Raw genomic sequence first — 114,248 nt, 5'->3', positions numbered from 1 at the left:
AATCGGCCGGGGCCGGTGAGCCTGCGCGCCTGGCCGCCGGCGACGGCCCAGATCTCCCCGCCGCCGGCGAGCACCCGGCCGTCGAAGCGTGCGCTGGCGTGCGGCGTGCCGTCGGGGTCGAGCCAGTACACCCGGCCTGCCGCGGTCCCGGCCAGGGTCCCCTGCAGCGAGCCCTCGGGTGACGCCGTGCCCGCGAACGTCCTGGGCACCATCACGGTCTCCGGCAACGTGCCCGGCACCCCCGCCGTGCCCGGCACCGTCCCCGGCACCGCCGCCAGGGACCGCAGCTCCGGCGTACGCGCCCCGTTGTCACCGCCGGCCTCAGGCCGGGGCAGCGGCGTGCCGGATGTCGTGTAGGCGTGAACTCCGTCGGTCCCCGCGCACCACACAGTGGTCCCGTCCGACGCGGCTGCCCGGACGGGGCGGGGCAGGTCGATCTTCGTGACGGAGAGGTCCATGCGCTGGCCTTTACCCCGGACTGCGGCCTCCCCTCACCCGCCCTGGCACCAAACGGTGAGGTGGCCCCGCGCCAGGCGGATGAAGGCCAGGCCGGACATGCCCGCCCTGACGCGGGCACTCCGTGACACGCGCGCCCTCTCGCGGGGCAGGCCGCAAGAACTCGGCTGGACCGCCGCCACACACGAACGCCCCACCACCAGGCCGCGGCCTCGTGACACGGACCCGTGAAGACACGGGGCGCATGGTGACACGCTTTGCCGCCGCATGCCCGCCATCTCTCCTTCAGGGGCGGAAACCAGCGCTCCTCAGGAGAATGAGGACGCGCGGGCGGCAAGGGGGCGGCCCCGGTCATCGGCGCAGCTCACCCGGGCTGGGATCATTGGCCTCATGCGTGTTGTGGTGATCGGAAGCGGCATCGTCGGAGCCGGCGCGGCTTACTACCTGAGCGGCCGGGGCGCGGACGTGACGGTGGTGGACGGCGGGTACCAGGGCGAGGCGACGCAGGCGGGGGCGGGCATCGTGTGCCCGTGGGTGGACCATCCCGAGGACGACGCCTGGTACCGGCTCACCCGCGAGGGCGCCCGTCACTACCCGGACCTGGTGGAGACGCTGGGCGAGGACATCGGGTACGCCGAGGTCGGGGCGCTGCTGGTGGCGGAGGACCCGGCGGACCTGGAGCCGGTGCGCGCCCTGCTGCGCCGTCGCTATCCCGAAGCACCGGAGATGGGCCACATCACCGACGTGGCCGCCCCGGCCGAGCTGTTCCCGCCGCTGTCGGACACCCTGAGCGCCCTGCTGGTGCCGGGCGCGGCCCGGGTGGACGGTTGTTCGGTACGCGACGCGCTGCTCGCCGCCGCCATCGCCCGGGGCGCCGAGGTGCGTACGGGCGCCGCGCGGCTCACCCCTGACGGCGAGGTCCTCGTGCACGCCCTGGCCGGTGCGGCCCCCGGCGAGCCGTCGCCTCCGGCCGCCCCGCTTCAGCCCCTCGGGGAGCGCACCCCGCCCACGCGCCAGCAGCCGGGCGTGAGCGGCGAGACGACGTCCTGGCGGCAGGCCGCGCCGCTCACCCCCTCCGCCCCGCCGCCCGCGACCATGGGATCGGCCCGCCGGTTCGCCGGCGAGAGCACTCCTCTTGACGCCGACATGGTGATCGTCGCGGCCGGCGCGTGGACGGGCGAGGTGTGCCGGCCGCTGGGCGTGGAGCTGCCGGTGTTCCCGCGGCGGGGCCAGATCCTGCACGTGACGCTGGAGGGCGTCGACACGGCGTGGTGGCCGATCGTGTTGCCCAGCGCCGGCCCGTACCTGCTGGGCTTCTCCGACTCGCGGGTGTTGATCGGCGCGACCGTGGAGGATGTGGGGTTCGCGCCGCGGGTCACGATGGGCGGTCTGGACGAGCTGATCGAGGCGGGGCTGCGGGTGGCGCCCGGATTGTTCGGGGCGTCGGTGACGGAGACGCGGGTGGGATTGCGCCCGGTGTACGCGCCGGGCCCGGCCCTGATCGGCCGGCTGACCGGCCGCGTGGTGGTCGCGACGGGCCTGTCCGCGTACGGCCTGACGGCGGGCCCGTTCACCGGCAGGATCGCCGCCGCGCTCGCCCTGGGCGAGGAGCCGCCCATCGACGTCACGCCCTACGCGCCGCCCCGCGTGTGAGCGGAAGGGCTCGACGGTCCCGCGCGAGCCGCCCGCCCGGCACCGTCATGCTGGTCGGCCTGCACTCCGACACGACGTCCGGCCACTACCCTGACGGCCGGACGAGGGACTACCTGCCCGAGATCGACTTGCTCCGCTTCGACGCGCACCTGGCCTTCGCCGTGGCGGAGCCGCTACGTGGCCGCGGGCACGCTGGAGGGCAGCCCCGGACACGGACCCGCAATGTGACCTGAATCACACTTTCTACCGCTTCACAAGGATGTAACCGATTACATACCCTCATGTAACCGATTACATGGAGGTCAGGTGGCTCGCATCAAAGATGTCGCCGCGCAAGCGGGCGTCTCGGTCGCGACCGTCTCCCGGGTGCTCAACAACAACCCCTCGGTCACCGAGGAGACCCGCAACCGGGTCCACGAGGCGATGGCCGCGCTGAACTACCGGCCCAACGCCGTCGCCCGGTCCCTGCGCACCGAGGCCACCAGGACACTCGGGCTGATCATCGGCGACATCCTCAACCCGTTCTTCGCCGAGCTGGCGCGGGCCGTGGAGGACGAGGCCCGCGAGGCCGGTTACACCGTGATCATCGGCAACGCCGACGAGCGCCCCGACCAGCAGGACCACTACGTGCGCACCCTGCTGGAACAGCGGGTCGACGGGCTGCTGATCTGCCCTACCGCCGAGGTGACGCCCCTGGTGGAGGAGGTCAGCAGGGGCGAGCGGCCGCTGGTCTTCCTCGACCGGACGCTCAGCGGCGTGGAGGTGCCGTCCGTGCGGGCCGACGGCAGCACCGCCATCGCCGAGCTGGTCGCTCACCTGCGCGCCCTCGGGCACCGGCGGATCGCGTTCGTCTCCGGGCCGAGCACTCTGTCCACGGGGCGGGAGCGGACGGAGGCCTTCCTGCGGGCGGCGGCCGAGCACGGCCTGGAGGTTCCCGAGGAGTACGTGCGCGTCGGCGACTTCCGTGCCGGCAGCGGCCAGCGGATCACCTCCGAACTGCTCGACCTGGCCGAACCACCGCAGGCGATCTTCCTGGGCGACAACCTCATGGCCCTCGGCGCACTCGACGAGGTCCGCGAGCGCGGCCTGGACATCCCCGGCGACGTCGCGTTGGCCTCGTTCGACGACGTGCCGTGGTTCAACCACATCCATCCACGCATCACCGCGATCAGCCAGCCCACCGCCGAGCTGGGCCGGCGCGCGGTCCGGTTGATCCTCGACGAGCTGCACGGCCGGGCCACCGAGTCGGTGGTGCTGCCCGCGACGCTCGTGGTGCGCGAGTCGTGCGGAGAGACAGGCACACGGAAGGAGGACGGCTCGTGAGCCAGGCACGGGAGATCCTGCGCGTGGAGGGGCTCGGCAAGAGGTTCCCCGGCGTGGTGGCGCTCGACGGCGTCGACTTCGACCTGCGCGAGGGCGAAGTGCACGTCCTGCTCGGCGAGAACGGCGCCGGCAAGAGCACGCTCATCAAGATGTTGTCCGGCGCTTACCAGCCCGACAGCGGACGCATCCTCGCCGACGGCGAGCCGGTCGCCGTCCGGACCGCCGCCGACGCCCAGCGGCTCGGCATCGCCACGATCTACCAGGAGTTCAACCTGGTCCCCCAGCTGACCGTGGGCGAGAACCTCGCCCTGGGCCGGCCGCCTCGCCGCTTCGGGTTCGTCGACACGCGGCGCATGCATGAGCAGGCCCGCGGACTGCTCGACCAGGTGGGCATCGACGTCGACCCGCGCACCCGCGTCGCCGACCTGGGCATCGCGCAGATGCAGATGGTCGAGATCGCCAAGGCGCTCGCGCTGAACGCCCGCGTCCTCATCATGGACGAGCCCACCGCCGTGCTCACCACCAGCGAGGTGCGGCGCCTGTTCGGCCTGGTCGGGCAGCTGCGCGAGCGGGGCGTCGCGGTGGTGTTCATCACCCACCACCTGGAGGAGATCGCCCAGATCGGCGACCGGGTGACCGTGCTGCGCGACGGGCGCTCCGTGGCGCAGGTGCCGGCCGGCACGCCCGAGGAGGAGCTGATCCGGCTCATGGTGGGCCGGCCCATCGACCAGCAGTACCCGCGCCAGGTCGCCACGGCCGGCGAGCCGCTGCTGCAGGTGCGCGATCTGAGCCGGGCCGGAGCGTTCTCCGGAGTGTCGTTCGAGGTGCGCGCCGGCGAGGTCGTCGGCCTGGCCGGGCTGGTCGGCGCGGGCCGCACCGAGGTGGCCCGGGCGGTGTTCGGCGCCGACGCCTACGACTCGGGCGAGGTGCTGGTACGCGGCCGGCGGCTGCCCGGCGGCGACGTGCGCGCCGCCATGGAGGCCGGGCTCGGCCTGGTCCCCGAGGACCGCAAGGGTCAAGGACTTGTCCTGGGCGCCGACATCGCCGAGAACCTGGGCCTGGTCACCCTGCGCGGCGCCACCCGCGGCGGTTTCGTCGACCGGGCCGGGCAGCGCCAGGCCGCCGCCCGGGTGGCCGCCCAGCTCGGCGTGCGGATGAGCCACCTCGGCCAGGAGGTGCGCACCCTGTCGGGCGGGAACCAGCAGAAGATCGTGATCGGCAAGTGGCTGCTCGCCGACGCTCACGTGCTCATTCTCGACGAGCCAACGCGCGGCATCGACGTCGGCGCCAAGGTCGAGATCTACCAGTTGATCAATTCGCTCACCGCCTCCGGCCACGCAGTCCTCATGATCTCCAGTGATCTGCCCGAGATCCTCGGGATGAGCGACCGCATCCTCGTCATGGCCAGAGGCAGGCTCGTCGGCGAGCTGGAGGCCGCCGAGGCGAACCAGGACTCCGTGATGGCGCTGGCCGTCACCGAGGTGGAGGATGCCCGTGTCCACTAACGTGCTGGCCGGACGGCCGGCGGCCAGGAGCCTGCTGGCCGAGAACGGCTCGCTGGCGGCGCTCGTCGTGCTCGTCGTGGCGCTGTCGTTGCTGTCCGGCGACTTTCTGACCGTGACGAACCTGCTGAACGTGGGCGTCCAGGCGGCGGTCACCGCGATCCTCGCGTTCGGCTCGACGTTCGTCATCATCACCGGCGGGATCGACCTGTCCGTCGGCGCCGTGGCCGCCCTGTCGGCGATCGTGCTGGCCTGGACGGCCGCCGACACCGGGCTGCCCTGGCCGCTGGCCACGCTCGTCGCCCTCGCCGTCGGTGTCGGGTGCGGGCTGGTCAACGCCGCGCTCATCGCGTACGGCAAACTGCCGCCGTTCATCGCCACGCTGGCCATGCTGGGCGTGGCGCGCGGGCTGGCCCTGGTGGTCTCCCAGGGCAGCCCCATCGAGATGCCCGAGGCGGTCTCCCACCTCGGCGACACCGTCGGCGGCTACCTGCCGGTGCCCGTGCTGGTCATGGCGCTCATGGGCGTGATCGCCGCCGTCGTGCTCAACCGCACCTACGCAGGCCGGGCGATGTACGCCATCGGCGGCAACGAAGAGGCCGCCCGGCTGTCCGGCATCGCCGTCAGCAGGCAGAAACTCGTCACCTACGCCCTGTCCGGCGCGTTCGCCGCGGTGGCCGGCATCGTCCTGGCCAGCCGGCTCGCCTCGGCCCAGCCGCAGGCCGCCTCCGGCTACGAGCTGGACGCGATCGCCGCCGTGGTCATCGGCGGGGCGAGCCTGTCGGGCGGCAAGGGCAGGGCGCTCGGCACGCTGGTCGGCGCCCTCATCCTGGCAGTGCTGCGCAACGGGTTGAACCTGCTGTCGGTCTCGGCCTTCTGGCAACAGGTGGTCATCGGCGTGGTGATCGCCCTGGCCGTCCTGCTCGACACGCTGCGCCGCCGAAGCAGCCGCTGACATCACCGCAAACCCAGTAAGAAATAGTGAGGTACCACCATGCGCATCCACGCCCTCATCGCGGCGGGCGCCGCACTGACCCTCGGCCTGACCGCCTGCGGCTCGTCCGGCACGTCCTCCTCCGGCTCGCCGGGAACCGCTTCCGGCGGCGACGTCAAGGTCGGCATGTCGATCTCCACCCTGAACAACCCCTACTTCGTGCAGCTGCGCGAGGGCGCCGAGGCCGAGGCCAAGAAGCTGGGCGTCACGCTGACCGTCACCGACGCCCAGAACGACGCCTCCCAGCAGGTCAACCAGGTGCAGAACTTCACCAGCCAGAGCATGAAGGCGATCATCATCAACCCGGTCGACTCCGACGCCGCCGCGCCGGCAGTCAAGATCGCGGAACGTTCCAGCATCCCCGTGATCGCCGTGGACCGCGGCGTCAACGGGACTACGGTCGCCCAGACCGTCGCCTCCGACAACGTGGCCGGCGGCAAGCTGGCCGCGGAGCAGCTCGCCAAGGAGATCGGCGAGAAGGGCGAGGTCGTCCTTCTGCAGGGTGTGCCCGGCACCTCGGCCTCGCGCGACCGCGGCCAGGGTTTCACCGAGGGCATCAAGGCGTTCCCCAACATCAAGGTCGTCGCCCAGCAGCCGGCCGACTTCGACCGCGCCAAGGGCCTGGACGTCATGACGAACCTGCTGCAGTCGCACCCCGGCGTCACCGGCGTGTTCGCCGAGAACGACGAGATGGCGCTCGGCGCGATCAAGGCGCTCGGCGCCAAGGCCGGCAAGGAGGTCAAGGTCGTCGGCTTCGACGGCACCCCCGACGGGCTCAAGGCGATCGAGGCCGGCACACTGGCGGCCAGCATCGCCCAGCAGCCGGCCCTGCTCGGCCAGCAGTCCGTGCAGAACGCCGTCAAGGCCGCCAAGGGCGAGAAGCTGGAGGCCACCCTCAACGTGCCGGTGAAGGTCGCCACGAAGGACAACCTGTCCGAGTTCACCGGGGCATGAGCGCGGTGGGTGAACACGGCGACGGCCCGCCCCGCCACCCGTTCGATGTCGTGGTGGTGGGGTCGGCCAACGCCGACCTGGTCGTCCGGGTCGAACGGCATCCCGCGCCGGGCGAGACGGTGCTCGGCTCGGAGCTGGCCGTCCACCCCGGCGGCAAGGGCGCCAACCAGGCCGTGGCCGCCGCCCGGCTCGGCGCGCGGGTGGCGCTGCTCGGCCGGGTCGGCGCCGACCAGCACGGGCGGCTGCTGCGCGAGTCGCTGGAACACGACGGCGTGGACCACGGTCACCTGCACGACACGCCGGCCGCCAGCGGCATCGCGATGATCGCCGTCGGGCCGCAGGGCGACAACAGCATCATCGTCGCCCCCGGCGCCAACGCCCGGGTCACGGAAGGCGACGTGCTGCAGGCGGCGCCGCTGCTGCGGTCGGCTCCGGTCGTGTCCCTGCAGTTGGAGATCCCGCTGCCGGCAGTGCTCGCCGCGGCCCGGCTGGCCCGCCGGGCGGTGGTCAACCTGTCGCCGGCCGCTCCGGTGCCGGACGAGCTGCTGGCCCTGTGCGACCCGCTGGTCGTCAACGAGCACGAGGCCGCCCTGCTGCTCGGCGTGCCCGGCGAGGCGGACCGGCAGGCCAAGAGCCTGCTGGCGCTCGGCCCCCGCTCGGTCGTCATCACCCTGGGCGCCGACGGGGCCGTGGTGGCCGAGGACGGCGCCGTCCACGCGGTGCCCAGTCCCCGCGTGGCGGCCGTGGACACCACCGGGGCCGGCGACGCGTTCACCGGGGCGCTGGCCTGGCGGCTGGCCGTGGGCGAGCCGCTCACGGCTGCCGCGGCGTTCGCCGCCAGGGTGGGCGCCGCGGCCGTACGCAGACCGGGGGCGCAGGATTCGTACCCGACGATGGCGGAGGTGGAGGACCTGTGAAGCGCGGCGGCGTCATCAACGCGGCCCTGGCGGGCGCCCTGGCGCGGCTCGGGCACACCGACGAGCTGCTCATCTGTGACAGCGGCATGCCGCTGCCGGCCGGCGTACCGGTGGTGGACCTGGCGTTCGTCGCGGGCATCCCGTCGTTCGCCGACGTGCTCGACGGCATCCTCGCCGAGATCGTCGTCGAGGGCGCCACGGCGGCCGAGGAGGTGCGCACGGCCAACCCCGCCTGCCACGAGCTGCTCGGCGAGCGGCTGCCAAGGGTGGCGTACGTGCCGCACGAACGGCTCAAGCAGCTCTCCGCCGCCGCCAAGCTGGTGGTGCGCACCGGTGAGGCGCGGCCGTACGCCAACGTCATCCTGCGCTGCGGCGTGGCCTTCTGACCGCCGCTGCCTGCCGCCCTTGGACGTCACGCCCACCGCGTGAGTGAGAAGGGCTCCACGACCCGCGCGGACAACGCGCAGCCCGTAGCTCACCCCGGCCGCCGTGGGACGCCACTCACGCATGCCGGGACGGCGTGCCCCGCCCGGCCGACGTGAGGCTCTAGCCGCCGGGATCTCGGCGCCGCGTTCGCCCTTTGAACCGTGATTCTCGAGCCTGACGATCTCGGCGGGGGCGCCGGTCGCCTCGTGAGCTCACCGGCACCCCGGCGAAATAGCGTGACGAGCAGGTACGTATGATCGGTTTTCTCCCCACCGTGCACTCGTGGGGAGGACGCGTTGCCGCTGCTCGCACTGCTCGTGCTGGTGCTGCTCGCCGCCGCCTGCGCCGCCGAGCCGCCCGCACCCGTTCCCGTCGCTCGTTCCGCTCCCGCCGCTCGTGCCGTTCCTTCCGCCGCGCCGTCCAGCGCTCAGGCACGACCCGCCCCATCCGCCGCGCCCGAGCCGGTCCCGCTGAAGGTGCCGCACGCGGCCTCCGGCAGGTACGCGGTCGTGCGCGGAACCGCGCCCGCCCGGCGGGGTCGCGGGGCGGTGATCCGGTATCTGGTCGAAGTGGAGCGCGGCCTGCCGATCGACGCCCGCGCGTTCGCCGCCGAGGTGCACCGCATACTCAACGACGTCCGCGGGTGGGCCCGGTTCCAGCGGGTCGATCGCGGCCCGGCGCGGGTGCGGATCGCCCTGTCCAGCCCCCGCCTCACCATCCGCCAGTGCCTGCCGCTGCGCACCGGCGGCGAGTTGTCCTGCTGGAACGGGAGCCGCTCGATCATCAACGCCCTGCGCTGGGCTAAAGGCGTCCCGCAGTACGGGCACGACCTGGCCGCGTACCGCGCCTACCTGATCAACCACGAGGTCGGCCACGCCCTCGGGCACCACCACCAGTCCTGCCCCGGTCCCGGCCGGCTCGCCCCGGTCATGGTCCAGCAGTCGAAGTCGCTGGGCCGCTGCCGGCCGAACCCGTGGCCGCACCCCGGCCGCAAGCGGCGTGAAGGCGCTTAGAGGCCCTGGCCGGTGCCGACACCCCGGAGCAACGTGTCCACCACGCGGGTGGCGAGGGCGTCGGGGTCGGCATCGCGGCTCTGGGCCGCCTCATGGATCAGCGCGTAATAGACCCGCCTGGCCCATTCGGGATCGACGTCGGCCCGCAGCACCCCGGCCGCCTGCGCCCGTCTGAAGAGCCGGTCGCAGCGCTGCGACACGTCCTCGTGCACCCCGGCCACCTCGGGGTCGTCGGACAGCGCCCGGCTCATCGCGAACCCCCAGTCGCTCTTGACCCGCAGCACACTGGCCGTGACCTGGTAGAGAGCGACCAGCGGCGGCGTGCTCTCCGGGTGCGCGGACTCGACGGCCTCGGCGAACTGCCGCGTGGCCCACGCCGCCATCGCGTCCACCAGCGCCTCCCGCGAGGCGAAGCGCCGGTGCACGGTCGTGCGCGCCACCCCCGCGGCCTCGGCGATCTGCTCCATGCTGGCCGCCGGGTTCTTGCTGAGCACGTGCTCGGCCGCCTCCAGGATCGTCCGCACCGTCCGCGCCGCGTCGGACCGCATCGCCCGGGTCGTCTCACTCACCCCCACAGGGTACGACACCGTCACCATTTCCTATCTAGTTGCATCACTCATGTTGCAAGTCGTATGGTCGAAGCATCACGACTGACGCAACTCATGGAGGATCTCATGGATATGCACCTCACCGGCAAGACAGCCGTGGTCACCGGCGCGAGCAGGGGGCTGGGGCTGGCCATCGTCCAGGCGCTGACCGGCGAGGGGATGCGCGTGGTGGCCGCCGCACGGACGATCTCGCCGGCGCTGAAGGAGACCGGCGCGGTCGCGGTGGCGGCCGACCTGTCCACCGCGGACGGTCCCGCCGAGGTGATCGACCAGGCGCTGGCCGAGCTGGGCGGGATCGATCTGCTGGTCAACAACGTCGGCGGGGGCGACGGGGGTGAGGGGCAGACCGGCGGGTTCCTCGGCTTCACCGACGAGCAGTGGCGGCAGACCTACGACCTCAACTTCCTCAGTGCCGTACGCGCCACCAGGGCCGCCCTGCCGAGCCTCATCAGCCGCCGCGGCACAGTGCTCAACATCTCCTCCATCGGCGCCAGGACGCCGCACACCGGCCCGCTGCCGTACACGACCGCCAAGGCCGCGCTGACCGCGTTCGGCAAGGCCCTGTCGGAGGAGTTCGGCCCGCAGGGGCTGCGGGTCAACACGATCTCGCCCGGCCTCATCCGGACCTCGCTGTGGGAGGCCCCCGGCGGGTACGGGGCCGCGGTGGCCGCCGCGCACGGCGTCGAGCACCAGCAGCTCCTGGCCGGGCTGCCGTCCGCCTTGGGAATGACGACGGGCAGGTTCATCGAGCCCGAAGAGGTCGCCACCCTCGTGACCTGGCTGGCCTCGCCGCACGCCGGAAGCATCAGCGGCGCCGACTACATCATCGACGGCGGGGCGATCAAAACCGTCTGAACCTATCGCGATATATCGTAGGACCGGGAACACCGGGGACTCGTCGCCCGGTTGAGCCAAGTGAACCGACTTTCAAGGGGGAGAGTGAGCGATGGCGGGTAGGCGGCGGAGCTCGACGGCACGGCGGATCCTGGCGGGCGGCGCGGCCTTGGCCGCGGCCGGGTGGGCGCTGCGCGACGTGCCGGCCGAGCTGGGTGTGCGGCCGCTGCGTTCGGGCCCGGACCGGGCGGCGCGGATGCGCCGCTCGCCGCAGTTCAGGGACGGCACGTTCTTCAACCCGATGCCCGAGCCGACGCATCTGATGACCACGCCGCCGGTGAACCTGTTCGCCGAGATGGCCAAGAACAAGGAGCAGCGCCGCCCCGCGGGTCCCGTGCCGCTGCGCGTCCCCCCGTCGGGGCCGCCGCCCGCCGACGGCGTACGCGCCGTCTGGTACGGACACGCCTCCACGCTGGTCGAGATCGAGGGCAAGCGGGTGCTGTTCGACCCGGTGTGGAGCAAGCGGCCCTCCCCCTCGCAACTGGTCGGCCCGAAGCGGCACCACCCGGTGCCGGTGTCGATCGGGGACCTGCCGACGATCGACGCGGTCGTGATCTCGCACGACCACTACGACCACCTCGACCTGGCGACCGTGCGCTCGCTCACCAGGACGCAGAAGGCGCCCTTTCTGGTGCCGCTGGGCATCGGGGCGCACCTGGAGCGCTGGGGCGTGCCCGCGTACCGGATCATCGAGCTCGACTGGGAGGAGGAGGCCCAGGTGGCGGGGCTGCGCTTCGTCTCCACGGCGGCCCGCCACTTCTCGGGGCGGGCGCTCACCCGCAACGACACGTTGTGGGGGTCGTGGGTGGTGGCGGGGGCGAGCAAGCGGGTGTTCTACGCGGGCGACTCCGGATATTTCGAGGGTTACCGGGGCATCGGATCGCAGCACGGGCCGTTCGACCTGACGCTGATGCCGATCGGCGCCTACAGTCCCGCCTGGCCGGACATCCACATGAACCCTGAGGAGGCGATCAACGCCCACCTCGACCTCGGGGGCGAGCTGCTGCTGCCGGTGCACTGGGCGACGTTCACGCTCGCGCTGCACCCGTGGGCGGAGCCGGTCGAGCGGCTGTGGCGCGAGGCCAAGGCCAGGGATGTCGAGATCGTCGTGCCGCGGCCGGGCGAGGCCGTGGACACCACCGGGGCGCCCGCGGTGGACGGGTGGTGGGAGACGCTGGGCTGAGCGGGCGGCCCCCTGCCGGGCCGCCCGCCCGGTCGGGGTGTCAGCCGGGCCGGTCCAGCTCACTGCCGGGCTGCGGCGGTCGCCTGTCCAGCGCGCGCTCAGGCTCCGGCAGTCGCCTGTCCAACGCGCGACCGGCGTCGGCCGACGGCGCCGGGCCGGCGTGGGGCGACGGCGCCGGGCCGGCGTGGGGCGACGGCGCCGGGCCGGCGTGGGGCGACGGCGCCGGGCCGGCGTGGGGCGACGGCGCCGGGCCGGCGTGGGGCGAGGGCGCCGGCTCGGCGTCGGGTTCGGGCTCGTAGGCGGCGACCGCCTCCTCGTACGCCTTGCGCAGCTTGTCCGCCTCGCCCTGCGGGTTGTGGAACCAGTTCGTGGACCACAGGCGGTGGAAGTTCCAGCCGAGCCGCTCCAGGTGCTCCTTACGCAGCCGGTCGCGGTCGCGCACGCTACGCGAGTCACGGTAGGAGGCGCCGTCCGCCTCGATCGCCAGGACCATGCGGTCGGGGTCCTTCGGGTGGGTGGCGGCGAAGTCGACGCGGAAACCGCCGACGCCGTACTGCGGGACGACGGTGATGCCGTGCCTGGCCAGGCGATCGCGTACGTCGGCCTCGAACGGGTTGAGCGCCGTGCCGCCCGAGGCGTCGGCCGGGGTGCCGCCCGAGCCGGCGTACTCCAGGTAGTCGGCCAGCAGCCGGGCGCCTGCCTTGGTGACGCGGGCGGGGTCCACGTCGTGGCTGGAGAACGAGCTGACCAGGGTGAGGCGGTGCTTGGCGCGGGTGGCGGCCACGTTCAGCCTGCGTTCGCCGCCGTCGCGCAGCAGCGGGCCCCACTGGTAGCGCATGCGGCCGTCGCGGTGCTTGCCGTACCCGATGGTGAGGATGATCGCGTCGCGTTCGTCGCCCTGGACCCGTTCGAGGTTCTTGACGAAGAACGGCTCCGGCGCGTCCTCGGCGAAGAAGTCCTCCAGCTCGGGATGCTCGGCCAGCGCCTCCCGCAGCGCCTGGTCGACGCGTTCGGCGTGGCGCATGCCGAGCGCGATCACGCCGAGCGACTCGCCCGGGCGGGCGCGGGCGTGGTCCAGCACCAGCTCCACGACCTTGTCCACCTCCGCCGGCACCGACGCCTCCTGGCCGGGCCCGGGCGGCTGGGCGACGACCACGTGCCGCAGGCAGTCGCCGCGCGACACGCCGGGGAACGTGGTCAGCGCCCCACCGTAGATCCGGGCGTTGGAGAACGCCACCAGCCGCTCGTCCCTGCTGCGGTAGTGCCAGGTCAGCGGCCAGGTGGGCAGCAGCGGCCGGAGCGCGTCCAGCACCGATTCGAACCCCGCGCCGAACGACACCAGGCTCTCCTCGTCCTCGGCGTCGTCGAGCCCGTCACTGACCTGGCGGAAGAAGTTCGTCGGCGGGAGTTGCCGGTCGTCGCCGGCCACCACGATCTGGTGCGCCCGCATGATCGACGGGACCGCGTCGGCGGGCACGATCTGGCTGGCCTCGTCGAAGATCACCACATCGAACAACCTGGTCGCGGGCAGCACCTGGCTGACGATCAGCGGGGACATGGCCCAGCACGGCTTGAGCGCGAACAACACGTCGCCGGTCTGATCGAGCAGGCGGCGCAGCGGCAGGTGGCCCCGGCGCAGGGCCGCTTGTTTGCGGATGACCCTGGCCTGGAGCGGGTGCCGGTCCTCGGCGTCGCGCAGCCGGACCGCCCATGCCCGGCGGACGCGGGCCTGGTTGGCGGCCAGGTGCCGGATGTCGCGTTCGCGGAAGTCGCCGGCGATCTCGTCGAGCGCGTCTCCCCGTTCGGCGGCGTACCGGGGGTCGCTCACCCTGATGTGGTCGAGGATGGACGAATACCAGGCGTGGTCGAAGGCGGCCGCCGCCAGGTCCGACGTCGCCTGCTTGCGGGCCAGGTCGTCGAGGAGCTGGCCGAGGCCGAAAGCGTCGAAACGCATGCCCAGGTCGTACAGTCTGGGGAGTTTCCATGCGGTGTCGCGGTCGGCGCAGAGCTCGGCGAGGACCTCGGCGGGCTCGTCGGGGACGCGGACGTACGCGCGGAGGGAGGCGAGCTGCGCCTCGCACTCGGCCTGCAGCCGCAGCAGCCCGCCGAGATCGGACGGCGGCCACGGCGGCCTCTCCCGCGCCTCGTCCCCGGCCGCGCCGCCGCTCCCGGCCGCGCCGCCTCGCCACGGCGTGCCTGGCGGGGAGGTGCCGTCGGAGCCGGCGCGCCAGGCGCCGGGCGCGGGTGGCGGGAGGCGGAGGGCGTCCCATTCGGCGAGCTGTCCGGCCGCCTCCGCCAGCGCCGCGTGCAGCTCGGCGCGCTCCGGCTTACCGGCGCCCAGCCACAGGGCACCGGCCCGTTTGCGCAGCGCATGACGCTCCCGAAGCCCGAGGGGACCGCCGTCCCCGGCCGCCATCGGGTGCGGGCCGACTGCGGCGGCCAGGCGGGCCGGGTCGGACTCGAAGACGCGCGGCGACAGGCGCCGCATCGTCTGCGCGACCCCGGCGAAGAGCTGCAGCACCGCCATCCGCTCCCGATGCCCTTCCGGCGCACGCAGGCCCACCTCGGCGCACGCCTGATCCACCCGGTACGCCAGCAGCGGCAGCAGGTGCGAGTGCAGCCGGGAGGCGCGATCGGCGGCCTGCCTGGCCTGCTCGGCGGTCCGCAGCGAAGCCCCGTACCAGGGCGTGCCGCCGGGCCGCAGCGTGAACCCGCCCAAATGGGCGAAGTCGCGCAACTCATCCCGGATCCGATCGGCCGCCTCGCGATCGATGCGCTCGGGAGGGAAGAGCCGCACCGGGGTACGCGCCTCGGCGGGGACGCCGAGCAGCGCCGACTGGATCTGGAACGCCGACAACCCCCACGGCGCATGCGGCTCGTGCAGCCCCGCCACGTGCCGCGACAGCCGGCGCTGCCGGTCGATGAGCCGCCGGTCCAGCTCCTGCGCGCGTCCTTCGGTCACGGTCTGGGCGAGGTCGGCCGTGTCACCGAGGTCGCGGGCGATCCGCAGCCGGTCGCGGGTGCCCTCGTGGATGTCGAGCACCAGATCCCCCAGGTCGGCGCCCTTGAGCCGGGACAACACGGCGTCGATCGCGGCCCGCTTCTCGGCCACGAACAGCACCTTGCGCCCCTTGGCGACGAGCGCGGCGATCAGGTTCGCGATGGTCTGGCTCTTGCCGGTGCCGGGCGGCCCGTGGATGACGAGGCTGCGGCCCGACAACACGGCGGCGATGGCACTGCGCTGGGAGGAGTCGGCGTCGAGCACCGAGTAGTCGTCCTCCGGCGAGTCCAGCTCCATCGGCTGCCCCCGGTCCCCCGACAGCAGCTCCTGCGCGTCGAGGTCGCCGGCGATGGCGGCCACCACGTCGCTGTCGGCCAGCAGCTCGCCCGCCGCCTGCATGTCCCTGACCATGGGCAGCTTGGAGTAGGTGAACGTGCCGATGACCCGCCGGTCCTGGATGCCGAACCCGGGCACTTCGGCGGCGGCCGCGATGGCGCGCAACTCGTCGTGGTCGCCGGTGGCGCGTTCGGCGTCGGCGCCGTACACGGTGGCGAGCTTGTGCAGCAGCACCGGGTTGACCTCGGCCTCGTCGTCGAGCACGAGCTCGAAGTCGTCGTGCCTGGCCCGGGTGGGTGAGATGGTGAGGCCGCGCAGCAGCACGGGCGCGGCGGGCTCGAGGAACAGCTCGTCCCACCTGGCCATGCCGATGGCCAGGTACGCGGCCCGCAGCCCGCGCTCCTCGAGCAGCTCGCGGGATTTGCGGTGGATGGCCTGCACGCGCCTGATCGCGTCGGCCCGGGCGTCGGCGTCGCCGAACAGGCGAGTGAGCCTGATCGAGCCGGTGCGCAGAAAACGTTCGAGGCGCGCGGGGTCGGCCGCGGCCAGGTCGAGGGTGCCTGCCCGGCGGTCCTTGTAGTAGAGCAGCGTGTTGCGCCCGCCCAGATCGGTGAGCGCCGATATCCAGTTCGCCTGGGCCGCGGCGATCAGCTCGGCCCTGCGGCTGTCCGATGGCTCCGTCACGAACGTCTCTTCTGCCCTGGCGCGGCCTTTGCAGTCGCTTGGGCGTGGCGTGGCCCGGCGCTCCCGGAGCCACGCCTCTCACGTCAGCCGTTGCGCCTTGCTGAGCAGCCGCTGCGCCACCACGACCAGCGCCAGGAACACGCCGCTCACGACCTGCTGGAACGCCGACGTCAGGCTCCCGACCTGGTTGATCAGGCTCTGGATGACGCCGAGCAGCAGCACCCCGGCCACGGTGCCGGTGATCCCGCCCGCTCCCCCGGTCAGCAGGGTGCCGCCGATCACGACGGCGGCGATGGCGTCCAGTTCGAGCCCGATGCCGAGGATTGTCACGCCGGAGGACAGGCGGGCCGCGTTCAGCGCTCCGGCCAGGCCGGCCAGCAGGCCCGACATGACGTACACCAAGATCTTCGTCCGTGCGACCGGCACGCCCATCAGGGCCGCCGCCTGCTCGTTCCCGCCGACGGCGTAGACGTTCTGGCCGAAGCCGGTGCGCTGCAACAGCACCATCGCCACCAGGGCCAGGGCGGCGGTGATGTGGACGGGATAGGACAGCCCGAGCAGCTCGCCCTGGCCGACCGCGGCGAAGGCGCGATCTTTGACCAGGTATGTGGTCGCGCCCTCGTCGGAGATGGCCAGCATCAGCCCGCGCACGCCGAGCAGCCCGGCCAGGGTGACGATGAACGGCGCCATCCCCGTCCTGGCGATCACCAGCCCCTGGAGCAGGCCGACCAGCCCGCACACCGCCAGCGGCAGCAGCAGCGCCACCGCGAGGCCGTATTGGGAGCCGTAGGCGGCCAGCACCCCGCCCAGCACGAACAGCGACCCCACCGACAGGTCGATGCCGCCGCTGATGATGACGAACGTCATCCCGATCGCGATGATCGCCAGGAACGACGACGACACCACGACGCTGGCCGCGTTCCCCGGCGTGGCGAAGGAGTCGAAGGCCAGGCTGCCCACGATCACCAGCACGCCCAGCACCATGAGCGCGCCGTGCTGCTGGAGCAGCCTGCCGGCCTGTTCGCGGTTCATCGGCGCTCCCTGGTGGCGTAGACGGCGGCCAGGATGATGACCGCCTGGACCATCTGGGTCCACGACTGGGGCAGGTTGTGCTTGATCAGCGTGGCCGACAGCAGCTGCATGAGCAGCGCGCCCATGACCGTGCTGAGCACCCGGATCCGGCCGCCGGTCAGCGGGGTGCCGCCGACCACGACCGCGGTGATCGCCGACAGCTCGATGAACAGGCCGAGCGAGGTCGGGTCGCTGGCCTGCAGCCGCGCCGTGGCCAGCACGCCGGCCAGCGCCGCCAGCAGGCCCGAGATCACGTACACGGTCAGGAGCACGCGCTTGACCGGCAGGCCGGACAGCTCGCTGGCCGACCGGTTGCCGCCGATCGCGACCACCTGCCGCCCGAACGTGGTCCGCCGCACCACGAACAGCACGATCACCGTCAGGGCCGCGGCGATGAGCACGATCACCGGGATCCCGGCCACCGAGCTGCTGCCCAGCGCGATCAGGTCGGGGTTGCGGAACTCGACGAGCTGCGGCACCAGCACGTTGGCCAGCCCGCGTACGCCGACGAGCAGCGCGAGCGTGGCCACGATCGGCTGCACCCCGACGTACGCGACCAGCGCCCCGCCCACCGCCCCGACCACCGCACCGCCCACGACGGCCACGATCACCGCCGGCAGCCAGCCGTACCCGAGATACATCACCACCAGCGCGGCGGCCAGCGCCATCACCGAGCCGACCGACAGGTCGATGCCCTGGGTGCCGATCACCAGCGCCATCCCGAGTGAGACGATCACGATGGGGGTGACCTGGACGAGCTGGGTGCGGAAGTTCGCCGCGTCCAGGAAGTGCGGGGTGAACAGCACGTTGAACAGCAGCAGCGCCAGCACGGCCGCGTACACGCCGTAGTCCTGCACCCAGGCGAACACGCGCTGTTTGCGCACAACGCGGGCCTGCGCCTGGGATGTCAGCTCAGCCATCGGACTGCTCCGCGATCGTCGCCATGATCCTCTCCTCGGTCACCTCGTCGCCCGACAGCTCTCCGACGACCGTGCCCTCGCGCAGCACGAGGATCCGGTCGGCGCCCTCGACCAGTTCCTCCAGGTCCGAGGAGATCAGCAGCACGCCCAGGCCCTCCTCGGCCAGCTCGTCGATCAGCGCCTGCACCTCGGCCTTGGCGCCGATGTCGATGCCCCGGGTGGGCTCGTCCAGGAGCAGCACCTTGGGGCGTACGGCCAGCCAGCGGGCCAGCAGCACCTTCTGCTGGTTGCCGCCGGACAGTTCGGACACCAGCTGGTGCGGGGAGGCGGCCTTGATCCTCAGCCTCCGCATGAAGATCTCGACCACCCTGTCGATCTTCGCCTCCGACACGACGCCTGCCCTGCCGAGTGACGGCAGGGCGGCCAGGGCGATGTTCTCGCGCACGGAGAGCGTCGGGATGATCCCCTCGGCCTTGCGGTCCTCCGGCAGCAGGCTCACCCCCGCCCTGATCGCCGCCGCGGTGGAGCCTTTGCGCACCGGGGTTCCCTCCACCGTCACCTGACCGCCGTCCAGCGGCAGCGCGCCGACGATGGCCTTCGCGGTCTCGGTACGCCCGGCTCCGAGCAGGCCGCCCAGGCCGACCACCTCGCCAGGGCCGATGTCCACGTTGACGTCGCGGAGGACGTGGCGCCGGGCCAGCCCGCGCGCCCGCACGACGGGGACCTGTCCGTTCACGTGTCCACCCGCGTGGGGTGGGGTGGAGAGGCGGTGGCGGGAGAAGCGGGTGAGACCCTCGGAGCGGACCTCGTTCAGGTCGCGGCCCAGCATGAGCGAGATGAGCCGCAGCCGCTCCAGCCCGGCGAGCGGTCCCGTGTGGGCGAGGCGGCCGTCGCGCAGCACGGTCACCCGGTCGCACACCCGGTACAGCTCGTCCAGCCGGTGGCTGACGTACATGACGGCGATCCCGGAGTCCCGCAGCCGCCTGATCACCCCGAACAGCGTCTCGACCTCGCGCGGCTCCAGAGACGACGTGGGCTCGTCCATGATCACCACCCGCGCGTCCACGGACACGGCCCGCGCCAGGGCGACCATCTGCTGGGCGCCCACGCCGAGCGTGCGCAGTGGCCGCCGGACGTCGGCCGCGACGCCGTAGCCCGCCAGCACGCGGGCGGCCTCCTCGTACATGGCCGCGGCGTCGATCACGCCGAAGCGGCCGCGCGGCTCGCGGCCGAGCAGCAGGTTGCGGGCCACGCTCATCATCGGGACGAGGTTGACCTCCTGGTAGATGGTGGAGATGCCGGCGCGCTGCGCGTCCATGGGGGTGGCGAAGGCGGCCGGGCCGCCCTGGTAGCGCAGTTCGCCGCCGTCCGGCCGGTACACGCCGGTGAACACCTTGATCAGCGTGGATTTGCCGGCGCCGTTCTCCCCCACGAGGGCGTGCACCTCGCCCGGGCGCAGGGCGAGGGACACGCCGTCGAGGGCGAGCACGCCGGGGAAACGTTTGCTGATCCCCCGCGCCTCGAGCACCGGCTCCACGTCAGTACGCCTCACCGAGCGATTCCTTGGCGTTGCCGGTGTCGTAGTCGCGGTCGGAGATGATCACCTTGTCCGGGATCGGCTGCCCGTCCAGGAACTTCTGGGCGGTCTCGAAGGCGAGCGGCCCGAAGCGCGGGTTGGACTCGATGACCGCGTGCAGCCAGCCGTCGGCGATGGCCTGCACGGCGCTGCGGGTGCCGTCCACGGACACGATCGTGATGTCTCCGGGTTCCTTGCCCGCGCCCTTCAGCGCGGTGACCGCACCCAGCGCCATCTCGTCGTTCTCGGCGTAGATGCCGTTGATGTCGGGGTTGGACTGGATGAGCTGCTCGGTGACCTGCTGTCCCTTCTCGCGGGCGAACTCGCCGGTCTGCTCGAACGAGATCGTGATCCCGGGCGCCTTCTCCTTGACGCGGTCCTTGAAGCCGTTCGTCCGCTCGGTGGTGACGTTGTTGCCGGGCGCGCCCAGCAGGATGGCCACCTTGCCCTTGCCACCCAGCGCCTCGATCATCTGGTCGGCGGCACGTTTGCCCTGCTCGTAGAAGTCCGAGCCGATGAACGTCAAGTAGTCGCTGCACGGCCTGGCGTTGATCTTCCGGTCCACCGTGATGATCGGGATCTTCTTGGCCGCGGCCTGCTGGAGCACCGGCTCCCAGCCGTCGGAGTTGAGCGGGGCGATGATGAGCAGCTGCGCGCCCTGGGCGATGAGCTGCTGGACGTCGGTGATCTGCTTGGAGAACTGGGACTGGGCGTTGGTGACCTTGAGCTTGGCGATGCCGAGCCGGCCCGCCTCGTCCTTGATGGACTTGGTCTCGGCGATGCGGAACGGGTTGGCCTCCTTCTCCGACTGGGAGAAGCCGACCGTGGCGGTCTTGAGGTCGAACGCGGTGCCGCCGAACTGCTGGAGCGTGCAGGTCGGCCCGGCGCCGCCGGTGGGGCTCTGCACGACCTGCTGCCCGGCGGTGCTCGTGGCGGCGGGGGCGCTCTGCGGCTGCTCGCTCTTGGCGCAGGCGGCGGCGGTGAGGAGCACGGCCAGCGTCAGAGCGGCTGTCCGGATGCGGGGGGTCATGGCGGTTCCTTTCCTACCAGGTGCCGTGCCCGGGCCACAGGGGCCCGGGCACACGAGAGGGTCAGCCGCAGGCCGGGTTGATGGCGCCGGTGAGCGCCTTGTGCGCGTCGTGGACCCGCTTCACGTCGGGCTTGGTGATCGCCCTGTCGTACGTCATCAGGCCGTTGATCTCGGTCTCGACGTCGGTCGTCTGGGTGTAGATGGCCGCGCTGAGCCGTTCGCAGGCGTGCAGCCGCTCGAGTTCCTTGATCATGTTCACGTAGCGGGTGGTGAGGGCCTCCGGGTTCGGCTCGACCGCGTAGCCCCAGCCGCCGCCGGACCAGGTGTGGCCGACCACGGGCAGGGCCAGGCCGCCGTACTCGCCGATCACGTTGGCCCGGGTGCCGGAGGGCTTACCGGGGTTGCCGGGGCCGGGGTAGATGTGGAAGTCCTTGGCGTCGCCGTTGCCGCCGTCCACGGCGCCGCAGCAGTTCACGCCGCTCATGTTGTTGACCAGGCGCGAGGGGTCCCAGCTCTTGACGAGATCGGCGACGCGCGCCTGGTCGTACTGACCCCAGCCCTCGTTGAAGGGCACCCACATGATGATCGACGGGCTGCTGCGGTGCTGGTCGATCATCTCGCGCAGCTCGGCCTCGAACTGCGGCCGGTCGTCGGTGCGGAAGGCCGACGGCATGTCCTGCCACACCAGCAGGCCGAGCTTGTCGGCGTGGTGGTACCAGCGGTCGGATTCGACCTTGACGTGCTTGCGCACGGCGTTGAAGCCGAGCGCCTTGGTCTGCTCCAGGTCGTAGCGCAGGGCCTCGTCGGTGGGGGCCGTGTAGATGCCGTCCGGCCAGAAGCCCTGGTCGAGTGGTCCGATCTGGAAGACCGGCTTGCCGTTCAGCAGCATCCGGTTGCCGGAGAGCTCGATGGAGCGCATCCCGAAGTACGACGCGACGTGGTCCTGCTTGAGCCTGACCTCCAGGTCGTACAGGTGGGGGTCGTCCGGGGACCAGAGCCTGGGGCTGGGCACGGGCAGCCTGAGCTCCTTGCCGACCGGGCCGCTGACCTTGCCGATCACCCGCCGGCCGTCCTTGGCGACGACGGTGGCGGTGCCGCCGGTGCCGTGCACGGTGACATACACCGCCTGGCCGCGCAGGTCGGGCTCGGTGTCCACGCGGTCGATGCGGTCCTGGGGCACCGGCTCGATCCAGACCGTCTGCCAGATGCCGGAGACGGCGGTGTACCAGATGCCGCTCGGGTTGAGCCGCTGCTTGCCGATGGCCTGGCTGCCGGTGTCGGTGGGGTCGTACACGCCGACGACGAGCTCCTGAGGGCCGCCGCGGCGCAGCGCGTCGGTCACGTCCACGGTGATCCGGTCGTAGCCGCCCTTGTGCGTGCCGACCTGCTTGCCGTTGACGTAGATGGTCGCCTGCCAGTCCACCGCGTCGAGGTGGAGCAGGAGCCGCTCGCCGCGCCAGGTGCGCGGCACCTCGAACGTGCGGCGGTACCACATGCGCTCCTCGTGCCGGCCGATGCCGGACAGCTGCGACTCCACCGGGTACGGCACGACGATGCGCTCGGGCAGGTCCCTGCCGATCGGCGCGGCCTCGCCACCCTTGGCCGGGGCGAACTGCCAGGTGCCGTTGAGGCTGCGCCAGCGGTCCCTGACCAGCTGTGGCCGCGGGTACTCCGGCAGCGGGTTGTCCGGGTTCACGTCCTCGGCCCACTGGGTGCGGAGCACATAAGCGGAGGCGTTGACCACGTACGCGTACCGGTAGGCGGCCAGCGGTGTGCCGTCGGTGTGGGTGATGCCGCCGCTGCCGTCGTAGTCGGCGCGGACGGTGGCGCCGGCCTTGGCCGGGACCGGATACTTCAGCTTGAGCTCGACGGTTTCCGGATTCTTCAGGGTGGCGGCGGTCACCGGCCACGGGGTGCCGGCGACCGTGACGACGAGCTTGCCGGCCGCCCCCGCGGGCAGCGCGTTCAGTGGGTTGGCGAACGTCAGCGTCGCCACGTCGCCGGCCGCGTTCAGCGTGGCGTCGGAGGGCCCTGCGGGTTCGAAGCCGGCGGGCAGCGTGAACGCCTCCTTGGGCACGATCGCCTTCGGCTGGCTCGCGCTCTGCCAGCGCAGCCGCAGGTGCGCGCCGCCGAAGTGCTCGAAGTACTCGACCTTGACGTCGTACGTGCGGTCGGCCTCCAGGGCGATCGGGGTGCCGGCCTGCTCGCGGTCCCAATCGTCCACCCAGTGGTCGATGATCGGCTTGCCGTCGATCCAGAGGCGGAAGCCGTTGTCGCCGATCATCGAGAACGTGTACGTCTCGGAGTATTTCGCCTGGATCTTCCCGGTCCAGCGGACGGTGACGTCGTCCTCCCTGCCGGTCAGCAGCCGTAACGTCGGGTTCAGGTCGGCCAGCTCCAGGTTGGGATCGACGACGGTCGCCTTCAGCTCGGCGAAGTCGAACTTCCCCGGCCCGGAGGCCAGGTAGTAGTCGCCGCGCAGCCCGTTCCGCTCGGCGGCGGCGGTAGTGGTGGCGGCGGACGCCGGTGGCGGCGCCTGCCATAAGACGGTCAACAGCACGGCCAGCAGCAACGCGAGGCGCTTACGCACGGGGGGTCCTTTCGTAACGCGGCCGATCAGGTTCGAACAGCCTTTGACCCTGGACTTGCCCCCAAATAAGCACCGACGGACCGACCCGGTCAAGATTTCCGATCAAATTCGTTCTGACTCGGTCAAAGTCGAACCCGGTTGGCCCGATCGACTATGATCGGGGCGTGAGCGACACGCAGAGCGACGGACGCAGGCCCGTGTTCGCCGCCGAACGCCGCCAGCGCATCCTGGAGCTGGTGCGCGCCAACGGCGCCGTGTCGCTGCGCGAGCTGGCCCAGGCCGTGCACTCCTCCGAGGTCACCGTCCGCCGCGACCTGCGCGCGCTGGAGTCGGAGGGCCTGCTCAACCGCCACCACGGCGGCGCCACGCTGCCCGGCGACCTGTCCCGCGAGGCCGGCTACGTCCACAAGGTCTCCCTGGAGTCGGCCGAGAAGGCCGCCATCGCCGACCTGGCCGCCGCGCTGGTGGAGGACGGCGACGCGATCGTGATCGGCCCGGGCACCACCACGCAGGAGTTCGCCCGCCGCCTGACCCGGCACTCCGAGCTGGCCGTGGTGACCAACTCGCTGCTGGTCGCCCAGGTGCTGGCCACCTCGCCGCGGGTCGAGGTGATGCTGACCGGCGGCACGCTGCGCGGCTCGATCCTGGCCCTGGTCGGCAGCGCCGCCGAGCGGTCCCTGGCCGGGCTGCGGGTGCGCAGGGCGTTCGTCTCGGGCAACGGCCTGACCGCCGAGCGCGGGCTATCGACGCCGAACATGCAGGTCGCGGGCGTGGACCGGGCGCTGGCCGCGGCGGCCGAGGAGGTCGTGGTGCTGGCCGACCACACCAAGGTCGGCGTGGACACGATGGTGCAGACGGTCCCGCCTGACCGGATCGACCATCTGGTCACCGACGACGCCGCGCCGCGCGACGTGCTGGACGACCTGAGCGGCCGGGGCGTGCGCCTGCATGTCGCCCAGTTCTGATCGAATGTGACAAGCCTGTTACTGAATTGTTTTGTTCCTCGACCACGATCGAGGCGGAGGCAACCGTGCTACAGGTGGCAGGCGTTCTCAAGACCTTCCCGGGCGTCGTCGCCCTGGACCACGTCACCCTGTCCGTACGCCCCGGCGAGGCGCACGCGCTGATCGGCGGCAACGGGGCGGGCAAGTCCACGCTGGTGAAGGTGCTCTCGGGCGTCCTGCAGCCGGACGCGGGCGAGCTGCGCCTGCTCGGGGAGCCGGTCGCCTTCGCCGGGCCCGCCGACGCCAAGCGGGCCGGGATCGCCACGATCCACCAGGAGACGAACCTCGTCCCGACCATGAGCGTGGCCCGCAACCTGCTGCTCGGCCGTGAGCCCAGGGGACGGCTCGGGCTGATCGACGCCACGGCCCTGCACGCCCGCGCCGAAGAGCTGCTGGCCGCGTACGGGCTGCGGGTGGACGTCCGCCGCCCGCTGGGGACGCTGGGCGAGGGCGCGCGCCAGCTCGTGGCGCTGGCCAGGGCCGCCTCCGCGGACGCCCGGCTGGTCATCATGGACGAGCCCACCTCGGTGCTGGACCATGCCGAACTGGAGACCTTGTTCTCGGCCGTGACGCGGCTGCGCGAGGAGGGCCGCTCGGTCGTCTACGTCACCCACCGGCTGGAGGAGCTGCACGGCATCTGCGACCGGGTCACCGTGCTGCGCGAGGGCCGGGTCGTGCACACCGGGCCGCTGGCCGGGCTGGACCGGCTGCGGCTGGTCTCGCTCATGCTGGGCCGGCCGTTCCACCCGGGGGCGCCCGCGCCGCGGGCGGGCGAGCCGGACGAGCCGGCCGACCTCCCCGTTCTGGAGGCCAAAGGTCTCACCCGCCAGCACGTGCTCGCCGACGTCTCCCTGGCCATGCGCGCGGGCGAGGTGATCGGCCTCAGCGGGCTGCTGGGGGCCGGGCGCAGCGAGACCGCCCGCGCGATCGCCGGAGCGCTGCCCGTTGACGCCGGGCAGGTCACGGTGGCGGGCGCGGCGACGCGCAAGTGGTCGATCAGGCACGCAGTGCGGGCCGGCGTCGCCCTGCTGCCGGAGAACAGGAAGACCGAGGGCATCGTGCCCACGCTGTCGGTACGCGACAACATCGCGCTGGCCGCGCTCCCCCGGCTGTCGCGGGCCGGGATCGTGTCGGACGCGCGGGTGGACGGCATCGTGGCCACGTTCATGCGGCGCCTGGGCATCCAGGCCGTCTCGCCGCGGCAGCCGGCCGGCGAGCTGTCGGGCGGCAACCAGCAGAAGGTGCTGCTGGCCCGCTGGCTGGCCATGCATCCCAAGGTGCTGCTGCTCGACGAGCCGACCCGGGGCGTCGACGTGGCGACCAAGCTCGGCATGCAGGCGCTCCTCGACGAGCTGGCCGTCGACGGGCTGGCCATCCTGCTGATCTCGTCGGACGTCTCCGAGCTGGTGGACAACTGCGACAGCGTCGTGGTGCTGCGGGACGGCGCGATCTCCGAGCACCTCGTCGGCCCCGAGGTCACCGAGGACCGGCTGCTGGCCGCGCTGGCCAAGGACTAGCGCCCGCGCCCGATCTCATCATCGTCTCATCCTCCTGATCGCACAGTGGTCGTACTGGCGCGACGCAAGGGAGGACGACATGGCGCAGCAACTCCAGCGGGCCCGTGAGAGCAGACTCAGGCGCGAGGTCGGGCTGGTCCCGCTGACCTTCTTCTCCCTCGGGTCGATCATCGGCTCCGGCTGGCTCTTCGGCGCGCTCTACGCCGCGCAGGGCGCCGGCCCGGCGTCCCTCGTCTCCTGGCTCGTGGCGGGGGCCGGGATCGTCCTGCTGGCCGTCATCCACGCCGAGCTCGGCGGCGCCTACCCGACGGCCGGCGGCACCGCCCGGTTCTCGCACTTCGCCTTCGGCGGCCTGGGCGGCTACACGGTCGGCTGGGTGAGCTGGGTCTATTCGGTCGCGCTCGCGCCGATCGAGGTCGAGGCGGCGCTGCAGTACGCCGCCAACTACCTGCCCTGGCTGATGCACACCTCCGGCGGCACCGCCGTGCTGAGCCCCGCGGGATACGCGGTCGCGGCCGTTCTGATGCTGGCCTTCTGCGTGATCAACGCCAAGGGCGTGCGGTTGTTCGCCGAGACCAACACGTGGACGGTGTGGTGGAAGATCGCGGTACCGGTCGTGACGATCCTCGTGCTGCTGCTCGTGGCGTTCCGGCCGGGCAACTTCACCGCCGCCGGAGGCTTCGCCCCCGAAGGGCTCAAGGGCATCCTGTCGGTGACGGCCTCCAGCGGGGTGGTCTTCGCGCTGCTGGGCTTCGAGTCGGCGATCCAGATGGCGGGAGAGGCCCGCAACCCGCGCCGGGACGTGCCGACCGCGGTCATCACCTCCACGCTCCTCGGTGTCGGCGTCTACCTGCTGCTGCAGGTGGCGTTCCTGGGCTCGCTGAGCTTCGGCGACCTGGAGAACGGCTGGGCGCACCTCGGCTTCGTCGGGGAGTTCGGCCCGTTCGCCGGCCTCGCCTCCGCGCTCGGGCTCGGGTGGCTGGCCTTCGTCCTGTACGTCGACGCGGTGATCTCCCCCGCCGGCACCGGCCTCATCTACACCGGCACCCAGGCACGCCTGCTCTACGCCATGGGCCGGGACCGCTTCATCCCGGCGTCGTTCGGGCGGGTGAACGGCCAGGGGTCCCCACTGGCCGGCATCGTGTGCGGGTTCGTCATCGGCATGCTGATCTTCCTGCCGTTCCCCAGCTGGAAGCAGCTCGTCGGGTTCGTCACCTCGGCGGCCGTGCTGATGTACGCGCCGGCCCCGATCGCGCTGGTGGCGCTGCGGCGCAGCGACCCGGACCGGCCGCGGCCGTTCCGGGTGCCCGCGGCGGGCGTGCTGGCGCCGCTCGGGTTCGTCATGGCGAGCCTGCTCATCTTCTGGGCCGGGTGGACGACCGTGTGGCACCTGCTCGCCGCCGTGGCGATCGGGGCCGTGGTGTTCACGATCTCGCAGGCCCTCCTCCCGGCCGCGGACCGGCCGTGGCTGGACTGGCGCTGGTCGTTGTGGATGTGGCCGTACTTCGCCGGCATGGCGGCGCTGTCGTACCTGGGGTCGTTCGACGGCCGCGGGGTGCTGCCGTTCGGCTGGGACATGCTCGCGGTGGCCGTCTTCGCGCTGGCGATCTACGCCTACGCGCTGAGCCGGCCGCTGCCGAGGAGGATCGTGCGTCAATACGTGGAGGAAGCCGATGGAAACGCGTGACGTGGCGGCGGTGGAGCTCGACGGGCTCCGGTACGCCTTCGGGACCAAGACGGCCGTGGACGGCATCGGCCTGCGGGTGGCGCCGGGAGAGGTGTTCGGCCTGCTCGGCCCCAATGGAGCGGGCAAGACCACGACGATCAGGCTGATCGTCACCCTGCTGCCGTGCCCGCCGGGCGCCGTGCGCGTCTTCGGCGTGGACCCGGCCCGCGACCCCATGGCCGTGCGGCGGGCCGTCGGGTACGTGCCGCAGCAGCTGTCGGCCGACGCCGCGCTCACCGGCCGGCAGAACATCGCCCTGTTCACCCGCCTGTACGGCGTGCCCGGCCGCGAGCGCACCGCGCGGGTCGAGCAGGCGCTGTCGGCCATGGGGCTGCTCGAGGCGGCCGACCGTCCGGCCGGCACCTACTCGGGCGGCATGACGCGCCGGCTGGAGCTGGCCCAGGCCCTCGTCAACGAGCCGCGCCTGCTGGTGCTCGACGAGCCGACGATCGGGCTGGACCCGGTGGCGCGGGCCTCCGTCTGGGAGCGGATCACCGCGCTGCGGGCCGAGACGGGCATGACCGTGCTCGTCACGACCCACTACATGGACGAGGCCGAGCAGCACTGCGACCGGGTGGCGTTCCTGCACCAGGGCCGCATCCGCGCGCAGGGCACTCCCGGCGAGCTGACGGCCCGGCTCGGGCCGGGGGCGTCGCTGGATGACGTCTTCCGCGCCTGCACCGATGACACGTTCGAAGAACCGGGAGATCCCCGTGATATCAGAAGCACCCGCCGCACCGCTCTCCGGCTCGGCTGACCGTTCGCCCCTGCGGGACCTGGCCGGCCCGGTGTGGGGACTGTGCCTGGTGGAGCTGCAGAAGCTGCGCCACGACCGCACCGAACTGGTGACCAGGGCGATCCAGCCGGCCCTCTGGCTGCTGGTCTTCGGCGAGACCTTCACCCGCATCCACGCCATTCCGACGGGGAACCTGCCCTACCTCGACTACCTGGCCCCGGGCATCCTCGCGCAGTCGGCGCTGTTCATCGCCATCTTCTACGGCATCCAGATCATCTGGGAGCGGGACGCCGGGGTGCTGGCCAAGCTGCTCGTCACCCCGATCCCGCGTGCGGCGCTGGTGACCGGCAAGGCGTTCGCCGCCGGGGTACGCGCGGTGGTGCAGGCGATCGTCATGCTCATCCTGGCGGCCCTGCTGGGCGTCGCCCTCACCGCGAACCCGCTCAGGATCGCCGGCGCCCTCCTCGTGCTGGTGCTCGGCGCGGGCTTCTTCTCCTGCCTGTCCATGGTGATCGCCGGGCTGGCGCTGAGCCGCGACCGTGTCATGGGCATCGGCCAGGCGATCACGATGCCGCTGTTCTTCGCGTCGAACGCGCTCTACCCCGTCGAGCTCATGCCGTCCTGGCTCCAGGCGATCAACCGGGTGAACCCGCTCGGCTACCAGGTGGACGCCCTGCGCGCCCTGCTCCTCGGCACGCCGGGGCACCTGGGCCTGGACCTGGCCGTGCTGATCGTCGCGCTGGCGGCCGGTGTCGCGGCCGCCTCGGCCCTGCTCGGCCGGCTGACCCGGTGACGCGGTTGCGCGCTTCTGTCGTATGCTGTACGGTACGGCGTACGACAACGATGGGAGACACGTTGACCTTGAGTGACATCCGGCCCTTCCGCCTGGAGACCGACCAGGCCGAGCTGGACGATCTGCGCGCCCGGCTCGAGCGGGTGCGCTGGCCGGACGAGGTGCCCGGACTGGGGTGGAGTTACGGCGTGCCGCTCGCCCACCTCCGGGGCCTGGTCGAGCACTGGCGCACCGGCTACGACTGGCCCGCGGCACAGGCCGGGCTCAACCGGCACGACCAGTTCGTCACCGAGATCGACGGGCAGCGCATCCACTTCCTCCACGTGCGCTCCGCCGACCCCGGCGCCCTGCCCCTGCTGATCACCCACGGCTGGCCCAGCTCCCCGGTGGAATACCTCGACGTGATCGAGCCGCTCAGCCGCGACTTCCACCTGGTCATCCCGTCATTGCCGGGCTACGGCCTGTCCGGCCCCACCCGCGAGATGGGATGGGGCTCCACCCGGATCGCCCGCGCCTGGCTGGAGCTCATGACCCGGCTCGGATACGAGCGCTTCGGGGTCCAGGGCGGCGACTGGGGCACGTGGATCTCGCGCGAGGTCGGGGTGCTGGCCCCCGAGCGGGTGGCCGGCATGCACGGCAACGGCATCATCTGCTTCCCCATCGGTGTGCCGGGTGAGCTCGACGGGCTGAGCGACGTGGAGCAGGAGCGGATGGCCTTCCGCGAGCGTTATCTGACCGACCAGTACGGCTACAAGCTCATCCAGTCCACCCGCCCGCAGACGTTCGCGTACGGCATGGCCGACTCCCCCGTGGCGCTGCTGGCCTGGTTCGCCAGCGTCTACCACGAGTGGAGCGATGCCGAGATCGACGCCGACCGGCTGCTCACCACGGTCATGCTCTACTGGCTGACCAACACCGCGGGCTCGGCGGCCCGCTCGTTCGTCGAGACGCCCGACACCGACCAGGACACCAGCGTCGAATGGGAGCTGAAACCCGCGACGGTGCCCACCTCGATCTCGGTGTTCCCCAAGGACATCCTGCGGCCGGTCCGGCGCTTCGCCGAGCGCGACAACAACATCGTCGGCTGGGTGGAGCACGAGCGCGGCGGCACGTTCGCGGCGCTGGAGCAGCCGGAGACCTTCGTGACGGACGTCCGGGCGTTCTTCACCGAGCTACGTCAGTAGACCGAGATGTGCGGGTGGTCGTAGTGGTTGGCGGTGGTGCCGCCGCGGTCCGACATCGTGCGCCAGGCGCCGGTCCGGACGTGCCAGATGCGCTGCCGGTAGATGATGTACATGATGCCGAGGCGCTTGGCGTTCTTGATCGCCCAGGCGGCGATCTGGTCGCCGCGCTTGAGCTCCTCCGCCGACGGCATCGCGCCCCCCCGGCTCAGCATGAAGTCGCACGCCCGGCCCAAGGGGTGCTCGCCGCCGTCCTGGATCTCGCGGTAGCAGCCGATCCCGTACGGCACCTCGAACCGTTCCTGGATGAGCTGCTTGACCAGCGCCATCCGCGGGGTGATGTGATCGGGGCCCTGCGGCAGCTGCGGCACGAACGTGCCGTCCGGCCGCAGGCCCGGCGCCTGGTGGAGCTGGTCGATCTTGTCCCTGACGCGCTCGATCTGCCGCTCGGCCTTCTTCTTGCGCTCCTCCAGCTCACCGACCGTCTGGTCCAGCTCCCCGGCGCGGGCGGCGGCCTCGTCCTGCGCCCGCTGCCGGTCGTCCCTGACCTTGGCGTAGCCGCTGAGCCTGGCGTCCTGGAGCGCGACGAGGTGCTGGACGAGCGCCATCCTGCCGAGCAGCGCGGCGGGGTCCTGCGTGCCGGCCAGCATGGCGACCTGGCTCGGCTCGGTGCCGGTGTACTGGGCGACGGCCATCGCCTTGAGCTCGGTGGAGTTCTGGTCGTAGACCTCCTGGGCGGTGGCCAGCTTCTCCCGTGCTGATTTTTCGGCCTTTTCCGCCTTCTGGTGGGCGATGCGGCTGTTGTAGTAGTCGGTGATGAGCTTGTCCGACTCCTTCAGGAGCGCGGCCAGGTCCTTCCTGAGCTGCTTCACCGTGGGCCTGGGCTCGGCCCGAGCCGCGGGTGCCACCGCCAGGATCCCTGCGGTGAGGGCGGCGACGATCCCGCGCCACCGGGCACGCTGCCGCAAGGAGGGGGACGCAACCGCCACGCTTCTCCTCATCCAGAGCCGCAGGGCAGGTTCCGGTCATGAGGTAATCCAGGCCCGGGGTCGCCCTCTATCCGACGCTAGATCGTAGAGGATGGGGTGCGGCGGCGTGCAACTTCACCGCTTTTCCGCATCCCGCGGCCGCCGTGCCCTGCGGGCCACGATCTGCCGTCCGAGCAGCACGGACCCCGGCACCACCAGCACCATGCCGAGCAGGCTGGAGTCCAGTCCCACGTCGATGTCGGCGTCCAGCAGGCCGTCACCGTCGCCGCCCAGTATCGGCACGTCGAGCGACACCCCGACCGAGACGGACAGCAGCGGCTCGGGGTTCCGGCCGGGCGGGCGCGTGGTGGGGTCGGGCGCGCTGGTGGTGGGCGGAGGATCGTCGTCCGGGCTGCTGGGCGGGGGGTCGTCGGGGGGCGCGGTGGTGGGCGGCCGGGTGCTCGGCCGCGGCTCCTCCGAACGCGTCGGCTCCGGCGGGCGGGTCGGCTCGCCGGTCGGATCCCGGGTCTCCGTGGGCGGCGCGGGGCGGGGGCCGCCCGTCGTCGGGTCCGGCCGCCTGGTGGGCGGGGCCGTCGGGTCGCCGCTGGGGTAGACGGTCGGGTCGCCGGAGAGCGTGATCGGCGGCGTGCCCGAGAGGGACTCGCGGGGCGTGGGCGGCTCCGTCGTGGGCGTGGCCGGATCGGCGGTCGCCGGCGGAGCCGTCGTGGCCGGCGGGAGCGCGGCGCCGCTCCTCGGCTCGGGCGGCCCGCCCAGGATGACGAACGTCGACACCACCGCCGCCGCGGTCGCCAGCACCAGCCCGCCCGTCACCGCGAACTTCGTCACGGGCGTCAGGCCGCTGTGGAACATGCTCGTGGCGGCGTCGCCGGACACGGCCGGATGCGCGTTCGGCAGCAGCGCGGCGAGCGGCACGGCCAGCATCCCGAGTCCCGTCCGCCCCCGCGACTCCCAGTCCTCGCCGTACGTGGCCACCGCCACGTCCTCCAGCTCGGCCAGGAACGCATCGGCCGACTCCGGCCGTGCCGTGGGGTCCTTGGCCAGTCCGTGCTGGACGAGCGGACGCAGCGGCTCCTCCACGTCCGCCAGCGGGGGCACGGCGTGCTGGTGCAGATAGGCCAGCGCGGCGACGTTCTCGCCGTGGAAGGCCCGGTGGCCGGTCAGGCACTCGAAGAACACCAGCGTCGCGGCGTACACGTCGGTGGCGGGGCTGGCCGGCGCGTCGTCCCACTGCTCAGGCGCCATGTACGACGGCGTGCCGACCAGCGCGGCCCGCTCACCGAAGCGGGCCGCCACGCCGAAGTCGACCAGCTTGCTCTCGCCGTCCTGGGTGATGAGCACGTTCTCGGGCTTGAAGTCGCGGTGCACCACTCCGCGCCGATGGGCCTCGGCGAGCCCGAGCAGCGCGCCTTTCAGCACCGCCAGCGCGGCCTCGGCGCCCGTCCCGCCCTCGTGCTCCAGCAGCCGCCGCAGCGTGACCCCGTCGACGAGCTCCATCACGATGACGGCGTCGTCCGGGGACTCGACGTAGTCCAGCACGCGTGCCGTGTGCGGGCTGTCGATCTCCCGGATCAAGTCGGCCTCGGCCCTGAACCGCTCGACGAACTGCTCGTCCCGCAGCAGCGGCTCGGATAAGTGCTTGATCGCGACCGAAAGGCCGTCGGAGTCGCGTACGGCCAGCATGACCCTGCCCGTCCCGCCGTGGCCGAGTTCCCGGATCTCGGTGTAGCCGGGAACTTCCATGTGGGACCTCCTGACCCGATTAAGATCCTTATGTCAGGACGCTAGCCTGAGGTCACGCGACGTGTCGACCCCTTTCACCGGAGTGACCGCGACGCCGCCGAAACCGGTATTCTTACTACTACGGGTAGTAGGCGGCGTCGTCAGGCGGCAGGGCGGGCCGGGTGCGCGGTCAGGTACGCGCGGACGTTGCGGGCGGCCTCGCGGCCCGCGCGGTTGGCGCCGATCGTGCTGGCGGACGGCCCGTAGCCGACGAGCTGGAGCGCGGGCTCGGCGACGACCTGCGTGCCGTCCATCTTGATGCCGCCGCCCGGCTCCCTGAGCCGCAGGGGGGCGAGGTGGTCGAGCGCGGAGCGGAAGCCGGTGGCCCAGATGATCGTGTCGGCCCGCCGGTGCCGTCCGTCCGCCCAGGTGACGCCGTCCGCGGTGATGCGCTGGAACATGGGGAAACGTGTCAGCGCGCCCTTGTCCAGCGCCTCGCGCACGACAGGCGTATAACGAAGCCCGGTGACGCTGACGACGCTTTCCGGCGGGAGCCCGGCGCGTACCCGTTCCTCGACCATGGCGACGGCGGCCCGCCTGGCGTCCTCGCTGAACTCCTCCTCGCGCAGGACGGCCGGGCGCCGGGTCACCCATGTCGTCGCGGCGGCGACCCCGGCGATCTCCGACAACACGTGCATCGCGGAGTGGCCCCCGCCGACCACGACCACCCGCCGCCCCGCGAACTCCCCCGGCCCTCGATAATCCGCGTAGTGCAGTTGCCGCCCCGCGAACGAGGACGCGCCCGGGTAGTAGGGCCAGTACGGCCGCGTCCACGTGCCGGTCGCGTTGACCACGGCCCGGGCCGCCCATTCCCCGGCGTCCGTCTCGATCAGCAGCCCGCCGGAGCTCGCGCCCGCGCCGCGGCGGACGGCGCCCACCTTGACCGGCCGCACGACGTCCAGCCCGACCGTCCGCTCGTAGTCGCCGAAGTACGCGGGGACCACCTCGGCGACGGGCACCCCGCCGTCCTCGTCGCCGGGCCGGCGTACGCCCGGCAGGTCGAAGACGCCGTGCACCTTGTCCATCGTCAGCGACGGCGACCGGTGCCGCCACGCCCCTCCCGGCCCCGGCTCGGCGTCGAGCACGACCGGCTCGAGCCCGAACCGCTCCAGGAAGTACGCGCTGGACAGGCCCGCCTGCCCGGCGCCGATCACCACGACGTCGCTCTTCTCCACGATCAGGTGCAACCACCGCCGCCCTCGGCGTCTTCCCGCCGCCCGTCCGCTCCCGTCAGCCGGTCAGCGCGGCCGTGAACGTCGCCTCGTGCCGGGCGATGTGCTCGATGTCGCGCTGGTAGAGGAGGTCGTCGCCCCTGACGATGTGGCTCGCGAACGCCTCGTGGCCGGCGGCGGCCTGCGCGTGCATGAAACGCACGAGGTGGTCGAGGCGGGCCTGCGCGGTGGCGGTCAGCTCGCCGCGGGCGGCGTCGTCCAGGGCGTACGCGTCGGCGAACAGCCGCAGCCTGCGGGCCTGCTCCGGCACCGGATACAGGCTCATGTGGCGGGGGTCGGTCAGGGGCACGAACCGGTAAGCGGCGTACGCGACGTCCCAGACCCGCGGCCCCGGGTGGGCGGTGTCGAAGTCGATGAACGCGACGGGGCGGCCGTCACGGAACACGCAATTGTACGGGGCCACGTCGCCGTGGCAGATGACCTCGGCCGGAGAGACCGGCGGCCAATACCAGGGGACATCCTGATTTTTCGGGAAATCGAGGGTGGCGTCGTGGAACTCCCGCAGCAGCCTGCCCACGGCCTCCAGCACATCGTCCGACAGCACCCACTCCGGCAGCGGGTAACCGGGCACGTCACCAGGCAGGAAGTCCAGGACCTCCCGGCCCTCGCCGTCGATCCCGTGGCTCCTGGGCGCGCCGCGGAAACCGCGCTCCGCCAGGTGGTCGAGCACGGCATGCACGCCCGCCGTCCACGGCCCCGTCGGCCGGCGGACCGTGTCCCCGTCCCGGACGACATGGTTGACGCCCCCGCCGGTCAGCACCTCCACGTCCGTCTCCCGTCCCCCGGCCGATGTCGCGTGCACGCTGCGGCTCGCCTCCTGTCCGTCCCGCCTCCGGAGCGATCAGTGTGTCACGTGGTGTGTGGACACCGCGCCCGAATTTCCGGCCGGGCGCCGCACGCAGCGGGGGTCAGCGGCGGGTGCCGAAGGCGACGGCCGTCGTGGAGGCGATGACGGACACCAGCACGACCATGACCAGCACGTTGCCCAGCGGGTTCGTGCGGCGCGGCGGCGGCAGGACCTGCTTGACCCGGACCCGGGACGTGGCCGTCGGGGTGGGCGTGGACGTCGGGGACGGGGACGGGGACGGCACGCGTACCGCCGTCATCCGCCGGGGCTCGGCACGGGGCGCCGCGCGCGGCCGGTCCCGGGGGCACTCCCCCACTCGCACCCGCTCCCCGCACACCGCGCCCGGGTAGATCGTCATCCCCGGCACCGCCACCTTGGGGACCGGCCGCCGCTTTCCCGGCCGCCGGCCGTCGATGGACACTCCGGGGACCGGCGACCGCCACACCTTCACGCCCGGCACGGACCCGTCCATGGAGACTTTCCGGGGAGGCGCCGGCGATCGTACGGACACCTCAGGGATCACCACGGACACCCCGGGGAGCACCACGGAGACCTCGGGCAGGCCGCCCGGCGGCCGCTCCCGGTCGGCGGCGGCGGGACCCGCCGCGCCGATCCCCACCAGCCCCACGGCGAGCAGCAACGGCGTCCGCAGGCCCCGCCCGCCCGCGGTGCGCGACGCCCGCCACCACCAGGCACTCGCTCGCCGCCGCTGGGCACCCGCCCGCCGCCGCACGCCCGCATAACGAGACGCGCCCCACCGCACGCCCGCGGAACGGGACGCACGCCGCCTGCCCGGCACTCTCACACTCCTTCGCCGACGCGCGCGAACTCCTGCAACGCCCCCTGGAACGCCTCGGGCCCGACGGCGAGCGGCCCGTCGAAGGCGCGGGAGATGTCCCACGTCAGGTACGTGCCGAAGCCCAGCATCGCCGCCATCGCCACCAGCGGCAGGATCGTCAGCCCCTGCGGCCGGGCCCCGGCCAGGAACGGGAACACGATGACCACCAGGCCGGTGAGGATCGTCAGGAACAGCAGACCGTCGGGCGGGGCCGCGGCGGCGTCGGCGCCGCGCTGGGCACGGGTCATGGAGATCATGCCGATGTGCTGGAGCAGATTGCCCTTGGCCGCCTCCTCGTCCTCGCCGCTCACCTCCAGGTCGCTGACGCGCCCGCGCAGCTCGTCCATCCTGGCGGCGCCGACCGGGTCCATCCGGCCCTGGGCCATGAGCGGCCACTCGTCCCTGACCACGAAGATGACGTATTCGCGCAGCGCGGTGCGCACCTGCCGGGCCTCGTCGTCCGGCAGGCCTTCGGCCGCCCAGTAGGCGTCGATCGTGGCCTGGCTCTCGGCGTGGGTGTTCTGCCGGGCGGCGTCGGCCTTGGTCCAGGGCACGATGATCGCGATGGCGAACACCAGCAGGAACATGGCCGACAACATCGCGCCCGCGTGGCCGGCGGAAGGACCGCCGGGATCACGGTCCGCGCCGCCGCGTCTGAACAGCCTGAACACCAGCGCGGTGACCATCACCACGCCTACCGCCGCCAGGATCGAGAGCGTGTACGCCACCATGAAGATCTCCCGAAAGCCTCAGATACGCAGTGTCACATTACTATCACACTGCGCAATGATGGCGTCAGGCCCGGAAAGGTAAAGCTCCGGCAAGGCACCCATGAGCGCACCCTCAGGAACAGGCATGACCTGGTGACGGGGCGGCTGGACGGATTGGCGGCCATCACCGGCCGCTCTGACCATTCGTCCAACGACGGTGTGATGAATCGGAAATGTCTGCACCATGAGTGCCGTGAATCTCAACGGCCGCAAATTCGTGATGGTGAGCTCGACGGCGAGCGCGGTGGACCCGGACAGCCCGACGGAGTTCCTGTACTGGGAGGCCGACGGCGTGGTGTGGGGCAGCTACACGGGCGACACCGTGACACACGGGCGGTTCGTCGGCACCCGCGACGGCGACCAGGTGTCGATCGCCTACGTGCACGCGCTGAAGGCCGGCGGGACCGCGGGCGGCACGAGCAGCAGCCGCGTCGAGGCCGGGGACGACGGGCTGCTGCGCCTGGTGGAGGAGTTCACGTTCGACGGTGACCCCACCCCGCACGTCAGCGTGTGCGCGGAGATCTCGGAGTAGACGGCTCGGCTAGCCGCAATGCCGGTTAGTTAACGCTTGAGGTGTGACGTCAAGGGTTCACGGAAAACTGGGACAGAAGAACGGAGATCCAGTAGAACGGGTGATCTTCCACAACCATCCGTAACAGACTGGATCTCCGTTGAGCCGACAGTCTGCCAGGTCTGTCCTGGCGTGCGCCATCAGCACGGTCACATCGACCACCCGGACCGCGGCGGGGGTGTTCGCGCCGGGTCATCTGGGCGAGCTGACCCAGCTCATTCCCTTTGAGATGGTCGATGAGGCGCTGGCGGAAACGGGTGCGGTCGAGCGGAGGTTGCGGGACCTGCCCTCGCGGGTGGTGGTGTATCTGCTGCTGGCGGCGGGGCTGTTCGCCGGGCTGGGATATCGGCAGGTATGGGCTCGGCTGGTGTCGGGCCTGGCCGACCCGGGCTCGCTGCCGTCGTCCTCGGCCTTGGCCCAGGCGCGACGCCGGGTCGGGGTAGCGCCGTTGAAGGCGCTGTTCGACCTGCTGGCGGGCCCGCCCGCGGGTGCGCTGCGGTGGCGGGGGCTGCTGGTTTGTGCGATAGACGGCACCACGATGTCGGTGCCCGACAGCCCGGCGAATCTGACCCGATACGGGCATCAAAGCGGTTCACATGGCGGGTCGGGCTATCCCCTCGTCCGGCTGCTGGCCGTGGTGGTCTGCGGCACTCGGACCCTGCTCGCGGTGACCTTCGGCCCGTTCAAGACCGGCGAGACCAGCTATGCGCCCGCCTTGTTCGGCTGCCTGCGGCGGGGAATGGTGCTGCTGGCCGACCGGAACTTCGCGGTCAAGGACCTCGTCACAGCGATCGCCGACACAGGAGCGGACCTGGTGATCCGCTGCAAGAACAACCGGGCCCTACCCCGGCTGGCCACCCTGACAGACGGGTCGTGGACCAGCGTGCTGGGCGGGGTGCCCATTCGCGTCATCGACGCCCACATCACCGTCACCCTGTCTGGCACCCACCGGCGGGCCATCCACTATCGGCTGATCACCACCCTGCTCGATCCGCACCGCTACCCGGCCCGGGACCTCGTCGTCCTCTACCACCAGCGCTGGGAAATCGAAACGATCTACCTCGAGCTGAAGGCGACCATTCTGGGCGGGCGGGTCCTGCGCGCCCGCACCCCGGCAGGCGTGGACCAGGAGATCTACGCCCTGCTCACCACCTACCAGGTCCTGCGGCTGGCGATGGCTGAGGCCACCGCCATCCATCCCGGCATCAGCGATGACCGGGCCAGCTTCACCATCGCCCTGCTGACCGCCCGCGATCAAGTGATCCACGCCGCCGGCATCCTCGCCGACACCACCATCGACCTGCTGGGACGTATCGGCCGCGCCCTCCTTGAAGATCCCCTGCCACAGCGCCGCGAACGCATCAGCCCACGCATCGTCAAACGCGCGATCTCCAAACACCGAGCCAAAGGACAAGTCGACCGCACCAACCACCGCGCGAGCACCACCATCGACGTCCTCACCGAACACCAGTTGACAGCAGCCCAAAGCCCTTAACTTCACGGCATTGCGGCTAGCCGTCCTTCTGGAGGGCTGCCCGGCCCTCCGCCGCGCCGACGAAGCGCATCTTGCCGAGCGGCACGTCGCCCTGCGTCTTCTGGGCCGGCCCGAGCTCCGGCGATCTGCGGCGAGCCGGAGCTCGCGCATCGCTCGGGAGTACGTACGGCCGCTTGAGCACCTCGTCGAGGATGAAGACCGTCTCGGTCGCCTTGACCGCCGGGATGTTGGCCAGCCGGTCGGTGACCATCGTGTGCACCGCCGCCACGTCCGCCACCCGCACCTGGATCATGGCGTCGTGCTGCCCGGTGGTGATCGCGCAGTATTCCACTTCCGGCATTCTGGCGAGCTCGGCCCTGAACTGCTTCCACATCTGCTGGCGCACGGTCACGAAGATCAATGCGGTGATGCCGAGCCCGGCCCGCACGTGGTCGATCTCGGCGGTGAACCTCTTGATCGCGCCGTCCGCGCGCAGCGCCTCGAAGCGGGTGTAGGCGTTCGCGCGGGAGATGCCCACCCGCTCGGCCAGCGCGGCGACCGAGATCCGGCCGTTCTCGCGCAGGACCTCGAGCATCTTCATGTGGATGTCGTCGAGTTCGAGCCCGATGCCGATCCGTCCAGGCGGAACGCTACCGCTGCCAGCATTTCTGGAAATTTCACTCGTCATTGCTCATCGACCCTTATATACGTCTTGTCGGCCGCACAGTGCCTGGACATTCTGCCGCACAATCCTCGACATCTTTCTGCCAGACGTCCACATGTGGAGGACCACCATGGCGACCCGCTCGCAGACGGCGGCTGTGCTGCTCGCCGCTGCGCTCACTCTCACTGCCTGCGGAAGCGGCGGCGGCGCCGCTCAGTCGCCCGCGGCCTCCGGCGGCGGCAAGACCCTCGTCATCGACACGTCCTTCGACCTCAAGACGGCCGACCCGGGCCGCACGTACGAGCCGACGGGGCTGATCGTCGGCAAGGCCGTCTACGAGACGCTGCTCACCTTCGACGGCGCCGACGTGACCAAGCCGGTGCCCGCCCTGGCCGAGTCGTACGAGCTCAGCGCGGACGGCAAGACGCTGACGCTCAAGCTCAAGCAGGGCGCGACGTTCGCCGACGGCTCGCCGGTGACCGCGGACGACGTGGTGTTCTCGCTGACCCGCGTGCGGGACATGAAGGGCACCCCGTCGTTCCTGCTGGACGGCGTCGAGGTGGCCAAGACCGACGACACGACGATCACGCTGACGTCGAAGGCGGCGAACCCGGCGTTGCCGTACATCCTGCCGAACCCGGCGCTCGGCATCATCAACAGCAAGCTCGCCCAGCAGCACGGCGCCACCACGGACCCGCAGGACAAGGCCGAGCAGTGGCTGAACTCCGCCTCCGCGGGGTCCGGGCCGTACATGATCGAGTCGTTCAACGTGAGCAGCCAGGTCACGCTCAAGGCGAACCCCAAGTACTACGGGACCAAGCCGGCCTACGAGAAGGTCGTGCTGCGCAACGTCGAGGCCGCCACCCAGAAGCTCAACGTGGCGCGCGGCGACAGCCAGGTGGCGCTGAACCTGTCGGGCGACCAGGTCGCCGGCATGCCCGCGACTCTGCAGGTCAAGAAGACCGCCTCGGCGAACGTCATCTTCCTGCTGGCCAACCAGGACTCGGCGATCAGCAAGACGACGCCGAACGCCAAGTTCGTCGAGGCGGTGCGCAAGGGCGTCGACTACGCGGGGCTGCTGGAGCTCGCCGGCGAGGGCTCGACCCAGGCCCCGGGCGTCATCCCGTCGCAGATCCTCGGCGCGCTGCCTCCGGAGCAGGCCGCCAAGCGGGACGTCGAGGGCGCCAAGGCGGCGCTGGCCGCCAGCGGGCTGTCCAACCCGACCGTGAAGCTGGAGTACCCGAGCGAGCTGACCGTGAACGGGCTGTCGTTCCAGCCGCTGGCCGAGCGCGTCCAGGCCAACCTCAAGGAGGTCGGCATCACGGTGGACCTGCAGCCGGCGCCGGTCACGACGGCGTTGGACAACTACCGCAACGGCAAGGAGGAGATGGGCCTGTGGTACTGGGGGCCCGACTACCCCGACCCGAGCGACTACCTGGCCTTCCTGCCCGGGAAGCTGGTGGGGCTGCGGGCCGGCTGGAAGGCGGGCGCGGCCAAGGAGATCGAGAGCGCGGGTGAGAAGGCCGCCACGGCCATCGGCGACGACGCCCGCAAGAGCGCCTACGCCGACGTGCAGACCAAGCTCAACGCCTCCGGGCCGTTCATCCCGCTGATCCAGCCGAGCCAGAACATCGTGACGGCGGGGTCGGTGACCGGGCTGGAGTACCACCCGGTGTGGACGGTCGACGTCGCCGACCTCGGCGTGAAGTAGGGGTCCCGGCACGTGTCCGACACCCCGGACGCCGTCAAGGCGACGCGGTCCGAGGAGCGAGGGGCGGGGCGGCCGAGCTCCGGCGGGCGGGCACATCCGCTGGCGCGCTTCCTCGTCCGCCGCATCCTGCTCGCCGTGCTCATGGCCTGGGGCATCACCCTGGTCACGTTCGTCCTGACGAACCTCGTCCCCGGCGACCCGGTCGCCGCCAACCTGGGCCAGCGGGCCCTCGGCGATCCGGCGATCGTGGCGCAGTGGCGGGCGGAGCACGGCCTGGACAAGCCGCTCTGGCAGCAGTACGCCCTCCACCTCCAGGGCCTGCTCCAGGGCGACCTGGGCACCAGCCAGCAGAGCCACCGCCCGGTGAGCCAGGACCTCGCCGAGTTCGTCCCGGCGACGCTGGAGCTGGCCGGGGCGGCGATCCTGGTGTCGCTGGTGCTGGGGGTGGCGTTCGGTGTGATCGCCGCCCTGCGCAGGGACCGGCTCGCGGATCACACCCTGCGACTGCTGAGCCTGATCGGCATCTCCGTGCCGACGTTCTGGCTGGCGCTGATCGCGTTCTACGTGTTCTTCTACCGTCTGCAGCTCACCCCGGGCAGCGGCCGGGTGGACGCGGCGCTCGGCTCGGCGCCGGCCGTGACGGGGCTGCAGACGGTGGACGCGCTGCTGGCGGGCCGGTGGGACATCTTCAGCTCCGCCGTCGGCCACCTGATCACGCCCGCGCTGGTCCTGGCGCTCTACACGATCGGCCTGCTCACCCGTTTCACCCGCTCGGCGGTGCTGGAGGTGCTCGGCCAGGACTACGTCCGCGCCGCCCGCGCCAAGGGCCTGCCCGGCAGGGTGATCCTCTTCCGGTACGTGCTGCGCTCGGCTCTGGTCCCGATCATCACGGTGGCCGGCCTGGCCTTCGGCAGCCTCCTGTCGGGCACGGTGCTGGTGGAGGCCATCTTCGCCTGGCCCGGCATCGGCCAGTACGCGTACAAGAGCGCCACCACCCTCGACCTGCCCGCCGTCATGGGCGTCGGCCTGGTCGTGGGCGTCGTCTACCTGGTCATCAACCTGATCGTGGACTTCCTGTACGGCGTCATCGACCCCCGAGTGAGGCTGCAGTGAGACGCCCCTTGCCGAGTCGGCTTCCGGAGGCATGGCGGCGGCCGCTGGCGGTCGCCGGCGGCGTGCTGGCGGTGGCCTGGCTGATGATCGCGCTGGCCGCGCCGGTGCTGGCGCCCCACGATCCGCTCGCGCAGGAGCTGCCGCGGCTGGCGCCGCCCGGGCCGGGGCACTGGTTCGGCACCGACCAGCTCGGGCGGGACATCCTGAGCCGCGTCATGTACGGGGCGCGGGTGTCGATCCCGCTGACGTTGCTGCTGGTGGCGCTGTCGGTGCTGATCGGCGGCCTGCTCGGCGCGTGCGCCGGGTACTTCGGCAGGTGGGTGGACGAGACGATCATGCGGGTGGCGGACCTGGTGTTCGCGTTCCCGACCGTGATCCTGGCCATGGTGGTGGCCGCGGCGCTGGGCGCGAGCCTGGTGAACGCGGTGCTGGCCGTGCTGGTCGTGGCCTGGCCCGCCTACGCCAGGGTGACGCGCGGGCTGGTGCTGGGGGTGCGGGAGCGGGAGTTCGTGCTGAGCGGACGGCTGCTGGGCTTCTCGGTGTGGCGGTCGCTGCGGGTGGACGTGCTGCCCAACGTGACCGGCCCGGTGCTGGTGCTGGCGACGCTGGACATCGGCACGGCCCTGTTGCTGCTGTCCGGTCTGTCGTTCCTGGGCCTGGGGGCCAAGCCGCCGTCTCCGGAGTGGGGGGCGATGGTGGCCTCGGGGGTCGAGGTGTTCGACAGCTGGTGGGTGGCGACGTTCCCGGGGCTGGCGATCCTGACGGTGGTGCTGGCGTTCAACTTCCTCGGCGACACACTGCGCGACGCGCTCGACCCCCGTACGGCCCGCGCGATCAAGGAGCGTGCGCTGTGACCGAGCGAAGCGAGGGAACAAAACAGCACAGCGACCTGGTCGCAGGTCCGACGAAGGAGGACCTGTGACGGCGACAGTGGACATCGCCGGGCTGACGGTGGCGATCGGCGGCAAGGAGATCCTGCGCGGCGTCGATCTGCGGCTGGAGCCCGGGCGGGTGCACGGCCTGGCCGGCGAGAGCGGGTCGGGCAAGACCATGACCGGGCTGGCCGTCCTGGGGCTGCTGCCGCACGGCGCGCGCACCTCGGGCACGATCCGGCTCGGCGAGCGGGACCTGCTCGCCCTGCCGCCCAAGGAGCTGAACCGGGTACGCGGCGGCGAGGTCGCCATGGTCTTCCAGGACCCGGCCACCAGCCTGCACCCGATGCTGACGATCGGGAAGCAGCTCACCGAGCACATGCGTCACCACCTGCGGCTGGGCCAGGCCGAGGCCAGGGCACGGGCGGTGGAGCTGCTGGGCAAGGTCCGCATTCCCGGCCCGGAGGAGGCCTACCGGCGCTTCCCGCATCAGTTCTCCGGCGGGATGCGGCAGCGGATCGCGATCGCGATCGCGCTGGCCTGCTCGCCGAAGGTGCTGATCGCCGACGAGCCGACGACCGCGCTGGACGTGACCGTGCAGGCGGGCGTGCTGCGGCTGCTGCGCGGGCTCTGTGACGAGCTGGGGCTGGCGGTGCTGCTGGTCACCCACGACCTGGGCGTGATGTCGGCGGTCGCGGACGAGGTGAGCGTGATGAAGGACGGCCTGGTCGTCGAGTCGGGGCCGCGGGGCCGGGTGCTGCGCGAGCCGGAGCACGCCTACACCCGTTCCCTTCTGGAATCCCTGCCGGAGGCGCAGTGAGCGAGCGCAGCGAGCGAACCAGTGAGCACGGGAGCCCGGCTCACAGCGCCGGCGAAGGCGGGCCTGTGAGCCTGTTGACCATCGACGACCTGGTCGTCGAGCACCGCTCCCCCGGCCGTCCGGCCGTGCGCGCCGTGGCGGGGGCGAGTTTGCAGGTCGCGCCCGGCGAGGTCGTCGGGCTGGTCGGCGAGTCCGGGTGCGGCAAGTCGACGCTGGCCCGCGCGGTCTGCGGGCTGAACCCGATCACCGAGGGCTCGATCCTCTTCGACGGGCAGCCGGTCACGCCCCTGGGCCTGAGGCGCAGGAAGCTGACCGGCATCCAGATGGTGTTCCAGGATCCCTACACGTCGCTGAACCCGCGCCGGCGGGTGGGCGACCAGATCGCCGACGGGCTGCGTACCGCGCGCGACACCGTCACCACACCCGCCGACCTGCTGGAGCGTGTGGGGCTGCCGCGGGACTTCGCGGAGCGGCACCCGCACGAGTTCTCCGGCGGGCAGCGGCAGCGCGTCGCCATCGCCAGGGCGCTCGCGGCCCGGCCGCGGCTGCTGATCGGGGACGAGCCGATCTCGGCGCTGGACGCCTCGGCGCAGTCGCAGGTGGCCACGCTCATGCGGGACCTCGCCGTGCGGTCTGGGGCGGGGCTGCTGTTCATCAGCCACGACCTGTCCGTGGTACGGGTGATCGCCGACCGCATCGCCGTCATGTACCTGGGCAAGATCGTCGAGGTGGGCCGCACGGAGGAGGTGTGGGCCGAGCCGCGGCACCCCTACACGCAGGCGCTGCTGAAGGCCATTCCCCGGCCGGACGGGATGGGCGTGCTGCCGGCGGAGTTGCCCGGGGACGTGCCGGATCCGGCGAATCCGCCGGAGGGGTGCAGGTTCCACCCGCGGTGCCCGTTCGTGATGGACGTGTGCCGGGTGAAGGAGCCCGGTTTCGGGCCGGTGGCCTGCTGGCTGCACGAGCCGAAGTGACGCCGGGGCAGGTCGAGGCACGGCTGGGGGCCGTGCGGACGGCGATGGCCGCGGAAGGGCTGGACGCCCTGGTGTTGCGGCCGTCGCCGGACTTCCGGTTCCTCGGCGGCGGAGATGGGGCGGCCTTCCTCGTGGTCACGCGGGACACGGTCGCGGAGACCGCGGAGCCTGCGGGTCTCGTGCCGGAGGGGGCGCGGCGGGTCGGGGTGGACGCGGAGATGCGGGTGCGGGAGCTGTTCGGGCTGGCGATCGAGGCCGAGCTGGTGCCCGCGTCGACCGTGCTGGCCCCGTTGCGGCTGTGTAAGGAGCCGTACGAGATCGCCGCCATCGAGCGGGCGGCGCTGCGGGCCGAGGAGGTGCTGGGGCAGGCGCGCGAGCTCGCCTGGTTCGGCACGGCCGAGCGGGCGATGGCGGCCGCGCTGCGTCTGCTGGCGCTGGAGTCGGGCTGCGAGGAGGTGCTGTCGTTGCGGGTGGCGGCGGGCGAGCACACGGCGCGGCCCGGGCACCGGCCCGGCGACCGCGTGATCAACCCGGGGGACGCGCTGCTGGTGTCGTTGTGCGGCCGGTGGGACGGCTACTGCGCGGAGGTGGCGCGGGTCTTCGCGGTGGCGGAGCCGCCCGAGGACTTCGAGGCCATGTACTCGGTGGTGCTCGCCGCCCACGCCGCGGGCCTCGCGGCGGCCCGGCCGCCCGCCCCGGCCGCGGACGTCGAGCGAGCGGTCGGCCAGGTGATCGACGGCAGCGGGTACGGCCGGTTCGCCGCCGCGCACGCCGGCCGGGGCGTGGGCCTGGGCCCGGACGAGGGCCCGCGGCTGGGCGAGGACACGCCGCTCGCGGCCGGCATGACGTTCTGCCTGGAGCCGGCGATCTACATGCCCGACCTGTTCGGCGCCCGGGTGGCGGACGTGGTGGCCTGCACGGAGGCGGGTCCTGTGGTGCTGACCTCCGGGCCGCCGGCCCTGCACGTGCTCGAACGCTAGGCCCTGGTCACCTCGTGCCCGGGATTGCGTGGCCCGGACCTGAGGAACGGCCAAGGCGGGCCGCACACTGTGCCTGACCTGCCCGGTGGTTTGATGGCCAGAGGACCGCACCGCGACACGTCCTACATACGTTGGGGAGAGACTGTGAAGATCACTGGAGTTGAGCTGCGGCGGATCGCGATGCCGCTGGTGGCGCCGTTCCGCACGTCGTTCGGCACCGAGACGGCCCGCGACGTCCTGCTGGTCAGGGTCGTGACACCGGACGCCGAGGGGTGGGCCGAGTGCGTGGCCATGTCCGAGCCGCTCTACTCCTCCGAGTACGTCGACGGCGCCGCCGAGGTGATCCGCCGCTTCCTGCTCCCCGCCCTGCCCAAGAACCTGGACGTGCACGACGTCGGCCGCGCCCTCGAGCCGATCAAGGGTCACCGCATGGCCAAGGCCGCGCTGGAGACGGCCGTGCTGGACGCGCAGCTGCGGGCGGCGGGCGAGTCGTTCGCCCGGTTCCTCGGCGCGGCCCACACCCGGGTGCCGTGCGGGGTGTCGGTCGGCATCATGGACTCGATCCCGCAGTTGCTCGACGCCGTCGCGGGCTACCTGGACGAGGGGTACGTCCGGATCAAGCTGAAGATCGAGCCCGGCTGGGACGTCGAGCCGGTGCGGGCCGTGCGCGAGCGGTTCGGCGACGACGTGCTGCTCCAGGTGGACGCCAATGCCGCTTACACGCTGGTCGACGCGCCGCGCCTGGCCCGGCTGGACGCGTTCGACCTGCTGCTGATCGAGCAGCCGCTGGCCAACGACGACTTCGTCCAGCACGCGAAGCTGGCGCAGCGTCTCAAGACGCCGATCTGCCTGGACGAGTCGATCGAGTCGGCCGAGCACGCCGCCGCCGCGATCGCGCTGGGCTCGTGCTCGATCGTCAACATCAAGCCGGGCCGCATCGGCGGCTACCTGGAGGCTCGGCGCATCCACGACCTGTGCCGGGCGAACGGGATCGCGGTGTGGTGCGGCGGCATGCTGGAGACCGGCCTCGGCCGGGCGGCGAACGTGGCGCTGGCGGCGCTGCCGGGCTTCACGCTGCCGGGCGACACGTCGGCGTCGCGACGCTACTACGCGACGGACATCACCGAGCCGTTCGAGCTGGTGGACGGGCATCTCGAGGTGCCGACCGGCCCGGGGATCGGGGTCGAGCCGATCCGGGACGTGCTGGACGAGGTGACCACCTCCACCGAGTGGATCACCCTCTGAGGTCGTACTCGGCGATCAGCTCAGCAAGGCGAAACGTCATAACTTATGTAAACCAGTGAGCACCCGGAGAAAAGCCCCGAACGGCGATATTCTGCCGCCGCGCGGATAGAACGGACATCCGGAAAAGTGTTATGGGGTCGCCCGCAGCCAGTCTCCTCGGGACGAGAGATCGTCTCGCGAAAGGACTCACATGGTTCTCCAGACCAGCCGGCGGAGCCTGCTGAAGGCCGCGGCAGGCGTCGCGGTGCTGCCCGCGCTGCCCTCCGTGGCGCAGGCGTCGGCAGCGGCGGCGTTCAAGCACCCGGGGCTGCTGCACACCCAGGCCGACTTCGACCGGATCGCGGCCGGGGTGCAGGCGGGAGCGCAACCGTACAAGGCCGGGTGGGAGAAGCTGGTCGCCAACGGGCGCTCCAGGAGCACGTGGAAGGCGCGCCCGCTGGAGACGGTGGTACGCGGCGGGACCGGGCAGAACTACCCGCAGCTCTACAACGACATCCACGCCGCCTACCAGAATGCGCTGCGCTGGAAGATCTCCGGGGAGAAGGCGCACGGCGACGCCGCCCGCGACATCCTGAACGCCTGGTCGGGCACGTTGAAAGCGATCACCGGCAACGCCGACCGGTTCCTGGCGGCGGGCATCTACGGTTACCAGGCCGCCAACGCCGCCGAGCTCATGCGCGGCTATGCGGGCTTCGACGTCGAGCGCTTCCAGAAGATGCTGCTGAACGTCTTCTACCCGGTCAACGACTCCTTCCTGCGCAACCACAACGGCGCCTGCATCACCAACTACTGGGCCAACTGGGACCTGTGCACCATGGCCTCGGTCATGGCGATCGGGCTCTTCTGCGACGACCAGGCCAAGTTCGACCGGGCCGTCGACTACTTCAAGAACGGCAAGGGCAACGGGTCCATCATGAACGCCATCCCGTTCCTCCATCCGGGCGGTCTCGCCCAGTGGCAGGAGAGCGGGCGCGACCAAGCGCACACCGTGATGGGCATCGGCCTGATCGGCACGATCGCCGAGATGGCCTGGAACCAGGGCGCCGACCTGTACGGCTACGCCGACAACCGGATCATGAAGGCGGCCGAGTACGTCGCCAAGTACAACCTCGGGCACGACGTGCCGTTCACCACGTACAAGTGGGGCCACGGCCAGAACTGCGCCGCCCGGGAGCAGACGGTCATCTCGAGCGCGGCGCGCGGCCAGGACCGTCCCGTGTGGGAGCTGCTGTACAACCACTACGCCAACCGGCGAGGGCTGGCGGTGCCGTACACGAAGGCGTACGCCGAGCGAGTGCGGGCCGAGGGCGGCGGCGGCGACTTCGGGCCGAACAGCGGCGGGTTCGACCAGCTCGGCTTCGGCACCCTGCTGTTCACCCGCGCGGCCGCCGGCTCGGGTGGCTCCGGCGGCCTGCTGCCGACCGGGGTGACCCGCGTGCTCCAGTCGATCAACTTGCCGAAGGAAGGCATCGCCGCCTCGGGCGCCCTCGGCGTGCTCGGCGAGGCGGTGCCGCTGCGGATCGTGCCGGGGCTGGCCGATGCCAAGGGTTACTCGTTCATGGACGAGGACGGCCGCTACCTGCGGCACAAGGATTACCGGCTGCGGTTCGACACCGACAACGGCACCGAGCTGTTCGAGCGGGACGCGACCTTCCTCGCCCGGCCGGGCGGGGCGACCGGAAGGGTGCGCCTGGAGTCGCTGAACTATCCCGGCCGGTTCATCCGCCACCGTCACCAGCAGCTGTGGCTGGACAAGGCCCAGGACACCTCCGCCTTCCGCGCCGACAGCACCTTCAGACCCGCCTCCTCCTGATCGTCGGCGCGCACGACGATCCAACCCCCTGGAAGGAATCCGTTAGCTCCCCAGAACCACGAAGGTGTCCGCGCTTGCCGGCGGGAGCAGGCGTGCGCGGGCACGGAGAACCAGGCCTGGACGCTCACGTCCGTGAGCGGCGCGACCCCGTCGCCGACCGCGACGGCCACCCCGAAGCCCAGCTCCTCCCAACGAAGAAGAGCTCGTCGCCCGGAGCTTCCTAGGCGCTGGTCCCGATCAAGGACGCTCCCAGCTCAGTCGTCATGTAGAGGACGTTGCGCCCGGATCGCTCGCGCGCGACCAGCCCGCTCTCGCGCAGCACGCCGAGGTGCTGTGACACCGCGCTCGGCGTGACACCGAGCGCACGAGCCAGGTCCGTCGTGGTTGCGGGGGACCGCAGCGCCTCGAGCAGTTCAGCTCGCGCCCGGCCGAGCAGCCGGACCGCGCTGCCCGCGGGCGCCTGCGTCCCCGCGGTCCACAAGGCCCCGGCACCCCTCGCCGGATAACGCACCGTGGTCTGCGTGGAGGTTCTCTTCTTGATCAGTACGTGAGGCGAACCGAGAACGACGGGCATGAGAACCAGTCCACCCGGACCGCGATCCACCACGCGCTCGGCCCGCCAGCGCTCTCCTCCCAGCATCAGCCGGCCATCGCACCAGTGCAGATCCGGGTGCAGGCCGGCGAACAACGTCCCGGCCCCGCCCGCGGCCAGTTGCTTCGCGCGATGGATGACGTCCGCCTCGAGTACGGCCCGGATCCGTGCCCAGTGCGGCGCGATGAGCCGGTCGTGTGCCGCACGCAGCTCCGCGGCGATCGCCCGCAGTCCTGCCGCCGGCTGCTCGGCGAGCGCGGCGACCGGGCCAGGGGGTGCTTCGCCGAACACCCGCCGGAGGCTGATCCGGACTTGAGAAGCAGGAGTCCTTTGCAACGCCGCCAGGTCCTCCTCGAGGGATCCGCCGGTGCCGGGCGGGGCGGGGACGAGGAACTCGGGCCAGTTCGGCCGGTCGCTCACGAGCAGCGGCCACGTGTGCGAGAGGTCGAGGGGATCCTTGGCGAGCTCGTCCGCCGCCCACCGCATCCACCGCAGGTTGATCGGGTGCCGGTCGCGATCACCCAGCTGCCGCAGGGCGGACACGGTCTCGGACAGCGGCGAGATCGCGAATCGGGTCGCCGCCAACTCGGCCACGCCGAGATGGATCGTCAACGCCATGGATCGATTATGTAGTGACGGCCTAAATGCTGTCGTGACGACCTCCGGGTCCCCCGAGGCCACCGACTGCCGGTGGGCCGGCGGAATAATCGGTTGCCGTTCGGTGCTGATGCCCGCACTATGTTCGTCATGTTCCTGCGCGCTCGCCTCACGACGCCCACCCTGCCGGTGGGCGCGTTCGAGCGTGCCTGCGACGGCCTGGAGCGCTGACCTCTTCCCGTAAGTCCTGAGGTGACCCGGCGGGGGGAGGTTGACCGGCCCTGACGGGTCACAAGAATCCAGACGTCTCAGGAGAGGGAATCATGGCCAAGCAGGCCTACGTACGCAACAAGCCGCATCTCAACATCGGCACGATGGGGCACGTCGACCACGGCAAGACCACACTGACCGCGGCGATCACCAAGGTGCTGGCCGAGCGCGGGCAGGCGACGTACACGCCGTTCGAGCGGATCGACCGCACGCCGGAGGAGGCGCAGCGGGGCATCACGATCAACATCTCGCACGTCGAGTACGAGACCGCCACCCGGCACTACGCCCACGTCGACATGCCGGGCCACGCCGACTACGTGAAGAACATGATCACGGGGGCGGCGCAGCTCGACGGGGCGATCCTCGTCGTGTCCGCGCACGACGGGATCATGCCGCAGACCAGGGAGCACGTGCTGCTGGCCAAGCGGGTCGGGGTGGAGCACCTGGTCGTGGCCGTCAACAAGGCGGACGGCGCCGACCCGGAGCTGACCGACCTGGTCGAGCTCGAGCTGCAGGAGCTGCTGGCCGAGCACGGCTACATCGGCGTCCCGATGGTGCGGGTGTCCGGGCTGCGGGCGCTGGAGGGCGACCCGGTCTGGACGGCGTCGGTGGAGGCGCTGCTCCAGGCGGTGGACGAGCACATCCCGGTGCCGGTGCGGTACGTGGACGCGCCGTTCCTCATGCCGGTCGAGAACGTGCTGACGGTCACCGGCCGCGGCACGGTCGTCACCGGCGCGATCGAGCGCGGCACGGTCCGCGTCGGCGACACGGTGGAGGCGGTCGGGTTCGGCGAGGGGTTCAGCGCCGTCGTGACGGGCGTGGAGACGTTCGGCAAGACGATGGAGCAGGGCGAGGCCGGCGACAACGCCGCCGTGCTGCTGCGCGGCGTGCGCCGCGAGCAGGTGCGGCGCGGCATGGTGCTGGCCCAGCCGGGCAGCCAGCGGGCCCGCACGTCGTTCACCGCCCGGGTCTACCTCCTGACCCCGGAGGAGGGCGGGCGGCGCAGGGCGATCGCGTCCGGCTACCGGCCGCAGTTCTACCTGCGGACGACGGACGTGCCCGGGGAGCTCAGGCTCGACGAGGCCGCCCGGCCGGGTGACACGGTCGAGGTGGAGGTCGAGCTCGGCAAGCCGGTCGCCATCGAGCCGGGGCTCGGCTTCGCGATTCGCGAGGGCGGGCTGACGGTGGGCGCGGGCACGATTCTCACCGTGCCCGACTGAATCCGCGGTCGCGCGGGTGAGCGAGGAGGCCGGGTCTCGTGTCAGACGGGACCCGGCCTCCGTCGTCGGTCAGGACGGGTCGAACCTCAGCGTGAACGTCGCCGGGCGGGCCCGCAGGTCGTACTGCGGCAGCGGGCCGGGACCGCACGTGGCGGTTCCGATGCCCTGGTGGGCGAGGTCCAGGTGGAGGTGCACCCGATCCCCGGGCACCAGGTCGGGCCGGTGTGCGGCGGCGGCCAGCTCGTCGGTGCTCCAGCGCCGCGCGGTCATCCCGAACACCGGGTCTCCGGACACCTTGAACGCGCCGAAGTCGGCCCACCGCACGTCGGCGCGGTGGCCGTTCTCCTGCGGGTAGACGTACGGCGTCTGCAGCTCGTCGATCGTCGCCGTCCAGCGACCGACCCGCGCCGCCATGCCGGTGTCCGGGTACGCCTCGCCGGGCCCGCGCCCGAACCAGGTGACCCGTTCCACGGCGGTCCCGGGCAGCGTCATGGTGACGCCGAGCCGCGGGATCGGGTCCCGCCAGTCGCCCTCGGGCTCGAGGTCGAGGCTCAGCAGCAGCCCGCCGTCTCCGGCGAGCGTCCACCGGTACGTCGCCCGCATCCCGAGGTCCGTCGCGGCGGGGGCGACCCGGGTGCGGACGGTCAGGGCGTCGCCGACCTCGACATCGTCCACCCGGTGCGTGAGCCGGTGCAGGCCGAGGGCACGCCACTTGCCTTCGAGGCCGCCATATCTGTCGTTGTCGGTCGGTGCCCGCCACAGGTCGAGGCGCGGCCCTTCGACCTCCAGCCCGAACAGCCTGACCAGCCGCCCGGTCTCCGCGTCGAACCCCGATCCGCTGGCGACGATCTCGTCACCGTCCCGTACGAACGTGACCAGCGACGCCGAAGCGGTCCGGGGCGCGGGCGGCGCCAGGAGCGTCTGCCCCCACGCCACCTCGTGTCCCGCCTGCGCCCACGGCTGGTCACCGGAGAGCCGGGCCCGGATGGTCAGCCAGCACTCGCCGGCAGGCCCCGGCGGCACGTCGGGCAGCTTGACCTCGCCGCCGCCCGCGGGCACCTCCAGCCGGTGCTCGGCGACCGTCTCCCCCTCCACCTCCACGGTGGCGAGGAACTCCAGGTGGGACAGGTCGCGGTAGTCGTAAGCGTTCACGACCCGCACCACCCCGTCGCCGAAGTCGAACTTCACGGGCTGGAACACCTTCTTCAGGTCGATCAGCCCGGGCGACGGCGTGCGGTCGGGGAACACGAGCCCGTCGATCACGAAGTTGGAGTCGTGGACGGGCTCCCCGTAGTCGCCGCCGTAGGCGTACTCGAACTCCGGATGCACGATGCCGTGGTCGATCCACTCCCAGATGAACCCGCCGGCCAGCCGCGGATAGCGCTCGAACAGCTCCTGGTACTCGGCCAGCCCGCCGGGCCCGTTGCCCATGGCGTGGGCGTACTCGCACTGCAGGAACGGCATCGCGCGCCGCCGCGCGTCCAGGTCAGGGTCGTCGAGGGGGTCTTCGGCGAGGCGGCCGATGGCCTCGACCTCGGCGTGGGAGGCGTACATGCGGGAGTAGACGTCGGTGTGCGCGCACGACCAGTCGCCCTCGTAGTGGAGGGGACGGGAGGGGTCGCGGTCGCGTGCCCAGTCGGCCATGACGGCCAGGTTGCGGCCGACGCCGGCCTCGTTGCCGAGCGACCACATGATGATGCTCGGGTGGTTCTTGTCCCTTTCGACCATCCGCCGCATGCGGTCGAGCAGCGCGTCGGCGTAGCGCGGGTCGTCGGTGGGGTTGCGGCGCCAGCCGACCTGGTGGAAGCCGTGCGTCTCGAGGTCGCACTCGTCGATCACCCACAGGCCCAGCTCGTCGCACAGGTCGAGGAAGTCGGGGTGGGGCGGGTAGTGGCTGGTCCTGACGGCGTTGACGTTGTGCTGCTTCATCAGCAGCACGTCGGCGCGCATGGTCTCGTACGGGACCGCGCGGCCGCGCTCGGGGTGGAACTCGTGCCGGTTCACGCCCTTGAGCAGCAGCGGGCTGCCGTTGGCCAGCAGCACGCCGTCCACGATGGAGATCGTGCGGAAGCCGACGCGCAGCCGTACCGTCTCGTCGGGGAACGTCACGACGGCGTCGTACAGGCGCGGGGTCTCGGCCGTCCACGGCTCGACGTCGAGCCTGACCTCCGTGCCCGGCTCCAGGTCGGCGACGCCGAGCTCGGGGATGCTGAGCAGGCCGCCCTCGCCCTCGAAGCTGAGCCTGCCGTCGTGGGAGGCGTGCACGAAGACGTCGGCGGCGGACCGGGTGAGGGTGACGTCGCGGAAGATGCCCGGCAGCCACCACATGTCCTGGTCTTCGAGGTAGCTGGCGGCCGACCACTGGTGCACGCGCACGGCCAGCACGTTGCGCCCGGGACGCAGCCACGGCCCGGCGTCGAACTCGGCCGGCAGCCTGCTGCCCGTCCAGAAGCCGAGCTCGTGCCCGTTGAGCCAGACGCGGGCGAAGGACTCGGCGCCCTCGAACCGCAGCCGGCCACCCGTCCAGCCCTCGGGCAGGTCGAAGGTGCGGCGGTAGTCGCCGGTCGGGTTCTCGTCGGGGACGTGCGGCGGGTCGACGGGGAAGGGGAAGGAGACGTTCGTGTACGCGGGCGCGCCGTGCCCGTGCAACGGCCAGTGGGACGGGACCGGCAACTCGTCCCAGTCCGCGTCGTCGTAGCCGGGCTGGGCGAAGTCGTCGGGGACGTTCGCGGCGGGTGAGAGGCGGAAGCGCCACGTCCCGTTGAGGTCGAGTGCGGGCGCGTCGGAGCGGAGTGCCGCCCGGGGTTCGAGCAGGCCCGAACCGGGGGTGTAAGTTTCGAGATCCATCGACGCCGAGCCTAGAGCTTCTGGAGCATTTTGGGCAGCGATGAGTTTTCTGTCCATACCTGCCGCTCACACTCCGAGGCCGTACACGCGGCGGGCGTTCTCGCCGCCCACCATCGCGGCCACCCTCATCGCCTGCCCGACCGACCACTCCCCCTCGGTCACGAACTCCCCCAGCACCCGGGCCATGGCCCGCCGCCACAGCAGCGCCCCGAGATGGTGCAGCTCGGCCGGCCCCCAGGCGTCCGACGAGAAAAGGATCTTCGCGAACGGCGCCGCCTCCAGGCTCTCCGCCACCAGCGCCACGCTGCGCGCCCCCGTGAAGGTGACGCCCAGCCCGACGTCGAAGAAGACGTTCGGGTACGCGTGCGCCAGGAACCCGGCGTGTCTCTGGTACGGGTAGCAGTGCAGCAGCAGAAGCGGCACCCCGGCCGGCTCCGCCAGCTCGATCAGGCCGCGCAGCAGCAGCGGGTCGGACCGGCGCAGGTCCACGTCCGGATCCCCGAACCCGATGTGGAACTGCAGCGGCAGCCCCCGGTCGATGCCCGTCCAGATGAGATGCCGCAGCAGCACGGGGTCGGCGAGCCGGCCGCCCTCCGCGAACCATCGGCCGGCCGCCTCCGCCACCTCCTCCGCGGCGGGCCTGGCCGGGTCGAAGTCGAGTCCGTGGCGGTAGGCGGCGATGGTCTTCAGCCCGCGTGCCGTGCGGGTGCGCTCCCACAGGGCCTCCTCGAACCGCGCGGCGAACGCCTCCGCCGCGCACCCGTCCGCGGCCACCTGCTCGGCCACCGCCTCCAGCCGCACCACCTCGTCGGCGGGCACGCCGGCCGCCTCGGCCATGCCGGACGGGCCGAGCACCTCCTCACCCCGGTAGCCGGTCTCGACGAGGAAGTGCCCGATGCCGCTGGCGCCGAGCAGCAGCCGGTTGACCTCGTCCACACCGAGCCTGGCGCGCCTGGCCAGGTATTCCTCCGGCGTGCAGTGCGGGTCGAGGCCGAGCACGGGGGCGCAGTGGCGCAGGATCGCGAATCCCACCTGGGAGTCGAACGGGGTCATCCATTCGGGGATCGGCCGGTCGGACTCGGTGATCAGCTCCTCGAACGCCTTGCGTGACAGGTCGCGGGCCGAGGCGCCGTGCGCGTGGTGGTCGACCAGCGGCAGCTCCTCGATGGCCCGCGCGAGGCCGCCGGGGACGAGCTCGAGCTCATGGGACACCCGGCCAGGATATGGGAGCTTCTGCGCCGGGCCCGAGAGCACGCGCCGCCGACCCCCGATCCCGCTTCTCGCACCTCCTGCGCAGGCCTTCCGGACGCGTGTACGGGCGGCGCGGGGTGTGGATGGGGCGGAGCGCTCGCGAGCTGCGGTTCGCGAGCGCTCCGCCGTGGGCCGGCCGTGGGGCGGTCCGGCGGCGCCCCACAGCCGGCCTGTTCAGGCGGCGGCCCTGGCGGTGAGGGCCACCGTGGCCTGTCGGGTGACGCCGCTGACCGTGACGGCGACCGTCACCTGCCCCTCACGCAGCGCCGTCAACGTGCCTGTCGCCGGGTCGAGCACGGCGACGTGCCACGGCTTGGCGGACTGCCGGGCGCCGATGTGCAGGTTCGGCGAGCCGGACCACGCGGCCGAGACCGGGTGCACTGCGGGAACCGTCCGCGCCCCCTGCTTGACCGCGGCCGTCACCTGGGCGGGCGTGCCGACGGCGACCGTACCCGGAACCGTGAGCACCAGGTCGTCCACGTGCGGACGGACCTGCGTGCCGATCCAGTCCGGCGCGTCGGCGAACCAGTTGCGCTTGACGTGCTCGGCCTCGGTCCGCGTGACCGGGTCCACGCCCCACAGCGACCAGCCGGTGAAGCCGCCGTCGTCGGGTGCGGTGGCGGGGTTCTTGCCGGAGTTGCCGTTGATGAAGTACGGCACCGCGTCCACCCGCGCCGCGTGGAAGGTCCCCACGTGCGCCCCGATGAAGGCGGCCCCCTTGCCGGTGTCCCGCTGGAAATCGGCCAGCCAGTCTTCCACCAGCGCGGCCTCCTTGCGGTCGCCGAGCTGGCTGCCCTTGCCGGGCGTCGGGTCCCGCGGCGGCACGTGGAACACCACCGCGACGGACCCGATCGAGGTGTCCTTCGCGGCCTCGTCGAGCGCGGACCTGAGCATCGCCACCTGGTCGTAGCCGCCGCCCCGCAGGTTCAGCCGCGAGGTGTCCAGGGTGATGAAGCGGGTGCCCTTGTGGTCGAAGGTCCGGTACGTGTCCCCGAAGACGGCCTTGAAGTTGTCGATCTTGCCGCCCATGACCTCATGGTTGCCGGGGATGTAGTGATACTTCACCGTCCCACCGAGTTCCTCATCAAGGATCCGCTTCGCCAGCGCGAAGTCCTCCGGCGACGCCTCGTCCACCAGGTCACCGTTGATGAGCAGGAAGTCCGGCTCGGCCGCCTTGATCTCACGCAACGTCCTGCGCGCGTTCTTGACGATGTCGCTGTCCGGGGCCCTGGCGACGAACTGCGCGTCCGACATGACCGCGAACCGCCACGGCATCTCCGCCACCGACGGCTTGACCACCGGGTCGGCGACCTTGGGCGCGGCAGGCGCGGACACCGCGGGCGGCACCTTGGCGACGAGCCCGTCGATGAGGATCTCGTTGGTGTACTTGGCGCCGGCCTTGGTCTCGGCCACGTAGAAGCGCCGCAGCTTGAGCGGGTAGTTGACGCCCGCGGGGACGGCGAACTCGACGTACCTCCACCCGGTCCACGTCATGTACGGACCGCGCAGGATCTGCGACTGCCCGAGCGCGTCGTAGAACTCCAGGCTGGGCCACTCCCCCTTGCCGGTGGAGTGGATCCAGAGCCCGAACGCCTGTGGCTGCCCGTCCACCACGATCTGCTTCGGCGGGCTGGCGTACGCGGCCCGGGTGGCGGTCGAGGTGGTGAAGTCGTACGACAGCTTGAGCCCGCCCCCGCTCTGCCCGGGCGCGGCCGACAGCGAGCCGGTGGCGCGGGCGGCGGCGAACGTCCACGCGGCGGCGTCCTCGAAGTCGGCGACCGGCTTGTCCTCGAACCCGACGGTCACCGGCACGGCGGTGCTGATCCTGCCGACGCGAGCGGTGATGAGCCCCGACCCTGTGGCCTGCCTGGCCTTGACCGTGAAGGATCCGTGCTCGGCCGTGGTGACCTCGAACAGGTTCTTGTCGTAGTCGAGCGTGAGGTCGGCGGGGTCGATGGGCGCGGAGTTGCCGTTGCGGTCGTATCCGACCACGCCGAACGTGGCGGTGCGGTCCTTGCCCGGCATGCCGAGCCGGTCGGCGGTGGCGCCGAGCCGCTGGAGCGGCTGGAGCACGGTCAGGCCGATGGTGCCCTTGGCGTCGCCGCGCGAGGCGGTGACGGTGGTCTGGCCGGGCACCAGAGCATGGAATCTCCCGTCCCGGACCACGCCGTGGACGGCCGGGTTGGCGCGCCAGGACGGGGTCCCGGCGGCGGGCCCGTACGTCTCGTCGTATCCGGCGGCGGTCAGCCGCCTGGTGAGGCCGGGGAAGACCCGGTCGGGGCGGCCGCCGGCGACGGGGGCCAGGCCGGGCGCCCTGGCGGGGTCGCTCGCGGTCTCCAGCCAGAAACCCTTGAGCTTGCCGCTGCCCTGCGGGGCGTAGAGCGCCAGGCCGTTGGGGACGTGGCGCTCGCCGCCGTCGGAGGGGCTGTTCTCGACCTGCACGTCGGCGGAGCCGGGCTCGCGGGCCAGCATGGTGGAGGAGCCGCCGCCGTCGAGGTTGAGCGCGTTCGCGGCGCCGAGGTCGACCATCATCGCGGCCAGCTCGTTGAGCGTGACGCCGCGGCTGTCGGCCTGGCGGCCGTCCACGGTGAGCAGGTACATCTTCCTGCCGTCCGCGGAGAACCCGACGGCGGTACGGGGGTGCGCTGCCTGGTCCGTCGAGTTCTGCGCGACGCCGTCCTTGACCAGCACCCAGTTGCCGCCCACGGCGGCCTTGACGGTGCTGCCGTCGGACGACTTCGGCTGATATCTCACGTCAACGCGGTCGCCGACCTTCAACGCCGACAGCGCGCTCGCGCCCGCGTCGCGGCCCAGCAGGATCGTGGTCCCGGCGGGGATCGGACCGCTGCCCGCGGAGGTGCGTACCTCGGAGACCACCCCGTTGACCAGGACGACCTCGGCGACGGACGCGGCGCCCGCGACGGCGCGGGCCCGCGTGTACGAGCCCCACAGCGACGTGAACAGCCCGACGCCGCCGCCCTGCACGATCTGGTTGAACTGGGTGAGCGTGATCGGCGAGCCGCCGGCCGGCGTGGCGGTGCCCTCGAAGTACATCTTCAGCACCCGGCCGACGCCGTCACCGGTGACCGCGACCGCGTTGTCGTGGCCGGCGACGGGCGACTGGATGAGGTTGCCGTTCTGCACGCCGATGCCCTGGGCGGCGCCGGAGTTGTTGATGTCGAAGAAGTCGCCGTTCACGGCCGCGACGGCGCGGGACCGTTTGGCCGGCCCGGACAGCGGCTCGGTCTTGGACACCTCGCCGGAGAACACGTAGTCGGCCGTCGCGCCGCCGAGGTCGGCGGTGATCGCGTCCGCGCGTAACCAGCCGAGCGCGTCGTAGCTGTCGAACGAGGTCAGCGAGATCCCCGGCGCCACCGGCCGGGTCCTCTTGGCCGTCTCCAGCCGCGGCTGGCCGGCGGTGGCCTTGGCCAGCAGCGTGGACGGCGGCGGATAGGAGGACGCCTCGAGCGCGTCCTCTGCGGGGGGTGCGGGGTCGGCCTGAGCGGGCGCGCCGGTCACGGCCAGAGGGCCTAACAGGAGCGCGGCGGCGGCCAGCAATCGGAGGGTCTGCACGACCGAACTCAATCGCTCGTGGATATAACTTTCAAGACTTCAGAGTGAACTAAAAGATAATTTCAGCGTTTGACCCTGGTCAGCCGGTCGAGCGCCGCGTCGTAAGCCGGGTCGAGCCAGTAGTCGCTGTGCCGGAGCGCCTCGGGCAGCGGCTGCCCGGGCTGGGGACGGGGCGGATCCCAGCAGAACCGGTCCACGCCGTCATCGCCGCAGGGTCCTTCGCCGAGGGGGTCTACGCGCCGGAACACGGGCCCGCCGATGGGGTCGCTGAGCCGGTAGAGGTTGTGCCAGCGCACCGTGTCCCGTACGGCGGCGAGCGCCGGGGTGCCGAAGTAGGCGGGGAAGAAGGCGGCGTACAGGCGGCGCAGCGGCGACCCGTGGGTAAGCAGGCCGACCCGCCGCCGCAGCTCGGGATCGAGTTGCAGCACGAGGGCGGCGGCGATGACGCTGCCCTGGCTGTGCCCGGAGAGGATCACCTGGTCCCGGCCGGTCCTGGCGAGCCTGCCGACGCGGTCGATCAGCTCGGGGACGACGCGCTCGGTGTAGCAGGGCGGGCCGAGCGGGTGGACGGCGCGGGGCCAGAAGGTGGACACGTCCCAGAGGATCCCGATCGTCCTGCGCAGGCGGGGGTCGGTGTAGGTGCGGCGGCCGAGCAGCACGAGACCGGCGATGACCGCGGCCAGGGCCCAGCTTCCCGTCCCGGCCAGCAGCCCGGCGAGCCCGCCGGCCGGGGCGAGCACGTGAAAATGGTGGATCACGGCCACCGCGCCGAACCCGGCCACGCCGGCGCCGGTGAGGACCGCCGGCACGAGGCCGGCGCGGTCGGTGAGCGCGGCCAGCGCCCACATGCCCGCGACCGTGCCGCTGTGACGCTGGCCGTAGTGGTGCGCCAGCCGCGGCGCGAGCCTGCTCGTCTCGGCCTGATGGATCAGGCGGAGGACGACGGCGACGGCGAGAAGCCCGAGCAGCAAGAGGGGGACCAGGGCGGCGGTCCACCAGAGGGGGTCGTCGAGCACGATCCCGCGGTCCGGCCCGCCGAGGTACGTGGCGGTCCAGAACAGCAGGCCGAGCCCCAGCACGTTCGCGGCACCGGCGGCGATCATCAGCGCGAACCAGCCGGCCAGGCCGCCCAGCGCCGGCCGCTCGGCCGGGGATCCCATGCGCGCCAGCACGAAGCAGGCAAGGAGGATGAACAACCCGGCCCCGGTCATGAGCGTGAACTGGAACGCTCCAAGCTCGGCGCCGGGCAGCCGCCGCCCGGGCGCGCCGGCGCCCAGACCGGCCAGGGCCAGCACGATCGTGGCCGCGAAGACCAGCGGCGCGGCCACCCCCAGGCCGCGGCAGGCGTACGTGAGCCACGACGGGACCCGCTCACCGGGATCCAGCCGCCTCGCGATCCACGGCAGCAGCACCAGCACCGCGGCCGCGACCTGGACGGCGGCGTTGGCCACGGTCAGCGCCAGCCCTTGCGGAGTGCCCGCGAACGGCGCGGACACGGCCAGCCCGATCGACGCGATCGCGTAGGCGACGTGCACGACCCGCAGCCGCCACACCGGCGCGCCCCCGTGCCACAACCGCGGCCGCGCCAACGGCAGGCCGGTACGCGGCACGCCGCCGGGCGGGATGGGGGTGCGCTCGTCGCGTTCCCAGGTCCGCCGGCCGAGCCACCACAGCAGCACGACGACCAGCAGCGGCGCCAGCGCGGTGACGGCCAGCCGCCTGGACGGCTCCTCCCCCCACAGCGCGCCCAGCCAGTGCAGCCAGCCCGGCGTCGCGTCGCGGGTGCACCGCCCGCCCGCGGCGGTGCACTGCCAGCCGACCAGGTCGACCGCCGCCCTGGTGACGGCGCCGACCAGCGTGCCGGTGAGCAGCAGCGCGAACAGCCGCTGGGCCGCCTCGGTGAGGTGCCGCAGCCGGGCGCCGCGCGGGGGCCTGGGGAGCATGAAGTAGGACAGGTTCGCCAGCGAGAACGGCAGCAGGGGCAACCACAGCGCGACGGTCCGTCCGCCGGAGGTGAGGCCGCCCCACGCGTACGCCTCGCGGCGGCGCTCCTCCGGCACGTCCGCGTCGCCCCCGGACGGCCGGCCGCCCGGCCACCACCGGCGGTGGAACCCGGTGACGCCGTCGCCCGCGACCCGCCGGGGGTGGGGGTGGTTGAGCGTGCCCTCCGGCGGCGTGCCGGCGACGCCGTGCACCCGCAACTCGGTCACGCCCCCGCAGGTCTCATCGAGGAAGCCGTCCACGTCATCAGGATCTCGCGACCCCTCTCGTCACGTACTGCGATTGCTCGATTACCCGACAGTTCGTGTGCGTGTGCGCCGTCAAAGAAGCGGCAAGGCGAGGGACACGTTTCCGGGAGCCGATCCCGGGCAGGCGGATGGACGTTCATGACGAAGCCGCACCATCTCTGGCGTTGTCGCGCACGACGGCGCAGACTGGAAAGACGGCGATCGCGTGGAGCAGTGGAGCATCCGTGGACAATCACCTTGATCACCTGCCGGTCCTGTCCCGCGGCAGACACCGCAACCCGAAACGCGGTGCCTGTTTCATGGAGCTGGCCTCCTACCTGGCCGGCGAGCGGTGGAGCGACCATCCGGCCTGCACGCATCCGTTGCTGGCCGCACTCGCCCGTCTCGTCAACGACAACGTCAGCGACGAGAGCCGCGCCAAGCTGGTCGGGCTCGTACCGTCGATCATCGGGCTGGCCAGCGACGACCTGCGCGTGGACGCGCGGATCGCGCTGCGCTGCGCCACGACGGCGCTGCCGGTGGCAGCGGCCGAGCGCCAGCTCGCGCTGGCCGTGTCGGTGCTCGCGGCGGAAGAGATGCTGGCCAGGCTCGACGGCGCCCCGTCCGGCCGGCTGAGCGAGGAGAGCCGCCGCGCGATGGAGGAAGTGCCGCAGGCGGCCGAGCAGGCCCGGCGCTTCAGCCGCGCGGCCCGGATCACGGAGAAGGGATTCCGCAGGTACGCCGCGCCGAACGCGGTGCAGCTGTCGGTGGTGGGCATCGTCCAGGCCTGCATCCCGGACCCGGACGCGCTGCTGCGGCGGCTGCTGGAAGAGACGATCACGGACTGCGACGCCTTGATCCGCGGCTCCCGGACCGAGGTCCCCGAGGCGGAGACGGTGGAGCCGGTCGCCCAGGCTCCGGCCCCCGCCCACACCTGACCGGCCCACCGACGTTCCCCCGCGGCACCGCCCGCGGGGGTTCTCGTGTGCACCCGTCCGGAGGGGTTCGCGTGCGCACATACCGCGTGGCCTGGACGCGCACATGTCCGCGCACGTAGCGTGACGAAACGCTCATCGAGACAGCCTTTCCCCAGGTCAGGCAAGCCTCTCCTTCGTTGCGGATCTTGTCGGCATATGCCTAAATTTGGGACAAGGCACCCGAAAGCGGAGGAGTTACATGACCGTCGAGCTGGCCCGGCCGTACTCGCCCGAGCAGCACCACAGCCACCGTGACGTCACCGGAGGCTGGTTGCGCCCGGCGGTGTTCGGTGCCATGGACGGGCTCGTGTCGAACTTCGCGCTGATCGCCGGGGTCGTGGGCGCGGCGGGCGCCGGGCGGGCCGCCGTGCTGGCCGGGTTCGCCGGGCTGGCCGCCGGGGCGTTCTCCATGGCGGCCGGCGAGTACACGTCGGTGAAGTCCCAGACGGAGCTGATGCGGGCGGAGATCGCCGTGGAGCGGCGCGAACTGGCCCGCAACCCGGACGGCGAGCGGGCGGAGCTGGCCGCGCTCTACCGGGCGCGCGGCCTCGACGCCGACCTGGCGCGGCGGGTCGCCGAAGGGCTGTCGGTCGATCCCGAGCAGGCGCTGCGCGTGCACGTCCGCGAGGAACTCGGCGTCGACCCGGACGATCTGCCCTCGCCGTACGTGGCCGCCGCCTCGTCGTTCTGCGCGTTCGCGACCGGGGCGCTGGTGCCCCTGGCGCCGTTCCTGTTCGGGGCGTCCGGCATGGTGCTGGCCGTGGTGCTGAGCGTGCTGGGGTTGTTCGGGTTCGGCGCGGCGGTGGCGGTGATGACCGCGCGGCCGTGGTGGCTGGGCGGCCTGCGGCAACTGGCGCTCGGAGTGGGCGCCGCCACCGTGACGTTCGGCCTGGGGCACCTGCTCGGCGTCACGATGTCCTAGCGCCTGGACACCTGCGCGTCATCACGGCGTCCTAGGCCTGGGACATCCGCGCGGCATCACGGTGTCCTAGCGGCCGCAGGCGGCTGGGGCCGCGACCTGACTGCGTGGCCCCGCCGCCCAGGGACGGCAGACCCGGCCTACGGCCGGCCGGCCGCCGCGAGCTTGACGCCGAGGCCGATGAGCGCCACCCCGGTCAGCCCGTCCACGGCCCTGCGCACGGCCGGCCTGGCGAACGCTTTGCGCAGCGTGCCCACGATGGCGGCCACCACCAGGAACCACGTGACCGTCCCGCCCAGCGCGATCAGCGAGAGCACGAGCGTGTCGGCCAGGGACGCGCCACCGCCGACGAACTGCGGCACGAGGGCGACGAAGAACAGCGCCGCCTTGGGGTTGAGCACGTTGGTGAGCAGCCCCTCGGCGAACGCCGCCCACGGGCTGCGCCGCCCGGGATCGGCCGCCACGTCCGGCCGCGGCTCCTCGCCTCTGCGCAAGGCCGAACGCAGCGCCTTGACCCCGAGATACAGCAGGTAGGCCGCGCCGACCACCTTGACCACGGTGAACGCCGCGGCCGAGGCGGCCAGCAGCGCCGCGACGCCGGTCGCCGCGGCCACGACCCAGGCGAAGACGCCCATGGAGATCCCGAGCGCGGCGGCCATGCCGTAGCCGCGCCCGGAGACGGCTGAGCGCCGTACGACCACCGCGAAGTCCGGACCGGGCGACATGGCCCCGAGCAACACGACACCACCGAAAGCCACGATCTGCGTCATAGAGGTCATGGCGTACACCCTATGAGCCGGACGGCCGCACCCGATCAGCGCCTGCGGCGGCGCTTCTTGAAGATCGCGCGCAGGGTCAGCAGCAGCACCACCGCGACGACCTGACCACCCAGGACGATGCGGTTGACGTCCACAGCCGGCCGCCACACGGCGTCGCCGTCCTTGAGCACGTACACCCCCGCGGGCGTGGCCCCGAAGCCGAACCCCACGCCGCTGCCCCCGCTCTCCTCGCCTTTCTCGCCCTTGCCCTCTCCCTGCCCGCCGCCGCCTCCTTGGGCGACCTTGGCGACGGGGATGACGACGACGTCGCCGTGCTGGATCGGCTCACCGAAGACGCGCTTGACGGTCGCGGCGTCCTTCGACCGCTCCACCAGTTCCATGATGTCCATGGCGCCATCGTCACCCCCGATCGGGCAGCGCACCACCTCCCAGGCGTCCCGATCCGCCCCGGCACCGCAGGCCCCAACGCACCATGCCATGCGACGGACGCTCTGCCCGGCACCACTTGCCCCAAGGCGTGGCGTGACGCCGCCGATGCCCCGTGGCACGCCGGCTGCCCTCACGCCAAGGGACACACCTCCACCGCCGGCAGCGGGAACCGGCGCACCTTATGCGACGCCATGGCGCGTCCGGACGCCATGGCGCGTCCGGAGGCCGGGGGCCTCCGGGGTGCGGTCCGGTGCCCGGCGGTGTTGTCAGGCGCGGCGGCCGCGGAGTTCGCGATATCTGCGGACCAGGCGTGCCGTCGAGGGGTCGGGGAAGGTCGTGGGCGGCTCTTGCGAGGTGAGGGCCGGAGCGAGGTCGAGGGCCATCTTCTTGCCCAGCTCCACCCCCCACTGGTCGAAGGAGTCCACTCCCCAGATCGTGCCCTCGACGAACACGATGTGCTCGTAGAGGGCGACGAGCTGGCCGAGTGTGGACGGGGTCAGCTTGGGGACGAGGATCGTGGAGGAGGGGCGGTTGCCGGGCATCACCTTGTGGGGCACGATCGCGGTCGCGGTGCCCTCGGCGGAGATCTCCTCGGAGGTCTTGCCGAACGCCAGTGCCGACGTCTGGGCGAGCAGGTTGGCGGTGAGCTGGTCGTGCATGCCCTCGCGGTCGTCAAAGGGCTCGGCGAAGCCGATGAAGTCGGCGGGGACGAGGCGGGTGCCCTGGTGGAGGAGCTGGTAGAAGGCGTGCTGACCGTTGGTGCCCGGCTCGCCCCAGAAGATCTCGCCGGTGTTGACCGTGACCGGGGCGCCGTCGGCGCGCACGGACTTGCCGTTGGACTCCATGGTGAGCTGCTGCAGGTAGGCGGGGAAGCGGTGCAGCCGCTGGCTGTAGGGCAGGACGGCGCGGGTCTCGGCGCCGAAGAAGTCGTTGTACCAGACCCCGAGCAGGCCCATCAGCACCGGCATGTTGGCGTTGAACGGCGCGGTGCGGAAGTGCTCGTCGATGGCGTGGAAGCCGGCGAGCATCTCGCGGAAACGCTCGGGCCCGATGGCGATCATCAGCGACAGGCCGATGGCGCCGTCGTAGGAGTAGCGGCCGCCGACCCAGTCCCAGAAGCCGAACATGTTGTCGGTGTCGATGCCGAACTCGGCCACCTTCTCGGCGTTGGTGGAGACGGCCACGAAGTGCTTGGACACCGCCTCGTCGCCGAGCGCCTCGACCAGCCAGCGGCGCGCGACCCTGGCGTTGGTCAGGGTCTCCAGCGTGGTGAAGGTCTTGGAGCTGACCACGAACAGCGTCGTCTCGGGGTCGAGGTCGCGCAGGTTGCCGGTGATGTCGGCCGGGTCGATGTTGGAGACGAACCGGGCCCCGATGCCGGCGTCGGCGTAGTCGCGCAGCGCCTCGTATGCCATCGCCGGGCCGAGGTCGGAGCCGCCGATGCCGATGTTGACGACGGTCTCGATCGGCTTGCCGGTGGCGCCCTTCCACTCCTTGGACCTCACGCGGTCGGAGAAGGCGCTCATCTTGTCGAGCACGGCGTGCACGTCGGCCGTGACGTCCTGCCCGTCCACGATCCGCTCGGCCTCCCGCGGGGCGCGCAGCGCGACGTGCAGCACGGCGCGGTCCTCGCTGACATTGATGTGCTCGCCGGAGAACATGGCGGTGATCCGGTCGCGCAGGCCCGCCCGCTCGGCCAGGGACAGCAGCAGGTCGATGGTCTCCTGGGTGGCGCGGTGCTTGGCGTAGTCGAGGTAGAGGTCGCCGGCGGTCACCGTCATGCGCTCGGCGCGGCCGGGGTCCTCCGCGAACAGCTCACGCAGGGTCCTGCCCCCCAGGTCCTCCTGGTGCTTGGTCAGAGCCGCCCACTCCTGGCTCTGGGTGATATCGCCGTTCACGCTTCCTCCTCGCGTTGCCAAGCCGACTGATCCATGGTCCCGTAACCCCGTACCCATGGCGGTTGATTCCGCGCACGGCGGAGCGGAGTCTTTAGGAGCTCAGTGAGATTCGCGGCCCACGGCGTCGCCGCTGGAGCCGATGAGGAAGTCCAGGTCGGCGCCGCGGTCGGCCTGGGTGACGTGGTCGGCGTAGAGGCGTTCCCAGCCGCGGGCGGGCTCGGCGTGCCCGGTCACGACCGGCGGCCTGGCGTGCAGCTCGGCGTCGGGGATGTCGACGTCCAGGCGCCGCGCGGCCACGTCGAGGACGATCGGGTCGCCGGTGCGCACCTTCGCCAGCGGGCCGCCCGCGGCGGCCTCGGGCGCGGTGTGCAGGACGACCGTGCCGTACGCGGTGCCGCTCATGCGGGCGTCGCTGATGCGCACCATGTCGCGGACGCCCTTGGCCAGCAGCTTCTGCGGCAGCGGCAGGTTGCCGACCTCCGGCATGCCGGGGTAGCCCTTGGGCCCGCAGCCGCGCAGCACCAGCACGGACGTCTCGTCCACGTCCAGGTCGGGTGAGTCGAGGCGGGCGTAGACGTCCTCGACGCTGTCGAAGACGACGGCCCGGCCGCGGTGCCGCAGCAGCTCGGGCGAGGCGGCGGCGGGCTTGATGACGGCGCCGCGGGGCGCGAGGTTGCCGCGCAGGACGGCGATGCCGGCGTCGGGCAGGATCGGGTCGCTGCGCCGCCGGATGACGCTCTCGTCCCAGATCTCCGCGCCGGCCAGGTGGTCGGCCAGCGGGCGGCCGGTGACGGTGAGCGCGGACGGGTCGAGCAGGTCTTCGACCTCCTTCAGCACGGCGGCCAGGCCGCCCGCCCTGAACAGGTCGTCCATGAGGTGCCGCCCGGCCGGCTGGAGGTCGACGAGCAGCGGCACCCCGGAGCCGGTGCGGTCGAAGTCGTCCAGGGTGAGGTCCACGCCGAGCCGGCCGGCGATGGCCAGCAGGTGCACGACGGCGTTGGTCGAGCCGCCGACGGCGGCCAGCGTCACGATGGCGTTGAGGAACGAGCCCCTGGTCATGACCTGGCTCGGGCGGCGGCCCTGCTTGACGAGGTCCACGGCGAGGCGGCCGCTCTCGTGGGAACGTTCGAGCAGGCGGCTGTCGGGGGCGGGGGTGCCGGCGGTGCCGGGCAGCGTCATGCCGAGCGCCTCGGCCATGCAGGCCATCGTGGAGGCGGTGCCCATGGTGTTGCAGTGGCCGCGGCTGCGGATCATGGACGATTCGGACTCGAGGAACGCCTCGCGGGAGAGCGTCCCGGCGCGTACCTCCTCGCTGAGCCGCCACACGTCGGTGCCGCAGCCGAGCGGCGTACCGCGGAAGTGCCCGGTCAGCATGGGGCCGCCGGGGACCACGACGGCGGGCAGGTCGACGGAGGCGGCGGCCATGAGCAGCGACGGGATGGTCTTGTCGCAGCCGCCGAGCAGCACCACGCCGTCGATGGGGTTGGCGCGCAACATCTCCTCGGTGGCCATGGCGGCCAGGTTGCGCCAGAGCATCGCGGTGGGGCGCACGTTCGTCTCGCCGAGCGAGACGACGGGCAGGTTGAGCGGTACGCCGCCGGCCTCCCACACGCCGTGCATGACGCTCTGCGCCACCTCGTTGAGGTGCGAGTTGCAAGGGGTGAGGTCGGAGGCGGTGTTGGCGATCGCGATGTGCGGCCGGTCGCCCTCGAACGCCTCACGCGGCAGCCCGCGCCGCATCCACGCCCGATGGATGTAGGAGTTCCGATCGTTTCCTGAATACCACCGCGAACTCCGCAAATCCATGTTCGGCACCTTATCGACCTTTAGGGGGATTCAGCACGGTCTGTGGAGGAAGCAGCAGGGGCATGGACCATATAGACGCGTACTGGCGGGCGGCCAACTACCTGTCCGTCGGGCAGATCTACCTGCTGGACAATCCGCTGCTCGCCGAGCCGCTGCGCCCGGAGCACATCAAGCCGCGCCTGCTCGGCCACTGGGGCACCACGCCGGGGCTGAACTTCTGCTTCGCCCATCTCAACCGGGTGATCAAGGATCGGGACCAGGACATGATCTACATCTGCGGTCCCGGGCACGGTGGTCCCGCGGCCGTGGCCCACGCGTGGCTGGAGGGGTCGTACTCGGAGCGCTATCCGGACATCTCCCAGGACGTCGAGGGGATGCGGCGGTTGTTCCGGCAGTTCTCCTTCCCCGGGGGCGTGCCGAGCCACGTCGCGCCGGAGACTCCGGGCTCGATCCACGAGGGCGGCGAGCTGGGTTACTCGCTCGCCCACGCCTACGGCGCCGCGTTCGACAACCCGGACCTGGTGGTGGCGTGCATCATCGGGGACGGCGAGGCCGAGACCGGCCCGCTGGCCGCGAGCTGGCACTCCAACAAGTTCGTGGACCGCCGCCGCGACGGCATCGTGCTGCCGATCCTGCACCTCAACGGCTACAAGATCGCCAATCCGACCGTGCTCGCCCGCATCCCCGAGCAGGACCTCCTCAAGCTCATGGAGGGGTACGGCTACCGCCCTCACCTGGTCGGCCCCGACCATCAGGAGATGGCCGGCACCTTGGACGCCGCGTTCGACCAGATGGCCGCCTACAAGAGCGGCGACGACGACCGGCTGCCGATGATCGTCCTGCGCACGCCGAAGGGCTGGACGGGGCCGCGCGAGGTGGACGGCAAGCCCGTCGAGGGAACGTGGCGCGCGCACCAGGTGCCGCTGGCCAAGGTCCGCGAGAACCCGGCCCACCTGGCCATGCTCGAGGAGTGGATGCGCTCGTACCGCCCCGAGGAGCTGTTCGACAGCGGTGGCCGGCCGAACCAGGGCATTCTCGGCACGGTGCCGCGGGGCACGCACAGGATGAGCGCGAACCCGCACGCCAACGGCGGCGAGCTGCTGGAGCCGCTGCGGCTGCCGGACTTCCACAGGTACGCGATCGAGGTCAAGTCGCCCGCCACGCAGTCGAGCGAGCCGACCCGCGTGCTCGGCGAGTTCCTGCGCGACGTGATCGCGGCCAACCCGCGCACGTTCCGGCTGATGGGTCCCGACGAGACGGCCTCCAACCGGCTGCAGGCCGTGTTCGAGACGACGGACCGGGCGTGGAACGCCGAACTGCTGCCGACCGACGAGAACCTCGGCTCGGGCGGCCGCGTGATGGAGGTGCTGTCCGAGCACCTGTGCCAGGGCTGGCTGGAGGGTTACCTGCTGACCGGCAGGCACGGGCTGTTCAACTGCTACGAGGCGTTCATCCACATCGTGGACGCCATGTTCAACCAGCACGCCAAGTGGCTGGAGTCGTCGCAGAAGATCTCGTGGCGGCGGCCGGTGGCGTCGCTGACGTACCTGCTGTCGTCGCACGTGTGGCGGCAGGACCACAACGGCTTCAGCCACCAGGACCCGGGGTTCCTGGACGTTGTCGTGAACAAGAAGGCGTCCGTGGTCCGGGTCTACCTGCCGCCGGACGCCAACACGCTGCTGTCGGTGAGCGACCACTGCCTGCGCTCCCGCGACTACGTCAACGTGATCGTGGCGGGCAAGCAGCCGGTGCTGGACCTGTTCACGATGGAGGAGGCCGTCGCGCACAACACGCGCGGCCTCGGCATCCTGCCCTGGGCCTCCACCGACGAGGGCGTGGAGCCGGACGTGGTGCTGGCCTGCGCGGGCGACGTGCCCACCATGGAGACGCTGGCCGCCGCCGCGCTCATCCGCGAGCACCTGCCCGAGCTGAAGGTCCGGGTCATCAACGTGGTCGACCTGATGCGGCTGCAGCCGCAGTCGGAGCATCCGCACGGCATGCCGGACGCCGAGTTCGACACGCTGTTCACGACGGACAAGCCGATCATCTTCAACTTCCACGGCTATCCGTCACTCATCCACCAGCTCGCCTACCGCCGGCACGGGCACGGCCATCTGCACGTGCGCGGATACAAGGAGGAGGGCACCACGACGACGCCGTTCGACATGGCCATGCTCAACGACATCGATCGTTACCACCTGGTCATGGACGTCATCGACCGCGTCCCCGGCCTCGGCTCCAAGGCCGCGCATCTGCGGCAGCGGATGAGCGACGCCCGGCTGCGCGCCCGCGCGTACACCCGTGAGTTGGGCGAGGACCCCGTGGAGATCAGCTCGTGGACATGGCCGGCCGCATTCTCGTCCTGAACACCGGCTCCTCGTCGATCAAGTACGAGCTGGTGGACGTCCGCACCCGGGACCGGCCGGCCAGAGGGCTGGTGGAACGCATCGGCGAGGCCGGCCCGGGGCGGCTCACGCACCGGGCCGGTGACGGGCCGCCGTACGTGCGTGAGCGGCCGTTTCCCGGGCACGGCGAGGGGCTGGACGCCATGATGGAGGCGTTCGCCGCGGCGGGGCCCGAACTGGCGCCCGTCGCGGTCGGGCACCGTGTCGTGCACGGCGGGACCCGGTTCACCGAGGCCGTGCTGATCGACGACGGGGTGATCGCGGCGATCGAGGAGCTGGCCCCGCTCGCGCCCCTGCACAATCCGGTCAACCTCACCGGGATCAGGGTCGCGCGCAAGGCGTTCCCCGGGGTGCCGCAGGTGGCCGTGTTCGACACGGCGTTCCACCGCACGCTGCCGCCGGAGGCGTACACGTATGCCGTGCCGCGCGAGTGGGGGGTGCGGCGCTTCGGCTTCCACGGCACCTCCTGCGCGTACGTCTCCCGCCGCGCCGCCGCCATCCTCGGCCGTGACCTGGCGGAACTCGACCTGATCGTGCTGCACCTGGGCAACGGCGCGAGCGCCACCGCCATCTCCGGCGGTCGCAGCGTCGACACCTCCATGGGCATGACGCCGCTGGAGGGGCTGGTCATGGGCACCCGCTCCGGCGACGTCGACCCGGCGCTCGCCGGCTACCTGGCCCGGGTGGACGGGCTCGACGCCCAGCAGATCGAGCAGGCGCTCAGCCGCCACGGCGGCCTGCTCGCGCTGACCGGGACCGGCGACATGCGCGAGGTACGCGGCCGGGACGACGAGGCGGCCAGGCTGGCGCTGGAGATCTACACCCGGCGGATCCGCAAGTACGTCGGCGCCTACTACGCGCTGCTCGGCAGGGTGGACGCGATCGTGTTCACCGGCGGGGTGGGCGAGCACGACGCCGCCACGCGTGCCGCGTCCCTGGCGGGGCTCGCCCGGCTCGGCATCACCGTGGACCCGGCGCTCAACCAGGCCGATGCGGACGGCGAACGGGCCGTCTCGCCGGCGGGGGCGGAGGTGCCCGTGCTGGTCGTCCCGACCGACGAGGAATGGGAGATCGCCCGCCAGGCCCTCTCCCTCATCGCCGGATCGCCCTGAGCGGAGGGCGACCGTGGGAAGATGGGGGCCGTGTCCTCCGCGTCATCGGCGCTGCGGTTGTCGAGGGCCGTCGTGTTCGCGACGGTCTGCGGCGCCGTGTCGGCCGGCGGGCACGCGCTGGCGGGCGGCGGGCTGGTGCCGTTCGAGGTCTACCTGGCCGGCGTGCTGGCGGTGCTCGCGTCGGCGTACCTGATCAATGGCCACGAGCGCGGGCCGGCGGCCGTGCTGGCCGCGACCGTAGGCGCGCAGACGGTGCTGCACCAGTTGTTCGAGCGGCTCGCCCCCGTCGCGGGTGGCGAGGCCCCGCACGGGCATCCGGCGCCCGGCATGACGCTGGTCCACCTCACCGTCGCGGCGTTGACGGCGTGGTGGCTGCATCGGGGCGAGCGCGCCCTGTGGCTCATGATCCGCCTGTATGGAACGCCGCTCCCGCTCATCCGGCTGCTCGTCACCGTCCCGGCCGCCTGCCCCATGCCGGCGGGGCGGCCGGTGAGCACTCCAGAGATCCCCACGTGTGCGGGGAGAACCGTTTCCCGCGCGGTCAGCAGGCGAGGCCCGCCCGGGCGCTTCAGCTGAAGCACGTCCCGGCGCGTCGGCTCTTCGGCGCGTGTCCTTGCCCGCACCCCGGACCCCGAGGTCCGGGCGACGATCTCTGGAGATCGAACCATGACCTTGTCCCTGCACCGTCACGTCCGCGCGGCCGCTGCGGTCGGGCTGGCCTGTGCCACCTTCCTCGCCACCACCCCCTCGCCGGCGTTCGCCCACGACGCACTCAAAAGCAGTTCGCCCGCGAAGAACGCGCAGGTCTCCGCGAGCTCGCTGGAGGAGATCGAGCTCGAGTACACCGCGAGCGTCAAGTTCCCGTTCGTCGTGCTGCACGACGCCAAGGGCACGGAGGTGCCGCTCGGCAAGCCGCGGCTCGCGGGGCCGAAGGTGGTGGCCGATGTCAAGGGGCCGCTCGCGGCCGGCGCGTACGTCATCGCGTGGCGGGTCGTCTCGTCGGACGGCCACCCCATCGAGGGTGAGATCCCGTTCCGCGTGAAAGGATCGTCCTCCCCCACGCCGGCCGCCGGCGCGGGAGCGACGCAGAACGCTCCGTCCACGTCGCCCGCTCAGGAGGCGGAGCCGTCGGAGGCCGGGGCGTCATCTGCGGGGCCATCGGCCGGCGTTCCCGGGTGGATCTGGGGCGGGGCGGCCGGGCTCGTCGTGCTGGGAGCGTTCGTTGTGCTGAGGGGCGCCCGCCGTGGGCCCGAGCGGGAGGACGCGAATGCGGATTGACCAGGCCAGACAGATCGCGCGGCGCTGGGTCGCCGAGGAAGGCGCCGGGCTGCCCGGGTTCGGCGGCGCGTTCCTGACCGGGTCCGCGCTGTGGGCGGACCCGGACGCGGAGCTGCCCCCGACCTCCGACGTGGACGTGATGGTGATCGCCGACCCGTCCACCGCCCGGACCGGGAAGTTCCGGTACGAAGGCGTGCTGCTGGAGGTCTCCTGCAGTGCCGGGCTCGGGTCCGCGCAGGACGTGCTCGGCGACTACCACCTGGCCGGCAGCTTCCACCTCCCGTGCGTGCTGGCCGACCCCGAGGGGCGGCTCACCGAGCTGCAGCGGGCCGTGGCCCGCGACTTCGCCGCGCGGCCCTGGATCCTCGCCCGGTGCGGCAACGCCATGGACCGGGTACGCGCGTGGATCACCGGCATGGACGCCTCCGCGCCGCTGCACGACCAGGTCGCCTCGTGGCTGTTCGGCACCGGGGTGACCACGCACGTGCTGCTGGTGGCGGGGTTGCGTAACCCGACCGTGCGCACGCGGTACGCGGCCGTCCGGGATCTGCTGGCCGAGCACGGGCGGCTCGACTACCACGAGGTGCTGCTGGACCTGCTGGGGTGCGCGGAGCTGAGCCCGGAGCGGGTGGAGCGGCACCTGGCGGCGCTGGAGAGGGCGTTCGACGCGGCCGTGGCCGTGCGGGCGCCCTCCTACCGGTTCGCCTCGGACATCAGCGAGGCGGGCCGGCCGCCCGCCATCGACGGGAGCCGGGAGCTCATCCGGCGCGGGCTGCATCGGGAGGCCGTCTTCTGGGTGGTGGCGACGTATGCGCGGTGCCTGGCCAAGCGAGCGACCGCCGGGCTCTCCGGGTACGAGGACGGGTTCATGGAGCTGCTGGGCGACCTGGGCGCGGCGACGGCCGCCGACCGCCGCCGCCGGGGCGACCGCGTCCTGTCCGCCCTCCCAGGCCTGTGGGAAACCGCCCTGTCCCTCTGCTGACCGCAAGTACTTCTGACGCCGGGGATGCATGTCCGATAGTGTGTTCGCATGGTCAACAGGAGACCCACCTTCCCCACCGAGCGGACGATCGGCGCCGCCGACTGGGACGATCCCCTGGAGCTCGAAGGCAAGAGCTACCGGCGGGTCCTGTTCCAAGATGTCGACCTGACGGAGCTGGTCGATCGCGGCTCGACGTTCGAGGAGTGCACGTTCGGCAACGTGCGGTTCAACGTGTCGGAGCACGACGACGCCCAGTTCCTCAACTGCACGTTCATCCGCTGCTCGCTCTTCGACGCCACGTTCAGGGGCTGCAAGCTGACCGGCAGCGTCTTCGAGGACTGCTCATACGGGCTGCTGAAGGTCGAGGGCGGCGACTGGTCGTACGTCGCCATGCCCGGCGCGGACTTGCGCGGCAGCTCCCTCCACGGTGTCCGGCTACGCGAGGCTGAACTCAACGGAGTCCGGCTCGAGGGCGCCGAGCTGCGGCGGGCCGACCTGACGGGGGCGTGGCTGCGCGGGGCTGACCTGACCAAGTGCGATCTGCGCGGCAGCGACCTGAGCACGCTGGACCCGCACGAGGTCACGCTCAAGAACGCGATCATCGACCCGTTCCAGGCCACGGTCGTGGCGGCGGCGCTGGGGCTGGTCGTCCGCGAATAGCTAGGCGGTGACGGCTTTCAGTGCGCCCGGGTGGCGGCCGGTGAGGCGGTCGAGGGCGGCCGAGGTGGCCGCGTCGGCCGGCAGGTAGACGAGCAGCCGCTGCTCGCCGCCGTCGAGGTCGAGCACCTCGCGGGCCAGCCGCAGCTGCCCGGCCTGCGGGTGCGCGAGCCGCTCCACGGCGGCCATGCGCGGCGGCTCGGGCGGCCCCGACAGCCGCTCTGCGAAGGGCTCGCCCGCCGCGAACGACAGCTCGGAGACGAGCTCGGCGGCGTACTCGTCGCCCTGGGCGACCTCCAGGCGCAGGGCGGCGGCGTACTCGTCGGCCACCCGATCCCAGTCCGGGAAGGCGGTCCTGGCGCGCGTGTCGGCGAACACGTACTTGATCATGCTGGGCGGGTCGCCGTCCAGCAGGCCGACGGGGCCGAAGAGCCGCTCGTAGCCGCTCGTGCGGGCCACCACCTCGCTCAGCAGGTTGACCACGGCGGCGGGCGCGGGCTCCAGCCGGTCGAGCACGGCACGCACGGTGGACCGCACCGTGCGTGCCGGGCCCTCGTAGACCGAGGGGCACAGTCCGATGGCGCCGCTGGCGACCTTGTTCAGAGAGCGGAGATGGATCCGCTCCTCCGGCGTCATGCGAAGGGCGTCGGCGAGGGCGGTGAGCACCTGCATGGACGGGTTGCGGTCGCGGCCCTGCTCCAGCCTGGTCAGGTATTCGACGCTCAGCCCCGCCACGGTGGCCAGCTCCGACCTGCGCAGCCCCGGCGTGCGTCGGCGGGCGCCGTCGGGCAGCCCGACGTCGGCGGGCTTGCATGCCTCGCGTCGGGCCCGCAGAAAGGCACCCAGCTCGTTGTCACTCACGCCCCGAGTGTACGAGGGCCGCCGCGCCCTATCGTGGCCCTGCCAGGGCCAGTCTCCACCCGGCCTTCCTCAGCGGCGCGAACCGCAGCAGGTTGGACCCATGACGAACATGAAACTCGCGGTGATCACCGGCAGCGTTCGCGAAGGCCGTTTCGGCCCCACGATCACGAGGTGGTTCACCGAACACGCGCGACAGCACGGCCTGTTCGACGTCGACGTCGTCGACCTGGCGGACACGCCGCTGCCGCTGGAGCTGCCCGGCACCCTAGAGCAACTCGTGGACGTGCGCGGCCGTCCCGGGGACCTCAGGCGGCTGGCCGCGCGGCTGGAACAGGCGGACGCGTACGTGGTGGTGACGCCGGAGTACAACCACAGCCTCCCCGCCTCGCTCAAGCACCTCATCGACTGGCACCCCGTCCAGTGGCAGGCCAAGCCGGTCGCGCTGGTGTCCTACGGCGGCTACGGCGGCGGCGTGCGCGCGGCCGAGCACCTGCGGCAGATCTTCTGCGAGATGCACGCCGTCACCATCCGCAACTGGATCAGCCTCGACCAGCACTGGACCCGGTTCGACGCCGAGGGCCGGCTCATGGATCCTGAAGGGCCGGACGGCGCGGCCAAGGCCATGCTGGACCAGCTCGGCTGGTGGAGCACGGTGCTGCACGAAGCCCGCCTGGCCACGCCGTACCGGGCCTGACCCTCTGGAGGAGTTGACGTGATGCGTTACCGGCTGCTCGGCCGTACCGGGCTGCGGGTCTCGGAGCTGTTCCTCGGCGCGATGACCTTCCGCTCGGCGTCGCCGGAGGTCCGGCGCATTCTCGACGCGTACGCCGACGCGGGTGGCAACATGGTCGACACGGCCTCGATGTACGGAGACAGCGAGAGCATCGTCGGCGAGCTGCTGCAGGGGCGGCGCGATCGTTACGTGCTGGCCAGCAAGTACACCGGCACCCGTGACCGCACCGATCTCAACGCGGCAGGCAACCACCGCAAGAACCTGGTGCTGACGCTGGAGCAGAGCCTGCGGCGGCTGCGCACCGACTACATCGACCTCTACTGGGTGCACGTGTGGGACCGGCACACCCCGGTCGAGGAGACGATGCGGGCGCTGGACGACGTGGTCCGCTCGGGCAAAGTGCTCTATGTCGGCATATCGGATGCCCCGGCGTGGCTGGTCAGCCGAGCCAACACGGTCGCCGAGTTCCGGGGGTGGACACCGTTCGCGGGGCTGCAGGTGCCCTACAGCCTGCTGCGGCGGGACGTGGAGCGCGAGCTGCTGCCGATGGCGGAGGCGTTCGGGATGAGCGTGGCGGCCTGGGGGACGCTCGAGCGGGGCGTGTTGTCCGGCCGGTACAACGACCCCGGGGCGCCGGCCTCGCGGGTGTCGCCCGCCTCGCTCGGCGAGCGCGAGCTGGCCGCGGCGCGGGCGGTGGTGGAGGTCGCCGGGGAGCTGGGTGTCACGGCGTCGCAGGTCGCGCTGGCGTGGGTGCTGCGGCGGGGCGTGCACCCGATCGTGGGGGCCAGCAGTGCCGAGCAGCTCAAGGACAACCTGGGGGCGGCGGGGCTCGCGCTGCCCGAGGAGGCGGTGCGGCAGCTGGAGTCGGCGGTGGAGTTCGAGCTGGGCTTCCCGCGAGACTTCGTGGAGGAGGTCGACCGTAGCCCCGGCATCTACGGCGACGCCGTCCACTTGCTCGACGGCCGCTGACCACCGGCCCTCCTGCCACCACCGCACCCGCCCTGGCCAGCCGCGGCACCGCCGCACGGACCTCGACACTAGTTCCGCCGTCGGACCTCTCCGCGGATACCCCGGCCTTCAGGCCGGCCAGGAAACAAACTTCCACGTAGGGGGAGAGGGACACGCGGTTTGCCGCTGGGTGAGCCTCCATCAGGATACTCGCCGACGTTCTTCCTGCTTGATCGTGTAGGCGTAGCCGTCGGCTCGCCCACGTGGAGCGCGTCCAGAGTGTGGGACTTGGGGGCCCCAGTGCGGTGGCGGTTCCCTTTCGTACGGCTGCCGCTGCCGCAGCGGACGGGCAGGCCGATCGCTGTCAACGCCTCGTAGAGTGCCCAGCGGGTGGCGTTGACGGCGGCGGCGTCCCGCAGTGGTGCTTTGGACTGGGCCGGCACCCGAGTCAGAACCGCGGGTTGGCTGGCCAGGAAGTCGGTGACCGGCGTGCTGTTCTTGGCCTGGGTGCACGGCACGCACGCCACGGTCAGATTGCTGATCCGATCGGAGCCGCCGCGAGAGCGGGGCTGGACGGGGTCGAACCGTACGGTCTCCACGTGGATCGCCCGCACGGGGGTCTCCCCTCGACCATGTCGGGCAGCCACCAAGGTCACCCCCCTTTCGGTGGTGGCTGGGTCTGGTCACTCCGGCCTGCCCCGGCTCTGTGGGACAGGCCCCGGCCTCTCAGGCCGGAGAGCGAATGACGTACACGTCCTGGAACAGGACCCGCCGGTAGCTCTCGCCGGTGAGCTCCAGGGGATCGTCCCAGTCGGCGGCGCCGATCGTGCGCTCGATGGGGAAGACAGGTCTCCTGTCGGCCATGCGAACAAGCTGTCGGTTCAGGCCCGCTTGGCGATGGCCGTGATGAATGGTTGCACGAGCTTGGCGGCGAGCGGGCCGAACGCCGCCAGGATGAGCACGTACGCCGCCGCCAGCGCCCCCAGGTCGGGATGAGCGCCCGCGCCCACCGCCAGACCGGCGATCACGATGTTGAACTCGCCGCGCGGGATGAGCGCGATGCCCGCCCGCGCCTGCCCGGCCTTGGCGATGCCGGCCCGCCGGGCCGCGTACACGCCGGTGAGGAGCTTGGTCACCATGCTCACCAGCGCCAGCAGCGCCGCCAGGCCCGCCACCGGCAGGATCTTCGCCGGATCGGTCTGGAGCCCGAAGAACACGAAGAACACCGCCGCGAACAGGTCCCGCAGCGGCGCCAGCAGCGCCTGCGCGCCCTCGGCCAGCTCCCCGGACAGCGCGATCCCCACCAGGAACGCGCCCACCGCCGCCGACACCTGCAGTTGCTGCGCCAGCCCCGCCACCAGCAGGGCGAGCCCGACCACCTTGAGCAGCAGCACCTCGGAGCTCGGGCTGGACACGAACGCCTCGATGAACCGCCCGAACCGCAGCGCCACGACCAGCACCACGGTCACGGTGGCCAGCGCGATGCCGACGGAGATCGCCCCGCTCACCAGGCTCAGCCCGGCCAGCACGGTCGTCAGCACCGGCAGGTAGATCGCCATCGTCAGGTCCTCGAACACCAGCAGTGACAGCACCGTCGGCGTCTCCCTGTTGCCGATCCATCCCAGGTCGGTCAGCACCTTGGCGGCGATGCCGGAGGAGGTGGCGTAGGTGACGCCCGCCATGGCCACGGCCGCGACCGGTCCCCAGCCCAGCAGCAGCGCGCAGATCGCGCCGGGCGCGGCGTTGAGCACCAGGTCGACGATGCCCGCGCGGGCATTGCCGGTCAGGCTGGTCACCAGCTCGTCGGCGTTGTACTCCAGGCCCAGCGTCAGCAGCAGCAACACCACGCCGAGCTCGGCGCCGACGGAGATGAACTCCTCGCTGGTCGCCAGCGGCAGCACGCCGCCGGTGCCGAACGCCAGGCCGGCGATCAGATAGAGCGGGATGGGAGAGATGCCGATGCGCAGGGCCAGGGCGCCGAGCACACCCAGGCCGAGAAGGACAGCACCGAATTCGAGGAAAAGGACCGCGGTTTCGTGCAATCCGCGGCCCTACCCTCGCGCCAGGATGTCGGCCACCTCGGCGGTGCTGTCCTGGCTGCCCACGACGACCACGACGTCGCCTGCCTGGAACACGAAATCGGGCCCGGGGCTGGCGACCACCCGGCCAGCGCGCACGACGGCCACGATGGAGGCGCCGGTGCGGGTGCGCACGCGGGCCTCTCCCATGGGGCGTCCCGCGTACGGGGAGTCTGCTGGGATCGGCAGCTGCACGCTGACCAGGCCCTCGACCTGCTGGTGCAGCTCGTTGAGCCGCTGCACGATGCGCGGGGCGCCGAGCAGCTCGGCCAGGGCGTCGGCCTCCTCGTCGTTCAGCGTGACCGTCTGGCAGGCGCGGTCGGGATCGTCCTCGTCGTAGATCACCAGGTCCCGGCGGCCGGTGCGGTGAGACACGACGCCTACCCGCCGACCGGCCCGGGTGGTGAAGTCGTGACGCAGCCCGATGCCCGGCAATGCTGTTTGCTCGACCTCCACCTGACCCACCCATGCCCTATTAAGCCTGTTTTCCGGTAACCCTACCAATCCTGTGATCGGCGACTTCCCGCTCGCAGCGGCCGGCCCACCTCGTGCAGGTGGCGCAGGGCCTGCCCCCAGGACGCGAACAGGCCGCATTCGGCATAGTCCACGCCGATCGACCGGCAGTAGTCGCTGACGATGGGCTGCGCCTTGCGCAGGTTCGCCGTGGGCATGCTGGGGAACAGGTGGTGCTCGATCTGGTAGTTCAGGCCGCCGAGCGCGGTGGTGACCAGCCGGCCGCCGCGCACGTTCCTGGAGGTCAGGACCTGGCGGCGGAGGAAGTCCAGCTCGTCCTCGGCGGTGAGCACGGGCATCCCCTTGTGGTTGGGCGCGAACGTGCACCCCAGGTAGACGCCGTAGCCCGCCAGATGCACGGCGAGGAACACCAGCGCCTTGCCGGGCGAGAGCACCAGGAACACCGCGCCGAGGTAGGCCAGGTTGTGCGCGACCAGCAGCAGCCCTTCGACCCTCCGGTTCTTGAGCGACTCGCGGCGCAGCGCGCGGAAGCTGGCGACCTTCAGGTTCAGCCCTTCCAGCGTGAGCAGGGGGAAGAACAGGAACGCCTGCCAACGGCCGATGATCTTGGCCACCCTGCCCGCGCCCGCGGCCTGATTCTCCGACCAGACCAGCACCTCGGGCGAGACGTCCGGGTCGTGGTCCTCGTGGTTCGGGTTGGCGTGGTGTCGCGTGTGCTTGTCCATCCACCAGCCGTAGCTGAGCCCGACGGCCAGATTGCCCACCAGGAGCCCGGCCATCCTGGACGTGCGCCGCGACCGGGAGATCTGCCCGTGCGCCAGGTCGTGGGCCAGCAGCGTCACCTGGGCGAACGCGACAGCCAGCAGCACCGCGACCGGCACCTGCCACCAGGAGTCCCCGATTGCGGCGAACAACGCCCAACTCCCGGCGAACAGGCCCGCCACGAGGCCGATCCTGGCCGTGTAGTAGCCGGGACGCTTGTCGAGCAGCCCTGCCTGAGCGATGCGGCGCGACAGCTTCGCGAAGTCGCTCCCCCGCTCCCCCGGTGCCCTGACGCGGGAGGTGTCCACTACAGTCACATTGCTCTCCGATGCTGGTGAGTCGCGTGCGAATACCCATCAGCATCGCTGGGCCGGAGTCTATGCGAAGCCCGGCAGTCACCCGTCTCTGTGGTAGGGCGTTCCCTACCATGGGCGTGAAACGGCGCCCCCGCCGCCTGGGGATCGGGCTGCCCACCGCACTCAGCGTGGCACTGGACGACCTCACCGGGTTCGGGAATGGCGGGCGGCGGGGGCGCCGGCTCAGGTGAGCTGCAGGACCGGCAGCTCGGCCGGCGCGGCCGCCACCCCGTAGACGTGCAGGTCCGGACGGAAGGCGGCCAGGTACGCGTCCCGGTCGCGGAAGGTCGCGGCCAGGGCGTCGCCGTAGTCGATCAGCTGCCGGTGCGCGTGCCTGCGCGGCTCGTACCGGGCGTACAGCAGCCGGTCCAGCAGCTCGGCGTCGCCTCCTGCCGCGCTGATGACGTCGGCGAGGATCTCCGCGTCGTGCAGCGTGTAGCTCATGCCCATGCCCGTCATCGGGTGGCAGGCGAACGCGGCCGAGCCGAGCAGGACGGCGTTGCCCTTGTGGTACGCCGACACCCGCAGCGACGAGACCTTGATCAGCTGCCACTTGGCGGGCTGGAGCGCGTTGAAGGCGTCGGAGCTGTCGGTGACGAACTTCTTGAGCTCGTCGATCAGAGCGGGGATGCCGTCCTGGAAGATCTCCTTGTCGTCCTCGGGGGGCAGGCCGACGAACACCCTGGCCTGGTCCCTGTTGAGCGGGTAGAGGTAGGCCAGCCAGCCGTCGGAGCTGAAGTACAGCCGGTTGAGCTGGGCGACGCTGGCGGTCAGCGGCACGGTGGCCACCCGCATCAGCAGCCGCTCGTACGGCATGGTGACCTGCTCGATGCCGAGCGCCTGGCGCACGGCGGACTTCGTGCCGTCGGCGCCGATGACGACGTCGGCCCGCAGCCGCCGCCCGTCGGAGAGGGTGAGCTCCTCGACCCGGTCGTCGCCGACCGCGATGTCGTCGATGTCGGCGTCGAACCAGAACTCGACGCCCTCCATCGCGCAGCTCGCGTAGATGAGCTCGACCAGCTCCTTGTAGGGGCGGATGAGGAAGCCGCCGTCGGGGAAGCGGCACTCCTTGATCGGTTCGCCGTCGTGGTAGTAGCGGATGATGTCGCGTCGGAGGCCATGGCGTTCGACGAGGTTCGCCAGCCCGTGGCGGGCGAGCACCCGCAGGCCCGGGGGTTTGAGGAAGTCGGCGCCGGCGCTGGGGATGGAGGGTCCCTGCTCGATGACGACGACGCGCCGGCCGCGCCGGCCCAGGAGTAAGGCCAGGAAGCAGCCGCCGAGCCCGGCGCCGACGATGGCTACGTCGCACGATGTGGTTGCCATGACGAGAGCCCTTTCGGTGGTTCGAACTAGTTCGGATTCCCGCGGGTGCCGGCGAGCGGTCCGGCCTCGGCCGCCCGCGGCCGCGGGATGTGGTCCATGGGGGGTGTGCGGGTCTCGACAGGCAGCAACGCGTCCGCCTCCGCCGCGACGGTGGCGAGGGTCATCCGCAACTCCAGCAGCATCCGGCGCGGCACCTTGATCATGACGTCGCCGGGGTCCGGGCGGAGCCGGGTGATCTTCGTGAGGGCCAGCGCGCCCATCAGGACCGAGATCGCCACGCAGATCGCCAGCGCGCCGGCCAGGCCGGCGAAGGGGCCCGCGAAGGGTCCGGCCGCGAAGGGGTGGTCGATGACGACCGATACGACGGCGATGCCGACGGCCCCGCCGACCATGCGGGCCATGGTGGCCGCGCCGACGGCGGAGGCGTACTGCTGGGGGCGGGCGGCCAGGGTGGTGGCCATGGAGGTGCCCGGCGCCAGCGCGCCGACGCCCATGCCCAGCACGACACTGGCGACCAGTCCCCAGACGGTGGGCCCGACCTGCGTGAGCACCAGCACGCACGCGCCGCCGCAGAGCAGGGAGCCGGCGTAGATGAGGCCGTACGCGCCGATCCGCTTGACGACCTTTCCGGCCAGGAAGCTCGTCACGACGACGGCCACCGACGTGGGCGTCAGCCACATGGCCACCTCGAGCATCGGGTAGCCGAGGTGGAGCAGGTACAGCGGCTGGACGGTCAGCAGCCCGTACGACAGCGCGCCGAACCCCCAGGTGGCCAGCCAGCCCCAGACGAACTTGGGACGCCGCCACAACACCAGGTCGATGGCCGGCAGGCGGTGATGCCTGGCCTGCGCGAGCGCCCCGCCGAGCAGGAGGAGGGCGGCGAGCGCCAGCCACACCACGTCCATCCCCCAGGCCATGGCCTTGGAGATGGCCAGCACGACGACCGCGATCCCGGCCGCGAGCAACCACGCGCCGAGCACGTCCGGCAGTCCCCGGGCGCCGGGGCGCCGGCCCGACGGAATGCCGAAGCAGGCGATCAGGAGGACGACGCCGATCACGACGTCCGGCACGAACAGGGACCGCCAGCCCACGGTGGCGGCCAGCCAGCCGCCGCCCGCCTGCATGAGCAGGCAGCCGAGCCCCGAGGCGGAGCTCCACAGCGCGATCGCGCCGCGCCGCTGCGACTCCGGCAGCTCCCCGAGCAGCAGCCCGAGGCTGGCCGGGATCATGGCCGCGGCGCCCGCGCCCTGCACGGCCCGCGCGGCCAGCACGAGCGACCAGGACTCCACGGTGACGGCGGCGATGCCGCCCAGCACGAACACCACCAGCCCGACGGCCAGCACTCGGCGGCGGCCGCACAGGTCGGCCCAGCGGCCGGCCGTGGCCAGCAGCGCCGCGATCGGGATGAACGCCGCACTGGTCAGCCAGACCAGGTCGCCGAGGGGCATGCCGGCGCCTGCCGGCGTGTACCGCAACACCCCGACCGCCAGGGTGGTGGCCGTGGTGTCGGCCATCACCGTGAACATGACACCCGCGCCGACCAGCCGCAGCATCACCGCGTGGCGGCGGCTCACGCCGGTCGTGCTCGTCCCCCGTGCCGGTGACGAACGCACGTGGTCACCTCCAAGCCATGAGTGGTCTCCGCCGGCCGGCACACTCCGGCTGTGCGACCGACGGGGATGGACATGTCGTTTTCAGGCCCGAGTCGTTTTCAGGCCCGACGGGGTCAGGCGCCGTAACGGCCGGGTGAGAGCAGGCCGTCCGGGTCGAGCGCCGTCTTGAGCCGGTGGAGCATGCCGAGGCTGGCGGTGCTGGTCTCGGACCAGACGTCGGCCGCGGCGTGGTCGATGTCGGAGCGGTAGATCGCGCAGCCGTGCCCGCGCAGCAGGCAGTTGCCGTCGTTGCGGAGCTGGTGCGCCCGGTAGGGGGCCTCCGGCGCGCCGCGGTCGAAGAAGATCTGGATGACGCCGTTGGCCATGTGCTTGCTGACGAGGTTCCACTCGACCATGAGGGCGGTGGTGTGCGCGTCCACGGCCGTCTGCAGGGCGGCCACGATCTGCTCGGTCTTGCGCGCGTGCGTCGGCATCAGCGGCATCAGCGCCAGAAAGCCCATCCGGCCTTCGTCGATCTGGTCGCAGGAGCTGACGCCGAGCGCGTTGCGTACGCCCAGGCACGTGGGGATGCCCTGCGCCATGAGCGACCTGGCGTACAGCGGGTCGCCGGGCCGCACCTCGGCGGCGTCGAGGACCCGCAGCGCCTCCGCGCCCTCGACCTCGACCAGCGCCTTGCGCAGCAGCTCCTCGGCCAGCTCTACTGCGGCGTCGCTGCCGAACAGCGGCCCCATGATGCTGAACAGGCCGGGGTCGGCGCCTTTGGGCAACATCCAGTCGCCGTGGCTCGGGACGAGTGCCAGCTCGCGCACGCGCAACATCCCGTCCGCGGGGTTGCCGCGGCGCAGGAAGCCGGCGATCGCGTCGAGCGCGACGCCGACCTGGTCTCGGGGGATGCGGCCGTGCACCAGGCCGACGGTCTGGGGGCGCGGCACCAGCGCGACCGCCATGGCGGTGACGATGCCCAGGTTGTGCTGGACGAACGCGGCCGTCAGGTCGGGGCCGGCGACCCGGCCGTGGTAGCGGCCGGACGGGTCGAGGCCGCCGGTGGTGACCACGCTGCCGTCGGCCAGCACGGCCTCCAGCCCGGCCACGTCGTGGACGCGGGAGCGGAAGGTGCCGTCGCCGCGGTCGAGCGCGTTGCCGACGACGGAGGTGTCGGCACAGGAGTTGGTGACGTTGAGCATCCACGGGGTGTCGCGCAGCACCGCGGCGAGCTGCGCCTGCGTGACGCCGGGCTCGATGACGGCGAATCCGGCCTCCAGGTCGAGGCTGCGGATCCGGTTCATGCCGCTCAGGTCGACGACGACGTTGTCGTCGGTGACCGGCATGGCCGAGCCCATCCCCCAGTTCCTGCCGGTGCTGATCGGGTAGAGACGGTGCCTGGTCGTCATGGCCTTGCGTACGAGGGCGCGTACCTCGTCGAGGGTGCGCGGCGCCTCGGTGCCCGCTAGGGAGCGAGGCTGGTGGCCTCCGACGTCACGCGGCACCAGCTCCACTCGCGTTAGCTCCTGCATGTCTCTCCTCAGGCTTTCCACGGGCTAGGCGGTGTGCTGGAGCAGGTCGTCAATGGAGCCGATGGCCTGGTTGGACATCTCCCTGATGCCGCGCAGCCGCTGCTCGACGTACACGTCGGTGGCGGGGTCGGCGTCGGGGATGTCGCGGGTGCCGGAGCTCGCGGAGCTCGCGCGCGGCGGGGACTGTACGGGGACCTCGTGCAGCGCGTAGGGGTGACGCCGCGGGCGGATGGTGTCGGTGTCGCGGGACTCGTGCCTGGTGCGGCCGGGCAGGTGCGGGGGGGTTCGCATGGCGGGAGGTCTCCTACCGGATGAGATATGGGTTTCCGGGCGGCCGCTCGCCGTTGAGCGGCGTCTGGGTCAGCGTGCGTCCTCCTCGTGGCCGGGGTGTCCGGCCCTTGGAGTGACGGCCGCGGGGGTGGCCCGCGCGAGCTCCGGCACGCCGTGGTTGATGACGCTCGCGGCGATCCGGCGCTCCGCCAGCCCCATGTGGGGGCGGCCGCCGCCGGTGGAGTTCGGCCGTGCGGCCGAGCCACGGATCATGGAGCTGGCGTGCACCCAGCGGCGGGACTCGGCCAGCACGTCTCGTTGCGCGCGGCGCAGGTCGGAGTGCCGCGCGTACTGCTCGCAGACGGACCTGGCCAGCACCCGTGCCATGACGAGGTGCTCTTCGCAGGCCTTCGCCACTTTGGCCTCCAGGCCGATGACCTGGGCCAGGAGCAGCTGCAGGTGGGGCAGTCCCGAGCTGCGCTCGAAGCCCTCGAGCTCGGCCAGCCGCTCGGGCCAGCGCAGCCGCCGCTCGATCGAGGCGCACGTGGCGGCCACGACCTGGGCGGCGGGCTGGTCGTCCGGGCTCTGTCCCTCGAGCTGCACGGCCCGCTGGGCGGTGTGCTCGAAGTCGGACAGGCGGCGCAGGCCGCTCTGCAGCAGGCGCACGCGGTTGTGCAGGCAGGCCGCGCTCCAGCCGAGCACCAGCAGCCGGTCCTGGTCGGCCTCGCAGTGCCAGCCGACCAGGGAGACCTCTCGGGCCATGCGGTGGTAGAGCACCCAGGCCTCCTGCTGGGCGGGCGGCGCCGGGGTGTCGATCCACACCTGCAGGCCGCCCGGGGGCAGCTCGCCGACGCCGATGTCCATGCCGTCAGGCGCGACTCTGGCGCAGATCCGCCGGACCACGCCTGTATGCGCCGGAGCCACGGGCACCGAGCCTTCCCAGACAGGCAGCACTCGCTCTGGGGCCACTTTCGCCCTTGGCTCGATGCTCATCTGAGCCACCTCCTGACCCGAGGGCCGTTTGGATCTCCGTAAATTCACACTTAATGGTGCCGCTCTGATCGTGGGCAGCGGGCGGTTTTCTGTCAACTGCCACTTAACAGATACGGTATGGATCCCTCGCCACGGAGACAGGTTGCGGGTGAACGTGCGGCTTCCCGCAGGTCGATCCGGTGCTACGGCCGCGAATGCCCTGGAGTCCGTACGGTTCGGGCGGCGTGGAGGACAGGTGACGAGCAAGCTGCGGCGATGCGGTCGGGGCCATGCGGCTCAATACCAGCCGGCGCCGGCTGGCGCTGCACAGGCCGGAGGCGGCCCTCACCTGCTACGGGAGCACTGCCGGCGGCCGCGGCTTACCTGATCGATAGTGATTCGTCACTAGACCGGATTCCTACCAATCGACACCCCGCCGCCCGGGCCGACGGCCTAAAGCGTGGTGTCGTGGCCTCCGGTGCGCTGCTCCGGAACGCTCAGCCCCATTCCGTAGTAGCGGTAGAGCTCCATCTCCTCAGCCGCGGTCAGGCGCCCGTCGACGTCGATGTGCGGGGCTCCGCGAATCGTCTGCCGATCGAAGGGGACCTGGATCTCGTGACCCGTGCGACGGCTGCCGGCCAGTGGCACGAAGGGCTGCCTCATCCCGAGGAACCCCGTACGCACGGTCACCCACTCGGGCTCCTCGGTGCGCTCATTGAGGTAGACCTGGCCGACTTCCCCGATCGGCTCCCCGTCAGGGCCGACGACATGGCATTCGAGCAGGTTGCGAATCTCGGTGTGCACGGTCACGATGATCCCCCCGAAGCATTGACCCTGGCCCCAACCGCGACAAATACCCCATATCGCCTACCTGCACACTCACTCGCCATGGGCGCCGCGCAGCACGGACAAGTGTTGCTCGAGCTTGGGCGCCGCGGCCTTGGCCAGGGCGACGACCGCTTGGGACGACCCTCGGGAGATCTCCGTCTTGGTGGCCGCGATCGCGGCCATGTGCTCGTTGGTCATGGTCGCGAGGAACTCCTGATCGAAGTCCCTGCCGATCGCGTCCCGCAACTGGAGGATCTCGTCCCGCTGATCGGCGGAGATCGACTTGGGCAGCTGGATGCCGAGTTGCGTGGCCACCTGGGCGACCTTGACGTCGAAGTCGGTGTGGTCCTTGACGAGCATCTTGCCGATCGACTTGATCCGCTTCGTGCTGCCCTTGCCCTGCGCCAGCCGGCCCGCCTGGATCTCGGCGATGTTGCCCTGGTGGATGGTCCGCATCCAGGCCATGTCCTGCTCGGACGGCTGCGCGTCGGTCTTCGGCGCCACGGCCGCGGTGTTGGTCGGGACCTCGGCGCATCCGGCCAGCACGACGGCGGCCAGCAACAGGGTCAGGCGTGTACGCATGGGTGTTCCTATGACGTGATGCTATTGATCCACTACACAGAGTAGCTCTGGCTCGATGGCGGCCCGGGCATTCCGATGACCCGGGCGCGTTCACCTGCGCCTGCCGAGGACGCATGCGAGGCCGGCGGCCGCGATCTCGGCGTCGGCGGTCAGCCGAAGCTCAGCTCCAGGGTGGTGTGCTGCTTGCGGATGACGATCCCCTCGGCTTCCACCTGCCCCGGGTAGGCCTTCACCCGCAGGTCGCCCGCATCCGGGCGGCCCGCCGCGTCCCAGGCCGCGACCTGTCCGGCAAGCTCGGCCGCCAGCCTGGCGCCGGCGGCGCCGTGACCGCGGGCGACCAAGAAGTCCTCGGCCGCCAGCACGGCGATGCTGTCGCCCTCGACGATGCCGGCGCTCATCGTCCACCCTGCGGCCGTCTGGCCGCTCAGCGCGCACCAGCGCGGCTCGTGCAGGGCCAGCCACAAGGACATGCCCATGCCGATCACGGGCACAGGAGCGGGCTCCTCCACCTTGGTGGTGATCTCCGTGGGCACGGCGTCGAGCGCGGCTCCCACGTCGCCGAGATGGCGCGGCCCGGGAAGCATCAACATCAGCTCGGGGTCCTGCCGCAGCATGATGATCACCTCGGGTCCGGCGAACGGCCCGCGCATCCGCATGAACCCGCACGGCGCCACCGACCGGCTGACCCAGTGCCCGTCGTCGCGTTCCATGGCCACAGACACCTGGACGCCGCGCAGGTCGAGCGGCACCACCAGCCGCCCGTCCGGCCGCAGCTGCGCCAGCCAGGCAGGAGCCAGGTCCCAGACGCCGACCGTGGCGATCAACCGATCGTACGGGGCCAGCTCGGGATGGCCCGCGGCCCCGCCCGCGCACACCACCTCCACCCGGGTCTCCCCCGCGGCCGCCAGGTGCTCCCTGGCGGCGCCGACGAGGTCCTCGTCGATGTCGACGCTCACGACCCGCCCCTCGGGACCGGCGAGGCGGGCCAGCAGCGCGGCGTTGTAGCCGGTGCCCGCGCCGATCTCCAGCACCCGGTGCCCGGGCGCCACGGCGAGCTGGTCGAGCATGGTGGCCATGATGGCGGGCTGCGACGAGGAGCTGATCGGCCGGCCCTCGGGGTCGCGCTTGGTCACGATGGGCTTGTCGAGATAGGCGTCCTCCGGGCCGACGCCGGGCACGAAGAGATGGCGCGGCACGTCACGCATGGCCGCGGCCACGGGCTCGCTGACGTCCTGACGCTCCCGCAGCAACGCCACCATGGCTTCCCTCTGCGTCGCGAAGTCCATGTCCCCATTGTCCACATGCGCCGGACAGGGCCCTACCCGCGCAAGATCGCGTAAGAATTGTTGGTAAAGAACGAGCCGAAAAGGGTTGGGCGCTGAATAAGCGGGCAGGGCAGCCAACTCCTGAACGTCGACCGTGAGGAGGAGCCGTAGTGCTCACCCTGACAGCCAACGCAGCCCAGGCGATTCGCGATTTGACCGCGTCCGCCCCGGATGCGGCCCAGAGCGGAATTCGCATCTCGTCGCAGGGCGAGGGCGCGAGTTCGCTCACTCTTTCGCTGGCCACCGCGCCCGAGCCGGCCGATGCGATCGTGGAAGCCGAGGGAGCGCGGGTCTACCTGGACCCCGTTGCCGCAACCGTACTGGAGGACAAAGCTCTCGACGCCGGAGCCGATGACCAGGGAAGCGTGTCATTCCTGGTCACCGACCAGACGGCCTGAGACGACACGGGCGCCCCCGCCGCGGCCGGCCAGGCCGCGGCGGAGGCCCCGCTCAGCTGCCGGAGAGCAGCTTGTGCAAGTAACGCAGCTGCTCCTCGGACTGGAAGCCGCCGCCGCCTTCGTGGTTGTTCCAGGGCCAGACGGTGATCTCCTTGGGGCCCTGCCAGTGGTTGTACGCGGCGAACACCGTCGACGGCGGGCACACGTCGTCCATCAGCGCGACGGAGTACAACGCGGGCACCCGGCCGCGGGCGGCGAAGTTGATGCCGTCGAAGTACGCCAGCGTGCGGAACACCTGCTCGGCGCTGTCCCTGCGGGTCGCCAGGAACCTGACCAGCTCCTGGTACGGGTCGCGCCCGGTGATCTCGACCGCCCGCCGGAAGTGGGTCAGGAACGGCACGTCGATGAGCGCCGCCTTGACGGCCGGGTGCAGCGCGGCCGTGGCCTGGGCGATGCCGCCGCCCTGGCTACCGCCCGAGACCACGATGCGGCTCCCGTCGACCGCCGGGTGCTCGATCGCCGCGTCCACGGCCCGGACGGCGTCGGTGAAGACCCGCCGGTAGTAGTAGTCCTCCGGGTCGAGGATGCCCCGGGTCATCATGCCGGGCGCCTGCGGATTGGCGCTGCCGTGCGGGTCGCCGGTGACGCCCGGGCTGCCCACGTTGCCGCCGCCGTGACCGCGCGTCTCCATCACCAACACCGCGTACCCGGCCGCGGGCCACAACAGGTGATCCTTGGGGAACCCGCGGCCGCCGCTGTAGCCGATGTAGTGCATCACGCACGGCACCGGCCCGTCCGCGCCGCGCGGCAGCAGGAACCAGCCGTTGATCCGGTGCCCGCCCCAGCCGGCGAACGACACCTCGTACACGTCCACGGAGGCGAAGGGCAGGTCGTACGGGACGTACTCGGCGGCCAGGTCGAACTCCCTGGCCTCGGCAAGGGTGCGGGACCAGAAGTCGTCGAAATCGGCAGGCTCGTCACGGTCGGGGAGGTAGGCGCGAAGCTCCTGGAGCGGCAGGTCGAACAGTGGCACAGGTTCTCCAATCCCATCGAAGGATGGTGATATTTCATCTCATCGCGCCGGAAAGCGCTATCCCAGCCCCCTGCTTCCGCGGTCAGAGCGGTGAAAGCGCCGCTCCTGGGTAGTGGCGATCACGTGACCAGACACGTCGTCCAGATCCCCTATTCCCACCTGCATCCCGGCCTGATCCTGGAGGCCCCCGCGGACGCCCCTGACTTCCTGGTGCTCTTCGGCGACGACTCGGAGTCGCGGGCACAACTGCTGAGGGACGACACGGGGCGGCCGGTGCTCAGGATGGGCGGATACATGACGGCCCACGGCACGGTCATCGACGAGCGTGTGTGGACCGTACGCGAGACCGCCCGGCACGGCGACCGCGTCCGGCTCCGCCTGGGCCGCTCCCTCCCCTGAGCGGGCGCGCCGGCTACGCCGGCCCGTGTGTGCAACGATCGCCCGGCGCCGCTCCCCGCCGACCCGGTGCCGCTGTACCACCCGGAGTTGTGCGAGCGAGTCGGGTGATCCACGCATCACGACCCACGCCGCCCCCCTCGAGCACGCACTCACCTGACCGGGCACCCCACACCCGCCGGCACGCGCTCGCACACGAGTGCGCCGGGCCGTGAACGGCAGGCGCTCGCACGCGGGAGCGCCGGGCCCTCGGCGGCACGCATCACCTCAGAGGGCCTGGCCACCTCCGGCGCCGCGCCGGCGCACTCGGACGCGGGTGCGGCCCGGGACAGGTGGTGCGTGCCGGTTCATCGGGATTGGGCCTGCGGGTTGGGGGACGGGCGGGCGGCGGGGCAGGAGCCGGCCTTGGTGGAGGCCACCTTCCAGTCCGCCCCCGGGAACGGGCTCATGAAGTGCGTCAGCAGGTCCACCGCGTAGTCGGGCGCCTGCCCGCCGGGATCGAGCAGGGACACCATCTGGGGCCCGTCGGCGCCGCGCAACGTGATCGAGTTGCCGGTGCCCCCGGCCGCGAAGCCGGGCTTGGCGTCGACGGTCACGCAGGCCAGGCTGATCCCGGCCGCCTCGATCTCCTGCTTGGCCCCGATCCGCCGCATCCGCTGGTCGTAGCGGCGCAGCGCGAGCGACGTGGTGGGCCCGAGCCGCATCGACTCGCGGAAGAGGTCGTTGCCGACCTCCCTGCTCAGCTTCACCTCCAGCGCGACGTCAGGCCGCAGGTCCACGCCCCTGGCGGCGATGTCGAGCCGCTCGTAGTTCCCCTCGAAGCCGGGGGCGACATACCCGAGCGCCGGCGGCGCCTTCAGCCCGAAGGGGATCTTGCCCGGCCGGACGCGCAGCCAGGACACCCGCCGGACCGACAGTCCGAGGTCCTTGACCGAGCTGGCCCCGACCCCGAAGGTCCCGCCGAGGTGGTACGTCAGGAACCCGGTGGTGTACGGGATCTCCTTGCTCACCGCGATGGCCTGCCGGGCGACGGGCTCCACCCTGAGCCCGCCGCGCACCGTGATGCGGCCCGTGGGCACCGGTCTGGAGACGAGGTCGAGGGTCTGGTCGGGGTTGAGCCTGATCGTGGTGTCGGCGGCCAGATCCTGGACCGAGAGCGACACGTCGCCGTACCGGCTCTGCGGGTCCACCAGGCGGCCCTCCACGCCGAGGTAGCCGTCGAGGGTGCTGGCGCCGCCCTCCGCCTTGTACGTGACGGCCGGCACGCCGAGCCCGGCCGCCGAGGCGTCGGCGTCGAACCCGAACGTCGCGGGCACGTCACCCAACCGCAGCTCGCCGGTGCCCTTTCCGGCCAGCGTGACCTTGGCGACCAGGCGCTTGACGGCGGCGGAGTTCCGCACGCGGATGCGGGTCCGCGCGCCGTACGTCCCCTGGACGGACACGGCGGCGGGCACCGGGTCGATCGCCACGTGGCCGCGCAGGTCCCCGGCCTCGGCCGTCACGTCGAGCGCGCCCAGCGTGGCGGCGGGCTCGATGCGGTACGCGGCCTGGACCACGTTGCCCGGCCCGACGCCGAACGGCCCCAGCGACATGCTGGTGATCTGGGAAGGCAGGCCGGTCAGCGTGGCCCTGGCCTTGATCGGCACAGGCGACAGGACGCTGCTGGCGAGATACAGCCCGAGACTCCGGCGACGGGGGCTGAAGCCCGAGAACGCGAACGTCTTGGCCGCCAGGTCCACCGTCACCTGATCGGGCAGCCCCGTCACGTCGAGGTAGCCCTGCAGCCCGAAGCAGCCGCGGCCGGGCGTGCAGAAGGGCCCCGGCGCGCAGCCGGACGTGCCGGCCGCACAGCCGCCGTCCACGAGCGACACCCCGCCCGGCACGGCCGGCGCGGCCCGCATCTTCTGCAGCGCCCCCACCTTCCCGAGCCAGGCACGGGCGCGCACGTCCAGGCGCGAGCCGGAGTACGTGATCTTGCCGTCGGCGGCCGACACCACGAGGCGGCCGGGCACGGGACCGAGGCTGCCGGCCATGCCGAAGCGCACGTCGCCCTGGGTGACGTCGGCGTCCACGGCGAGGGTCTGCCTGGCGGAGCGGAAGTCCGCGGTGAACCCCTGCGCGGCCGGGCTGAACTCGACCTGCGACAGCCCCTTGACCAGCACGCTGGCGTCCAGGTCGCCGGAGGCCTGGTCGTAGTGGGCCGCCAGGTGCGGGCCCGTGGGCGCCGTGGCCCCGTCGTGGTTGGTGAACGCCAGCGCGGCCGACCCGACGGGTCCCGACAGGCCGCGGAAGCGGTACGTGCCCGCGTTCCACGAGGCGTCGAAGCGGGCCGGCACGCCGGTCACCTCGGCGGCGGCCCTGGCGTAGCGGTCGCCGAGCTTGGCCCTGGCCAGCGCCGACACCTTGGCGACCGGCCGGTCCGCGGTCCAGGCGAGCGTCTGGGCCTTGGTGTCGGCGACCAGTTCGACGTGCTTGCGCACCCCTTCGACGGCGGCCCGCACGTCGTCGCCGTCACCGCTGGTGGAGCTGACGTGCGCTTTGTTGGCATAAATCTGTATTTGGCGAATCTTGGATGACGAGTCGACCGAGACCTCCGTGCGTTCGCCCAGCTGCCACGACGCCTTCACGTCGTCGCGCACGCCGAGCACGGTGCCGTCGATCGTGGGCCCCGACTTGACGTTCGCGTACGCGGCCCGCAGCTTGTCGATCATGCCGCTGGCCTGGTATTCGGCCTTCCTGGCCGCCGGGTCGAGCGTGACGTCCACGGTGGCGGGCGTGTTGGAGATCTCCAGCCGGGCCAGGTGGGCGCCGTCGATGCTGGCCGCGCCCACGAACGAGCGGCCGCTGGAGGCCACGTTGAGATGGACGTGCGGCACGGCCCCGTACGTGACGTCGAATCCGGACAGCCCCGTCAGCAGCCCCGACACCCCGACCGCGGCACCGTCCTTGATCATGGTGACGTGGCCGCCGCGCGGGGTGGAGATCGCGCCCTCGTTGCGCTGCAGCACCACCGCGAACCTGCCGATGGGCGAGCTCGTCGTGTGCGTGACGCGGTGCTCGGCCATGTCGTTGACCAGGCGCACCTTGGCGGGCAGGTCGCTCAGCTCGGCGCGCAGGACGGTCTTGTCGGCGTTCCTGTCGAAGAAGAGCAGCTCGGCGGCGCCGGCGCGAGGGCGCCCGGAGTCGACGGACAGGGTCTGGCGGCCGTTCGCGGCGGTGTACTTGGCGGTGAGGGTGGGCGGCACCTTCCGCAGTTCGGCGCTCACCGCCCTGGCCAGCCGCCCGTCGCGGTAGGTGTAGTGGTGCACCCGGGCGCGGGCCATGGGGGACGGCCCGGCGAAGCGGATCTCGCCGCCCGACAGGCGCACCTCGGCGCGGGTGGGCATCCGGTCGAGCACGGCCTCGGTGAACTGGCGTCCGGTCACGGCCAGCGCCTCCAGTTTGGCGGGCGCGGAGGCGGTGACGTCGAGCGCGGGCGAGTCGAGCGCGGCGTTCACGGTGAGCTTGGCGGTGGCCGGCGTCTGGCGCAGGCTCACCGCGCTGCGCCCGGTCAGCCCCGCGATCACGGCCGCGGAGGCGCCCGGCTTGGTGCGCTTGACCACGGCCTTCACCCGCTTGCCTGTCAGGTCCACCGTGAACGTGCCCTGGTCGAAGTCCGACAGCGACGAGCCGCCCCGCAGCCCGTCGAATCCGACCGACACCTTGCCGTCGTACTCGGCCCAGACCTGGGCTTTGAGGTTCTCCCGCGCGAGCCGCTTGACCGCGAAGCCCAGCCCGATCGCGCCGTCGGCGGGCATGGCCGCCGGGATCAGGTCGGCGGCGAGGTCGGGGGTGCCGTCGCCGGTGACGTCGGCGGCCGCGGGCACGCCGACGGGCTGCCGCATGGAGCAGGACACCGGCACCTCCGCGCTCTGGACGCAGAGCCGGTACGTCAGCCCCGGCACGGCCTTGCCGAGCCCGTCGAACACCTTGGCGACCGCGGCCAGCGGCTTGATCAGCGACAACGTCTGGGCCTGCCCGGTGTCCGGCAGGATCTTCCGCACGTCCGGCGTTCGACCGCCGGCTCCCTGCTCCCGCAGGACGGCGGCGGCGTCGGCGGTGACCTGGTCGATCAGCTCGGGTCCCGCGGCCGTGGTCACCTCGGGCTTGGCCGGTCCCACCGGCTCGTTCACCGCGGGCCGGACGGCGAGCGACGGCCGTGTGGGCACGGTCGCCACGGCTGCCGGCGGCTCCTCGACGGCGGGCACCGGCCGGACGGTGACGGCCGTTCCCGCTGACGTGCGCACGCCCGCCTCTGCGGCGGGCGGCACGGCCACCAGGACAGTGCTGGCGATGGCCGTCGAGGCGAGCACGCGCAGGAGGGCGTGCGGCATGAAAGGTTCTCCCCCGGACCGGTCTAATTCATCCCATCAGAAACAATGGTCACGAGACGACCATATTCCTCACCGGTAGTCAAACCGTCACGCAAATGGGAACTCCAACATCCGGGGCGACGGAGGTTTGTCAGGGGTGGTACGAGCTCAGCCGCGGCCACCAGCCCGGCACGTGGGTGCGGTAGTCGTCGTAGTCGGCGCCGAACTTGGCGCGCAGGTGCGGCTCCTCGTACCAGCGCACGAACGCGTAGACGGGGATCGCCATGACGGCGACGTAGACCAGCAGCCACGGGTCCCCGAAGATCATGGCCTGCCCGATGACGGCGGCGAAGATCGCCACGTACATGGGGTTGCGGACGTGGCGGTAGAGGCCGCCGACGACCAGCCGGTCGGGCGGCGCGGTCGGGAGCGGCGTGCCCAGCCCCTCGACCACGAACCTGACGAACGCATGGACCAGCACGGCCAGCCCGCCGAGCACCAGCACGGCGCCCAGCGCCTTGAACGGGATCATGACCAGGTCAGGGAAGGGGTCGCGCAGGCGCCATCCGCTGATCCAGTACGGGATCAGGACGGCGACGGTGCCCGGCGCGACGGCGAAGAAGACTGCGCTGACGACGGCTGCGGGAGTCCTGCGCATGGAATCGCTCCTCACCATTGAATTCACTACATGATGAGTTTAAGAAGCGGTTCCCGCCAGTGTCAACGCTTGTGGGCAGGACTCCCGCCGCCTCGTCAGGACTCGTCGCCGGCCGGCATCACCACCGCGTCCGGGCCGGGGTAGACGAGCTGCTCGTGGCCGTCGTCGTAGCGGACGAGGAAGGGCGGTGCGCCGCCCGGGCCCCGGACCTCGACGATCTGGCCCTTCCTGTCCTTCTGGCCGACGACGTGGCCGTGCACGAGCAAGATGTCACCGACGTTCGCGTGCATGATCGCTCCTCTCAGCTGGGGCAAGGACAACTTTGAGGTTCACCCCCACCTTGCATCAGCCACTCTTCCGAGGGAAGGCAGGCGCCCGGGCCGCGGCACGCCCACCGCGTGACCTAAGGTTGACGTATGAAGGCTTCTTCAAATAACCAGGTGTCGGATCTCGAGAGCTGCAGCACGCGGGTGGTGGACGCCGAGCGGGTCGCCGTGGTGCGCTCGCGCATGCCCGGTGACGGAGATCTGGCGGACACCGCGGATGTCTTCGGGTTGCTGTCCGATCCCGGCCGGTTGCGGCTGTTGCTGGCACTGCTGGAGGGGGAGCTGTGCGTCTGTGATCTCGCCGTGGTGAGCGGGTTGAGCGAATCGGCCACGTCACACGCGTTGCGGCTGCTCCGCGCGCATCGCGTGGTGTCGGTGCGGCGGGCCGGCCGGATGGCCTACTACCGGCTTGACGACGCGCATGTCCGGATGCTGCTGGATCTGGCGGTGGCGCACACCGAGCACACGCAGGCCATCCATCCGGAACGCGGCGAGCGCTGACACGACCGCGTGGCCGCGCCGCCTGCGGGACACGGAGGTGGCGGCAGTCGCTGCTTGTTGACAAGCCGGTCACGGGTGTCGCTATCGTTCATATGTGAACAGCTCTTCAGGCGTTGAGAGTGCGAGCCCGATCGTCCCCCGCCGGGCCGGCGGCGTGCAGCTCGGCCTCTCCCGCGGCGTTCGCCCGGGCACGCGAGACAGCGAGATCGCCGGATGAGCGCCGGGCACGGACACGGACACGGCCATGCCGGTGGCCGACACCGGTGGCGGCTGGCCGCCGCCTTCGCGCTCATCGGCGTCTTCTTCATCGTCGAGCTGGCGTTCGGGCTGCTGTCCGGATCGTTGTCGCTGTTGTCGGACGCCGGTCACATGGCCGCTGACGTGGTCACCCTGGGCGCCGCTCTCGTCGCCACACGTATCGCCACCAGGCCCGACACCACCGGGCGCCGCAGCTACGGCTCCTACCGGGCCGAGGTGTTCGCCTCGCTGCTGGCCGTGGCCATGATGCTCGGTGTCTCCATCTACGTCGTCATCGAGGCCCTCGGCCGCATCGGCGGCCCTGCCGAGGTCTCCTCCGGGCCGATGCTCGTCGTCGGCGCCATCGGCCTGATCGTCAACGTCGCGGCGCTGCTGCTGCTGCGTTCGGGCGCCACCGAGAGCCTCAACGTGAAGGGCGCCTATCTGGAGGTCGTGGCGGACACCGCGGGCTCGGTCGGCGTCATCGTCGCCGGCTGGCTCGTCGCCACCACCGGTCAGTCCTTCTGGGACACCCTCGTCGCCCTGGCCATCGGCGTCTTCGTCGCCGTCCGCGCCGTCTCGCTCGGCCGTCAAGTCTTCGCCGTGCTGGGCCAGCACGTGCCGGAGGGGATCGACGCCACGGCGGTCGCCGCCGACCTGTCGGCCATCGACGGCGTCCGCGACGTGCACGACCTCCACCTGTGGACGCTCACCTCCGGCATGAACGTCGCCACCGCCCACCTGGTCACGAGCGACCCGAACGACAACCACGCCGTCCTCGACCAGGCCCGCGACCTGCTCCTGCGCCGCCACCACATCGCCCACGCCACCCTGCAGGTCGAGCCCACGGACCATCAGGGATGCGACGAGCTGGGCTGGTGACCCTCGGGGCAGAGCAAACGGGTGGTGCAGGAGTCGTCCTGCACCACCCGTGCTCCCTCGACCATCGCACTGGACAAGGAGTCTGCTGACCCGCCTCGCGGTCAGGCCGTCTTGTATTGGGGGTAGCCGTAGCCCACGACGTGGGCGTAGGGCCGGATGCGCTGCTCCACCTTGCCGTTGCCGGTGTTGCCCTCGATCGTGGTGATCGTGCCGTCGCCGTTGTCCTTCTTCACCAGACCGACGTGGTCGATGCCACTGGTGCCCCCGCCCTGCCAGTCGAAGAAGACCACGGCGCCGGGCTTGGCCTGGGTGCCCCAGTGCTTGTTGGCCTGGAACCACTTGGCGAAGGTGACGGTGTAGGCGTCCCAGCCGACGGTCGGCCGGGCGCCGGCCTTCTCGCCGACCCAGGAGACGAACATGGCGCACCACGGGGCGTTGGCGTAGGCCTGCAGGTTGCCGCCGTCGCGGACCATCGTCTCGGCCGCCCGCGGGGAGGACATGTACCAGCTGTGGAACGGCGTCCCGCCGCCCGCGGCGTTCTCCGTCACGCCGATCTGCGACTCGGCGATCTTCAGTACCGTGTTGGCGCTCACCTGGCCGGCGCCCTTCTGCGGGATGGCCTGGTACGAGGCCCCGCTGGTACGCGGCGTGGACTCGTTGTCGGCGGCGAAGGCCGGGGCGCCGGTGGCGACCGCGCCGGCCGCCACGCTGATCCCGGCGGCGAACAGGGAAAGGCTCGCGGGCTTCAGGGCACGGGTGAAGACGTTCTTGGCCATACTGAGATTGCTCCTTGCTTCCATGCCGCCTACCGGGTTAGCTGACGGATTCGGGCGTGGAAGTGCCCAACGGCGCGCTCATAGGAAAGCGCGTCGATTCACCCCAGAAAATTGGGTCCCCGGTTTCGCGTGATCGCGAATTCGGCGGCCGCGTCATCGTCACGAATCTGAATGTCGTGCTGGTGAGACGCGGTCTCGGCAAAACATAGGGCGTCCCGCGGCATGTAGTGCTGCCAGGCGTACGCCCTGAGTCCTCAAAGGTAAGCGGACCGCATAGAAAGATGCAAGCCAGGCTCGGGCGAAGGCAACAGAATCCCCTGCGACGTAGGGGATTGCGGGCGCAATTCTTTACCTACTACGGACCCGGAACGGGGTTTGCCAAAGCGCCGGCGCGTGCCATATCCATCCCGCTCTGAGCCGTAGTGGCCCTGCGATCAAGGTGCCCCTCCGAGGGCAGCTCGTCCACGACTCCAGAGAATGAGGATTGTCCCTCTTGCGCTATCTATGGGTAGATATATACCTTTTGCGTAACCGCGGTATACGTCGTGGCGGGTTCTCGTCGTGTCGTTGCCGTTCCGTTGACCGGACCGTGCGCTGTTCCGAGGAACCCCTTGGGATGGCGTCCGGCCGCCTAATCCGCGCCTCGCGGAGCCGGGGACCCAACCTTTGGGGTGAATCGCACGCCAGCCCAGGCTGCGTGCGTAGGGCACTTCCACGCCCGAACCCGTCAGCTAACCCGGTAGGCGGTATGGAAGCAAGGAGTCAATGCCCCCATGCTCAAGCACCAGCTTGCCGCAGTCGTCCATTCCCTCAAGAACCGTCTCGACTTCCCCTCCAAGCGCCTCGCTCTCGCCCTCGGTGGCGTGATCCTGGCCGGAACCACCGCCGTCACCGGCGTGGTCGGCACAGCGCTCGCTTCGTCCTCCGAGCAGACTCCCGTGCGGCACAGCCCCGTGGAGGAGGCTCAGCCGGAATCCGGACCGCTGGCCTTCGGCCTGGACGTCTCCAACCACGAGCCGCTGTACGACTGGGCCGCGAGCTCGGCCCAGTTCGGCATCATCAAGGCCACCGAGGGCACGACCTTCCGCGACCGCTCGTTCGCCAGGCACTGGCAGGAGCTGGACAAGAAGCAGATCGTGCGCGGGGCGTACCACTACGGCCACCCCTCCAACGACCCCATCGCCGAGGCGGAGCACTTCCTGTCGGTGGTGAACTCCCAGCCCGCCAAGCACGGCGACCTGCTCGTCCTGGACCTGGAGACCACCGACGGCCAGTCCGTCGCCGAGGTCAACGCCTGGGCCAAGGCGTGGTTGTCGCACGTGAAGGCCAAGACCGGGGTCACCCCGATGTTCTACAGCGGCTGGAACTTCGCCAACACCTACGGCAAGGGCCTGGCCGAATATCCGCTCTGGGTCGCCCACTACAGCAAGCCCAAGGGCCAGCTTGCCCCGCCCGCCGACTGGAAGTCCTGGACCATCCACCAGTACACCGACGTCCCCGTGGACGAGAACGTCTCGGCGCTGACCCCTGACGAGCTGCGTGACCTGGGCCGCCCCGCGGCCTGAGTCACCCCGGACAACCCCACGATTACCATGAGTAGGCTCCCGCTAGACTCGCACCATGCATGACGTGGACCCACGGCTGAGGACCGCGGTCGCCCGGGCCGCGGCATCCCCCCTTCACGCGGGGGTGGGATGACCCGGCGCGTCATGCACCCACCTGCGCCGGCGGACGGCCGGCGGGCGGCAGCGGGCAGCCGGAATCGACGGCTGGCGGTCATCGTGGCGGCGGTCGTCGCCGTCCCGGTCCTCGCCTACGCCGTGCCCGCGGTCGTCCTGGCAGGTGAGACGGCCCGGGGCACGCGCGTCGCCGGCATCGACATCGGCGGCCTGTCAGCGGCCGATGCCCGCGCACGCCTGGAGCGCGAGCTCGGCAAGCGTGAAACACGTCCCGTGACGCTGACCGCGGCAGGCAGGACGGCACGACTGACGCCCGCGAAGCTGGGGCTCGGCTTCGACATCCCGGCCACCGTGGAGGCGGCCATGGAGGGCGCTTCCACTCCGGCGGGCATCGTCCGTGCGCTGTTCGGCGGCCCTCGCGACCTCCAGCCCCGCGTCACGGTCGATGACCGCGTTCTGGCCGGTGAGCTGGGCAAGCTGGCCAAGGCCGTCGACACCAGGCCGCGCCAGGGCGGCGTCCGTTACCAGGGGGTCGAACCCCAGACGGTGCTCCCCAAGCCGGGCCGCGCGCTCGATCAGGAAGGGGCGGGACGCGCCGTGCGCGACGCCTTCATCGGCAATCGCGCCTCCATCGCGCTGACGACCCGGGCCGTGCAGCCGAGCGTCTCCGCGGCGGAGGTGCGCCGTGTCGCCACCACCGTGGCCCGTTCGGCGGTCGCAGCCCCGTTCACGCTGACCAGCGGCGCGAAGAAGGTCCAGCTCTCCCCGTCGCAGATCGCCGCCGGCCTGCGCTTCGTCGCCGACGGCCAGGGAGGGCTGCGGCCCTCCTTCGACGCCCGCGACGTACGGGCCGATGTGGAGAAGCAGCTCGTCGACGCGAAGCAGCGTCCACGGGACGCCTCGTTCACCATCGCGAAGGGCCGGCCGCAGGTGATCCCCGCGCGGGTGGGCCGCGGCATCGACGCCAAGGCTCTCGGCACGGCCGTCTCCGGTGCTCTCGCCGCCGGTCAGCGCAGCGTGGACGCGCCGCTGACCGAGACGCAGCCGCGGGTGACCACGGCCGAAGCCAAGAAGTTCGGCATCAAGGAAAAGGTCAGCTCTTTCACCACCCGGCATCCCTGCTGCGCGCCGCGCGTCACCAATATCCATCGCATCGCCGACATCCTGGACGGCTATGTGGTCCAGCCCGGCGAGACGTTCTCGCTCAACACCATCGTGGGCAAGCGGGACAAGGCGCGCGGGTTCGTGGAAGCGCCGATGATCTTGAACAATCGCTTCGTCAACGACGTCGGTGGTGGCGTCTCCCAATTCGCCACCACCATGTTCAACGCGGTGTTCTTCGGTGGTTTCCAGGACGTGCAGCACATGGCCCACCAGTACTACATCACCCGCTATCCGGCCGGGCGGGAATCGACCGTCTCCTATCCCCAGCCGGACTTCCGCTGGCGCAACGACTCCCCGTACGGCGTGCTGGTCAAAACCTCTTATACCGCCACCTCGATCACCGTCGACTTCTGGAGCACCAAGCGCTACGACATCGAGTCCCAAAGCTCGCCGCGCTATGACATCAAGCCCTTCCCCACGCTCAGCGAGACCGGCCCGAAGTGCATCCCGATGCCGGGCGCGGAAGGTTTCACGATCGACGTGTGGCGGATTTTCAAGCGCGACGGCAAGGTGCTGCGCAAGCAGAAATTCCACACCGTCTACGCCCCCGAGCCTCGCCTCACCTGCAAGGACCCGCGGTGATCAGGGGCGGATGAGGACCTTCAGCGCCTCGCGGTCGGCCATCGCGCGATACCCGTCCGGCACGTCCTCCAGGCCGATCGTGCGGTCGAAGACCCGGCCCGGGTCGATCGTCCCGTCGAGCACCTCGGGCAGCAGTTCCTCGATGTAGGCCCGGGCCGGGGCCACCCCGCCGGTGAGGGTGAGGTTGCGCAAGAACTCCGCAAAGCCCATCGGCACCTCCTCGTACTGCGGCACACCCACCCGGCTCACCGTGCCGCCGGCGCGGGCCACGGCGAAGGCCGTCTCGATCGCCTCCTTGGTGCCGACGCACTCCAGCACCGCATGGGTGCCGTCGCCTCCGGTCAGCTCGCGTACCCGTTCGACGCCCTCCTCGCCACGCTCGGCGACGAGGTCGGTGGCGCCGAACTCGCGCCCCAGAGCGGTGCGGCCCTTGTGCCGGCCCATGAGCACGACGCGTTCGGCGCCGAGTCGTCTGGCGGCGAGCACCGCGCACAGCCCGACCGCGCCGTCGCCGATCACCGTCACCGAGGTGTGCGGCCCGACCCCGGCCGTCACCGCGCAGTGGTGGCCGGTAGGGAGCACGTCCGACAGCGTGAGCAGGGACGGCAGCAGCGGGGAGTCCTCGCCGACGGGCAGTTTGACCAGCGTGCCCTGCGCCTGCGGCACCCGTACCGCCTCCCCCTGGCCGCCGTCCACGCCGTCCGCGGCCCAGAATCCGCCGTGCCGGCAGGATGTCTGCAGGCCCTCGCGGCAGAAGTCGCAGGTGTTGTCGGCCCACACGAACGGCGCCACCACCACGTCGCCGGGCTTCAGCCGGGACACCTCCGCGCCGACGTCCTCGACCACGCCGAGGAACTCGTGGCCGATGCGTTCGCCCTGCTCGGCGGCCGGTTTCGCGGCGTACGGCCACAGGTCGCTGCCGCAGATGCAGGAGCGCAGCACGCGGACCACGGCGTCCGTGGGGTGCCGGATCTCCGGGTCGGGGACCTCCTCCACGCGCACGTCACGGGCACCGTAGATCAAGGTTGCTCGCATGAGAATCTCCCCGTCGTGATGTGTGTCGCCGTCACCTACCCGGGGTCGGCCGAGATCGCGTGATCGGTGCGTCTGCTCCAGGTCCGTTGTCGTTAAAGAGTCACGGGGCCGGTTTGATGGTTTTCATCGTGAAATGCATGGTCCGCTCGAAATGCTCGACGGTCTCCGCGTCCCGCGTCTCGAGGGTGAGGTCGACCAGGACCTCGAAGGAGCGCCTTACGGCGGCGGGGTCGATGACGGCCTTCGCCCTGCGTGCCGTCCCGTGCGCGGTGCTGCGCACGCTGCATACCTCGGCGATCAGCATCGGCATCGGCACCGCCGTCTACGTCGTCCTCGTCAACGCCTTCTGACACCCGCCCCGCCGGCAGGGGGACCGTCCCACGCATTGACATGCAAGTCGCCACTTGCCTATTGTGGCGTCCGTGGCCGACGTGTTCAAGGCCTTGGTCGACCCCACGCGACGCAAGATCCTCGACGAGCTGACCGAGAAGGACGGGCAGACTCTGTTCGAGATCTGCGCGCGACTGGCGATGAAATACCAGCTCGCCTCCTCCCGGCAGGCCATCTCCCAGCACCTCGACGTGCTGGAAGCCGCCGGCCTGGTGGAGACGCGCCGGGAAGGCCGCTACAAATTCCACTTCATCAACACAGCGCCGCTCGAACCCATCGTCGACCGATGGCTCAGGCGCGCCTCGAAGGAGCCCGAATGAAGATCCACCTGTCCAGCGTGTTCGTGGACGATCAGGAACAGGCCCTGCGGTTCTACACCGACGTTCTGGGCTTCACGGTCAAGCACGACATTCCGATGGGTGAGCACCGCTGGCTGACCGTCGTGTCACCGGACGACGTGGACGGCACCGAGCTCGTCCTCGAGCCCTCCAGCCACCCCGCCGTGCCGCCCTTCAAGGAGGCGCTGGTGACGGACGGCATCCCGATGACCTCGTTCGCGGTGTCCGACGTGCATAAGGAGTACGAGCGGCTGAAGGGCCTCGGCGTGCGCTTCACGCAGGAGCCGACCGCCATGGGCCCGGTCACCACGGCCGTCTTCGACGACACCTGCGGCAACCTCATCCAGATCGCCGCCCAGGGATAGCCGCCGCCCTGCGGGCAGGCGCGTCCAATCCGGCCCCCTGAGGGCCGGTAGGCGAGGTGGCCGCGGTAACGTCTGCCCGCATGCGCGCCTTCGTCATCACAGGTCCAGGACGTGCGGAGGTCCAGGAGGTCGAGCCGCCCACGCCGGGTCCCGGTGAGGTGGTGGTCGAGGTCGAGCGGGCCGGGGTGTGCGGCACCGACATGGAGTTCTTCTCGGGCGCGATGGCGTACCTGCGGACCGGCGAGGCCCGCTACCCGGTGCGGATCGGGCACGAGTGGGCCGGCACCGTGCGGGAGGCCGGCGACGGCGTGGATCCCGCCTGGGCCGGGCGGAGGGCGACCGGCGACACCATGCTGGGATGCGGCGACTGCGCACGATGCGCGGCCGGCCGGCAGCACCTGTGCGCGGAAAGGCACGAGATCGGCATCCGCAACGGCTGGCCTGGCGCGCTCGCGAACGGCTACCCGTGCCCGTCCGGGCGCTCCAACCGCTGCCCGGCCCGGTCGATCCGGAGCTCGGCGCCCTGGTGGAGCCGGGCGGGAACGCGCTGAGGGCAGTCCGCGCCGCCGCAGTGGCCCACGGTGAGCGGCTGCTGGTCATCGGGCCGGGCACGATCGGGCTGTTGGCCGCCATGATCGCGGCGGCGCAGGGGGTCGAGGTGCACCTGCTCGGGGTGACCGGGCGGTCGCTGGCGTTCGCCCGCTCGCTCGGCTTCACCCACACCTGGACGACGCCGCCGGAAGTGGGATTCGACGCCGTGATCGACGCCTCGACGGGGCCCGGCTCACCGGCGCTCGCGCTCGACGTCGTGGAGCCGGGCCGCACCGTCGTCTTCATCGGCCTGTCCGCCGAGCCCAGCTTGGCCGACACGCGCCGTCTGGTGCTCAAGGACGTGACGGCGGTGGGCGTGCTCAGCGCCTCCGGCGGCCTCGCGGGGACCATCGACCTGTACGCCTCCGGTCAGGTCGATCCGCGTCCCCTGGTCGCCGCCACCGTCCCGTTGGAGGAGGCCGCCTCGGTCCTCGCGGGAAAACGGCAGCCCGGCTGGGGCGACGCCCCGAAGATCCTCGTCGACCCCCGCCTCGGCTGACTCCTGGTCCGAAAATTCGTCGCCTCGGATCCGCCCGCTGGATAGCGTTTCCCGGTGGACGTTTACCTGGAGACCGACCGGCTGATTCTTCGCCGCTTCACCGAGTCCGACGTCGACGACCTCTTCCACTTGCACAACGATCCCGACGTCATGCGCTACCTCAACGGCGGCAAGCCGACGCCGCGCACGATGATCGTCGAGGAGACGCTGCCCAGGTTCATCGCCTCCGGGTACTGGGCGGCGATCGAGAAGCCTTCCGGGGCGTTCCTCGGCTGGTTCCACATGCGGGCGCCCGAGGACAGGCCTGCCGACGAGCCGGAGCTCGGCTACCGGCTGCACAAGTGGACCTGGGGGAAGGGATACGCGACGGAGGGGTCGCTGGCGCTGATCGACAAGGCGTTCGGCGAGTCCGGCGCGCGTCGCGTGTGGGCCCAGACGATGACGGTGAACCTGGGGTCGCGGCGCGTCATGGAGAAGTGCGGGCTGACCTACGTCCGCACGTTCTTCCTGGACTGGCCCGAGGCCATCGACGGCACCGAGCAGGGCGAGGTGGAATACGAGCTGCTGCGGGCCGACTGGGAGGCCCGGCACCGCACCTGAGCCCACTCCGGCCTTGACCTCGGCCTTGCCCGAGATCCGGGCGGGCTATGTCACCGCGACCACCGCGTAACGTTCGTCATCGATCTCCTTGCCCCACAGCGCCGGGTCGGCGAGCACGTCCACGCGCAGGTCCGAGAGGTCCGCGACGGTCAGCCGCACCGCCGCCACCAGCTCGGCCGCACTCACCCCGCCGTCCCACGGCATGCCCGCGTCCCGCCGCGAGCCCTCGCCACTCCCGCTCGAGGTGCTCCAGCGTCCCTCCACGAGGACCAGCCGTCCTCCGGGTCGCAGCAGCGCCGCCCAGCGCGTCAGCGCGGCCTCCGGCTCGGGGATGGTCCACAGCAGGTGCCGGGCCAGCACCACGTCGAAGCGCCGCTCCCCCACGGGTGGCCGCGCGGCATCCCCGACCAGCACGACCGCGCCCGTGCCCGCCAGCTTCGCCCGCGCCCGGGCCACCATCCGGGGCGCCAGATCCACCCCCACGATGCGACGCCCGCCCTCGGCCAGCAGCAACGACAACGACCCCGTCCCGCACCCCAGGTCCAGCACGTCGGCCCGGCTCTCGGGCAGCCAGGCGGCGAGTCGATCGGCCCAGGCCGCTCTGACTCCGGGGTCGCGCAACCCGTGGTCGGCCTCCTCGTCGAAGGAGTCGGCGGCGGCGTCCCAATAAGCGGCGATGCTCTGCATGGCGACCATCGTGGCGGCGGCCACCGACATTTCACGGAGGCAGGCACCTGGTGCACTGGTCAGACCAGTCGCTAGGGTGCCTGTCATGGGATATGACGCGCTGTTCCGCCTGGACGGGCGGCGAGCCGTGGTGATCGGGTCTGGGAGCGGGATCGGCAGGGAGGCGGCGCTGGCCATGGCGGCCCACGGAGCTTCCGTGGTGTGCGCCGACCGGGACCTGGCCGCGGCGGAGGAGACCGCCGCCGGGTGCGGGGGCACCGCACGGCTGCTCGACGTGCTCGACGCCGAGGCCGTGGGCCGGGCCGCCGCAGAGGAGCCGGCCGACGTGCTGGTCTTCACCGCCGCCACGAACGTCCGCAAGCGGCTGCTCGACTACTCCGGCGAGGAGTTCGACCGCGTGGTGGGGCTGAACCTGCGGGCGTCGTTCGACGTGATACGGGCGTTCGGCGCGGGCATGGTGGAACGGGGACGCGGGTCGATCATCGGGTTCGCGTCGATCCGGGCGAGCGTCACCGAGCCGGGGCAGAGCGTCTACTCGGCCACGAAGGCCGGCCTCGTGCAGTTGCTGCGGACGGCCGCCGCCGAGTTCGGGCCGCACGGGGTGCGGGTGAACGCCATCGCACCCGGCGTGGTCGAGACCCCGCTGACCCGCCAGATCAAGGACCACCCCGACTGGTACGCCGCGTACGCCGCCAAGAGCGCGCTCGGGCGCTGGGCGTCGGCGGAGGAGATGGCCGGAGCGGTCGTCTACCTGGCGAGCGACGCCGCCACCTTCGTCACAGGATCGGTGTTGTACGTGGACGGCGGCTGGACCGCCGTGGACGGCCGTTTCGATCCGCCGAATTGAGGTGAATATCCCCGCCCCCATAGGGCAGCAGCCACGGGTCCGTCCCACGGAAGGAGGGACCTGACTGATGAGTACAGCACGGAAATTAGCACCCGCGACCCTCGCGGCCGTGCTGGCGTTGACCATCGCCCCGGCGGCGCAGGCCCAGACCACGGCGACCGCCGCTCCCAGCGCGGTCGATCAGGCCGGTTGGGTGCTGCATGCCTCTGCCCAGGACAAGGCGTATCTGAGGCAGGCGCACAGGGGTCACCTCGCCGAGATCGCGGCCGGCCGGGCCGCGTTGCGCGAGTCCCGCGACAGGGGCGTGCGCGCGATCGCCTGGCGGCTGATCCGTGATCACCGCCGGCTGGACGCGAGGCTGCGCTCGGTCGCTGACCGGCTGGACGTCCGCATCCCGGACGCCCCGAGCGCCGAGCAGCGGGCCGCCCTGCGCGCAGTGACCGCCAGGTCGGGTCATCGCTTCGACCGGGCCTGGCTGCGGCTGCAGGCCGACGCCCACTACCGGTCGCTCCGGCTGGCTCAGGTGGAGCTTCGCCTGGGTCATTCGGAGTGGGTGAAGGATCTGGCGCGTGACAGCGCGCCGGTGATCCGGCACCACCTGCGAATGATCCGCGCCGAACAATAACCGGCGCATCCCCCGGCGGCCGCGGCCCGAACGGGTCGCGGCCGCCGCCGTTCGGCCCAGATGACCTCGCCAAGCTGGGCCCCACCGGCGGTCAGGAGCGGGGAAGGAGCGGGCCGAGGGGGCCCAGGTCGATGTTGAGGTCGTCCGGCGTCAGGTCGAACCGCTCACACAGCTCCGTCATGGCCTCCTCCAGGCGCATCAACGTCAGGCCCAGCACCTCCACCTGCTCGTCCGACAGGTCACCCTGCTCCATCCGTCGGATGCTCTGGCGCTCCACGAGTTGCCGGATGAGCTCGACCAGCGTCAGGACGAGGCGCGACAGGTCCCGCTCCACCGCATCGCGGTCGGCCTCGATACGAAGACGCCTGGAGGGCGGGTCCTTCGCAGGGCGGGCGTTGCCGGCGCGCTGGAGGTCAGTCATGGCGGCGCCCACCTACGATCGTGTCGGACTCCCGCACGGATGTGATCAGCGCGCGCAAGGAGATGCGGACGAGATCGATGTCCGCGATCGAGAGCACGAGGTCCCCGCTGACGACCACCCCGCCCGCGAGCAGCCGGTCCAGGAGGTCCACGAGCGCCACCCGCTCGGACGGCAGGCCGCCTTCGCCCGCGGGCACGGCGCCGCGCGGCTCAGGGTGTGTCATCTCGCGCCTCGCTCTCCACCGGCTCGACGGGCGTCGTGAAGGAGTAGGGCGCCCAGGGGCCGGTCAGCTCCACGTCGATCCCCTCTCCGCGGAGCCCTTCGACGACCTGGCCGAACTCCCGGGCGCGTGCCTCGTCGACCAGATACGCGCCGTTGAGGACCATCCTCTCGTCGCGCCCCGAGAGCTGCGGGTCCTGGGCTCGGTGGCGGTGGCTCGCCACGGCGGCGGAAGCCAGCACGTCGTGGATCCGCTCGGCCCGCGCGGCCGCCTGCCGCCACGATTCCTCGCGGGTGCGCAGACTGGCCTGACGTTTTTTGAGGTACGCCGTTCCCGGGCTGCTCGGGGCGGCGTCCCCGGCCGGCTCCTCGGCCGGGGACGCCACGGGCGGGACGGCGTACACCTTCACCCCCCATTCCCGGCGACCGGCGAGCCGGGACAGCACCTCCACGAAGGCGTCATGCCGCTGCTCCAGGAGGTCTCGGATCTGCGCTTCGTCGCGATAGACGGTGACCAGACGCACCGGCGCGGTCGGCGCCTTCGCCGCCACCGCCTCCACCACCCGGTGGTGAGCGCGGGCGGTCTCGCCGAGCCAGTCCAGGTCTTCCAGCGACTGCCGCACCGGCTCCTCGCCGAACTGCGTCAACGGAACGGCGCTCACATACGCTGTGAGACCGGCCTGGGAGATGGTCCGCACGGGGCCGCCGACGATCCCCGTCATGTCCTCCAGCGGTGCGGAGTCCTGTTCGAGCGCGACCGCGTAGAGGTAGGTCCCCATGTCATCCATCGGGCTCCTCCCCTTCGCGGGACCGCTCCCTGGTGCCCTCCTCCTCCGGCAGCGCCGGACGCGATCTTTCCGCGACGGCGAGCCGGTTGCGGAGGCTGCGGTTCTCCTCCAGTAGTTCCTGGTTCTTTCCGGTGAGCCATGGGTCGCGTTCCCACCAGTTGATGCCCATCTCCTTGGCCGTGTCGACGGACGCGACGATCAACCGCAGTTTGATGGTGAGCAATTCGATGTCCAGGAGGTTCACGCGGATGTCTCCCGCGATCACGATCCCCCTGTCGAGGACCCGTTCCAGAATGTCGCCGAGGTTCGCCGGCTCCCGGCCCGCGGGGGAATGGGGCTGGCGCACCATCGGGCTCGATTCAGTCATGTTGTGCCTTACAGGTTGGTGCTGTTGCCGCGCCTGTAGCGCCGCTTTCTCTGGTAGGAGAGCAGATTTCCCTCGCCGTCCAGCTCCGCCTCGTAGAGCGCCAGGATGTCGCCGGATGAGGGGATGCGGTGGTCCTCCACCACCTCCACTTCGACCACCCAGCCGTCCTCGACCGGCTGCACGCGCGTGGCGCCTTCCACTTCCTTGGCGGTGAGGTCGGTGATGTGCCGCAGCCCGGCCTCTCCGGCGGCCGCCGCCGGCAGGGCGCGGGAAGGCCGCCTGCCGGTCGCGCCGTCGGCGTGCTCTGTGTCCTTGGGCGCATCACGCCTGGCAGGCACGCGATCATCCCCTTTCCTGTCCGTCAGCCGCCGGACCGGGTCCGCCGGTCATCTCCTGGGAGATGAGTTCCATCTCGCGGGCCGCGTCCTCCTCCGATATCGCGCCGTCGGCTTTGAGCCGCTCGATCTCCTCCAGCCGGTGCCGGATCCTGACGGGATCTCGTGTCTCCCGCTCGACCTGCTCCTGGATCAGCTCTCCCAGCCGGATCACGCCCTTGACGGGAGCGAGCGGCCACCCGAAGAGGAGGCTGATCACTCCCACTGGGCACCGTCCTTCCCTGACACCACGAAGTCGTACGCCGCCAGGGGCCCCAGCAGGCGGAACTCCACCCGTCCCGCCCACCGCCCGGCGAAGTCCGCCACGGTCTGTTCGAGCTCGGCCTGCCGGTCCTTCTCCACGAGGAGCGCCACGTGGACGGCGTCCTGCTCGTGCGACGGCTCCCGTTCGGCGGACAGCACGCTCACCGGGGCGGCGGCCTCCAGCAGCGCGCGGGTGTCGGCCTCGCGCTTGGCCGCGATCGCGTCGCCGACCAGTTCGCCGAGCCGGATCCGCAGGTCGCGGGCCGCTTCCTCACCGCGGGCGCGGATCTCGTCGCGGAGTCGCGCGACCTCGGGAAGCTCCTCCATCACCTCGCGCAGCACCGTCTGCTCGACGTAACGGCCCTTGACGACGTACTGGGCCCGTCCCTCCAGCTCCTTCAGCGCGGCGTGGAGCTCGTCGTGATGAGGTTCCAGCAGGTCCTCCACGACCGCTTCCGCGCTCGTCACGACCGCGCCGAAGCGGAGCGGCAGCACGGGGGCCTCGGCCGCCGTGGCGTCCAGCAGTCCCTGGTGCCTGAGGAGGTCGTCGGGCGTGCCGAGGGGGCGATCGAGGGGGATCTCGCTCACCAGGGCGGCGATCTCGCCGTGCTGTATGACCATGATCTCTCCCGGCTTCTCGCCCACACCGCGAGCGTCCTCGGTCACCGCGGCGTCCTTGGGGACCATGCCGTAGACGTACACGCCGATGCCTGGTTCAGTGGCGACACTCATGTCAGCGCTCCTCTCCCTCTCGCCGTCGTGCCTTCTGGCGTTTGTCCGTGCCCCCGCCGCCGGCGACGTCGCGCAGTTTGTCGCCGGCCGCCTCCAGCACGCCATGAGCGACGTTCTTGCTCTTGTCGGCGACCTTCTCCTGCTTCGCGCTCTGCACCATCTCGGGCAGCCCTGGCTCCTTCGTCTCGGCCAGATCCAGCCGGTTCACGGCTTCGGCGAAGCGCAGGTAGGTGTCCACGCCGGCGACGACGACGCGCGCATCGACGGTCAGGATCTCGATGCCGATGAGCGAGACCCTGACGTACGCGTCGATGACGAGCCCCTTGTCCAGGATCGTGTCGATGACGTCCGCCAGACCGGACGGAGACGGCCCTCCGGCCACTCCTCCCCTCGCGGGTTGGACAGTCATACCTCTTCCTCTTCCTTCAGATTTCTGCCGGGCTGTGCTGTCATGACCGGCCTGCGGTCGCGAGGGCGGCGCCTCTGCGCGGACCGGCCGCGCCGGACGCACGTCGCGGTGGTGGGTTTCGCCTTCCTGCCTCGCCATGACCGCCAGCCCCGTAAGCACCTGTGGTTACCCCCTCAAGTGCGCAAACAAACACATATGTGCCGATAAAGGGCAGTCGGCTCCGGGTCCGCGGCCGTCTCTCACCGGGCGGCGAGCGCATCACCGCGGCGTTGCCGACGGCCGGCACCTCGTGAAGGAGAGGCGCGTAATCGCCAGGTCTTCGGGCAGAGGGGATGCGTCCATTGCCGGATCTCGGACAATGCACCACAAGGGGGTAGACCGATATGGCTCGGAAGGACAAGGCCCGGGGGAAGGCCGAAGAGGTCAAAGGCACGGCCAAGGAGCGTGTCGGTGACGTCACCGACAACGAGTCTCTGCAGGCCAGGGGCAAGGCAGAGAAGGCCAAAGCCAACCTGAGGCAAGCGAAGGAGAAGGCGAAGGACGCCTTCAAGAAGTAGCGATCCGCCGGCACTGAACGACCGCGGCGCAAGACCTCCGGGGTGGGCCTTGCGCCGCGGTCTGCTGCCGCGTCCGGCACGCCTCGTACGGGAACGCCGTCACCTGTCAGGGACGGATGATCGCCATTCTGGTGACCGTCAGCTCCTCGATGGCGAAGCGGGGGCCTTCGCGGCCGATGCCCGAGTCCTTGACGCCGCCGTACGGCATGTTGTCCGCCCGGAATCCCGGCACGTCGTTGACCACCACTCCCCCGGCCTCGATGCGCTCGATCGCCGCGAACGCCGTGGCCAGCGACCTGGTGAAGACCGCCGCGTGCAGGCCGTACCGCGACGCGTTGACCGCCGCGAACGCGGCCTCCAGATCGGGCACCGCGCGCACGCACACCACGGGGCCGAAGATCTCCTCGTCCCAGGCGGCGGCCCCGTCGGGGACGCCGGCGAGCACGGTCGGCGCGATGGCCCGGCCGTCGCGGCGCCCGCCCGTGATCGCCTCGGCCCCGGAGGCGGCGATCCACTCCAGCACGCGGTCCGTCGCGGCCTGGTCGATGAGCGGCGCCACCCGGGTCTCGGGCAGCCGCGGGTCGCCCACCGCGACCGTCTTGACGCGGTCGGCCAGCAGGGACAGGAACTCCTCGCGTACCGGCTCCTCCACCAGGACCCGCTGCACCGAGATGCACGCCTGGCCGGAGGCGTAGTAGCCGCCGCGTACGACCGCGTCGGCGGCGGCCTCCAGGTCGGCGTCGGCCGCCACGATGAGCGCGGCGTTCGAGCCGAGCTCCAGCAGGACTCTGGTGGGGGCGGCGTTGCGGGCGATGGCGTGTCCGGCGGCGGCCGAGCCGGTGAACGAGACCGCGCCGATCCGCCGGTCCTCGACGAGCCTGCGGCCGACCTCGACGTCGCCGGTGACGAGCTGTACGGCCGCGGCGGGCAGGGCGCCGGTCGAGCGGAGGAGATGGACCAGCCAGAGCGTGGCCAGCGGAGTGGCCGGGGCGGGCTTGACGATCACGGGGCAGCCGGCCGCCACGGCGGGCGCGATCTTGTGGGCGGCGAGGAGCAGCGGATAGTTGAAGCCGGTGATGCCGACGACGACGCCGATGGGGCGGCGTGTCCAGAAGCCGATCAGGCCCTCTCCGGACGGCAGGAGGTCGAGCGGCACGGTCTCACCGTGCAGCCTTGCCACCTCCTCGGCGGCGGTGGCGAGCGTGACGAGCGTCCTGGCCACCTCGACCTTGCAGTCCACCAATGGTTTGCCGGTCTCCATGACGAGCAGGCGCTCGAACGCGTCACGGTCGGCGGCGAGGGCGTCGTGGGCCTTCATGAGGGCGGCGCGGCGGGCGTGCGAGGGCAGCGCGGCCATGGCGGAGGCGACGGCCAGGGCCTCGTCGACGGCTCGGGCGGCGTGGGCGGGGGTGCCGAGGGGGGCCGTGGCCACGACGGAGCCGTCGTACGGGAAGATCACGTCTGAGGTCTGGCCGGTTTCCACCCAGTCGTCGCCGATGGGCAGGCCGTTGGGCCAGGTGGTGTCGATGGTCATGAGATTTCCCCTGTGGCGGTGGTGGCTGCGCTCGGGAACACGTCGAGGTACGTGGGCGCGCCCTCGCGGCCGGTCGCGGCGAGAACGGCGTGCGCGATGGCGCGGCTGAAGACGTCCGCGGCGGCGGCAAGGATGTCCTGGAACTCGTCGTGGGCGGGGGCGGGGATGGCACACGTGGACAGGGCGAAGATCGTGTCGCCGTCGGTCATGGTGTGGGCCGGTCGGATCGCCCTGGCCAGGCCGTCGTGGGCGACGGCGGCGAGCTTGCCGCACTGGGCCTTGGTGAGGGTGCGGTCGGTGGCGACCACGCCGATGGTGGTGTTGAAGGACGGCGCCTTCTGGGGGTTCCAGGCTTGGACCTCGTGCGGGGACGGGGAGCGGAG

107 protein-coding genes and 2 riboswitches (2 of these 109 running past the window's edge) are annotated in these 114,248 nt (G+C 71.6%); of the genes, 53 read left to right on the top strand and 54 right to left on the bottom strand.

The window, feature by feature from the left end:
* A protein-coding gene (locus EDD27_RS14445) for a hypothetical protein (protein ID WP_127932895.1) crosses the window boundary here: on the bottom strand, positions 1-458 show its beginning. It extends 472 nt beyond the left edge of the window; the window shows 458 of its 930 coding nt (coding positions 1-458); its start codon is at positions 456-458; the stop codon falls past the left edge of the window.
* 388 nt (positions 459-846) lie between these two features.
* Between EDD27_RS14445 and EDD27_RS14440 the strand changes: the two genes are divergently transcribed.
* The 9 genes from EDD27_RS14440 to EDD27_RS14405 all read left to right on the top strand — a co-directional run bounded on the left by EDD27_RS14440 (position 847) and on the right by EDD27_RS14405 (position 9,238).
* A complete protein-coding gene (locus tag EDD27_RS14440; protein ID WP_164903611.1) occupies positions 847-2,109 on the top strand; it encodes an NAD(P)/FAD-dependent oxidoreductase in 1,263 nt (420 codons plus the stop codon).
* A complete protein-coding gene (locus tag EDD27_RS14435) occupies positions 2,106-2,342 on the top strand; it encodes a hypothetical protein (protein WP_127932893.1) in 237 nt (78 codons plus the stop codon). The genes EDD27_RS14440 and EDD27_RS14435 overlap by 4 nt, the downstream gene beginning before the upstream one ends.
* Before the next feature lie 73 nt (positions 2,343-2,415).
* Complete coding sequence (locus EDD27_RS14430; protein ID WP_127932892.1) at positions 2,416-3,432, top strand: LacI family DNA-binding transcriptional regulator; 1,017 nt, start codon at positions 2,416-2,418, stop codon at positions 3,430-3,432.
* Complete coding sequence (locus tag EDD27_RS14425) at positions 3,429-4,937, top strand: sugar ABC transporter ATP-binding protein (RefSeq protein WP_127932891.1); 1,509 nt, start codon at positions 3,429-3,431, stop codon at positions 4,935-4,937. Before EDD27_RS14430 ends, EDD27_RS14425 begins: the two co-directional genes overlap by 4 nt.
* Positions 4,921-5,889, top strand: a complete 969-nt coding sequence (locus EDD27_RS58275) for an ABC transporter permease (RefSeq protein WP_338324643.1) — start codon at positions 4,921-4,923, stop codon at positions 5,887-5,889. The genes EDD27_RS14425 and EDD27_RS58275 overlap by 17 nt, the downstream gene beginning before the upstream one ends.
* Positions 5,890-5,928: 39 nt before the next feature.
* Positions 5,929-6,882, top strand: a complete 954-nt coding sequence (locus tag EDD27_RS58270; RefSeq protein ID WP_338324642.1) for a D-ribose ABC transporter substrate-binding protein — start codon at positions 5,929-5,931, stop codon at positions 6,880-6,882.
* Complete coding sequence (locus EDD27_RS14415; protein ID WP_127932890.1) at positions 6,879-7,799, top strand: ribokinase; 921 nt, start codon at positions 6,879-6,881, stop codon at positions 7,797-7,799. The genes EDD27_RS58270 and EDD27_RS14415 overlap by 4 nt, the downstream gene beginning before the upstream one ends.
* Positions 7,796-8,185, top strand: coding sequence for a D-ribose pyranase (gene rbsD / locus EDD27_RS14410; protein ID WP_127932889.1), 390 nt, complete (start codon positions 7,796-7,798; stop codon positions 8,183-8,185). Before EDD27_RS14415 ends, rbsD begins: the two co-directional genes overlap by 4 nt.
* 336 nt (positions 8,186-8,521) lie before the next feature.
* On the top strand, positions 8,522-9,238 hold the full coding sequence (locus EDD27_RS14405; protein WP_127932888.1) for a DUF3152 domain-containing protein: 717 nt from the start codon (positions 8,522-8,524) through the stop codon (positions 9,236-9,238).
* On the opposite strand, the gene EDD27_RS14400 is transcribed toward EDD27_RS14405, so the two are convergent.
* Entirely contained in the window at positions 9,235-9,807 is a 573-nt protein-coding gene (locus tag EDD27_RS14400) for a TetR/AcrR family transcriptional regulator (RefSeq protein ID WP_241564043.1), read from the bottom strand. The two genes, EDD27_RS14405 and EDD27_RS14400, sit on opposite strands and share 4 nt — an antisense overlap.
* Before the next feature lie 105 nt (positions 9,808-9,912).
* On the opposite strand from EDD27_RS14400, the gene EDD27_RS14395 reads away from it, so the two are divergent.
* Both EDD27_RS14395 and EDD27_RS14390 read left to right on the top strand, forming a co-directional pair.
* The gene (locus EDD27_RS14395; protein ID WP_127932887.1) at positions 9,913-10,701 is read left to right on the top strand and encodes an oxidoreductase; all 789 of its coding nucleotides are present in this window, start codon (positions 9,913-9,915) and stop codon (positions 10,699-10,701) included.
* 91 nt (positions 10,702-10,792) lie between these two features.
* A complete protein-coding gene (locus tag EDD27_RS14390; protein WP_127932886.1) occupies positions 10,793-11,923 on the top strand; it encodes an MBL fold metallo-hydrolase in 1,131 nt (376 codons plus the stop codon).
* A 40-nt stretch (positions 11,924-11,963) separates the two neighbouring features.
* On the opposite strand, the gene EDD27_RS14385 is transcribed toward EDD27_RS14390, so the two are convergent.
* From EDD27_RS14385 to EDD27_RS14360, 6 genes are all read right to left on the bottom strand, one after another.
* Complete coding sequence (locus EDD27_RS14385; protein WP_127932885.1) at positions 11,964-15,944, bottom strand: AAA domain-containing protein; 3,981 nt, start codon at positions 15,942-15,944, stop codon at positions 11,964-11,966.
* 78 nt (positions 15,945-16,022) lie between these two features.
* Positions 16,023-16,976 carry an ABC transporter permease gene (locus EDD27_RS14380; RefSeq protein ID WP_127932884.1) on the bottom strand — a complete coding sequence of 318 codons (954 nt, stop codon included), beginning with the start codon at positions 16,974-16,976 and terminating at the stop codon, positions 16,023-16,025.
* Positions 16,973-17,935 carry an ABC transporter permease gene (locus tag EDD27_RS14375; protein ID WP_127932883.1) on the bottom strand — a complete coding sequence of 321 codons (963 nt, stop codon included), beginning with the start codon at positions 17,933-17,935 and terminating at the stop codon, positions 16,973-16,975. The genes EDD27_RS14380 and EDD27_RS14375 overlap by 4 nt, the downstream gene beginning before the upstream one ends.
* Entirely contained in the window at positions 17,928-19,487 is a 1,560-nt protein-coding gene (locus tag EDD27_RS14370) for a sugar ABC transporter ATP-binding protein (protein WP_127932882.1), read from the bottom strand. The genes EDD27_RS14375 and EDD27_RS14370 overlap by 8 nt, the downstream gene beginning before the upstream one ends.
* Positions 19,474-20,541: an ABC transporter substrate-binding protein gene (locus EDD27_RS14365; protein WP_127932881.1), complete on the bottom strand. Its 1,068-nt coding sequence runs from the start codon at positions 20,539-20,541 to the stop codon at positions 19,474-19,476. Before EDD27_RS14365 ends, EDD27_RS14370 begins: the two co-directional genes overlap by 14 nt.
* Before the next feature lie 61 nt (positions 20,542-20,602).
* On the bottom strand, positions 20,603-23,131 hold the full coding sequence (locus EDD27_RS14360; protein ID WP_127932880.1) for a PA14 domain-containing protein: 2,529 nt from the start codon (positions 23,129-23,131) through the stop codon (positions 20,603-20,605).
* Between the two features lie 164 nt (positions 23,132-23,295).
* Between EDD27_RS14360 and EDD27_RS14355 the strand changes: the two genes are divergently transcribed.
* The 6 genes from EDD27_RS14355 (at position 23,296) to EDD27_RS14330 (ending at position 30,091) form a co-directional block, all read left to right on the top strand.
* A complete protein-coding gene (locus tag EDD27_RS14355; protein ID WP_206641404.1) occupies positions 23,296-24,096 on the top strand; it encodes a DeoR/GlpR family DNA-binding transcription regulator in 801 nt (266 codons plus the stop codon).
* Positions 24,097-24,170: 74 nt separating this feature from the next.
* A complete protein-coding gene (locus tag EDD27_RS14350; protein ID WP_241564042.1) occupies positions 24,171-25,652 on the top strand; it encodes a sugar ABC transporter ATP-binding protein in 1,482 nt (493 codons plus the stop codon).
* A gap of 79 nt (positions 25,653-25,731) precedes the next feature.
* A complete protein-coding gene (locus tag EDD27_RS14345; RefSeq protein ID WP_127932879.1) occupies positions 25,732-27,339 on the top strand; it encodes an amino acid permease in 1,608 nt (535 codons plus the stop codon).
* Positions 27,326-28,135: an ABC transporter ATP-binding protein gene (locus EDD27_RS14340; RefSeq protein ID WP_127932878.1), complete on the top strand. Its 810-nt coding sequence runs from the start codon at positions 27,326-27,328 to the stop codon at positions 28,133-28,135. Before EDD27_RS14345 ends, EDD27_RS14340 begins: the two co-directional genes overlap by 14 nt.
* A complete protein-coding gene (locus EDD27_RS14335) occupies positions 28,092-28,907 on the top strand; it encodes an ABC transporter permease (RefSeq protein ID WP_241564041.1) in 816 nt (271 codons plus the stop codon). Before EDD27_RS14340 ends, EDD27_RS14335 begins: the two co-directional genes overlap by 44 nt.
* A 62-nt stretch (positions 28,908-28,969) precedes the next feature.
* A complete protein-coding gene (locus EDD27_RS14330; protein WP_241564040.1) occupies positions 28,970-30,091 on the top strand; it encodes an epoxide hydrolase family protein in 1,122 nt (373 codons plus the stop codon).
* Here EDD27_RS14330 and EDD27_RS14325 read toward each other — a convergent pair.
* The 6 genes from EDD27_RS14325 to EDD27_RS14295 form a co-directional block, all read right to left on the bottom strand.
* Positions 30,085-31,077 carry a coiled-coil domain-containing protein gene (locus EDD27_RS14325; RefSeq protein ID WP_241564039.1) on the bottom strand — a complete coding sequence of 331 codons (993 nt, stop codon included), beginning with the start codon at positions 31,075-31,077 and terminating at the stop codon, positions 30,085-30,087. The two genes, EDD27_RS14330 and EDD27_RS14325, sit on opposite strands and share 7 nt — an antisense overlap.
* A gap of 114 nt (positions 31,078-31,191) precedes the next feature.
* The gene (locus EDD27_RS14320; protein ID WP_127932874.1) at positions 31,192-32,817 is read right to left on the bottom strand and encodes a serine/threonine-protein kinase; all 1,626 of its coding nucleotides are present in this window, start codon (positions 32,815-32,817) and stop codon (positions 31,192-31,194) included.
* 140 nt (positions 32,818-32,957) lie between these two features.
* Positions 32,958-34,043 (bottom strand): FAD-dependent oxidoreductase, encoded by a 1,086-nt coding sequence (locus tag EDD27_RS14315; RefSeq protein WP_206641401.1) that lies wholly within the window; start codon positions 34,041-34,043, stop codon positions 32,958-32,960.
* A 43-nt stretch (positions 34,044-34,086) separates the two neighbouring features.
* Positions 34,087-34,890 carry a phosphotransferase enzyme family protein gene (locus EDD27_RS14310; RefSeq protein ID WP_241564038.1) on the bottom strand — a complete coding sequence of 268 codons (804 nt, stop codon included), beginning with the start codon at positions 34,888-34,890 and terminating at the stop codon, positions 34,087-34,089.
* 106 nt (positions 34,891-34,996) lie between these two features.
* Complete coding sequence (locus EDD27_RS54170) at positions 34,997-35,734, bottom strand: hypothetical protein (RefSeq protein WP_164903610.1); 738 nt, start codon at positions 35,732-35,734, stop codon at positions 34,997-34,999.
* Between the two features lie 2 nt (positions 35,735-35,736).
* Complete coding sequence (locus EDD27_RS14295; RefSeq protein WP_127932871.1) at positions 35,737-36,504, bottom strand: bestrophin-like domain; 768 nt, start codon at positions 36,502-36,504, stop codon at positions 35,737-35,739.
* Positions 36,505-36,727: 223 nt separating this feature from the next.
* On the opposite strand from EDD27_RS14295, the gene EDD27_RS14290 reads away from it, so the two are divergent.
* Positions 36,728-37,075, top strand: coding sequence for an avidin-fold protein (locus EDD27_RS14290; RefSeq protein ID WP_241564037.1), 348 nt, complete (start codon positions 36,728-36,730; stop codon positions 37,073-37,075).
* 139 nt (positions 37,076-37,214) lie between these two features.
* Positions 37,215-38,609, top strand: coding sequence for an IS4 family transposase (locus tag EDD27_RS14285; protein WP_206641400.1), 1,395 nt, complete (start codon positions 37,215-37,217; stop codon positions 38,607-38,609).
* Positions 38,610-38,625: 16 nt separating this feature from the next.
* On the opposite strand, the gene EDD27_RS14280 is transcribed toward EDD27_RS14285, so the two are convergent.
* A complete protein-coding gene (locus EDD27_RS14280) occupies positions 38,626-39,276 on the bottom strand; it encodes an Lrp/AsnC family transcriptional regulator (protein WP_127932870.1) in 651 nt (216 codons plus the stop codon).
* Between the two features lie 106 nt (positions 39,277-39,382).
* Between EDD27_RS14280 and EDD27_RS14275 the strand changes: the two genes are divergently transcribed.
* The 8 genes from EDD27_RS14275 (at position 39,383) to EDD27_RS14240 (ending at position 48,780) form a co-directional block, all read left to right on the top strand.
* Positions 39,383-40,963, top strand: coding sequence for an ABC transporter substrate-binding protein (locus EDD27_RS14275; RefSeq protein ID WP_127932869.1), 1,581 nt, complete (start codon positions 39,383-39,385; stop codon positions 40,961-40,963).
* A gap of 12 nt (positions 40,964-40,975) precedes the next feature.
* Positions 40,976-42,076, top strand: a complete 1,101-nt coding sequence (locus EDD27_RS14270; RefSeq protein ID WP_127932868.1) for an ABC transporter permease — start codon at positions 40,976-40,978, stop codon at positions 42,074-42,076.
* A gap of 8 nt (positions 42,077-42,084) precedes the next feature.
* Entirely contained in the window at positions 42,085-42,930 is an 846-nt protein-coding gene (locus tag EDD27_RS14265; RefSeq protein WP_241564035.1) for an ABC transporter permease, read from the top strand.
* A gap of 64 nt (positions 42,931-42,994) precedes the next feature.
* Entirely contained in the window at positions 42,995-43,768 is a 774-nt protein-coding gene (locus tag EDD27_RS14260) for an ABC transporter ATP-binding protein (protein WP_127932866.1), read from the top strand.
* Between the two features lie 65 nt (positions 43,769-43,833).
* Positions 43,834-44,742 (top strand): ABC transporter ATP-binding protein, encoded by a 909-nt coding sequence (locus EDD27_RS14255; protein WP_127932865.1) that lies wholly within the window; start codon positions 43,834-43,836, stop codon positions 44,740-44,742.
* Complete coding sequence (locus EDD27_RS14250) at positions 44,739-45,722, top strand: M24 family metallopeptidase (protein ID WP_241564034.1); 984 nt, start codon at positions 44,739-44,741, stop codon at positions 45,720-45,722. Before EDD27_RS14255 ends, EDD27_RS14250 begins: the two co-directional genes overlap by 4 nt.
* A 144-nt stretch (positions 45,723-45,866) precedes the next feature.
* Positions 45,867-46,967: an o-succinylbenzoate synthase gene (menC, locus tag EDD27_RS14245; protein WP_206641399.1), complete on the top strand. Its 1,101-nt coding sequence runs from the start codon at positions 45,867-45,869 to the stop codon at positions 46,965-46,967.
* A gap of 190 nt (positions 46,968-47,157) precedes the next feature.
* A complete protein-coding gene (locus tag EDD27_RS14240; RefSeq protein WP_127932863.1) occupies positions 47,158-48,780 on the top strand; it encodes an AbfB domain-containing protein in 1,623 nt (540 codons plus the stop codon).
* A gap of 220 nt (positions 48,781-49,000) precedes the next feature.
* Here the strand turns inward: EDD27_RS14240 and EDD27_RS14235 are convergent, their stop codons facing one another.
* Positions 49,001-49,990, bottom strand: a complete 990-nt coding sequence (locus EDD27_RS14235) for an ArsR/SmtB family transcription factor (protein ID WP_206641398.1) — start codon at positions 49,988-49,990, stop codon at positions 49,001-49,003.
* 302 nt (positions 49,991-50,292) lie between these two features.
* Here EDD27_RS14235 and tuf point away from each other — a divergent pair, with 302 nt between their 5' ends.
* A complete protein-coding gene (tuf, locus tag EDD27_RS14230) occupies positions 50,293-51,459 on the top strand; it encodes an elongation factor Tu (protein ID WP_127932862.1) in 1,167 nt (388 codons plus the stop codon).
* A gap of 69 nt (positions 51,460-51,528) precedes the next feature.
* On the opposite strand, the gene EDD27_RS14225 is transcribed toward tuf, so the two are convergent.
* From EDD27_RS14225 to EDD27_RS14210, 4 genes are all read right to left on the bottom strand, one after another.
* Positions 51,529-54,306, bottom strand: a complete 2,778-nt coding sequence (locus EDD27_RS14225) for a glycoside hydrolase family 2 TIM barrel-domain containing protein (protein WP_127932861.1) — start codon at positions 54,304-54,306, stop codon at positions 51,529-51,531.
* Positions 54,307-54,372: 66 nt separating this feature from the next.
* A complete protein-coding gene (locus tag EDD27_RS14220; protein ID WP_206641397.1) occupies positions 54,373-55,518 on the bottom strand; it encodes an amidohydrolase family protein in 1,146 nt (381 codons plus the stop codon).
* Positions 55,519-55,731: 213 nt separating this feature from the next.
* The gene (locus EDD27_RS14215) at positions 55,732-59,142 is read right to left on the bottom strand and encodes a phosphodiester glycosidase family protein (RefSeq protein ID WP_241564033.1); all 3,411 of its coding nucleotides are present in this window, start codon (positions 59,140-59,142) and stop codon (positions 55,732-55,734) included.
* A 50-nt stretch (positions 59,143-59,192) separates the two neighbouring features.
* The gene (locus tag EDD27_RS14210) at positions 59,193-61,373 is read right to left on the bottom strand and encodes a hypothetical protein (protein ID WP_127932860.1); all 2,181 of its coding nucleotides are present in this window, start codon (positions 61,371-61,373) and stop codon (positions 59,193-59,195) included.
* 230 nt (positions 61,374-61,603) lie between these two features.
* Between EDD27_RS14210 and EDD27_RS14205 the strand changes: the two genes are divergently transcribed.
* Positions 61,604-62,296, top strand: coding sequence for a hypothetical protein (locus tag EDD27_RS14205; protein WP_206641396.1), 693 nt, complete (start codon positions 61,604-61,606; stop codon positions 62,294-62,296).
* Positions 62,297-62,534: 238 nt separating this feature from the next.
* Positions 62,535-63,257 (top strand): VIT1/CCC1 transporter family protein, encoded by a 723-nt coding sequence (locus EDD27_RS14200; RefSeq protein WP_127932859.1) that lies wholly within the window; start codon positions 62,535-62,537, stop codon positions 63,255-63,257.
* 137 nt (positions 63,258-63,394) lie between these two features.
* Here the strand turns inward: EDD27_RS14200 and EDD27_RS14195 are convergent, their stop codons facing one another.
* The 4 genes from EDD27_RS14195 to EDD27_RS14180 all read right to left on the bottom strand — a co-directional run bounded on the left by EDD27_RS14195 (position 63,395) and on the right by EDD27_RS14180 (position 68,166).
* Positions 63,395-64,033, bottom strand: coding sequence for a LysE family translocator (locus EDD27_RS14195; protein ID WP_127932858.1), 639 nt, complete (start codon positions 64,031-64,033; stop codon positions 63,395-63,397).
* A gap of 35 nt (positions 64,034-64,068) precedes the next feature.
* On the bottom strand, positions 64,069-64,422 hold the full coding sequence (locus tag EDD27_RS14190; RefSeq protein ID WP_127932857.1) for a spore germination protein GerW family protein: 354 nt from the start codon (positions 64,420-64,422) through the stop codon (positions 64,069-64,071).
* A 306-nt stretch (positions 64,423-64,728) separates the two neighbouring features.
* Positions 64,729-66,360, bottom strand: a complete 1,632-nt coding sequence (pgi, locus tag EDD27_RS14185) for a glucose-6-phosphate isomerase (RefSeq protein ID WP_127932856.1) — start codon at positions 66,358-66,360, stop codon at positions 64,729-64,731.
* Between the two features lie 99 nt (positions 66,361-66,459).
* On the bottom strand, positions 66,460-68,166 hold the full coding sequence (locus EDD27_RS14180; protein ID WP_127932855.1) for an IlvD/Edd family dehydratase: 1,707 nt from the start codon (positions 68,164-68,166) through the stop codon (positions 66,460-66,462).
* Positions 68,167-68,228: 62 nt separating this feature from the next.
* On the opposite strand from EDD27_RS14180, the gene EDD27_RS14175 reads away from it, so the two are divergent.
* The 6 genes from EDD27_RS14175 to EDD27_RS14150 all read left to right on the top strand — a co-directional run bounded on the left by EDD27_RS14175 (position 68,229) and on the right by EDD27_RS14150 (position 74,603).
* Positions 68,229-70,532: a phosphoketolase family protein gene (locus EDD27_RS14175; protein ID WP_127932854.1), complete on the top strand. Its 2,304-nt coding sequence runs from the start codon at positions 68,229-68,231 to the stop codon at positions 70,530-70,532.
* Positions 70,508-71,683, top strand: a complete 1,176-nt coding sequence (locus EDD27_RS14170) for an acetate/propionate family kinase (protein WP_127940685.1) — start codon at positions 70,508-70,510, stop codon at positions 71,681-71,683. Before EDD27_RS14175 ends, EDD27_RS14170 begins: the two co-directional genes overlap by 25 nt.
* Positions 71,684-71,713: 30 nt before the next feature.
* Positions 71,714-72,259 carry a hypothetical protein gene (locus EDD27_RS54165; RefSeq protein ID WP_164903609.1) on the top strand — a complete coding sequence of 182 codons (546 nt, stop codon included), beginning with the start codon at positions 71,714-71,716 and terminating at the stop codon, positions 72,257-72,259.
* A gap of 90 nt (positions 72,260-72,349) precedes the next feature.
* Positions 72,350-72,961: a copper resistance CopC family protein gene (locus tag EDD27_RS14160; RefSeq protein ID WP_127932853.1), complete on the top strand. Its 612-nt coding sequence runs from the start codon at positions 72,350-72,352 to the stop codon at positions 72,959-72,961.
* Positions 72,951-73,943 carry a hypothetical protein gene (locus tag EDD27_RS14155; protein WP_127932852.1) on the top strand — a complete coding sequence of 331 codons (993 nt, stop codon included), beginning with the start codon at positions 72,951-72,953 and terminating at the stop codon, positions 73,941-73,943. Before EDD27_RS14160 ends, EDD27_RS14155 begins: the two co-directional genes overlap by 11 nt.
* 48 nt (positions 73,944-73,991) lie before the next feature.
* Positions 73,992-74,603 carry a pentapeptide repeat-containing protein gene (locus tag EDD27_RS14150; RefSeq protein ID WP_127932851.1) on the top strand — a complete coding sequence of 204 codons (612 nt, stop codon included), beginning with the start codon at positions 73,992-73,994 and terminating at the stop codon, positions 74,601-74,603.
* Here EDD27_RS14150 and EDD27_RS14145 read toward each other — a convergent pair whose 3' ends face one another.
* Positions 74,604-75,461, bottom strand: a complete 858-nt coding sequence (locus EDD27_RS14145) for a helix-turn-helix domain-containing protein (RefSeq protein ID WP_127932850.1) — start codon at positions 75,459-75,461, stop codon at positions 74,604-74,606.
* Positions 75,462-75,561: 100 nt separating this feature from the next.
* On the opposite strand from EDD27_RS14145, the gene EDD27_RS14140 reads away from it, so the two are divergent.
* Both EDD27_RS14140 and EDD27_RS14135 read left to right on the top strand, forming a co-directional pair.
* Complete coding sequence (locus tag EDD27_RS14140) at positions 75,562-76,155, top strand: NADPH-dependent FMN reductase (RefSeq protein WP_127932849.1); 594 nt, start codon at positions 75,562-75,564, stop codon at positions 76,153-76,155.
* Between the two features lie 21 nt (positions 76,156-76,176).
* Positions 76,177-77,163, top strand: a complete 987-nt coding sequence (locus EDD27_RS14135) for an aldo/keto reductase (protein WP_127940684.1) — start codon at positions 76,177-76,179, stop codon at positions 77,161-77,163.
* A gap of 705 nt (positions 77,164-77,868) precedes the next feature.
* On the opposite strand, the gene EDD27_RS54160 is transcribed toward EDD27_RS14135, so the two are convergent.
* The 12 genes from EDD27_RS54160 to fxlM all read right to left on the bottom strand — a co-directional run bounded on the left by EDD27_RS54160 (position 77,869) and on the right by fxlM (position 89,200).
* On the bottom strand, positions 77,869-78,006 hold the full coding sequence (locus EDD27_RS54160) for a hypothetical protein (protein ID WP_164903608.1): 138 nt from the start codon (positions 78,004-78,006) through the stop codon (positions 77,869-77,871).
* Between the two features lie 17 nt (positions 78,007-78,023).
* A complete protein-coding gene (locus tag EDD27_RS14125) occupies positions 78,024-79,184 on the bottom strand; it encodes a cation:proton antiporter (RefSeq protein WP_127932848.1) in 1,161 nt (386 codons plus the stop codon).
* Positions 79,185-79,193: 9 nt separating this feature from the next.
* A complete protein-coding gene (locus EDD27_RS14120) occupies positions 79,194-79,676 on the bottom strand; it encodes a cation:proton antiporter regulatory subunit (RefSeq protein WP_127932847.1) in 483 nt (160 codons plus the stop codon).
* A 41-nt stretch (positions 79,677-79,717) separates the two neighbouring features.
* Positions 79,718-80,773, bottom strand: coding sequence for a fatty acid desaturase family protein (locus EDD27_RS14115; protein ID WP_241564032.1), 1,056 nt, complete (start codon positions 80,771-80,773; stop codon positions 79,718-79,720).
* A gap of 222 nt (positions 80,774-80,995) precedes the next feature.
* Complete coding sequence (locus EDD27_RS14110; protein WP_127932846.1) at positions 80,996-82,135, bottom strand: FAD-dependent monooxygenase; 1,140 nt, start codon at positions 82,133-82,135, stop codon at positions 80,996-80,998.
* 26 nt (positions 82,136-82,161) lie between these two features.
* Positions 82,162-83,748: an MFS transporter gene (locus tag EDD27_RS14105; RefSeq protein ID WP_127932845.1), complete on the bottom strand. Its 1,587-nt coding sequence runs from the start codon at positions 83,746-83,748 to the stop codon at positions 82,162-82,164.
* Between the two features lie 113 nt (positions 83,749-83,861).
* Entirely contained in the window at positions 83,862-85,262 is a 1,401-nt protein-coding gene (locus EDD27_RS14100) for an FAD-binding oxidoreductase (RefSeq protein WP_127932844.1), read from the bottom strand.
* A 24-nt stretch (positions 85,263-85,286) separates the two neighbouring features.
* Positions 85,287-85,553: a hypothetical protein gene (locus tag EDD27_RS14095; RefSeq protein ID WP_127932843.1), complete on the bottom strand. Its 267-nt coding sequence runs from the start codon at positions 85,551-85,553 to the stop codon at positions 85,287-85,289.
* Positions 85,554-85,622: 69 nt separating this feature from the next.
* Entirely contained in the window at positions 85,623-86,525 is a 903-nt protein-coding gene (locus tag EDD27_RS14090; RefSeq protein WP_127932842.1) for a hypothetical protein, read from the bottom strand.
* 432 nt (positions 86,526-86,957) lie between these two features.
* Positions 86,958-87,308, bottom strand: coding sequence for a PRC-barrel domain-containing protein (locus EDD27_RS14085; protein ID WP_206641394.1), 351 nt, complete (start codon positions 87,306-87,308; stop codon positions 86,958-86,960).
* Positions 87,309-87,383: 75 nt separating this feature from the next.
* Positions 87,384-87,914 carry a DUF4142 domain-containing protein gene (locus tag EDD27_RS14080; protein WP_127932840.1) on the bottom strand — a complete coding sequence of 177 codons (531 nt, stop codon included), beginning with the start codon at positions 87,912-87,914 and terminating at the stop codon, positions 87,384-87,386.
* Between the two features lie 149 nt (positions 87,915-88,063).
* Positions 88,064-89,200, bottom strand: coding sequence for a methyltransferase, FxLD system (gene fxlM / locus EDD27_RS14075; protein WP_127932839.1), 1,137 nt, complete (start codon positions 89,198-89,200; stop codon positions 88,064-88,066).
* Positions 89,201-89,349: 149 nt separating this feature from the next.
* Here fxlM and EDD27_RS14070 point away from each other — a divergent pair, with 149 nt between their 5' ends.
* Positions 89,350-89,637, top strand: coding sequence for a Fe-S cluster assembly protein HesB (locus EDD27_RS14070; RefSeq protein ID WP_127932838.1), 288 nt, complete (start codon positions 89,350-89,352; stop codon positions 89,635-89,637).
* A 52-nt stretch (positions 89,638-89,689) separates the two neighbouring features.
* Here the strand turns inward: EDD27_RS14070 and EDD27_RS14065 are convergent, their stop codons facing one another.
* Complete coding sequence (locus tag EDD27_RS14065) at positions 89,690-90,670, bottom strand: acetylxylan esterase (RefSeq protein ID WP_127932837.1); 981 nt, start codon at positions 90,668-90,670, stop codon at positions 89,690-89,692.
* A 123-nt stretch (positions 90,671-90,793) separates the two neighbouring features.
* Between EDD27_RS14065 and EDD27_RS14060 the strand changes: the two genes are divergently transcribed.
* A complete protein-coding gene (locus tag EDD27_RS14060) occupies positions 90,794-91,069 on the top strand; it encodes a hypothetical protein (RefSeq protein WP_127932836.1) in 276 nt (91 codons plus the stop codon).
* Between the two features lie 344 nt (positions 91,070-91,413).
* Here the strand turns inward: EDD27_RS14060 and EDD27_RS14055 are convergent, their stop codons facing one another.
* From EDD27_RS14055 to EDD27_RS14045, 3 genes are all read right to left on the bottom strand, one after another.
* Positions 91,414-95,439, bottom strand: a complete 4,026-nt coding sequence (locus EDD27_RS14055) for a hypothetical protein (protein WP_127932835.1) — start codon at positions 95,437-95,439, stop codon at positions 91,414-91,416.
* Positions 95,440-95,569: 130 nt separating this feature from the next.
* Positions 95,570-96,076 (bottom strand): methyltransferase family protein, encoded by a 507-nt coding sequence (locus EDD27_RS14050; protein ID WP_127932834.1) that lies wholly within the window; start codon positions 96,074-96,076, stop codon positions 95,570-95,572.
* 95 nt (positions 96,077-96,171) lie between these two features.
* Positions 96,172-96,366, bottom strand: a complete 195-nt coding sequence (locus EDD27_RS14045; RefSeq protein ID WP_127932833.1) for a DUF1918 domain-containing protein — start codon at positions 96,364-96,366, stop codon at positions 96,172-96,174.
* A gap of 150 nt (positions 96,367-96,516) precedes the next feature.
* Here EDD27_RS14045 and EDD27_RS14040 point away from each other — a divergent pair, with 150 nt between their 5' ends.
* Together EDD27_RS14040 and EDD27_RS14035 are read left to right on the top strand one after the other, a co-directional pair.
* The gene (locus EDD27_RS14040) at positions 96,517-96,903 is read left to right on the top strand and encodes an ArsR/SmtB family transcription factor (RefSeq protein WP_241564031.1); all 387 of its coding nucleotides are present in this window, start codon (positions 96,517-96,519) and stop codon (positions 96,901-96,903) included.
* Positions 96,904-97,116: 213 nt separating this feature from the next.
* The gene (locus EDD27_RS14035) at positions 97,117-98,022 is read left to right on the top strand and encodes a cation diffusion facilitator family transporter (protein ID WP_127932831.1); all 906 of its coding nucleotides are present in this window, start codon (positions 97,117-97,119) and stop codon (positions 98,020-98,022) included.
* Between the two features lie 101 nt (positions 98,023-98,123).
* Here the strand turns inward: EDD27_RS14035 and EDD27_RS14030 are convergent, their stop codons facing one another.
* Entirely contained in the window at positions 98,124-98,798 is a 675-nt protein-coding gene (locus EDD27_RS14030) for a CHAP domain-containing protein (protein ID WP_127932830.1), read from the bottom strand.
* 11 nt (positions 98,799-98,809) lie between these two features.
* A riboswitch (cyclic di-AMP (ydaO/yuaA leader) is annotated at positions 98,810-98,955 on the bottom strand.
* A 461-nt stretch (positions 98,956-99,416) separates the two neighbouring features.
* Positions 99,417-99,559, top strand: a riboswitch (cyclic di-AMP (ydaO/yuaA leader).
* Between the two features lie 12 nt (positions 99,560-99,571).
* Here EDD27_RS14030 and EDD27_RS14025 point away from each other — a divergent pair.
* Both EDD27_RS14025 and EDD27_RS14020 read left to right on the top strand, forming a co-directional pair.
* Positions 99,572-100,363 carry a glycoside hydrolase family 25 protein gene (locus EDD27_RS14025; protein WP_127932829.1) on the top strand — a complete coding sequence of 264 codons (792 nt, stop codon included), beginning with the start codon at positions 99,572-99,574 and terminating at the stop codon, positions 100,361-100,363.
* A 129-nt stretch (positions 100,364-100,492) separates the two neighbouring features.
* Complete coding sequence (locus EDD27_RS14020) at positions 100,493-102,223, top strand: VanW family protein (RefSeq protein WP_127932828.1); 1,731 nt, start codon at positions 100,493-100,495, stop codon at positions 102,221-102,223.
* On the opposite strand, the gene EDD27_RS14015 is transcribed toward EDD27_RS14020, so the two are convergent.
* Complete coding sequence (locus EDD27_RS14015) at positions 102,224-103,258, bottom strand: zinc-binding dehydrogenase (protein WP_127932827.1); 1,035 nt, start codon at positions 103,256-103,258, stop codon at positions 102,224-102,226.
* Between the two features lie 137 nt (positions 103,259-103,395).
* Here EDD27_RS14015 and EDD27_RS54155 point away from each other — a divergent pair, with 137 nt between their 5' ends.
* From EDD27_RS54155 to EDD27_RS13990, 6 genes are all read left to right on the top strand, one after another.
* Complete coding sequence (locus EDD27_RS54155) at positions 103,396-103,608, top strand: hypothetical protein (RefSeq protein ID WP_164903607.1); 213 nt, start codon at positions 103,396-103,398, stop codon at positions 103,606-103,608.
* 72 nt (positions 103,609-103,680) lie between these two features.
* Positions 103,681-103,968 carry an ArsR/SmtB family transcription factor gene (locus tag EDD27_RS14005; protein ID WP_127932826.1) on the top strand — a complete coding sequence of 96 codons (288 nt, stop codon included), beginning with the start codon at positions 103,681-103,683 and terminating at the stop codon, positions 103,966-103,968.
* Positions 103,965-104,351 carry a VOC family protein gene (locus tag EDD27_RS14000; protein ID WP_127932825.1) on the top strand — a complete coding sequence of 129 codons (387 nt, stop codon included), beginning with the start codon at positions 103,965-103,967 and terminating at the stop codon, positions 104,349-104,351. The genes EDD27_RS14005 and EDD27_RS14000 overlap by 4 nt, the downstream gene beginning before the upstream one ends.
* An 80-nt stretch (positions 104,352-104,431) precedes the next feature.
* The gene (locus EDD27_RS56475) at positions 104,432-104,902 is read left to right on the top strand and encodes an alcohol dehydrogenase catalytic domain-containing protein (protein WP_241564030.1); all 471 of its coding nucleotides are present in this window, start codon (positions 104,432-104,434) and stop codon (positions 104,900-104,902) included.
* Positions 104,818-105,441, top strand: a complete 624-nt coding sequence (locus tag EDD27_RS56470) for a zinc-binding dehydrogenase (protein WP_241564029.1) — start codon at positions 104,818-104,820, stop codon at positions 105,439-105,441. Before EDD27_RS56475 ends, EDD27_RS56470 begins: the two co-directional genes overlap by 85 nt.
* 54 nt (positions 105,442-105,495) lie before the next feature.
* Entirely contained in the window at positions 105,496-106,041 is a 546-nt protein-coding gene (locus EDD27_RS13990) for a GNAT family N-acetyltransferase (RefSeq protein WP_127932824.1), read from the top strand.
* A gap of 45 nt (positions 106,042-106,086) precedes the next feature.
* On the opposite strand, the gene EDD27_RS13985 is transcribed toward EDD27_RS13990, so the two are convergent.
* Positions 106,087-106,758: a class I SAM-dependent methyltransferase gene (locus EDD27_RS13985; RefSeq protein ID WP_241564028.1), complete on the bottom strand. Its 672-nt coding sequence runs from the start codon at positions 106,756-106,758 to the stop codon at positions 106,087-106,089.
* Between the two features lie 55 nt (positions 106,759-106,813).
* On the opposite strand from EDD27_RS13985, the gene EDD27_RS13980 reads away from it, so the two are divergent.
* On the top strand, positions 106,814-107,575 hold the full coding sequence (locus EDD27_RS13980; RefSeq protein WP_127932823.1) for an SDR family NAD(P)-dependent oxidoreductase: 762 nt from the start codon (positions 106,814-106,816) through the stop codon (positions 107,573-107,575).
* A 67-nt stretch (positions 107,576-107,642) separates the two neighbouring features.
* Positions 107,643-108,200, top strand: a complete 558-nt coding sequence (locus EDD27_RS13975; RefSeq protein WP_127932822.1) for a DUF4142 domain-containing protein — start codon at positions 107,643-107,645, stop codon at positions 108,198-108,200.
* Between the two features lie 91 nt (positions 108,201-108,291).
* Here the strand turns inward: EDD27_RS13975 and EDD27_RS13970 are convergent, their stop codons facing one another.
* From EDD27_RS13970 to gvpJ, 8 genes are read right to left on the bottom strand one after another with little or no spacing between them, the layout of a single operon-like run.
* Complete coding sequence (locus EDD27_RS13970) at positions 108,292-108,621, bottom strand: gas vesicle protein K (protein WP_127932821.1); 330 nt, start codon at positions 108,619-108,621, stop codon at positions 108,292-108,294.
* Complete coding sequence (locus EDD27_RS13965) at positions 108,614-108,844, bottom strand: gas vesicle protein (RefSeq protein ID WP_127932820.1); 231 nt, start codon at positions 108,842-108,844, stop codon at positions 108,614-108,616. Before EDD27_RS13965 ends, EDD27_RS13970 begins: the two co-directional genes overlap by 8 nt.
* On the bottom strand, positions 108,831-109,628 hold the full coding sequence (locus EDD27_RS13960; RefSeq protein WP_127932819.1) for a GvpL/GvpF family gas vesicle protein: 798 nt from the start codon (positions 109,626-109,628) through the stop codon (positions 108,831-108,833). Before EDD27_RS13960 ends, EDD27_RS13965 begins: the two co-directional genes overlap by 14 nt.
* On the bottom strand, positions 109,621-109,995 hold the full coding sequence (locus tag EDD27_RS13955) for a gas vesicle protein (protein WP_127932818.1): 375 nt from the start codon (positions 109,993-109,995) through the stop codon (positions 109,621-109,623). Before EDD27_RS13955 ends, EDD27_RS13960 begins: the two co-directional genes overlap by 8 nt.
* A gap of 8 nt (positions 109,996-110,003) precedes the next feature.
* On the bottom strand, positions 110,004-110,333 hold the full coding sequence (gvpO, locus tag EDD27_RS13950; RefSeq protein ID WP_127932817.1) for a gas vesicle protein GvpO: 330 nt from the start codon (positions 110,331-110,333) through the stop codon (positions 110,004-110,006).
* Between the two features lie 4 nt (positions 110,334-110,337).
* Positions 110,338-110,595 carry a gas vesicle protein GvpG gene (locus EDD27_RS13945; RefSeq protein WP_206641393.1) on the bottom strand — a complete coding sequence of 86 codons (258 nt, stop codon included), beginning with the start codon at positions 110,593-110,595 and terminating at the stop codon, positions 110,338-110,340.
* Positions 110,586-111,365 (bottom strand): GvpL/GvpF family gas vesicle protein, encoded by a 780-nt coding sequence (locus tag EDD27_RS13940; protein WP_127932816.1) that lies wholly within the window; start codon positions 111,363-111,365, stop codon positions 110,586-110,588. The genes EDD27_RS13945 and EDD27_RS13940 overlap by 10 nt, the downstream gene beginning before the upstream one ends.
* A 1-nt stretch (position 111,366) precedes the next feature.
* The gene (gene gvpJ, locus EDD27_RS13935) at positions 111,367-111,774 is read right to left on the bottom strand and encodes a gas vesicle protein GvpJ (protein WP_127932815.1); all 408 of its coding nucleotides are present in this window, start codon (positions 111,772-111,774) and stop codon (positions 111,367-111,369) included.
* Positions 111,775-112,157: 383 nt separating this feature from the next.
* On the opposite strand from gvpJ, the gene EDD27_RS13930 reads away from it, so the two are divergent.
* Positions 112,158-112,331, top strand: a complete 174-nt coding sequence (locus EDD27_RS13930; RefSeq protein WP_127932814.1) for a CsbD family protein — start codon at positions 112,158-112,160, stop codon at positions 112,329-112,331.
* Positions 112,332-112,437: 106 nt separating this feature from the next.
* On the opposite strand, the gene EDD27_RS13925 is transcribed toward EDD27_RS13930, so the two are convergent.
* Together EDD27_RS13925 and EDD27_RS13920 are read right to left on the bottom strand one after the other, a co-directional pair.
* Complete coding sequence (locus EDD27_RS13925) at positions 112,438-113,865, bottom strand: aldehyde dehydrogenase family protein (RefSeq protein ID WP_127932813.1); 1,428 nt, start codon at positions 113,863-113,865, stop codon at positions 112,438-112,440.
* On the bottom strand, positions 113,862-114,248 hold the 3' portion of the coding sequence (locus EDD27_RS13920; protein ID WP_127932812.1) for a P1 family peptidase. The gene runs 756 nt beyond the window's last position; only the last 387 of its 1,143 coding nucleotides appear in the window; its start codon lies off the right edge, out of view — the gene reads right to left on this strand; it ends in the stop codon at positions 113,862-113,864. Before EDD27_RS13920 ends, EDD27_RS13925 begins: the two co-directional genes overlap by 4 nt.

Origin of the sequence: Nonomuraea polychroma, from assembly GCF_004011505.1 — a bacterium.
Classification (GTDB): Bacteria; Actinomycetota; Actinomycetes; order Streptosporangiales; family Streptosporangiaceae; genus Nonomuraea; species Nonomuraea polychroma.
Note: the sequence above shows the minus strand (reverse complement) of the source record. Positions and strands in the feature narration are given on the sequence as shown.

Excerpts from the sequence above, each read along its gene's own strand:
- EDD27_RS58275 (WP_338324643.1), top strand. The coding sequence starts at position 4,921 with ATGCCCGTGTCCACTAACGTGCTGGCCGGACGGCCGGCGGCCAGGAGC.
- EDD27_RS14095 (WP_127932843.1), bottom strand. The coding sequence starts at position 85,553 with ATGCGAACCCCCCCGCACCTGCCCGGCCGCACCAGGCACGAGTCCCGC.
- EDD27_RS14200 (WP_127932859.1), top strand. The coding sequence starts at position 62,535 with ATGACCGTCGAGCTGGCCCGGCCGTACTCGCCCGAGCAGCACCACAGC.
- EDD27_RS14415 (WP_127932890.1), top strand. The coding sequence starts at position 6,879 with ATGAGCGCGGTGGGTGAACACGGCGACGGCCCGCCCCGCCACCCGTTC.
- EDD27_RS14225 (WP_127932861.1), bottom strand. The coding sequence starts at position 54,306 with ATGGATCTCGAAACTTACACCCCCGGTTCGGGCCTGCTCGAACCCCGG.
- EDD27_RS14375 (WP_127932883.1), bottom strand. The coding sequence starts at position 17,935 with ATGGCTGAGCTGACATCCCAGGCGCAGGCCCGCGTTGTGCGCAAACAG.
- EDD27_RS14280 (WP_127932870.1), bottom strand. The coding sequence starts at position 39,276 with ATGACGAGTGAAATTTCCAGAAATGCTGGCAGCGGTAGCGTTCCGCCT.
- gvpJ (WP_127932815.1), bottom strand. The coding sequence starts at position 111,774 with ATGACTGTCCAACCCGCGAGGGGAGGAGTGGCCGGAGGGCCGTCTCCG.
- EDD27_RS54155 (WP_164903607.1), top strand. The coding sequence starts at position 103,396 with ATGGTCCGCTCGAAATGCTCGACGGTCTCCGCGTCCCGCGTCTCGAGG.
- EDD27_RS13940 (WP_127932816.1), bottom strand. The coding sequence starts at position 111,365 with ATGAGTGTCGCCACTGAACCAGGCATCGGCGTGTACGTCTACGGCATG.
- EDD27_RS14180 (WP_127932855.1), bottom strand. The coding sequence starts at position 68,166 with ATGGATTTGCGGAGTTCGCGGTGGTATTCAGGAAACGATCGGAACTCC.
- EDD27_RS14100 (WP_127932844.1), bottom strand. The coding sequence starts at position 85,262 with ATGCAGGAGCTAACGCGAGTGGAGCTGGTGCCGCGTGACGTCGGAGGC.
- EDD27_RS14175 (WP_127932854.1), top strand. The coding sequence starts at position 68,229 with ATGGACCATATAGACGCGTACTGGCGGGCGGCCAACTACCTGTCCGTC.
- EDD27_RS13960 (WP_127932819.1), bottom strand. The coding sequence starts at position 109,628 with ATGGATGACATGGGGACCTACCTCTACGCGGTCGCGCTCGAACAGGAC.
- EDD27_RS14440 (WP_164903611.1), top strand. The coding sequence starts at position 847 with ATGCGTGTTGTGGTGATCGGAAGCGGCATCGTCGGAGCCGGCGCGGCT.
- fxlM (WP_127932839.1), bottom strand. The coding sequence starts at position 89,200 with ATGGACTTCGCGACGCAGAGGGAAGCCATGGTGGCGTTGCTGCGGGAG.
- EDD27_RS13965 (WP_127932820.1), bottom strand. The coding sequence starts at position 108,844 with ATGACACACCCTGAGCCGCGCGGCGCCGTGCCCGCGGGCGAAGGCGGC.
- EDD27_RS14365 (WP_127932881.1), bottom strand. The coding sequence starts at position 20,541 with ATGACCCCCCGCATCCGGACAGCCGCTCTGACGCTGGCCGTGCTCCTC.
- EDD27_RS14045 (WP_127932833.1), bottom strand. The coding sequence starts at position 96,366 with ATGCACGCGAACGTCGGTGACATCTTGCTCGTGCACGGCCACGTCGTC.
- EDD27_RS14240 (WP_127932863.1), top strand. The coding sequence starts at position 47,158 with ATGGTTCTCCAGACCAGCCGGCGGAGCCTGCTGAAGGCCGCGGCAGGC.
- EDD27_RS14235 (WP_206641398.1), bottom strand. The coding sequence starts at position 49,990 with ATGGCGTTGACGATCCATCTCGGCGTGGCCGAGTTGGCGGCGACCCGA.
- EDD27_RS14380 (WP_127932884.1), bottom strand. The coding sequence starts at position 16,976 with ATGAACCGCGAACAGGCCGGCAGGCTGCTCCAGCAGCACGGCGCGCTC.
- EDD27_RS13955 (WP_127932818.1), bottom strand. The coding sequence starts at position 109,995 with ATGACTGAATCGAGCCCGATGGTGCGCCAGCCCCATTCCCCCGCGGGC.
- EDD27_RS13980 (WP_127932823.1), top strand. The coding sequence starts at position 106,814 with ATGGGATATGACGCGCTGTTCCGCCTGGACGGGCGGCGAGCCGTGGTG.
- EDD27_RS14160 (WP_127932853.1), top strand. The coding sequence starts at position 72,350 with ATGACCTTGTCCCTGCACCGTCACGTCCGCGCGGCCGCTGCGGTCGGG.
- EDD27_RS14195 (WP_127932858.1), bottom strand. The coding sequence starts at position 64,033 with ATGACCTCTATGACGCAGATCGTGGCTTTCGGTGGTGTCGTGTTGCTC.
- EDD27_RS14320 (WP_127932874.1), bottom strand. The coding sequence starts at position 32,817 with ATGGAAGTTCCCGGCTACACCGAGATCCGGGAACTCGGCCACGGCGGG.
- EDD27_RS14080 (WP_127932840.1), bottom strand. The coding sequence starts at position 87,914 with ATGCGTACACGCCTGACCCTGTTGCTGGCCGCCGTCGTGCTGGCCGGA.
- EDD27_RS14290 (WP_241564037.1), top strand. The coding sequence starts at position 36,728 with ATGAGTGCCGTGAATCTCAACGGCCGCAAATTCGTGATGGTGAGCTCG.
- EDD27_RS14135 (WP_127940684.1), top strand. The coding sequence starts at position 76,177 with ATGCGTTACCGGCTGCTCGGCCGTACCGGGCTGCGGGTCTCGGAGCTG.
- EDD27_RS14030 (WP_127932830.1), bottom strand. The coding sequence starts at position 98,798 with ATGGCCAAGAACGTCTTCACCCGTGCCCTGAAGCCCGCGAGCCTTTCC.
- EDD27_RS14340 (WP_127932878.1), top strand. The coding sequence starts at position 27,326 with ATGGAAACGCGTGACGTGGCGGCGGTGGAGCTCGACGGGCTCCGGTAC.
- EDD27_RS14090 (WP_127932842.1), bottom strand. The coding sequence starts at position 86,525 with ATGAGCATCGAGCCAAGGGCGAAAGTGGCCCCAGAGCGAGTGCTGCCT.
- EDD27_RS14140 (WP_127932849.1), top strand. The coding sequence starts at position 75,562 with ATGACGAACATGAAACTCGCGGTGATCACCGGCAGCGTTCGCGAAGGC.
- EDD27_RS14015 (WP_127932827.1), bottom strand. The coding sequence starts at position 103,258 with ATGCGAGCAACCTTGATCTACGGTGCCCGTGACGTGCGCGTGGAGGAG.
- EDD27_RS14295 (WP_127932871.1), bottom strand. The coding sequence starts at position 36,504 with ATGGTGGCGTACACGCTCTCGATCCTGGCGGCGGTAGGCGTGGTGATG.
- EDD27_RS14110 (WP_127932846.1), bottom strand. The coding sequence starts at position 82,135 with ATGGCAACCACATCGTGCGACGTAGCCATCGTCGGCGCCGGGCTCGGC.
- EDD27_RS14170 (WP_127940685.1), top strand. The coding sequence starts at position 70,508 with ATGGCCGGCCGCATTCTCGTCCTGAACACCGGCTCCTCGTCGATCAAG.
- EDD27_RS14190 (WP_127932857.1), bottom strand. The coding sequence starts at position 64,422 with ATGGACATCATGGAACTGGTGGAGCGGTCGAAGGACGCCGCGACCGTC.
- EDD27_RS14055 (WP_127932835.1), bottom strand. The coding sequence starts at position 95,439 with ATGCCGCACGCCCTCCTGCGCGTGCTCGCCTCGACGGCCATCGCCAGC.
- EDD27_RS14150 (WP_127932851.1), top strand. The coding sequence starts at position 73,992 with ATGGTCAACAGGAGACCCACCTTCCCCACCGAGCGGACGATCGGCGCC.
- EDD27_RS14275 (WP_127932869.1), top strand. The coding sequence starts at position 39,383 with ATGGCGACCCGCTCGCAGACGGCGGCTGTGCTGCTCGCCGCTGCGCTC.
- EDD27_RS14345 (WP_127932879.1), top strand. The coding sequence starts at position 25,732 with ATGGCGCAGCAACTCCAGCGGGCCCGTGAGAGCAGACTCAGGCGCGAG.
- EDD27_RS13985 (WP_241564028.1), bottom strand. The coding sequence starts at position 106,758 with ATGTCGGTGGCCGCCGCCACGATGGTCGCCATGCAGAGCATCGCCGCT.
- EDD27_RS14395 (WP_127932887.1), top strand. The coding sequence starts at position 9,913 with ATGGATATGCACCTCACCGGCAAGACAGCCGTGGTCACCGGCGCGAGC.
- EDD27_RS13930 (WP_127932814.1), top strand. The coding sequence starts at position 112,158 with ATGGCTCGGAAGGACAAGGCCCGGGGGAAGGCCGAAGAGGTCAAAGGC.
- EDD27_RS14000 (WP_127932825.1), top strand. The coding sequence starts at position 103,965 with ATGAAGATCCACCTGTCCAGCGTGTTCGTGGACGATCAGGAACAGGCC.
- EDD27_RS56475 (WP_241564030.1), top strand. The coding sequence starts at position 104,432 with ATGCGCGCCTTCGTCATCACAGGTCCAGGACGTGCGGAGGTCCAGGAG.
- tuf (WP_127932862.1), top strand. The coding sequence starts at position 50,293 with ATGGCCAAGCAGGCCTACGTACGCAACAAGCCGCATCTCAACATCGGC.
- EDD27_RS14155 (WP_127932852.1), top strand. The coding sequence starts at position 72,951 with ATGCGGATTGACCAGGCCAGACAGATCGCGCGGCGCTGGGTCGCCGAG.
- EDD27_RS13925 (WP_127932813.1), bottom strand. The coding sequence starts at position 113,865 with ATGACCATCGACACCACCTGGCCCAACGGCCTGCCCATCGGCGACGAC.
- EDD27_RS14035 (WP_127932831.1), top strand. The coding sequence starts at position 97,117 with ATGAGCGCCGGGCACGGACACGGACACGGCCATGCCGGTGGCCGACAC.
- EDD27_RS14020 (WP_127932828.1), top strand. The coding sequence starts at position 100,493 with ATGACCCGGCGCGTCATGCACCCACCTGCGCCGGCGGACGGCCGGCGG.
- EDD27_RS58270 (WP_338324642.1), top strand. The coding sequence starts at position 5,929 with ATGCGCATCCACGCCCTCATCGCGGCGGGCGCCGCACTGACCCTCGGC.
- EDD27_RS14050 (WP_127932834.1), bottom strand. The coding sequence starts at position 96,076 with ATGCGCAGGACTCCCGCAGCCGTCGTCAGCGCAGTCTTCTTCGCCGTC.
- EDD27_RS14390 (WP_127932886.1), top strand. The coding sequence starts at position 10,793 with ATGGCGGGTAGGCGGCGGAGCTCGACGGCACGGCGGATCCTGGCGGGC.
- EDD27_RS13975 (WP_127932822.1), top strand. The coding sequence starts at position 107,643 with ATGAGTACAGCACGGAAATTAGCACCCGCGACCCTCGCGGCCGTGCTG.
- EDD27_RS14025 (WP_127932829.1), top strand. The coding sequence starts at position 99,572 with ATGCTCAAGCACCAGCTTGCCGCAGTCGTCCATTCCCTCAAGAACCGT.
- EDD27_RS54160 (WP_164903608.1), bottom strand. The coding sequence starts at position 78,006 with ATGGCCGACAGGAGACCTGTCTTCCCCATCGAGCGCACGATCGGCGCC.
- EDD27_RS13970 (WP_127932821.1), bottom strand. The coding sequence starts at position 108,621 with ATGACTGACCTCCAGCGCGCCGGCAACGCCCGCCCTGCGAAGGACCCG.